The following is a 113,376-nucleotide window of genomic DNA, read 5'->3' as shown; positions in this document are numbered from 1 at the left end:
ACAAGTCCGGCCGACCGTTTTCGGACCCCAAGATCAGTTTGTTGGACGTGCGCTGCCACTCGACGAACACCCGGGTGGCGTCCTTTCCCGGGGTTTCCATGAACGTGACGCCGGGGTCGTCCAACAGGAACCCGGTCCACCCCGCCGAAGTCCGGACGGCCAGATACGGCGTCGAGAAATACGGGGGGTCGGCGGCGTGTTCGCTCCATTGTCCCCAGTGGAAGTCGCTCCAAACGTCCGTGTTCCAGAACTTCGTCCGGACTCCAGAGAGCTCGAGCCTGCCGAACCACTTTTCACCCATTCCGAAGTAGAGGCTGTCGGGCGGCACTTCGAACTGGAACAGCGAGGCCTGCCCGCTGACGCCGAACCCCTGCCCTGGCACGGTCGCGACGACGGGTCGGCCATCGTCGTCGAGCAAGGTCAGGTCGAACGGCTTACCGATTTCGACGCGGCCGGCGGCGGCCGGCGACGGCGCTTCGAGTCCGGACAGGGTCAATCCGGTACGCCAGACGTGCGGATCGTCGGCAAACATCCGAAAGTGGCCGTTCTCATAGCTCCGGACTCTGAGTTCGAATTCTCGACTTCCGGCAAGAGCCCGCCCCGAGGCTTCGTCGTAGTCCCTCACGAACGAGAAGTTGGCCGGATGCGGGTACTTCGTGAAGAACATTCAGGTTCCATTCTGGCCCATGAAGCCGATTCTGGCCAGGAACGGTCGACCGCTGGCAATTCTGCCGGATTTTGCCGAAACGGGCTGGTTTTGGGGTTTGAAGAATACGTATCCCTAACGTAATCGTCCCTCGCATCTAATAGAATGGAGCCGTTAGTGACGGAGTGGAAATGATGATCCGGACCGCTTTCTTTGCAGTCACCGCCCTGGTGTCGACGGCCTCGATGGCCCAATACGTCGTCCGCGGCGAGTTCAACGACTGGGGCAACCTTGGCGACCTGACGATGAGCGAGACGTTCGCGGGCAGCGGAGTCTACACGGCGACCGCGACGGGACTGACCGCCGGTCAAGGCTACGAGTTCAAATGCACGACACCGGACTGGTCGTTCAACGGGCCGCCCTCCAATGCCCGGACGGTCGCCAATGCGAACGGCGAGATCACGTTCTTCTTCAATCCGTCGACGTCGTACGCCGACGGTTGGATGCCGAACGGCGACAAGCGGGTCGGTTGGTCCGATTCGGGTCTGTTCGGTTGGGAGATGATGGGCTCGGTGAACGGCTGGACCGACCCCTTCGCGTCCCTTACCGACATGGGTAACGGCCTTCACCGGTACACGGGCGTCTTCGCGGCCGGAGCGTACGAATTCAAGTTCCGGAGGCAAGGCGACTGGGGTTACTCGATCGGTACCGACTTCGGCAACGCGGCGGGCAACGCGACGTTCGCGTCGGACGGAGTGACCGCTCTCGAGTTTTCGTTGGACCTCCCGAACGGCCGGTGGCGCGTCAATCCGGTTCCGGAACCGACCACTCTCATCGGCATGGCGGTCGGAGCCCTTGTCCTCGCACGGCGAAGGAAACGCTAAGTCCGAGTCTGGACGTGACGCGAACGCGGCGGCCCTGATCGTGACGAGGGCCGCCGCTCGGCGTCATCCCCAACAAGCGGCCGTCGCTTGGGCCGCGGCCTCGAGTTCGTCGGTCGTCGTCAAGAAGTCGGGTCCGAACCGTACGAACCCGCCGCGGGCATCGACCGTGACCGCTCTCTCCTTGAGTCGGGCGGCAAGACCCGACGCGTCCGGGTGAGGGACGAGGGTAAAGGCGCCATATGCCTCGGGGTCCGGGGGCTGGAAGCAGTCGACGCCATGTGACCTGAATCGGTCTCTGAGCGCGTCCTGTTGGTCCAAGTTGTACGCCCGGGCCCGTCCGACACCGACGGACAGGGTCGTGCGGATCCCGGGATTGGCTTGAAAGGCGGTCAGGACCGGCGGCGTGCTTTCCATCCACGCGTCCCCTCCAGTGGCGTACTCGGGCGGGTCCGGCCTGCGGTATGCGAACACGTCCTTTTTGGCGAACCATCCTGTATCGAGCGTCTGCAGGCGATCGTCGTCCAGCACCTGGGGCGCGATGGCAAGATAACACGCCCCCGGGCCGCCCCGGAGATATTTGTAACTCCCGCCGATGACGAAATCGACCTCGGGTTCCGTCATGTCGAACGGAACGACTCCTACCGCATGATAGGCGTCGACGAGGACGCGCGCGCCGTGCCGCTTGGCGCAAGCCACGATGTCCTCCACCCCTTGTAGGATCTGGCCCGTCCCAAAGAAGACGCTCGAGACGATGACGAGGTCGGTGTCCGGCGTCACCGCGGCACAGACGTCGGCGGGCCCGAAGACGGGTACGCCGCCTTGACGTCCGCCCGGAGGCACCCACTTGACAACTGCTCTTCCACGTTGTGTATAAGTTTTTAAAATAAAATCTATACTGTCGAATTCGCCCGTAGTAGCGACGACCCGCAAAGGACGGTCGAGCGGAAAGGCGTTGAGGACAGCTCGCAGGCCTTGTCCGGCCGACGTTTTCGGGACGACGCAGTCCGGAACGTCCAGGCCAAGAAGGAGGGCGATCTGGGATCGGAACGTTTGGACTTCAGACATCCAGCGGTCGTCTTCCCAACACTCGTCGAGCCTCCCGTACCACAGTCGCATCGCACGAACGACGTTGTCCAGCGTCGCGTCGGGGGGTCGGCCCAGTGAATGGTTCGCAAGATAAGCACCGCTGAAGCCGTCCCCGTTTGCGACCGAAGGGTCAGGGTCGTCACAGACCGACATCCCCTGCACCGTGTACGAGAACAGGGGTGCAAGACACTCTCGGACCACTCCCTCGGTCAGGGCGCCCGTCGCCGGCAAATTCATGCACCGATCTCCGTCCGCACGTCCCAGAGTTCCGGGAATAGGCGGATATGGATAGCTTTACGTAAGAAACTTACACCAGTACTTCCGCCAGTCCCCATTTTGTGCCCGATGATCCGCTCGACGGTCAACATGTGCCGGACGCGCCAAAGGGTGAACTGTTCCTCGACGTCCACGAGCTTCTCGCACATCTCATAGGCGTCCCAGTTCGCCGACGGATCGTCATAAATGGCCTTGATCGACCGGACGATCCCTGGCTTGGCCGCATAGGGCATGGACCAGTCCCGCTCGACGTCCTCCCTCTTTGCGAGCCCATGGCGGACCAGGTAGAGGAGGAACTCGTCGTAAATGCTCGGTGCGTGGAGCGCTTGGTTCAAAGAGGCTTCGACCGTCGGACGGTGCCGGAAGACACGGACGGAGTCGGCGTCCTTGTTGCCCAGAAGGAACTCGATCGTCCGGAACTGATGCGACTGGAACCCGCTCGAATTCCCAAGCACGCCTCGGAACTGTGCGTACTCGGTCGGAGTCAAGGTTTCGAGGACGGCCCACTGTTCGAAGAGGATCCGCTGGACGTGCTTGACCCTGGCAAGGATCTTGAAGCTGGGTTCGAGTTGGTCGGCCCGGATGAAGGCCATCGCCGCTTTGAGTTCGTGGATGACGAGCTTCATCCAGAGCTCGGAGGTCTGGTGCTGGATGATGAAGAGCGTCTCGTCGTGGTGGACAGGGTCGCTCAACGGGCTTTGCGCGGCCAAGATCTCCTCGAGCTTCAGGTACCCGGCATAGTCGAGCCGCGACGCGAAGTCGGTATGGATGGTCTCTTCGAACGGGCGTGGCTGCATGGTGCGAGGATACACGTCCCAGACGCGGTTCGGACCTCGCTTCCCGAACCGACGCGGCGGGGTACCATCGCTCCCTGTTGGCGGATCGTCTAATGGTAGGACAGCGGTTTTTGGTGCCGTCAGTCTAGGTTCGAATCCTAGTCCGCCAGCCAGCTTCTCTCCGTTCGACGGCGCCGTAGCTCACGGGCTCACAGGTAGATTGGGGAATGGACCTCGACGCTGCGACATGGCCCCCGCGCCGGCTCTTCGCCGACGGGCTCACGGTCCGAGCCTATCGCCCCGGAGACGGGGTGCACCTTGCCGAAGCCGTCCGATCGTCTTACGAGCACCTGCGTCCTTGGATGCCGTGGGCCAGACCGGACTCCACGGCGCAAGACTATGAAAAGACCGTCGAGCAACTTGTGCGCAAGTTCGACGACCGTGAAGACTTCACGTTGGCCGTTCTAGAGGGCGAGTCGTTCGTCGGCAGTACCGGGTACCACATCCGGGTCGGGAGCCTGGAATCGCGGAACGCCGAGATCGGGATGTGGATCCGTGCGGACAGGTCCGGCCAAGGGACGGGGACGCGGCTCTTGAAGGCGCTGATCCAGTGGGGTTTCGACGAGTGGGGGTTCGAGCGTCTCGTCTGGCGGTGCGACCCGGAGAACCGCGCCAGTGCCCGCGTCGCCGAGAAGTGCGGGATGGTGTACGAAGGCACCCTCCGGTCGGACGTCCGACTACCGGACGGCGAGCGGAAGGACAGTCTGGTCTACGCCCTCTTGTCGAGCGAGCGGCCCAATTCCGGGTCGGTCGCACCGGGGGCCTCGGGGCTCAAAGTCCGCGCGGCCCTGCCGTCCGATGCGGAAGCCATGGCGGCCGCCTACAACGAGGGCATCGAAGACCGGGTGGCGACCTTCGAAACAAGGTCGCGGACCGCCGAAGACATCCGGGACTGGTTCGATTGCGACCTGCCGAAAGTGGTGGTGGAGCTCAACGGGACCGTGGTTGCGTTCGCCGCTGCCTTCCCTTACTCGGACCGGTGCTGTTACGGCGGTATCGCAGAGTTTTCCGTCTATGTCCGGAGGCACCTGAGGGGGCGGGGGCTCGGAACGGTCGCGATGGAGGGACTCGTCGAAGCGGCCGTAGCCCATGGACTTCACAAGTTGATGTCGCGCGTCTTTCCTGAAAACCGGGCAAGCCTGGCGGTCCTGCGGCGCCTGGGTTTCCGGACGGTCGGGACGCACCGCTCGCACGGACGCCTGGACGGTGCGTGGAAGGACTGCGTGTGCGTCGAGCGGGTCCTTCATACGTCCTTGTCCGGGGACCGGGCCCCGGGATAGGCCAAAAACAGGTGAAGGAACGGTCCCCGCCTACAATGGGACAGTGAACCCCGCGGGGCCGTGTTCGTCTGTACCGTCAGATGAGCGGACTCGCAGGAGCCGGCCGATTGAGTTCAAGACGTCAGATCGACACCGCGACCGAACAGGCCCTGGTGGCGAAGTGCCTCCGGAACGACTACGAAGCGTTCGGGAGGATCGTCGACGCCTACCAGACCCGAGTGCTCGGCTTCGTGCGCCGCATGCTTCGGAGCGAGGAGGAGGCGTTGGACGTCACCCAAGAGGTCTTCATCAAGGCGTTCCAAGGGATGTCCCGGTTCGACGGAAGGGCGTCATTGAGGACTTGGCTCTTCCGGATCGCCTATAACCTGTGCGTCGACCGGTCGCGCAAAGGCGACCGTACCCCGGTCCATACGAGCCTTGAACCTTCGGTTTCGGACGACGAGCCGATCGAGTTCGCCGACAACCGGTGGAGCCCGGAGGAGCTCGTCATGAACGAAGAACTTGCCGAAGTCCTGGAACGGGCGCTTGAAGGCATGTCCGAAAAGCTCCGGACGGTCCTCTTGCTTCACGACAAGGAAGACATGGCTTACGAAGAGATCGCGATGACCGTCGACGTGCCCGTCGGGACGGTCAAGAGCCGACTGTTCCTCGCAAGGGCGCACCTGCAGAAAGTGATCGGCCAGTACTTGGCCACGGGAACGGGAGTTTGATATGATGAACAACGGACACATGAGGAAGCTGTCGGAGGAACAGCCGATGACGCCGGACGTCGTCTTGGCGTTGGACGAAGCCTTGGAGGCTTCGGCGGGCCTCGGAAAGATCGTCCACGACCTTCCCGATCCCGAGCCGAGCCTTGCTTGGCGCAGCAAGCTCAACGGGCGTTTGCTCGCGGTCTCCCCGAAGAAGAGGCGCACGGCCGTCTGGACGTGGCTGTCCGGTGGAGTCGCCGCGACGGCGCTGGCCGCGTTCGCGTTCGTCAGCCTGTCGGCCAAGCCGCCGGCCCCGGAAAGGCCCGACGCCCCGAACGGTCCCGTCGCCCAGGCGTCGGCCGGACTGGAAGAAAGCCTTTTGACGGCCCATAACGACGCCAACCTCGAGAGCGGTCTCGGCGTGGCCTGGACCCAAGAGGCGCCGAAGCCCAGATCCTGATGATCCGCGCCGCCCTCTTCGTCTGGATCGCCCTCTCGGCGGTCGCCGTCTCCGCTCAAGGGAAGCCCCGCGGACGGCACGAGGGCCCGCCGCCGACCGTCCATCCGTTGTTCCGAAAGGTCATGGACGCCGCCTCACGGGTCCGGCTGTCCGGCGTCCGCGTCGTGCAAGTCCCCGATCAGGGCGACCGCCGGCTCGTCACCGAAAAGGTCTATCGGGACGGCTTCCGGATGAGGACCGAAGTGACGTCCACAGGCCCGAACAAGGGCGAGATCGCGGTCGAAGACGGACGCAAGCGACTGGTCTACTTCCCGTCGCGCAACGTCATCCGGGAGTTTCCGGCCCGAGAGCGGGAATCGTCGATGAGGCTCGGCCGCTTGGCCGGTATGTTCCCAGGGACGAAAGTGTCCGAGTCCGACGGTGGCAAGGTCGCCGGCGTCGCGACGAAGCTCCTCGAAGTCACCGGCCCGTCCGGCCGCGTGAACGCCCGGGCCTGGGTCGACACCGTCCACTGGGTCGTCCTCCGGCTGCAGACCTTCAACAGTAAAGGCGACCAAGCGGGCTCGGTCGAGTACACGTCCGTCGACTTCAGCCCCTCTTTCCCTCAGAGGGCATTCGAACTCATCGTCGCCGGGGCGAAGCGGGTCACGCCCGAAGACGAACTGGCCGAGTACGGCCGCGACCTCGGGTTCAGGCCCTACCGCCTGAAAGCCCCCTGGAAGCTGAGCTCCGTCCGTAAGATGACCCCACGGGGGACCAAAGTTTTGATGTCCGTGTACGACAGCAAAGACGGCCACCTCTCGTTGTTCCAGATCCAGGGCCAGCTCGACGGACAGAGATTGAAGCGCCTGGAAGGCCCGAACACGCACAGCCACGTGTGGGAGACGGGCGGCTACAAGTTCGCGCTGATCGGAAGCCAGACCGAAGAGGTCCTACGTCGCTTGGCGTCGACGGTCTCAGGTTAGCAACGACCCGGCTATCTGCCACGTCATAATCGCTAGACACTTGGCTAGGACTTCGGCGATCCCACGGGCGCCTTCGGTCGGAAAGAGGCCGAAATTCTGGCGTCGGCTCAAGATCGGGTGTAGCACCCTCTTCGTACTGACCTTCCTTGTCGGTCTGACCGGCGCGTTGTACGCCAAGCGTCAGCTCGACGATGCGGCGGCGATGATCCCGGACCTCCCCGAGCGCATGAAGCTCGTGGCGAAAGACCGGTCCTTGATCCTTTCGAAGGACGGCAAGGTCATGGAGTCGATGGCGACGGAGTTCCGTAAGCCGATCCGCATCCAAGACGTCCCCAAGCGGGTCATCGACGCGACCCTGGCAGCCGAAGACAAGCGGTATTACGACCACCAGGGCGTCGACTTCTGGGGCATGGGCCGCGCCGTCTTCTCGACGGTGAGCGGCAAGCGCGTCGAGGGCGGCAGCACCATCACGATGCAGCTCGTCAAGCGCACGTACACGAACTCCCGCAAGACCGTCGACCGAAAAGTCCAGGACATGGCGCTGGCGACCATGATCGAGCGTCAGCTCACCAAGTCGCAGATCCTGGAGCTCTACCTGAACCAGGTGTTCTACGGGGCCGGCGCGTATGGGATCGCCGCGGCGGCCGAGGTCTATTTTGGAAAGACGGCCGATAAGCTCACTTTGAGCGAGGCCGCGCTCCTGGCCCGGTGCGTCCGACGTCCGAGCGACGAAAACCCGTACGTCGACATGAAGACGGCCCTGCACAACCGCGACGTCGTGCTCGGCATCATGCACGACGAGGGCTGGATCACCGAAACGGAGTACGGCCGCGCCTTAAAGGAGAAGATCGTCCTGAAGAAGCGGGTGACCGGGAGCCAAGACCGGATCGCCCCTTACTTCTGCGACTACGTGAAGTCCGTCGTCCGCAAGGAGTTGCCGGACATCGACCTGACGTCCGGCGGCTACAGGATCGAAACGACGATCGACCTCAGACTGCAGGCGTACGCCGAAAAAGAGGTCAAGCGCATGGTCTCCCGGAACCGTGGTCTGCGCATCACCACGTCGGCGTTCCTCCTCATGGACGCGAGCGGCGGCGTCCTCGCGATGGTCGGCGGGCCCGACTATAAGAAGAACCAGTTCAACGTCATTACGCAAGGCCGTAGACAGCCGGGTTCGGCGTTCAAACCCCTCGTCTATGCGACCGCGTTCGAATACGGCGCTCTGGATCCCGACGGGTCCGTGAGCAACGAGAAGTACTACATCGAAGACCGAGGCCGTAAGCGGCCCATCCGCGGCGGAGGCCAGGGCGGCGACGTTTCGGTCCGGCGGGCCTTGGCCCAGTCCATCAACAATCCGGCGATGTGGGCCATGGACAAAGTGGGCCTCGACAACGTCATCGCCATGTCCCATAGCGCCTTTGGGATCGAAAGCGATCTCCCGCGGGTGGAGACGATCGCGCTCGGAGCCGACGAAGTCACGCCGATGGAACTGGCCACCGCCTACAGCGTGTTCCAGAGCGGCGGCGACCGGTTCACCCCGTTCGGCATCGTCCGCATCATCGGCCCGGACGGGTTGCCCGTCAAAGTGTTCGGCCCCAACTTCAAGCGACGGCAGCTCAGCCCCGAAGCGGCGCTCGGCATGGACTCCTGCCTCCGTGGCGTGGTCGCGGGCGGCACGGGATCCCGGGCGGGCGACGTCACGAACGCACGGGGCAAGACGGGCACGACCAGCGAGAACAAGGACGCCTGGTTCTGTGGCTACACCGACAAGTTCATCGGGGTCGGATGGGTCGCGAACGAGACGAAAGACGCGAAGGGCCGGGTGCGTTACCGCCCCATGGACGATTACGTCATGGGCGGTCACATGGTCGCTCCACTATGGGCCGACATCTTGAATTACGCACAAGAGGTCTACGGCGAGCAGCCGCGCAGCATGAGAGGCGGTTCGAGCCGCCGTACGGCCGACGAGCCTGTCGTTGACGATCCGCGCGAAGAGAACGGCGGGGCGGCCGAACCGACGACGGAACCCGAACCTGAAGTCCAGGAACCCGACACGGGCATGCCCGGGGACGAAGCTTCGGGGGCCGACGGTACGGAAGGAACGCCCGAAGGGGCCGAACCCGCTCAGGCAGGGCCTTCTGGAACCAAGCGTGACAAGCCTGCCGAAAAACACGGCGACACGAATCCCACGCCTGAAGGCAGGGGCGACGGAAGGCTGCCGGTGAACGACAACGTCGTCCTCGTTGAAGTCTGCGTCGACTCCGGCTTGAGGGCTTCCCGCTATTGCCCGGAACGGATCCGAAAGGCGTACCGACCCGGCAGCGCTCCCAAGGCTCGCTGCCGGACGCATAAGGGGCCCGACGGCTAAAATGTCGGTGATCCACGCCCCGACGGACAGGGCGATCGACGCGCGCCTCTTGGCCCTACCGTTCGCCGTGACCGCCGTCATCGCCGGCTACATGGTCCGCATGTGGTTCCTGCAGATCGTCCAGGCCTCCGAGCTCCAAGAGCGGGCCGAGGTCTCGAGCATCGCCGTCGTCAAAAAACTCGCGCCCCGGGGCCGGATCGTCGACCGGGCCGGACGGTTGCTCGCTGGAGTCGAACCTCGCATCACGGTTCTCGCGCGTCCGCGGACGGCCATGGCGAATCCGGCCGTCGTCGACCGTGTGGCGGCCATCCTTCAGATCGAGCCTCAAGCGCTGAAAAAAGCCATCCGTCTCGTCCCGCAAGCCGGCGACCTCGCCGTCCCGGTGTACATCGGAGCCGACGTCGCGATGGCCTCGAAGATCGCCGAACTCTCGGACGAACTGCCGGGGTTCTCGGTCGAGACACAGGGCATGCGGTCGTACTCGGCCGGGCCGGAACTGGGCCACATCATGGGCTACGTCCGACCGCCGAGGGACGACGACAACAAACGGCTGAAGGCTCAAGGGATCGATCCGGCGCAATACGTCGGCCTTCAGGGGATCGAGCGACAGTACGAGCGCGACCTCATGGGTCGACCGGGAACGGAGAAAGTGGCCGTCGACGCCCGACGGAAAGCCATTCGCTCGCTGGGTTCCGACGAGGCGGTGGCAGGATCCACGCTCGTCCTCTCCCTTGATCTCAGACTTCAGCGGACCGCTCTCGGGCTCCTTCAGGGCCACAAGGGGTCCGTGGTCATGATCGACCCGAACGACGGCGGCGTCCTCTGTCTCGCCAGTAACCCGACGTTCGACTCCTCGGTCTTTCTCAAAGGGATCAGTAAGGACGAGTACGCCGCCCTCGCCGAAGACGAAAGCCGCCCCCTGTTCTTCCGGGCGGTCAGTGGGGCCTACGCACCTGGTTCGACCTTCAAGCTCGTCATCACGCTCGCCGCCATGTCGAGCGGCGTGTTCGATCCGAACGAATCGGTCTACTGCCCCGGCTATGTCCTTGTGGGACGGAAGAAAGTCGCTTGCAAGAACCATCCGAACGAGACCGTGGCCTTCGACCGGGCGTTCACAAAGAGCTGTAACGCCTACTTCGGCCAATTGGCGAGAAAGATCGGACGGGAGAACATCCTAAAGACCTGCGACGCGCTCGGAATCGGAAGGCCGAGCGAGATCGATCTTCCTTCCCAGTCCCGTGGCGTCCTTCCGACTGTCGACTGGTGGGCGAAACACCGGGACCGACGATGGTCGTTGGGCGACACCGTCAATCTCGGGATCGGTCAAGGAGAGTTGACGACGACCCCGCTTCAAATGGCCGAAGTCGGAGCGCTCATCGCCAACCGTGGCGTCTGCTATCGGCCGCATATCGTCCGCGCCGTCAAAGACCCGGAAGGGTCGGGCGGTAACCGTCTCGTTCCGGCCGAAGTCCTCTCAAGGCTCGATCTCCCGGCACATCAGTGGGACACGCTAACGTCGGCGATGGTCCACGTGATCGAAGTCGGGACGGCGCGCACCGCCCAGATCGGCGGGCTCCTATGGGGAGGCAAGACGGGCAGCGCGGAAAACCTGAAGGACCACAACACGCACAGTTGGTTCGTCGGTGTGGCACCGATCGAATCGCCTAAGGTCGTTATCTGCGTCATGCTCGAGAACGCCGGCCATGGCGGTGACGTCGCCGCCCCGATCGCGGCGAAAATGGTGCGGGAGTATCTGAACGGGAAGGCCGCACCAAGGGTGGAAGTTCAGTCGAGCCGGATGCGGGACAGCGCGGCGTCGACCTTGGACGCCGAACCGGAATCGCCCGACCGCGAGTAAAGCTCCTTCGCCTCGGCCGCCGCTTTCCGTGCCCGTTGGGCTACGCCTTCGGCCTCGGCCAAGTCGTGCCCTAGGAACGTGACGTCCGAGCGCTTCGCCTGTAAGGCGAGTCCTTTGACGAACGCGACCGTCCGGTCGAAATACGTGGCGTAGCCCTCCACGGCTTCCGACAAAAGCTCGGCCTTGATCTGCGGGTCCGACTCGGCTTTGGCCAAAAAGACCCGGGCGTCGTACGTTTCCAAAGGCACGAGTTGGGGGATGGCACGGACTTGGAAGTACACCGTCTTCTCGACGTCGACAAGGCGCCTGGCAGTCTGGAGGGCCAGCGCTCGGTCTCCAAGATCGTCCAGATGCTTGGTCAGGGCCTCTAAGGTCGCCAAGTTGTTCGGGTCACGCTCGAGGGCCTTTCGAAGCGCTCCCGTCGCGTAGGCCGGCTCTCCAGTGGCTTGCGCGGCCTTGGCTGCGGCCCGCAAGTACTTCGTCGAAGGCTGCAGCGCCGCGGCCGACCGTAGATCGGAAAACCGCTCGGCGGCCGATCCGGCGACGAAGGACGACACATAGTACGCCTCACCGTCGTTCGGCGCAAGAGACCGCGCCAGCGTCGCGGCCGAACGGGCGTCTTCGAGGCGGCCTTCTTTCATCGCCGACAACGCCTGGACCTTGAGAGACTCGACCAACGCGGCGTGGACCAAGAGTAGGGCGACGACGGCGCAGCCGGCGACCATGACGCTCCAACGGAGTTTTTTCGGCGTCGATTCCGGTGCGCTCCCGTCGTTCGAGACCTGAAGTCCCGCTCCGAGGACAAGGAAGAGGGTCACCCCTGTGCCGACATAGATCAGATTGCTCTCGACAAGTCCGTCCGTCAGCCCGGCCACTACTGAACCCGCGACGCCCGCCCGGAGCCAACTGTGCGGTGAAGGCCAAGTCTTCGACCGGGAAAAGAACGTCCGGATCCACAACGCGAACAGAGCGACGAGGACGATCACTCCGGGCACGCCGGTCTCCATAGCGGTTTGCAGGTACGTCTGGTGGGAGTGGAACGTCTGCTCCGTCAGTCCCGGCCGGGCCGATTCGAACCGGTAGGTGCCGATTCCAAACCCGATGGGCCGCTCGCGGACGAGGTCGGCCGTGCCCTTCCACAGCAATTGTCGGAACCCGACCGACTGCTCTTGCGTCGCTGAAGCGTCGGTAAGCCGTGACAGCCCCGATCCTCCGTCTCCCCCGATCGGCCGTGTCGCCGCGAACGCGAGCAAGGCGGCGAGGACGAGCGGGACGACCGACCTGAGCGCCGGCTTCGCCCCCTTCCAGACCAAGGTCAGGACGAGAGCGGTCAAGAGGCCCGTCCCGGCAGCCAAAATGCCCCCTTTGGACTGGGTCAAGACAAGCGCGAACAGCATCAAGGTTCCGCACGCTCCGGCCGCCAAAGCCTCGGCGCGTTCGGCGGTCAAAAGCAAGCCGAGAGACAAAGGCAGGGCCAGAGCCAAGATTCCCGCCAACGCGTTCGGGTTGTTCCAGTCGGAGAAGATGCGGTGTCCCGGTTCCGTCGCCCGAAAGGCCCCGAACTCCGCGACGCCTTTCGCCGCCGACAGCGTCGTTCCGGCCACGACCGCCCAGAGGAGCCCGCGTACTCCCGCCCTGCGGCCGACGATGGCGACGCCCGCGAACAAGCAGGTGCCGTAGAGCACCCAGGTTTCCCAACCGACCGTCGAAACGTAGGGAAAGGCGGACAGAAGGACGGAGAAGCCGGTCACGGCGACGACGACGAGGGTCACGCCCGCGATATCCAGTCGTGGGATCTGGACGACGCGGTTCCGGATCAGGGTGACGGCGAATGCGGCGACGACGAGCAGGCCGATCAGGGCCCTCGCACCGAGCGGGAGTTCACCTCCGCCCAAAACCGCCTGGGCCGGGCTGCCGTCGAGAGGCGAGGCTTCGAGACTGACTTGTCCACCGATCAGCGGCGCCAGAAACGCGGCCGCGTAGAGCGCCCAGGCTTCCGGGCGCACGTGCCTCACTTCGCGAACCTCCGCTTCAGGGCGTCCATGGCGTTCCCGGCCAAGAATAGCCCGGCCCGGGTCGAGAGTGCGAGAGCGGCCAATAGGAGACAACCCGGTCGTAGCGGCACCCAGACGCGGGGGATCAAATGTTTCCGATAGAACCGGAACATCGACTTGTGGAACCGGACGATCATTTTGTTCGCGACGCGGTCGGTGCTCCGGCCGATCGCATGGGTGACGACGGCCGTCGGCAGATAGACGACTTTGTAGCCCGCTTCCCACGTCCTTTTGCAGAAATCGGTGTCTTCGCAGTACATGAAGTAGCGGTCGTCGAGCCCGCCGATCGCGTCGACCAGGTCGTCTCGGATGAACATCGCGGCCCCGCTGACCCAGTCGACCTCCCGGGTCTGGTCGTGGGCGACGTCCTTCATGAGATAGTCCCGGACGTATCTGTTGTCCGGGAACCACCGTCCGAGGAAGGTGTTCCGGAACGCCGCCGCGAGCGGGTCGGGGAACTTGCGGCAACTGTATTGAAGGCTTCCGTCCGGGTTCAGGAGCTTCGGGCCGACGACGCCGGCGTCAGGACGCCCTTCCATGAATTCCAAGACCGTCCGGACCGCGCCGGGGTGGACGACCGTGTCCGAGTTCAAGAGTGCGACGTGACGACCGGCCCGTTCCGCGATCGCCAGGTTGTGCCCTCCCGTGAACCCGAGGTTGACGGTCTGGCGAAGGAGCCGGAACTCCGGAAACTCGGACTCGACCATGTCCGGCGACCCGTCTTCGGACGCGTTGTCGACGACGATGACTTCGAACCCCGGCACCTGGGCCGCTTCCGCCTTCAGGCTCTGGAGGCACGCGCGCAGGTCCTCGACGGTGTTCCAGCTACAGATCGTGATGCTGAGTTCGAAATCCGGCATGGTGGCCTTTCGCCCTGAGAAAAGCCCCTGTCCAAGCCGCGGCGGCGATCACGGGCAGGAGGGCCCGGGCGGGCCACTTCAGGTGTTTCCCGAAATAACGCACCAGGCTGTCGTGGGACTCCCAGATCATACTTTTGCGCACCTGCTTCGTGCTCGCCCCGTGATGGTGCAGGACATGGGCCTTGGCCGTATAGAAGCACGGGCAGCCCGACCGTAGGAGCCGATAGAGCAGGTCGACCTCGTTGAAAAAGATCGGGAACGCCTCGTCGAACGGCTTTCGGGGGTCGCCGACCGTCTCTAACGATGTACGGCGAAAGAGCAGGAACGTCCCCATCGGCTGAGGCGCCGGCCCGTCTTGGGCATAGTCGAAGGCCGGCAGGGAATACGACCCGAAGGGCCCATAAGGCCAAAGGGCGTCGAGTTTCGTCCACGCGCCCAAGATTCCAAGGATCGTGGGAAAGCCTCTCACGGACTTTTGGACTAATTTGTCAAGTCCGATAAGCTTGATCCCTAAGACACCGTACTCAGGGTATGATTTAAGGACGCCTAAAGCCGTTGTCAATGATCCGTCTTCGAATTCTGTATCGGGATTAAGCGTTAAGAGAAAGTCACCTTTTGCCTTCGAAAACGCTAAGTTGTTGCCGGCGGCGTAGCCTAGATTCGAACCTGCACGGACGAGGATGACCCCTGGAAACTCGGATTCCACCATATCGGCGCTACCGTCATGGGAGCCGTTGTCCACGACGATCGTCTCGTACTCGCCCGCGGGGGGATGTTCAAGGACGGACGCGAGGCATCGGCGCAACATGTCCTTCGTGTTCCAGTTCACGATGAGCACGCTGAGCATAGTCGGTTGAAAAAACTGTACCTGAGCGGGAACCCGGGGCGGCCGATAATGTGTATGTCCGTGCGTCCGGGGTCCCGGATCGTTCGGTTGAGGGTTGACATCCTCCTCGGTGTAGCGGTAGGATGTCGGCGCGGTGAGCCTGTTGGCGCAGGACCGCCGCCGCCGGAGGAGGAAGAAGAAGTTTGATCATTTCCGGAACGCTCTGGGCGACCGCCTTATTGGCGGGCACCGCCTACACACCGCCCAACTTGCACCGCGTCGGCGCGAACGAAACGTTCGCCAGCATTTCCAAGAGGTACAGCACGGGCTACGAGCGTCTCATGCTGGCCAACCCTGACGTGAAGCCCGAACGGCTCCGCGCAGGAATGGTCGTCGTCATCCCTGGACGGATCAAGTCCAAGCCCGCGGCCGTCGAGGCCGGGCCGGGCGCCTACATCGTGAAGAACGGGGACACCGATTGGTCGGTGGCCCGGCGCTATGGCATCAAGCCGAGCGAACTGCGGACGATGAACCCTGGAGTGAAGTGGACGGCGTTGAGGCCGGGCTTCTCGATCAAGGTCCCCGACCGTCAGAAACCCACTTTGGTCGCCGAAGTCGTCAAGCCGACGACCATGACCCTTGCGAGCACGAAGCCGACGGGAACGTCCAAGCACAAGGTCACCTCGGACGACAACGATTGGATCATCGCCAGGGGCTATGGCATCACGCCCAAGCAGCTTCGCGCGATGAACCCGGGCGTCGACTGGAACAGGCTCCGACCAGGTTCCACCGTCACCGTGCCCGGTAAGAGCGGTTCGAAGATCGCCCGCATCACGACCAAGAGGGCGCGGGTGATCCGTGACAACGTGGTCGTCCGGAGCGGCGCCCGGCCCGACGCGGGCAAAGTCGTCCTGGTCGAATACGGCCGGTTCGCGACCGTCGCCGACCGGATCGGCAATTACTACAAAGTCAAATTCAGCGGCGGCACCGTCGGCTGGATCCGCGGAGACATGCTCGCGCCGGTGACCGCCGAAATGGTGGCCAGGGCCGAGGAAGAATCGGGAGTCCGCGCCGTCCGTCGGCGTTCGGGCGAACCGGTGATCGCCCGTACCGCGCCGAAGTCTTCCGCCAAGTCCTATGTGGCCCGGAACAGCGAGTCCAGGCGGAGCACTCCGAGGTTCGACCGCAAGCCTCGTCGCACGGTCTCCAGCCCGGACTATAACGACGTCGTGGCTTCGAACAGCGTCGACAAGGACGGACTCATCGGGACGGCCATGAAGAACATGGGCGTCCACTACCGATGGGGCGGGACGTCGACGAACGGGTTCGACTGCAGCGGCTTCACGAGCTACGTGTACTCCCGCCACGGCACGCGCTTGCCGCGTACCGCCAACGAGCAGTCGCACAAGGGACAAAAGGTCGCCAAGGACGAACTCAAGAAGGGAGACTTGGTCTTCTTTAAGACGACGCGCAGCGACCGCGTGAGCCACGTCGGCATCTACGTCGGCAACGGCAAGTTCATCCACGCCAGCAGCGGCGGCGGAAAGGTCCGGATCAACGACCTCTCCGACGGTTACTACAACAAGCGGTTCGCCGGAGCCCGGCGCGTCGCGAACGGTGCGTCGTCTTCGAACGACGAAAAGCCGTCCACGAGATCGACGTCGTCGAAAAAGAAGACGACCGAAAAGAGCGAGGACGCCGTCGCAACGAAGCCGGAAGCGGCTCCCAAGAAGGACGAGGGCGCTCCGACCGAACCCAAGGTCACAAAGGGCACCGACGCCGTCGGACGCTGAAAGGCCCAAATCACAGGACACCGCACAGGCCCATGGCCTGTGCGGTCTTGTTTTGCGCCACGGCTTTCGGACACACTGGACAGCCCTAAGTGGCCCGGTGGTCTAGTGGTTAGGACGCCTCCCTTTCAAGGAGGAAATCGCGGGTTCGAGCCCCGTCCGGGCTACCACACTTCGTTTCAATGCGCGAGCGGCCGTCCGTCGACGCCCGGTTCCGGGACGTAGACTTTCGCCCGGACCCCCAGTTTTGCCTCCAGCGCGACTGCCAGCGCTTCGACCCCGGGTTGTTCGGTCGCATAATGCCCCGCTTGGACCAAGCGGACGACCTCCGAAGCTTCGACCGTATTGTGGTGCCTCACTTCACCCGTGACGAACACGTCGGCTCCAGCTTTCGCCGCCGCCGCCCAATCGTCGTCGCCCGCGCCTCCGCAGACCGCGACGTGGGTCACGTCGCCCTCCTGGCCCCAACGGACCGACCGTGTCGACAAAGCTCCGTCGACCAGACCCGCGAAGGCGGCATAGGACATCGGAGCGGTCAGCCGACCGATCCTGCCGACAGGCCGCCCGGAGGCGTCACGGAGCCGGACAAAGTCGTAAGCGGGCGTCTCATAAGGATGGGCCGCGACAAGCGCGGTTTCGACCGCCCATACAGCCCCGTCCGGGACGATGCACTCGATTCTGGATTCACGCACGGTTTCGATGCGGCCAGGCCGTCCGATGACCGGATTCGAGTCTGGCCCTCCTAAGAACGTTCCCGTGCCCTCGTGGACGAAAGCGCATCGCGCGTACTCCCCGATTCGGCCCGCTCCCGCCAAAGAGACGGCGTCGATGACGGCTTCGGCCGATTCCACGGGCACGAAGGCCACGAGCTTCCAAGCTGGGCCGACCGCAGAACTTCCGAACGGTCTCACGTCGGACAATTCGAGCCGGGCGGCGAGGGCGTCGCTGACGCCCCCCTTGGCACAGTCCCAGTTCGTGTGGGCCGCGATCAAGGACACCCCCCGCTCGGTCAAAAGCCGGAGGACGCGCCCTTTGCGCGTGTCCCATCGGAGGGCGGTCAGGGGTTCCCAGACGAGAGGGTGGTGGGAGACGACCAGGTCGGCACCTTGGTCCACGGCCCAAGCGACGGCACTCTCCGTCGCGTCGAGCGTCGTGGCGAGAGACCGTAAGGGTCGCATAGGGTCGCCCACCTGGAGGCCGACCTTGTCGAACGAGAACGCATCGCGAGACGGGGCCAGTTCTTCTAGGGCGGCAAGGGCGTCACCAACGGTCGGCACCCGTCCACTTTACCGAGACTCCGGCCCGCTCAGGGTTTGCCGAAGAAGAACCACACGGTCCAGACCGTCAGATAGACGATCGAACCGGTCAACGCCGCTCGTCGGACGAAGTCCAGGTTGACCCGCGAGTAGGCGACCATGGCGAACCAAGCGGCGGCCAGGGTCGAACCCTTCACAAGGACGAACAACCACTCGCTCCTTTCGATGAACACCTTCATGACGGGGTTCAACTCTACGATCAGGCCGAACGCGTGCAACACCGCCGTCATGACGAGATCGAGGAATCCGATGGCCATCAGGAGCGCGATGGCGCGGGTCGGGAAGAACCGCTTCAAGGGTTCGGACAAGGCGAGGTTGGTTCGCATCAAGGTCAGCCTTTTTCCAACGTGCGCACGAACCGGTCTTGAACGGCCCGCACGTCGTTGGCGGAGGCGAGGTTTCCGTTGACGAGAAAACTGAAGGTCAGGAGCGACCCGTCGGCTTTCGTCACGTACCCGCTAAGGCACACGACTGCATCCATCGTGCCGGTCTTCCCCAGAAAACTGCTGCCTTTGAGCCGCGACGTCATCGTCCCCTCGCCTGGCGAGTCCAGGCAGTGCTTCCATGTCTCCCAGTAGGGCCGCTGCGACGCGTAGAGGAGGGCCTTGCAGACCGTGTTCGGCGTCACCGAGTTGTGCCGGCTCAAGCCGCTACCGTCGACGGGGCGAAACGTCTCCGGATCGATCGCGGCGACCTTGCAGAGGTAGTCGCGCATCCGGTCCGGGGCGACGTCGTACAGCCGGCCCAAGATCGGGCCCTCTTTGAGCGCTCCCACCGCCAACAAGTGCTCGGCTTGCGTGTTGACGCTCAGTTCCAAGCAGGTCTTCGCGAGGGCGCTGAGCGGCTTGCTGTCGATGACGAGGTCGGCGGGAGTCTCGGGGAGCGGCCCGTCGCTGTACGTCCCCTTGCCGCCCAGCGCCAAAGACGCCGAGGCGAACGGGTTCGCCTGAGCGCACTTCTCCAAACGGACCGTCGACTTGGGCAACGGCGACTTCACGGTCAACACGGCCGTCGAAGGATCGTAATGGACCGTGCGGGAAGCCCGCGACGAGCGCACGACGCGGACGTTCAGTTCCGGTGCCAAAGTGCGGAGCTTGCCTTTGTCCGACCAGACCTCGAACATCGCGTCGTCGAACGCGAACGGCGACGTCCGGGCCGCGTAGGCCCACGGCAGGTCGTCCCATTCCCAACCTGGGCCGAGCTGCTGCTGGAACGGGGCGTGGACTTCGACGGGAGTCTTGGGAGCGATCTGAAGCGCTTTGCGGGCCTTGCGGAGCTGCTCGAGGGTCAATGTCGCGTCGCCCGGCACCGAGACGACGATCCGGTCCTTGAACTTCCACACTTTGGTCTGGAAGACGGCGTCCGGTCCGCACACGTCCATCGCATAGAGGGCCGAGAAGATCTTTTCGTTGCTCGCAGGGACGAACCGCGAGTCGGACGACCGGCCGTAGAGGACGTTCCCGGTCGCGTCGGTGACGCAGACCCCGATCTGGGCGCCCCGAAGGCGCTTGTCGGCGAGGACGTCGTCCAAGGACGCGGTGAGCAGGTCGAGCATCACGGCCAAGAATATCCCGATCAGAGCTCTTCGGGAAACGCCGGTTCGGTCATATGGTCGAACGCGCCCGACCGGACGTCGCGCGCCATGGACGCGGCGAACTCGCGGAGCCGGTCCTCGGGATCGCTTCTCGCGGCTTCCTCGAGCGCCGAGACCGTCCGGTCACGGTACTCCGGCATCCACTCGGCCAGGTGGAAGACCGCGTGGACCGCGCTGCGCCGTCCGAACTTGCTCGGGGCTCCGACACAGGCCAGGAGCGCCTCGGCGGCCCGGTCCGTGCAGATGTGCCCGCCGAGCACGACGCCCGCCTTATAGACCGTCCGCGCGTAGTCGTCGCCGGCGCTCCAGATCAAGGACTTGACCGCGTCGATCGCGCGGGCCTGCGTCTCCGGGTCCGGGCAGAAGCTCGGAAGGTCCTCGAACATGTCGAGGACGCACCACTGGGCGATCCGACGGTGAGGATGACGGTCGTCTTCCAACACATGGATCAAAGCGTCGGAATAAACCCCCGACGACGCGTTCGTCTCGATGGCGAGCTGGGCCTCTTGGGCGATGTCACGGTCGGGGCAATAGAGCAACCGGACCAGTTCGACGGGCGTCAGATCCCGGACAAGGCCCTCGAAGCGGCCCTGCCGGCCCAAGCACCGGGAGAGGGCGGCTTGCCGGGCGAAGTAAGGCTCCGCACCCTCCCGGAGCGCGACGAGCACGTCCTCTACCGTCTGGCTGCGGGCCTCGTTCCAGACCCGCTCGATCCGGCCGAACACGCCTTGCGCCGTCCGTGCGATCTGGACTTCGAACTCCTCGCCCGCGACCGTCAACGTGGCGCGGCCCGTCCAATCGCTCGGTAGGACGTGGAAGTCCTTGCTCACCGGGTGCGGCGGCCAATGGAACGGGACGCGGTGCCCGGGCCGGATCGGCGCGGTGTCGCCACCGTTGGCTTCGACGGCGCGGTCGATGGACGCCTTCAGTTCGCGTTCCAAAGCCTGGGAGGCCGTTTCCACCGTTTCGCTCATGTCCCGTGCGCCGTCCTTACGATACTAGATTCCCGCGGACGGGTTGCACCCCGCCTAAGCGGTCGTCGGCGTCTTGTACCGCTCCATGTACTTGAGGCAGCACGCCCGGGCCCGCGCCCGGATCCGGTTGATGTAGGCTGCGCGCTCGGTCACCGAGACCGCCCCGCGCGCGTCGAGCAGGTTGAAGACGTGCGAGCACTTCAGCGCGAGGTCGAACGCCGGATAGACGAGGGCCTGAGCCCCTGCTCCACCCCCGACCCCCTCCTCGTCTTCGGGGCACGGACCATCCCCTGCAGACGAGGAGGGGGCAGACGGAACCCCGGCCGTCAAGATCCCGCGCCCCGCGTCCCAACTCACCGGGGTCTCGAGCACCCGCTTGCTCTCCGCCTCGTACATGTCGAAGAGCTGGAACAAGAAGTCGGTCGAAGCGACCTCGAAGTTGAACACGTTGTTCTGCATCTCCTGGTCGAATTCGATGTCCCGGTACGACAGCTTGTCGTTCCACATCAGGTCCTCCCAGATCGACGTCTGTCGGTTCAGCATCAGCACGAGCCGCTCGGGGCCGTAGGTGATCTCGGCGCAGACGGGCCGGCACTCGATCCCGCCCATCTGTTGGAAGAACGTGAACTGGCTGATCTCGGTCCCGTCCAGCCAGACCTCCCAACCGACCCCCGCCGCACCGAGCGAGGGGTTCTCCCAGTCGTCCTCCACCAGCCGCACGTCGTTCTTCTTCGTGTCGAAGCCGATCGCGTTCAGGCTCTCCATGTAGAGGTCGACCACGTTCTCCGGGCTCGGCTTGAGGATCACCTGGAACTGGTAGTAGCGCTGGTTGCGCATCGGGTTCTGGGTGTAGCGCCCGTCCGCCGGCCGCCGGCTCGGCTGGATGTAGCACGCGTTCCACGGCTCCGGCCCGAGGCAGCGCAACGCCGTCGCCGGGTGGCTCGTCCCCGCCCCGACTTCGGTGTCGTAGGGCTGCAAGACCGCGCACCCCTGCGCCGCCCAGTAGTCCTGCAGCAGTCGGAAGAGGTGCTGGAGGTTGACCATTTGGCAGTGATTATGGCCGCTGGCCCCGCTCTACCGGCTTTTCGTCCGTGGTGCCCCGAGGGCGGCCGGACTGTCGTAGACTAGGGGGCATGAAGCGGACGGCCCTGCTCTCCCTCCTCCTTCTGGGCCCCGTCGCCCACGCCGTCCGGTACCGTTGCATCGACCTCGGCGGCCCGGGCGGGCCGTCTAGCTTCGCGTTCGGATTGAACGATGCACAGACGGTCGTGGGTGCGACCCACGTCGCCACGCGGCTCTTTGTCTGGACAGCCGAGACCGGGATGCGCAAACCCGGCCCGATGCCGTTCGCCTGGGGGCCGGGCATATGTATGGACGTCAACGCGACAGGGACGGTCGTCGGGTACACCGACCTCCTCAAGGCGGGCAAGCGCGTCAGCGATGTGCCGTTCGTGTGGAAAGCGGGTCAAGGGTTCCGAATGTTGGACCTCCTCGGGCGGGTCGGTGGCGAGGCGTTCGCGCTTAACAACTCGGGCCAGGCCTGCGGTTATGTCCTGGAACCTCCGCCGGACGCCTGCGTCTGGGACGCCTCGGGGAAGGCTACGTTGCTGGGCCGGCTCCATCCAGATTGGGGAGCTATCGCATGGGACATCAACGACGCCGGAGTCGTGTGCGGCAACGCGGCTCTCGGAACCGGGGCGAACAGGGCGTTCCGCTGGAAGGCGGGAGAGGGGATGACCGACCTCGGGGTGCTCTTCGGTGACACAGAAAGCCGTGCCCAGGGCGTCAACAACCTCGGCTACATCGTCGGCTACTCCAGCAACGTCAGCACCGGCTCGCAGGGCTTCATCGTCCCGCCGGGAGGAGCGATGCAGCCCTATGGCGTCTTCCATACCGAACTACAGGACCTGAACGACTCGCTGCAAGCCGTCGGGTCGTGGTTCAACAGTGGGGAAAGGGCCTGTCTCGTCGAGCCCGGCGTCGGCACGATCGACCTGAACACCGTCACCGAAGACATCCCCGATGGCTGGAGGCTCGAAAGGGCCTACGCGATCAACAGCCGTGGGGACATTGCTGGCTTTGCTAGCTTTGGCAGCGACACTCGTGCGTTTCTCTTGATAAGGTTGGACTAAGGCACAACCGCACCCGCTCCGGGAGCTTCGGCCCTCTTCTCGCTTCCTCTTGCCAGAATCACAAAGTCCACTAGGAGCGGTCCAGTAGGAGCTCATGGCGGTGCACGGGTCACTCGGGCCGTTCCAGTAAGCGCTGGGAGTGCTCCAGAGAGTGCTTGGCGTGCTCCATCCGCGAAGATGGACCACGACAAGGACCGGAAAACACGCGACAAGGACCGGAAAGCACACCGCCGGTTCCGGTTAAAACACGACAAGGATTGAATTGCTCACCTCCCCCTCGCCCCTCCGGGGGAGAGGGGGCTGGGGGGTGAGGGGCGATGCTCCTGGCCCGGTCCGGAACCCTCATCCCCTACTCCTTCTCCCTCCCGTCACGGACCATCCGCAGGGCGAGGAATGTCCGGCTCCCCCTCGCCCCTCCGGGGGAGAGGGGGTCGGGGGGTGAGGGGCGGTAACCTCGGCAGACCGATGCCGAGGAACCGGGGCGAGGCGGCCAAGAACCGGGCCAGAAAGGCGAGGAAGGGACCCTCGGTCGTCGAGCGGCAGGTCTGGGAGAGCCTGCGCGACGGCCGGCTGGGCTTCAAATTCCGCCGTGAGCACCCCGTCGGCCCCTACCGCCTCGACTTCTTCTGCCGCGAGGCGATGCTCTGCGTCGAGCTCGATGGTGAGCAGCACGAGCCCTCGCGCGACGCGGCGCGGGATCGGGCCTTGCAAGACCTCGGGATCGCGACCTATCGGATCCCGAACCGCCGCTACCTCATGATGTTCGGGGAAGTCTTCGCGAACGACCTCCTCCAGGTGCAGCGGCAGTGTGAGGAGCGGACCGGCCGCAAGGCGTTCCCCGACCCCTGACCCCCCGACCCTCTCCTCATCTTCGGGGCACGGCCATCCCCTGCAGACGGGTAGGGGGCTTTCCGGACCCCTCACCCCCCGCCCCCTCTCCCCCGGAGGGGCGAGGGGGAGTCCTGAGCCTGTCTCTTCCGGGGCAAGGAGAAGGGACTCAGACCGCTCCACCCCCGACCCATGACCCCTCACCCCCCGCCCCCTCTCCCCCGGAGGGGCGAGGGGGAGACCGGAGCCCGTCTTTTCCGGGGCGAGAGTGAGGGCTCAGACCGCTCCACCCCCGACCCATGACCCCTCACCCCCCGCCCCCTCTCCCCCGGAGGGGCGAGGGGGAGACCGGAGCCCGTCTTTTCCGGGGCAAGGAGAAGGGACTCAGACCGCTCCACCCCCGACCCCCTCCTCATCTTCGGGGCACGGCCTCACCTGCAGACGGGTAGGGGGCTTTCCGGACCCCTCACCCCCCGCCCCCTCTCCCCCGGAGGGGCGAGGGGGAGCCCGGAGCCCGTCTGTTCCGGGGTGAGAGTGGGGGCTCCGGATCAGATTTTCGTGAAGGCCTGCTCGAGGTCGGCGGTGAGGTCGTCGGGGTGCTCGAGGCCGCAGTAGAGCCGCACGAGCCACTTCTTCTCGGGCCAGTCCATCGCCTGGAACTCGAGCGGGACGACGAGCGACTCGTGGCCGCCCCAGCTCACGCCGAGGCGGAAGAGGCGGAGGGCTTCGGTCATCGCCCGGACGGACTCGCGGCGCTGGTCGCGGGGCATGAAGGTGAGCAGCCCGGTCCAGCCCGACATCTGCCTGTCGCGGAGCTCGCGCTGGGGGTGGTCGTCGTCGCCGACGTGGAACACCTTCTCGACGCCCGGGTGCGACTTGAGGAACGCGGCGACCCGATCCGCCGCCTCCCGGACGGCGCGGATCTTGAGGTGCATCGTGCGCAGCGAGCGCGTGACGAGCCAGGCCTGGAAGGGGGGAAGGGAGTTGCCGAAGATGGGCAGCTCGTTCTTCATCAGGCCCGACAGCCGCTCTTCGCTGCAGCACAAGGCGCCCGCGATGAGGTCGCTGTGGCCCCCGAGGTACTTCGAGCCCGTGTGGAGCACGAAGTCGATCCCGAACTGGGCCGGGTTCTGATAGAGCGGTGACGAGTAGGTGTTGTCGATCGCGGTGGTGATACCGCGTCCGCGGGCGAAGGCGCCGATGGCGGCGAGGTCTTGCAGGCGGAAGACGATGCTCGTCGGCGATTCGAGATAGATCAGCTTGGTCTCGGGTCGGCAGGCGTCGAAGACCTCCTGGGGGTCCTCGCCGACGACGAAGGTGCTCGAGACGCCGAACTTCGGCAGGTAGTCGGCGACGAGCTGGCGCGTCGGGCCGTAGCACGAGTCCACGCAGACGACATGGTCGCCGGCCTTCACGCTCGAGAGGATGGCGGTGGAGATCGCGGCCATCCCGCTGACGAAGAGTTTGCAGCGCTCGGTGCCTTCGAGCGCGGCGATCTTGACCTCGGCGACCTCGCAGGTCGGGTTGGTCATCCGGCTGTAGTGGTAGGGCGGCCCGAAGGTCTTCTGCGACGCGTTCACGAAGTCGTCCCAGTTCTCGAAGACGAACGTGGAGTTCTGGAAGATGGGCGGGACGACCGCCCCGAGGACGTACTCTTCTTCACCGAGGTGCTGGGCGATGGTCTCTGCGCGCCAGCCGTTGCCGCTGCTCACCCCGGGATTATGTTTCGTCGTCCGCCCGTCTTGCGCGACCGGTGAAGGTACGGGGCGTTACTCGTCCTGCTTGCGACGCCCGAACCAGAACTCGCCGGAGAACTCCATCCCGCCCGTGCTGCCCGGCGTTTCCGTCCACGTGACGTAGACGTACTTGTCGTCGGCGGCGCAACAGATGAAGTCGAGGGGCGGGCGTTTGCAGGTGAACGCCTTGGACACCGCTTCGGACCCTCCGAACGGCCCGCCCGGTTTGCCCGCGACGGCGTGTCGGACGCGCCACTTGCCGAACGCGCTTTCGCCGATCTTCTCCTGTCCTTCACGGTTGTCCGCCCAGACCATGTGGAGCCGTCCCTTGGCGTCGAACGCGCCCCATGAAAGGCACTGCATGTACTGGCCGAAGTTCTCGTTGGAGATGCGGTTGGTCACGAACGCGCCCGCCGATTTCTTGAGTTCGCCTTCCGAAACCGCGAGCACAGGCTCGCCCCACGTCTTGCCGCCGTCATGGCTGGCCTTGGTGTGCACGAGGAGGCACGGCATCTGATTGCCGAAGACGGTGACGGACCGGTAGTTCATGTAGAACGCGACGACCTCTTTCTCGCCTGTCGCCGCGAGGCCGCCCAGCATCCATCGCTCTTGAACGTCGGCGCCCTCGATCTTGTCCACGGCCGCGACCGTGGCGAAGTTCTCCCACGTCTTGCCGCCGTCACCGGACGACGCGAACTTGTAGGCGTCGATCGTGTTGTAGTCTTTGCTCGTCGTCCACAGGGCGTAGAGCTTGCCGCCTGAAGACACGAGGTGCGGGTCGACCGGGTAGTCGCCCTCCGCCTCTTTGTCGATGCGGCCCGTCTCTTTCCAGGTCAGTCCTTCGTCCGTGGACTTTGCGAGGAAGACGCCCTTCGACTTCGGGCCGCCGATGTACCCGTCCGAATAGATCATGAAGACGTCGCCCGTCTTCTCGTCGGTGGCGGGCCATTCCCGATCGAGCGGCCGGCCAGGGATCCCTTTGCCCTGTTCCCACGTCTTGCCGTAGTCGCTGACCTTCCATGTCGACATGCCTGCGACATTAAAGTTGTACATATACGTCACGACGGCTTTGCCGTTGGGACGCGCGTAGACGACCATGTCGCCGAGCGCGTCGCCGAAGACTTTCGGCTTCTCGAAGGTGGCTCCGAAGTCGCGGCTGACGAGAGCCTGTGTCGGTAGGTGCGAAGACACCCAGACCGTCCCTTTGCCGTCGGTGGACACGTAGGTCTCTCCCCCGTTTCCCAATCGCTTCACGTCGTCCCATTGGGCCTGTGCGGCTAAGGACACGGAGAAAACGGCGAGGACAAGGATGCCGCGGGTGGACATGTGAGGCCTGTATACCTGGACGGAAACAGGAGAATCCCGTTACATTCCGACGCCGGAATAGCGGCGCGATCCATAGCCGTAGAGGACTTTGAACATCAGGTAGGCGAACACGATCCAGAGCGCCTGGACGCCCAAGACCCGGAAGACGGCGTCGCCCGTGACGCGGCCCGTCAGGATCTCGGTCGGGGCTCCGGTCGTGTAGTAGAACGGGAACACGACGGCCAGGTTCTTGACCCAAGGGGGGAAGAGCGCGAGAGGGAACAACTGTCCGCTCAGGAACAGCATCGGGAAGTAGTAGATCTCGAAGATCGACTGGGCTTCCTCGACGAAGAGAGCGACCATCGCCAAACCCGTGACGAACACGACGCTGAGCGAGTGTCCGAAGGCCAAGGACAACCAGAACTCCCAACCCAGATGGAGACGCACGGTCCCGATCGACGACGAATAGCCCCAGAGGATCAGCAAGAAGAAGGGCAAGAAGATCGAGGTCCGGACGCAGCGCCACGCGAAGTTGCGCACGAAAATGAACCTGAGATAAGGGACGGGCCGGATGATGTGGGCGGAGAACGTGCCTTCTTTGATCTCCCAACTGATGTCCCACATGTAGTGACAGACCACGAAGCAGCCGATCAACAGCATGCACAGGTAATAGACCACCAGGTCGCTTCCGGAGAAGCCCGCGATCGTGCCCGTCTTCGATGCGGCCAGCCAGACCAGCGGCATCGTCACCGCGGTCGTCACGTCGGTCAAGATCCAGATGAAGCCGGCCGCCTTGTACGCGAGGCCGTCTTGAATGTAGATCCTGTACAGGCCCGACATCTGTCGGAGCACGGGGGCGACGCTGGCCACAGACCCCGAGTCTTACCCTAGGCGGTGCCGGGGAGGGTCAGAACTTCGTCCAAGGCCAACCTTCGTCTGAAAGGCTGTCCTCTCCGCATCCCGGGACGCTGTCCAAGTTGATCGCGATTTCGATCAGCTTGCCGTTCTTGAAGACGTAGGTGTTGCGCAGCACGTCGCCCGTCTCCTTGTCCTCCATGACGACCTTCTTAAAGAGGCAGCACCAATACTGGCCCTTTTCGCCACGAGAAGCGGTCTTGAACGGGCGGCCCAACTTGGCCAGGACCGTCGACTTCGACATTCCGATCCGGATTCCGTGCTTGGTGACGGCGTCGAACGCATGGTCCTGGACGGCCGCACCTTCGCCGTCCCCTTTGGCTTTACGACCGAAACGGGCCATGTCATAGCCCATGTCCTCCAGGATGCGCCGGTCCTTCGTCAAGGTCACCATCCGGTGGGCGCCGTCGCACTCCATGACCTTCACCGCGAAGTATCCCGACTTCCGGTCCCACCATGACGCGTTGGTCACCACGCGTTGGCTGACCGACAGGCCGGCCACGCTGTCGGTCATGTTCTTCGGCCAAACGGTCACGGTGTACAGCACGAGTGCGGTCGTGAGCATGACCGGAAGTATACGTCCGGTCGGGCCAGGTACCTTCGGGGCATGAACGGTTTCGACGAGACGTGGGAGCTGGTACGGAAGCGGTTCGACGACGCGGTCGCGGGTTTGGACCAAGAACAGCTCAACTTTCGCATGCACGATGGGGCGTTGACGATCGGTGAAATGGCCGTCCACGTGGCCGGAGTCGAGGTGTCGTTCGTGTCCCAATTGCTCGGCGAGGCGACCGAAGGAGTGCGCGGTCGGGTCAAGGCCGCCGCGACCGACGGCGTCGTCAACGAACGGCCCTTTCCGTTCACGTCCGAAGAGCTCACTCCAGCGTTCGTCTCCGAAGTCCTCGACGACGCTCGGGCGTACGCCGGTCCCGTCATCACACAGCCGAGCGACGACCTCTTGCGGCGCGAGATCGTGAGCGCGCTCGGCCCGGTCATCGACGGACGGGGAGCCCTCGCCCGCTTGGCCTACCACCCCGGTTACCACCAAGGACAAGTGCACCTCGTCAAGACCGCGCCCGGATTTCCGAAGTGACGCCACAGGGCCTTGAGGACGCTCGTGTGAGCACAGATCTCGAAACGCTCGTGACTTCGGTCCTGGCGGACGGATACGGCCTCGCCGTTTCGGACGTCCGACCGGGGCCGGCCGGGCTGGACACGACCGCCGTCAACCTCGAGGTGCAGACCTTCGATGGGGGCCGCTGTTTCCTGAAACAGTCGCCGTCGGTCGCGGCGGGTGCTGCGTTGACGTTCGAACTGGCGAGACAAGGCGTGCCGGGCGTCGTGGCGCCGCTGGCGACCCGTGCGGGTGGGCCGCTCTACCGACGAGGTGGTTCCACGTTCCTTCTCTTTCCATTCCTGAACGGCAAGAACGGCTTTGAAAAGCCGCTCGCGACGGGGCATTGGAAGACCTTGGGCACGCTCTTCCGCTGCGTCCATTCTTGCCAGGTGCCGCCCGACGTCGCTGCTTCGCTCCCGACGGAGACCTGGCGCGTCCCAGGCGTCGACCGCTTTTGGGACGCGTTCGAGAACGGCCGGTCCGGGCCCGCCCAAACCGTGCTCGATGCCCACCGCGCCGACGTCGTCCGGCTCATCGAGCGGACAGAAGCGGTCGGTCGGATGTGCCGACAGCGCGGCTGGGAGCTTGTCCCTTGTCACGGCGACGCCCATGTCGGCAACGTCCTCGTGGACGACAGCGGATCGGTCTGGACCGTCGATTGGGACGGGGCTAGGCTCGCCCCGCGAGAGTGCGACCTCGTGTTCTTCCTCGATGGCGGCATCATGGGGCACGACCCGGAGTGTGGGGCCGCGTTTCTCGAAGGCTACGGGGAAGTCGTCCCGGACGTGCAGGCGTTGACGTATTTCCGTTATTGCCGCGCCCTCGAAGACGTCGTCTCGTTTACGGAAGACGCCTGCCGGTCCCGGTCCGGAAGCCCGGAACAGGAGTCCGCGATCGGGTTCCTCCAGGGGCAGTTCCGGCCCGGTTCGGTCTATGACCTGGCTGTCCGCGACGACCGTTGGTGACGCGCTCGCTCGCAGGGATCCCGCTTATGGCCTGCTTCCGGTCCTGATCCGGACTTCGGTCGGCCCGATCCCGATAGCGTCCCGTAGGAACCCGTAGAAGCCTTGCGAGTTCGGGATCCCGACCCTGGCACCGACCTGTTTCACCGGCAGGCGCGTCTGCGTCAACAGCCGGACGGCCTCCCGGACCCGACGGTCGCGGACGAACTGCGCGACGCTGGACTGGTGCTCGGACCGGAACAGCCGCTGCAAGGTCCGCTCGGAAACGCCGACGGCTTCGGCCAAGTCCTTCACCTGGAAAGGATCAGAAAGGTGTGCCGCGATCCATTCTTCTGCCTCGTAAAGTTCCGTCCGGCTCCGGTAAGCGGCCTCCGGTAGGCTGATGTGCCAAAGCAGGTACCAGACGAACGCCTGCGGATGACGGTCCACGTTGGACAAGGAGCCGTAGGCTCTGGCGAGGCCGTCCGTCAACACGCCGTCGAGCCTACTGCGGAGAGGAACGGCCCGCCGCTCGCCCCCACCTTTGAGGCCGAACTGGATTCTGTAATGCGGGTGGTCTTCACCGATGACGGAATGCCCGGCGCGACACTGCGGCGGGAACACCAGGCAGTCTCCGCTCTCGTAGGCGAACGGGTGGACGTCGATGTGGGCGACTCCGCTGTGCATGTACACGATCATCGTCCAGAAGTCGGGCGGTTGGATCCACTCCTCTTGCTCAGGGGCGAGGAACGTGTCCCAATGGAGGAACAATGGGCTCGGAGGGCTGTACAGGTCGGCAAGTCGTGTCCGTTGCATCGGAGTTCTCTGTCCGGAATCCTTGACTCTTGGCCGGAATCCTTTAATTATGAACGGGTTTGTCTCGTTAGAATGTCGCTCATGAGACGGCAAAGGACTTCGCTCGTCGCCGGACTGTCCGCGTTAGGTTTGCTCGCAGCCATGACCGTCCTCGTATCGCGCCCGGTTTCAGGGCAGGTCCAAGGAAGCCTTCCTGCCTTTGTCCGGATCCAGACGGAGTCGCCGGGAACGGCTCAGACAGGGCACTCCAGCATCTCCGGAACGGGGATCTTTGGAACGTCGGTCGGCATCGGGACGCAGTCGGTCACGGACCCCCTTACAGTGGAAGCCGCAGGCTATGGCATCGTCCACAGAAGCGGCGGGACGGAACTCGGCACCTATGCCGACGGGACGGGAGGCTGGCTCGGGACGCGGAGCCCCCACCCCTTCTTTTTCTTTGCAGCAAACGGTCCGGCCCGGCTGACCGTCGACACGAGCGGATACATCGGGATCGGGACGACGGCTCCGACGTCGACCCTGGACGTCAACGGGACGGCCACGTTGGGCGGCCTCCTCGTGCCGGCAGGAGCTGGCTCTGGCAAGGTCTTGACGTCTGACGATTTCGGCAACGCGACCTGGCAAAACCCCGGCGGGTTCGCCTTGCCTTATGCCGGATCTTCGGCCGTCCCAGGTGCCGGGGTGTTCGAAGTGACCAACGGTGCCGACGGTCCAGGCTGGGCGTTACGCGGGCATTCGTCGTCGACGACGGGCGGACAAGGAATCGGGGTCTACGGTTCGGCCGTTTCCGGCTATGGCCTGTGGGGCGAGACCACGGACCCCGTTGCGGCCTACTCGTCCGGCGTCTGGGGTCAGAGTGCAAGCACCGTAAACGGAAGGGGCGTGACGGGCTATGCCAGTGCGACGAGCGGGACCGCATACGGCGTGCTCGGTCAAAGCGACAGCACGCACGGTGCGGGCATCTTCGGATATGCACCGTTCAGTGCGACGACGGGGACGACCAGCGCGGGCGTGCTCGGTCGGTCGGACGCGCAGTATGGGACCGGGGTCTTAGGCGAGGGGACGAGCTATGGGGTCATGGGCCGTGGCATCGGAAAGTCCACAGGGGTTTACGGATACATCGACGAAGGCGAAACCTGGTTTCCCGGCGCGATCATGGGCCAATTCTCGACGGACGGCAGCGGAAACGCTTTTATGGGGATCGGCCGCGTGGTGGCGACCGGGACGAAGAGCTTTCTGATCGACCATCCTCTCGATCCGGCCAACGCTGTCCTGCTCCACTATTGCACGGAAAGTCCAGAACCGCTGAACTCGTACCGAGGGACCGTCCGCACGGACGCGAGGGGTTTCGCGACGGTCGACCTTCCGAAGTACTTCGACGCGATCAATGCCGATCCGACCGTGCAGTTGACCGTTGTCGACGGTGGCGAGGAATTCGTGCTCGTCAAGCTCGTGCGTAGGCCGCAGAACGGGACGTTCACGATCCGGTCGAGCCGGCCGGCGGTCGAAGTCGACTGGCGTGTGGAAGCGCGACGGAACGACGCGTACGTCCGGAAATTCGGGGCACCGGTGGAAGTCGAAAAGACAGGCTTGGACCGGGGCAGATATCTGATGCCCGGCCTTTATGGGCAGCCACTCGAGAAGTCCTTGGCGCCGGTTCCGGCACCGATCGCGACGAGGCAAAGCGTCCGTCAGGGGCCCTAGGAGAGGACGGCCCCGCCGAGCGATGGGACGCCGTCATGGCGTCCCTCGTGTCTTCGGACACGGTCGTGCGTTCACGAGGTGCCAAGTCTAGGATTCCCTGATATCATGATCGGGGACGTGGAGCAAGGGGTGGTGATCAAGATCCTCGGCCCGGCGGTCGTGGAGGGTCCGGGCGGCCAGGTCGTCCGTGTGACCGGGAAGAAGCTTCCCGCCCTCTTGACGTGCTTGACCGTGGCACCCGGGCATCGGCGTCGCCGTTCCGACTTGTCCTTGGAACTTTGGCCCGAGTGCTCGCTACAGGAATCCCGAAGGAACATGGCATCTGCGGTCGGGCGATCGACATCCCGGGAACGAGCGATCTGCTCTTCTGGGACAACGTCCACGTCAACAACACGTTCACTGCCGGCGCCAAGAACTTTAAGATCGACAATCCGCTCGATCCCTACAACTCCTTCCTCTCCCACTCGTGCGTCGAGAGCGACGAGATGAAGAACATGTACGACGGGACGGTCCGCACAGACGCCAAGGGGGTCGCGACCGTCACCCTACCGGACTGGTTCATGGCGTTGAACGAGAATTTCCGATACCAGCTCACGGTGGTGGACGAAGAAGGGGAGGGATTCGTGATGGCTAAGGTCTCCCGCAAGATCCAGAACGGGCGCTTCCAGATCCGGACGAGCGCCCCAGGTATGGAAGTCTGCTGGATGGTCACAGGCGTCCGGAAAGACGCCTACGCCAAAGCGAACCCGCTTCAAGTCGTATCGGAGAAACCGGCCACTCTTCGCGGCAAACTGATCCACCCGGAACCGGTGGGATCGAAGTCGAGGCCCTGACGGACATAGGGGGCAGGGATCTTGATCGGCCCTGCCCCCGTTTTTTCAATAGCGGTAGTGCTCGGACTTGTACGGCCCCTCGACGGAGACGCCGATGTAGTCGGCTTGTTGCGGCGTAAGGGTCGTGAGCTGTGCGTCCAGCTTAGCGAGCTGTAACCTCGCGACCTTTTCGTCAAGGTGCTTCGGCAGGACGTAGACGCCCGGGGCGTACTCGCCCTTCTTCGTCCAAAGTTCGATCTGAGCCATGACCTGGTTGGCGAAGCTGCTCGACATGACGTACGAGGGATGGCCCGTACCGCAGCCCAGGTTCACGAGACGGCCCTTCGCGAGCAGGATGATCCGCTTGCCGTCCGGGAAGACCACGTGGTCGACCTGAGGCTTGATCTCTTCCCATCCATAGTCGCTGAGCGAAGCGACGTCGATCTCGTTGTCGAAGTGGCCGATGTTGCACAGGATCGCGTTGTTCTTCATCGCTTTCATGTGAGCGTGGGTCACGACGTGGTAGTTGCCCGTGGCGGTGACGAAGATGTCGCCTTTGTCCGCCGCATCGTCCATCGTGACGACCTTATAGCCCTCCATCGCGGCCTGGAGCGCGCAGATCGGATCGACCTCGGTCACCCAGACCTGGGCGCTTAAGGCGCGGAGGGCCTGAGCCGAGCCCTTGCCGACGTCGCCGTATCCGCACACCACGGCGATCTTTCCGGCGACCATCACGTCGGTAGCGCGCTTGATGCCGTCGACCAAGCTCTCGCGGCAGCCGTAAAGGTTGTCGAACTTGGACTTGGTGACGCTGTCGTTGACGTTGAAACAGGCGAAGGGAAGCTCGCCCTTCTTCTGCAGTTCGTAGAGCCGGTGTACGCCCGTGGTGGTCTCCTCGCTGACGCCCTTGACGTTGGCCTTGATCCGGCTGTAAAAACCGGGGTCGGCCGCGAGCTTCCGCTGGATCGAAGCGAACAGCGCCGTCTCCTCTTCGCTCGCCGGGCTGGCGATCACCGACGGGTCAGCCTCGGCTTTCGAGCCGAGCAAGACGAGGAGCGTCGCGTCGCCTCCGTCGTCAAGGATCATGTTCGGCGTCCCTCCGTCGGACCATTCCATGATCCTGTGGGTGTAGTCCCAATATTCGTCCAACGTCTCGCCCTTAACGGCGAAGACGGGCGTCCCGTTGGCGGCGATCGCGGCCGCAGCGTGGTCCTGCGTGCTGAAGATGTTGCACGAGGCCCAACGGACGTCTGCTCCGAGCGTTTTGAGCGTTTCGATCAGCACCGCGGTCTGGATCGTCATATGGAGCGACCCGGCGATCCTGGCTCCTTTGAGGGGCTGGCTTGCGGCGAACTCGTCGCGGATCGCCATGAGGCCGGGCATCTCCGTCTCGGCGATGCGCATTTCCTTGCAGCCCCAATCGGCCAAGCCGAGGTCGGCGACGATGAAGTCCTGGATTTTTGTTTCGGTTGCGGACATGGTCGTTTCAAGTTCCGGTCGTCGGGCGCGGTTCACCAAAAAGACAAGAGCGCTCGCCCCGAAGGATCGGGACGAGCGCCGTTGAACTTTCAGACTGAGCCTGGTCCCGTTTCCGGGATTGCAACGCTCCTCAGTCTTAACTTAGATTCTGGCACAAGGCCGACCGACTCTTAGGGCGCCGCCGGTCAAAGATACGGCACTCCGAGATACTCGTCCCAGACCTTCTTGACCCATTTCGCCTCGGTGCTGCCTCGACCGTAAAGGTCGATCGCGGCTTGAGTCGTCTCTCGTCGCATGTCCGGAAAGCGACCGCTCAAGGTCAGGCCATATCGGACGGCCCGGAACCAAATGAGCTCGGCTTTGCGGGTACCGATCCCTCCCGTGACCGTTTGACCCGGCTCGTTAGGGACCGCGCCGCCGTGGGCGACCATGGCGAAGGCTTTGTTGCCGATGCCGGCTCCGTCGTGCGGCTCGGTCGAAAGCGTCCACTCGCTGTAATGGTCGATGCCGCCGAGCGACTCGGGATCGTCAAAGCTCCGCAGGGCGCCACCGAGGTAGTAAGGTGTGACGACCTTCTCCCCGACGAGCCAGACGGCCGGACTGTCACCGAAGACGGACAACTCCGTCATCGCTCCGAAGACGTCCGCGATCGACTCCTCCAGGGCTTGTGTCTGGTCGAGCGACCCCAAGTTCGATGTGGCGTGGATGACTCCGTGGGTCAATTCATGCGCGACGACATCGAGGCAGGTGAACGGTCCGTACGTCGGCATGTCGCCGTCGCCGAAAGTCGCCAGGTTCAGCTGTGGATCCCAAAAGGCGTTGACGGCCACGACGTCGTGTGCCCTCAACGTGTTGACCTTCGTGCCATTGATGGCGAAGTAGGCGCCCGGGCCCCCGCTCCCGTCCACGATGAAGTAACCATGGGCGCTGAGGAAGTAGAGGACGGTGCGGAAAGCATTGAGATAGAGGTCGACGCCGGACCGCTGGTTCTGGGTCGTGAACGACCCTGTCGGCGAGAAGAAGCGCGCCCCGCCGAACTCCTGGTAAAGGCCGTCGAAGACGCCGAACTTGTAGACGGTGTTCTCAAGGTAGGTGGTGCCGTTGTAGACCAGAGCTTGAGGAAGGGTGACCGTCCCTTCGTAGAACGAGGCTCCGGAAGCGTGCTTGATGGCGTCACCATGGGCGAAGACCCTCCCGGTCTCGGCGTCCACGAAGACGACCGGCGCCGTCCGCGTCCCATTGGCGACGACACCCTTGAACTCGACGACCTGGGCGACGCGATCGTGGCCCAGGTGCCGCACGATCATGCGCCGACTAGAGAAAACGTCTACGGGCACGAATCCGGACTCGAGCACGACGTCGGCCCTTGCGAGGGCTTCGAGCCGGAAGGTCGACATCTGGGGCCGCTTGAGGGCGAGTTTCGGCCGGATCGAACCATCGGTGACATAGTGCAGGCTGCCGTCCGACTTCAAGTGCACGATCGCCTCACCGCCGTAGACGGGTAGTCCGCGATAGGACTGCTCGGCTCGGACGTGCGTGTATCCGAGGTCGTCCCGATCGATCCTCGTGACGTTATAAGAGCCTGGGCCGAAGACCTTGTCCAAGTGGACTTGGCCAGGGACTTTGTCGGCGTAAGCGGTTCCGGCTGCAAGGAGGCTCATGGCTGCGAGCGCAGCCGGTCTCGTGTGGTCCATCGATGGCCATGGTCTCATGCGGGAGGGAGTCGTCCACACTGACTTTGGACAGGGACGCCGAAGGTACGACGCTGCCCGAACACGCGACCGTTGAGGTCGGACACAAGAGCTCGCCGCCGTCGGGAACAGCGGCGAGCGGCGCTTGGGCCGATCCGACTACCGGGCCGGCAGGGTCGGGCTTTCCGTCGTGGAATCGGCCGTTTCGAAGAACGGGACGTTCAGAGGAGTGAACAAGGCGATGACGCTAAAGGTTTTGACCGGTTCGATGTCGACCGGAATGACGCGGGAGTGTCCTCCGACCGGGTCGGTCCAGACCTGGAGATCGATCTTGATCCGGTCCGGAAGACGTCCGGAGACCTTGCGCACGTGGGCCACGGTCGGCTTCCCGAACGCCATCGTAGGCGAGTTCCACGTCCCACCGGAAGACGCCCTGTTCCAAGGAATGTTCGGCTCCGAAGGAAGGACCGGCTTGCCTGCGTCGCCGCACGTCATGACGAGCAAGTAGCCGTCCCGGTCCGACCACGCTCCGACGACCTTGACTTCACCTGGACGGAGCTCCGTCGACTTCATTTTCGCGGAGAAGTCTTCGCGTTGAGCGGTCAGGTCGTAGCACGGTCGGTCGCTCGGCACGGTCGCGTCCAGCATCTCGGCCGGGACCTTGTCGTAGATCCATTCGGAATGGAACCCGACCGAATTCCCGGAGAGTCCGACCATTCGGACGGGCCGTTTCGTGCCGGGCTCGGTGAAGATCGCGATCGTGCCGTGCCGGCCTCCCGTCGCGACCTGGTCCCAAGTCATCGTGTACTTGTCCAATCTTGCTCCTCGGTCGATGACCGAACGTTCGACTCGGACGTCCTTGACCAGACCCGCCGTGAGCATGTCTTCGACGATTTGCTCCGGCGCGGCCTCCATGCTCGGGCCCTTTTTGTCGATCAAGGTGCAGTCGTCGAACACGTTGAACCGTCGGTTTCCGACGGTGAAGAACGCCGTCTCAGAGCGGGCGTCCATGCCGGGTGCGCTCCGGTTCAGGACTTTCTTGTGCACACGGCCGTCCGAGGCGATCCGTTGACTCACGACCTCCCGGCCCGAAGGGTCGAGCACGTAGACCGTCGCCATCCAGACTTTGGCCTGTCTGAGCGCTTGAAGGACGCTCTTCAGTTCGTTCGCGGCCGAGGTCCTGGGAACGGCCAGGAACAGGGCGCCCGCCGCGACGACCGCGATCGGTACGCCGACCACCGTCCAGTTCCTACGGGGTGCCGGGCTCCTCAGCTTCTTGAGCGCTTTCAGGGCCGATTCCGGTTCCGGTCGTTCGTCCCGAAGGGCGGCGAACCCTCTGTCGATATCGTGTTCATGGTTCATAGCAGTACGATTCCTGAATGTCCTTTTCGGCCGACTGCAGACGCTTGCGGGCGTGGTGCAGGCGGGATTTGACGGTTCCGACCGGGGCGCCGGTCACGAGTGCGATCTCTTCCACCGAGAGTCCTTGGACGTGAAAGAGAAGGAGGGCTTCGCGGAGCGGGGTGGGCAGACCGTGGAGCAGGGCGAGCAACGACTCCGCCTCGTCGACCTGGCCATAGGCCGGTTCAGGTACGCCCTTCAAGGCGTCGAGGGGGAGCCATAGCCGCCGCTTCCGGCGCCAGCCGGTGAACTCGCGCAAGGCGATGCGGTGGAGCCACGACTTGAGAGACGACTCGCCGCGGAACGAGCCGATGTTGCGGACGGCCTTCAGGAGCGCTTGTTGCGTCAGGTCTTCCGCCGTTTCCCGGTGACGGGAGAGGTGGCGCAAGAACCTGTAAAGGGCGTCATAGTGCCCTTCGACAAGGGCTTCGAAGGCATGGGGTTCCCCTCTTTGGAGGGATCGGGCCAGTTCGCGGTCGTCCATGTCGTGCCGTCAAAGGAGTTAGAGGCGGGAGACCAGGTCCAGGTTGACCGATTGTACAAAAAGTGTCGCGGCAGGGTCGGAACTGGGCCCGCTGGTATCCTCGGACCCTGTGACGGAAGGATCCTCGGCGCCGAAAGAAGTCGTCATGTACACCGACGGCGCCTGCAAAGGGAACCCCGGGCCTGGCGGCTACTGTTGCGTCCTCGTCTACGGGGACAAGCGCAAGGAGGTCGTCGGCGGGTTTCGTCGGACGACGAACAACCGCATGGAGATGATGGCCGCGATCTCCGGACTTGAAGCCTTACGGTATCCCTGTAAGGTCACGCTCTGGACCGACTCGAAGTACCTGGCGGACAGCGTCTCCCTAGGCTGGGCCAAGCGCTGGCGGTCGAAAGGGTGGCGCACCAAGACCGGCGAACGGGCCGCCAACGTCGATCTCTGGATCCGACTTCTGGCCTTGTGCGAAACCCACGACGTCGCGTTCCGCTGGCTCAAGGGGCATGCGGGCCACGAAGAGAACGAGTTGTGCGACGAGCGCTCTGTCGAACAGTCCCAGCGGACAGACCTGCCTGAAGACGAAGGCTATCTCGCCGTGAACGGCTGACCTGGAACCTTCGCACCGCGACGCCGTACAATCGGGCGATGTCGCTACAACAGATCGGTGAAGACATCGCGTCCCTGTGCCGCGAGCAACGGTTCACGGTCGCGATCGACCGGCACTATGCCGCTGACGTCGTGAGCACGGAGGCGCAAGGCGACCCGAGAGGGGTCAAGGGGTTGGACGCCGTCAAGGCCAAGGGCGATTGGTTCGACGAGACGTTCGAGACCTTGTCCGTCGCGGTGGAAGGCCCCTGGGTGAACGAACCGTTCTTCATCCTGAAGTTCACGGTCCAGGTCCGCGAACGGAAGACCGGCGCGGAACAGACGATGGACGAACTCGCGCTCTATGAAGTCCGAGACGGCAAAGTCGTCAGTGACCGGTTCTTTTGATCGTCAAGGGCACGATCTCGACGGTACGGCCCTTCGGCAGCCCGAAGGAGGTCAGGACGGCAGAAAGCGTGACCGGTGACGATTCACCGGACAGTCCTTGGACTTTGACCGGGCCTGGGGTCCGCAAGAGGACAGGGCCGTCTCCCGTCACACGTTTCAACGTCGCCCGGACGAGACGTCCCGAAGCCCATTCGATCCCGACCTCGACCCCGCCCCGGGCCCGCAGCCCACGGACTTGACCGTCCGGCCACGACGTCGGCAGGGCCGGCAGGAGGCTGACCACGTAGGGGCCGTCGGCGGTCTCCCGGTGACTTTGAAGGAGCATCTCGGCGATACCGGCCGTCCCGCCGAAGTTGCCGTCGATCTGGAACGGCGGGTGGGCGCAGAAGAGGTTGGGATATGTTCCGCCGCCGTGCGCATAGTCAAAGCCCTTGTCCGATACCGGCCGCCAAAGGCTCCTCAAGAGCTTGACGCACCGGTCTCCGTCGCCGAGCCTTGCCCAAAAGTTGACCTTCCACGCCATGCTCCAACCCGTGGACTCGTCCCCGCGCCGTTCCAACGTTTTCCTGGCCGCTTCGGCCAGTTCCGGTGTCCCGAACCGGGTCACGTCGGCGGCTGGATGCAGCCCGTAAAGGTGCGACGTATGGCGATGGGTCGGTTCCGGCTCGTCATAGGGTTCGAGCCACTCCTGTAGGCGACCGTCCGGCCCGATCGTGTTCGGGGCAAGACCGGCCAGCGTTCTGTCCCAGCCGACCGGATCCTCGTCGTCCACGTCCAAGAGGCGACCGGCGTTCCGGGTGTTCGTCAGGAGTTCGCGAACGATCTGGCTGTCGATCGTCGGGCCGAGGCAGGTGTGGGCCGTCCTTCCGTCGGGCAACCGGAACGCGTTCTCCGGCGAGTTCGAAGGGCCTGTCACGAGGTGTCCGGATTTCGGATCGCGGAGCAGGGTCGCAGCGAAGAACTCGGCCGAACTTTTGAGGGTCGGATAGATTCGCTTGAGATAGCCCTTGTCCTGTTGGAACGCGTAGTGGTCCCACAGGTGGGCGCAAAGCCAGCCTGCGCCCGAATAGGTGCTCCCCCAACTGGCGTGCTCGCCTGGCGACGTGTAGCCCCACGGATTGGTGATCACGTGCGCCACCCATCCGGGGGCCCCGTAGTAGGCTTTGGCCGTTCTTCGTCCCGGCTCGACGAGCGACTCGATCAGGTTCGTCAGCGGTTCTTGGCACTCGCCCAAGTTCGTGACATCGACGGGCCAATAGTTCATCTGCACGTTGATGTCGATGTGATAGTCCCCGTTCCAGGGCGTCTGCAGTTCCTCCGCCCAGAGGCCTTGGAGGTTCGCGGGCAGTCCGCCTTTTCGGCTCGAACTGATCAAAAGGTAGCGGCCGAACTGAAAGTAAAGAGCCGCGAAAGCAGGATCGTTCCCGCCGAGAGCGATCGCCCGCATCCGTGCTTCGGTCGTCAAGTCTGGAGCCGCGCCGAGGTCGAGCGACACGCGCTCGAAGAGCCTACGGTAGTCCTTGACGTGCTCGGCAAGCAGCGCGGACCACGGTTTTTGCGCCGCCTCCGACAGCTGACGCGCGGTCGTCTCGCGGAAGCGGCTTCCCATGTGCCGTCCTTTGACGGGCCCGCTGTAGTCCGTTCCGGCGGTGACGATGATCAACGCCTCGGTGCCCCCCTTGAGGGTCACGCGGTTGTACGCCGTCGAAACCTGTCCCCTTCCGATCGGGACGACCTTCATCCGGGCGATATAGCGCATTCCAGGCCGGTCGGCGTCCCGGAGCCGGCCTTCTAAGACCGTCCCGTCGTCACCTTCCCGCCTCGTCGACGAGTTCTCAGGTCGGGTGAGGGAAGCCTCGAACGAAAGGGCGCCCTCCCGGTCTGCCGACACATGGTACAGGAGCGCTTGTGACGGTGCGCTCGCGATCAGTTCGCGACGGTAGCGCACGCCGCCGCATTCGAACTCTGTTTTGGCCGTGGCCCGTTCCAAGTCCAGGACGCGACGGTAGCCGGTCGCTTCTTTGAGCCCAGGGAACGTGACCCGGAGGTCCCCCAGCGTCTGGTAGCAACCATACGGCCCGTCCTTTCCTGCGCCTTGGCTGCTCCCAGGTCCGTCACACGTGAAATACTTGTTCACCAAAGCTTCGGCCTCGGCGTTCTTTCCTTCCTTCAGCAATCCCAGGATCTCGTCCCGATGTTCGTGTGCGTCCTTCCGGTCCTGATCATGGACCCCGCCGGACCACAACGTGTTCTCGTTCAGGACGATCCTGTCGATCTCAGGGCCTCCGAACATCATCCCGCCGAGCCGCCCGTTCCCGACCGGGCACGATTCGGTGAAGTGGGAGGCGGCCCGGTCGAAAACGAGCTCGAGCGGGGCGGGTGGGAAGACGGCGGCGGCCAAGAACAAGGAGGCGAACATCGGTCCGTTTCCATGATGGCACCCTGGACGAAAGGCCGGAAAACGTGCAGAATCGGAGCTGGAACCGCCCCATGCCCCTCTACGTCCCGCCCCACTTCCGAAGTGCCGACCCTGCGCTCGCCGAGCGACTGATGCGAGAGTACGAGTTCGCGACCCTCGTGTGTGGAGACGGTCCGTGGATCACGCACCTGCCGCTCGTCCTCGATGCCGACGGCCGTCGCCTGCGCGGCCACGTCGCCAAGGCGAACGGGCAGGCCTCTTTTTTGGACGGCGGCCGGGCGACGGCGGTCTTCAACGGACCCCATGCGTACGTGTCCCCGACGTGGTACGAAGAGAGTCCGGCCGTCCCGACATGGAACTACGCCGTCGTCCATGCCACGGGGCCGACCCGGCTGTTGGACACCGATGAATCGTTCGCGCACCTTGACGAGGTCTTGCGACGGTATGAGGGCGTCGGGGCCGAAACGTATCCCGACGGCTGGTTGAGGGATAAACTCGGCGGAATCTTCGCCTTCGAACTGGAGATCGAAGAGTGTGCGGCCAAGTTCAAGATGAGCCAGAACAAGTCGACGACCGACCATCAGAGAGTCGTCCGGATGCTGAAGGAGCGGTCGACGACCGACGATCTCGCCGTCGCCGCTTGGATGGAGGAACGAGGGAAGGAGGACGGAACATGGCGAACGTGAAGAAGGCCGGAGACGGCTGCGGCCCGGAGGCCGTGATGGCGGCGACGGGACGGTCGATCGATCACTGGCGCTCCGTGTTGGCCACGTTCGACGTCGCCAAAAACGGCCACAAGGCGGCCGCATCGCACTTGGAAACCGAGCACGGAGTCGACCCTTGGTGGTCGCAGCAACTCACCGTTCAATACGAACAGGAGACCGGGCTCCGGCTGCCCGGACAACGCAGCGACGGGTCGTTCGCGGTGAACGTCAGCCGGACCATGGCCGTCGGCCCCGAGGCCGCTTTCGAAGCGTGGACGTCGTCCGACGCTTGGAACGCGTGGTTCACGACCGAGGCCCAGATCGACTTCAGGGAAGGCGGGTCGTATGCGAACGCCGATAAGGACCGAGGCGTCTATCGTCGGATCCGGCCCGTCGGACCGCCGAACGGACAAGGCGAGGTCGCCCGGATCGATTTCACGTGGGAAAACCCGGAGCACTGTCCGGGCTCGAGCGTCAGTGTCCAGTTCCTCGTCAAGGGAGAAGGGAAGACCCAAGTGGCCGTCACTCACCACAAGCTTCCGGACTCGCGGGGATGCGAGGACATGAAGGAAGGTTGGACGTGGGCCCTGACGTCCCTCAAGTCGTGGCTCGAGTCCGGGAAACCCGTCCGGTTCGAGGACTGGAAGGCCGAAACGTCCGAAGGCGTCTAAACTGGAGCCGTGAAAGTCGTCATCGAGTTCTGCGTCCCTTGAAACTACACGTCGAGGGCCGTCGGTCTGGCGGCTGAGCTGATCGAAGCGTTCAAAGTCCCGGTCGGGGCGCAGTCGGTTTTGGAGTCTGTGACCGTCGTGCCGTCGAAAGGCGGCGTGTTCGAAGTGACCGTGGACGACCGGATCGTCTTCTCTAAGAAGGAGACCGGGCGGCACGCGGAGCCTGGCGAAGTGGTCCGAGCGGTCCGTTCCGCGTGACGGCCCGACGATAAGGCCGTCCGTGGTCAATAATGCACTCCATGTCGGGCTTTACGAGCCATACGGGCCGGATCGCGGTCTACGACGCCGACAACGTCGACACGGACCGCATCATCCCTGCGCGGTTTCTGAGCATGGTCACGAAGAGCGGCTATGGCGAACTCTTGTTCAAGGACGTTCGCGGGCCGGAATTCCCGTTGGACCGTCCGGAAGCCGAAGGAGCATCGATCCTTGTCGTCGGCACGAACTTCGGCTGCGGCTCGAGCCGTGAACACGCGGTCTGGGCGATCCAGCAAGGCGGGTTCAAAGCCGTAGTCGCCAAGAAGACCGCGACGAGCCCGGGCTATAGCGACATCTTCCGAAGCAACGCCGCCAACTGCGGCCTCTGTCTCGTCGAACTTGAGGAGGCCGATCAAGCCCGGTTAGCGGAGCAGGGAAGCGGTGCCGAGGCGACCGTCGACCTCGAAGGGATGACGGTCCGGTGCGGAGCGGGTTCGTTCGGGTTCACCATGAACGAAACGACCCGGCGCCAACTGCTCGCCGGGCTCGATCTGATCGGCACGACGCTCGTCCACGAGGGCCGGTTAAGAGATTTCGAATCACATTGGGACAGTTTCGCCCCGGACAAGGGTTCCGTCGGGGCGTGCTGACCGTCTAAAAAGAGAATTCTGACCGAGGACACCGATGACCAGCCTGATCCTAGCCAGCGCCCTGATGACGAGCGGCCCCGCCCTCTCGACCCTCGACCTTGCCGCCATGCGTCAGGACGAGCAGTCGAAAGTGGGGCAACAAGAGCAGCCTAAGCCCAAGCACCGGTTCGTCGACGAGCGGATCTTCCAGCTCGACAAGCTCGAAGTCACCAAGGTGACCGTCGACAAGCACAAGTTCAATCTTTGGGTCATGGACACGGACGCCAAGAGGTCCGAAGGCATGATGTTCCTGAAGAACACGGACTTCAAAGACGACGAGGGCATGATCTTCGTCTTCCTCGGCGAAGAGACCCGGAGGTTCTGGATGCACAACACGCACGTCGACCTCGACATTTGCTACTGCGACCAGGACGGGAAGATCCTGAACACGTACACGATGAAAGCGTTCGACGAGACGACCGACTACTCGAGCCGGGGCGGATCGAAGTACGTGATCGAACTGCGGGCCGGCATCCTTAGGAAACTTGGTATCAAGTCCGGTATGAAATTCGTCATCGACGAGTCGGTCGTGAGCAAGGACGACGGAGTCCGTTGACCATGAAAGTCATCGGTGTCGCCGCTCTTGTGCTCGGTTCCTGTGCGGTCGGTTGCTGGCCCGAATCCGGTCTGAAAGAGCGTCCGATCGCTCAGGACGGCGGCACCGGAGGCAAGTCCGAGGGTACGACCGGTTCGGCTCAGGCCGGTGATACGGGCGGCCGTCCGGGTTCCGGGGGTTCCGGTCAGTCCGGGAAACCCGAACCGGTCAGCAGCAAGTCAGGCGAGCACCGTGTGCTCTCCTCAAGGATCTTTCAACTCGACAATCTTGAGCAGGCCGAGGTTTCGGTCGATGGCCACAAGTTCCGCCTTTGGGTCATGGACACGGACGCAAAGCGTTCCGAGGGCATGATGTTCTTAGAGAACAAGGACTTTAAGGACGACGAAGGCATGGTCTTCGCCTTCGGCCAAGAGGCACAGCGCCGGTTTTGGATGAGGAACACGCTTGTCGACCTCGACGTCTGCTATTGCGACAAATCGGGCAAGGTCTTGAACACTTATACGATGAAAGCGCACGACGAGACCACGGATTATTCCAGTGCGGGGCCTTCGCAATTCGTGATCGAGCTCAGGGCAGGGACGGTCAAGAAACGAGGGATCAAGGACGGTTCAGGGTTCCAGATCCCAAAGTCCGTCGTCAGCAAAGACGGTGGTTAGGACTGGATAGAACCCAGGCGGACTGAAGTCCGGGGCCGGCCCCAGTGGCCTCGTATTTTTACTTGATGTGCTTGGGGGGGGGGTGATTTTGCGATACAGTAGTCTTGGTGGTCACCGATTAGCTGTGAAACGACGATTCCAAGTCTCGTTCCTCGAAGCATCGGCGCTCTTCATGCTTGGAGCCTTGTCCTTGACTGTTTCGATGAGGGGCCAGGGCTGGCTCAGTCGGCCCTCCAGCAAGTCCCTCGAGTTCCTGACGGAGAACGACCCGCAACTGGGGGACGTAGTCTTCCGGAACTCTGTCGACTTGAACGGAAAGCCTATCCCGCAAGATAGAGATCTTCTCCTCATCCTTCTTGGGGAATGCAACAGCTGCTCATTGAGGGCATTCGATCTTCACCGCCTCCAAACGACCAGCTATGCGGTGGTACTCGTTGGCCAGGCTCCTCCCGCGGAGCTAAAGAAGAGCTTTGGCTCTGAACCGAGTATATGGTGCGTGTCTGACCCCGAAGGCCGACTTGCTACACAGTTGAACATGTGCTTTCGACCAAGGTCATACGTCGTGAGAGCCGGAAGGCTAATTTGGGCTGCATCCGATCCTGATGAGTATCCTCCAGGTGTAAGCTATGAATAAAACCACTTCAGTCCTGAAAATTTGCAGAGACAGTGGTGTCACGGTCGTCGAAGTGCTTGTCGTCGTCTCGATACTGATGATTTTAGTGGCTCTGACGTATCCGGCCCTTGTAACGATTCGCGATCGGGGGCAACAAGCTCGCTGCGTGTCAAATTTCCGACAAATTTACACAGCGCTCACTTTGTACCGGCAAGAATGGAACGGTAGTGACGCACCCGCACCGAGTTCAGAGATGGGGTTTCCTGGACTTGCCTATACTGCGATCCTTGGGAAGCAAGCGGAGAGAAACGGCATCGTTGACTGGTGGAATTGTCATGGGAAGGGCCCTTGGAGTTCTATGCACGCAACGTATTGGCAGATGTGGGCACCGATCCACAACGAGAGAGGCGCTGGCACAGAATACGATGCATTCTGGATTGCTCATGTTCAAAAGATGGGAGACGCGTCAATAGTCTTCCTCGACCCTAACCATCAGCTCAGTTATCCGGCAAACGGTTTCAGCATGCAACGAGCCATTGGGATGCACCTGGGAGGATCAATCGCTTTCCGAGTCAAACGAGGAATGTTCTATCAGTATAAGTTTTGGGAGGATTGAGTAGTAATAGTGTGGAGCGACGTAAAAGGACAAATGTCATGTGTAAATGTAGAACCATTCTTAGCGTTGCATTAATTGTAGGCGGGGCTTACATTGGGTACGCTGGCTGTAATTGGAGCGCCTTTGGCGATAATTGCAACAATCTTCAGTGCTCGGGAAGCTGCTCTAGGACGAGCACCGTCGGCACGACGTCGTCGTGCCAGAAGCAAGGTGATTTCTGCTGTCAATGCACGGAGGTCTTGTACCACTGCACAAGTGCCCAAGCACCCTGTAACCCGTACACGAGCTATGATGCTACAAGGTCAGAAAGCGCTGGTGACTGCACGGGGTCTCCTCCACAGGTCCAGTGTAGTGTTTAAAGGAGTGCGTTGGCTTCGACGGCACAGGCCGGTCATCGTGACGACCATAACGTTGGCTCTCGTCGCGGTAGGGGTCTTCTTAAGTCTCTGGAGTCCGGTCGATGCGGAAGCCAGGGCTTCTATGTGGGCGCTCGTCCACAACGACCCGGAGACGCTATACGATAGTGCGACACCTGAGGAAATAGTTACGAGCGAATTGTCGCGAGAAAGGTTCTGCGAGATTTATAAGGCCGTCGTATGGCCAAGAATGCGATTGGCCATACCCGAGGGCCCGATCGTCGTGTCGCGTTCTGGGCCCGACATGACGAAGGCTATCCCACTTCAAGCAATGAGGACGTCCAATGGACGGACGGTACAGATCATGCTTGACAATTGGCACACGTCGGATGGAGGTAAGTACGCAGTACTGCTCAATGTGCTAAGAGCGGCATGGCTTTTGGACCGGTCGGCAGCTATGCCTCCAGAAGTGTATGTGCAGGGTACTTGGAAGACAATGGCGTATGGCTTAGTTCGAGATAGAAAGAAATTGGAGGAGTTAGGTCTGAAAGGGTTGTATTATGGTCCGGAGGACGGATTCTTGACGTTTGATCAGATGGAGGATCGGTACAAGCAGAGGCTGGGGTCGTCCTACGGCAGCGGACTTTAAGGGGCTGGAACCGTATCCGTAATACAGGGTCGAGTTGAGAAAGTGGATAGCCCTGGCCTTTGCGGCGCAGGTTCGTTTCGGCTTAGACTTCGGTGAACTGCGGTTAACTCACTTCTCCACTGTGTGAATCTCTTAGCTGTGACGGAACGGTCAGTGTTCCGGCTTCATCATCGGGAACAGCAGGATTTCCCGCAAGTGCTCGGCCCCGGTCAACAGCATCGCGAGCCGGTCGATTCCGATCCCGCAGCCGCCTGTCGGAGGCATCCCGCCCTCAAGGGCGTAAAGATAGTCCTCGTCCATCGGGTGCGCTTCGGCGTCGCCTTTAGCGCGCTCCGCGATCTGGTGCTCGAACCGCTCGCGCTGGTCGAGAGGGTCATTGATCTCGCTGAACGCGTTGCAGATCTCACGTCCGAGCACGTAGCCTTCGAACCTTCGTGTAAAGCCGGGCCGGTTCGGGTCCTTCTTGGCCAGCGGCGACGTTTCGATCGGATAACCGACGACGAAGGTCGGTTCCTGGAGCGTCGGCTCGACGAAGACTTCCAAGAGTTTCTCGATCAAGCCGCCCAAGTGAGCTTCCTCGGTCGCGTGGATGCGCTTACCCGTCGAAGGGTTGACGACTTCACGGTCTCCGAGCGCCTTCTTGGCCTTGTCGAGCGAAGACAGGTCTTCGGCGGTCAAGCCCGTGTGCTTTTCGATCTCGGTCAGAAGGTCGATACGGTGCCAGGGCTTGGAGAAGTCGGCGGCAGGCGTCGGTGTGTCGGGCCTTGACGCCAAGTCGGCTACGACGTATCGGAACAGCTCCTCGACCGTGGTCATGACGTCCTCCAAGTTCGCGAACGCCTCGTACCATTCCAGTAGCGTGAACTCGGGGTTGTGGCGGTTGGACACGCCCTCGTTCCGGAAAACGCGTCCGATCTCGTACACCTTGGGCACGTCGCCGCAGATGATCCGCTTCAGATAAAGTTCGAGCGAGATCCGAAGCTTGACGTCCATGTCGTAAGCGTTGTAGAACGTGTTGAACGTCCGGGCGGCCGCGCCGCCCGCCTCGATCTGGAGCATCGGTGTCTCGATTTCTAGGAAGCCCTTCGAGTCGAAATAGCGCCGCACGGCCGCGACGATCCGCGACCGCGCCAAGAGCGACCGTCGGGCGTCCGGGTTGCAGACGAGGTCGAGATGGCGGTGACGGTAGCGCAGGTCGACGTCCTCGAGCCCGTACCACGTCTCTTCGCCGACTTTGTTCCCACCTTCGTCCGTGATCTCCCGCACCTTGCCGAGCGGCAGGGTCTGAAGCGACTTGGAGAGCGGTGTCAAACGCTCGACATGGATCGATTTCTCACCCGTCCTGGTCGTAAAGAGGAACCCTTCGACGCCGACATGGTCGCCGATGTCGAGGAGGTTGAACACCTCCCAGCCGTCCTCTCCGAGATCGTCCTTCTTGAAGTAGCCCTGGATGCGGTCCTCGCCGTCGCTGACGTGGGCGAACGCCGCCTTGCCCATCAAGCGCAGGGACACGAGTCGTCCCGCGAACCGGACCTTCTCGTCCTCGACGAAACCGTCCAACAGCTGTTTCGCCCCTTTCTCGAACGGGAAGCGTTCGACGGCATAAGGGTCGGCGCCCAGCTCGCGGAGCCGGGCCAGCTTCTGAAGGCGGATGTCGCGCAACGAGAGTTCTTCGGACATATCGGAGGCTGGATTATGGCGCGACCCCCGAAAGTCCGATCTGCCTGAACCTACATCCTTGTCGGTCGGACTCTCAAGAACACGCCGAACGAAACGGGGGACCTGCCGTAAGCCGGTTCGAGGGTCGAAGGGAACGAGTAGAAGCCGGCATAGGCGCCGACCCCCCACTCGAATCCGTCACGGACCGCCACGTTCTTCGTCGCACCGAATACGAACTTGTTGATCCGGTACGTCCCCGCAGGAACCCCGGTCAGTTCGTCCTTCTCCACGTTTTCCCAACGGCCGAACACGCTCCATTGCGGATTGGCATAGGTCGCTTCCAGGTTCCAGGCGTCCGTGTCTTCACCCTCCTTGCTGTTCCGTCCGAACATGAGGCCCGCCGAAAGGTCTCCGCCTGGCATGGGTCGGTTGTAGGTGACCGACGCCGTGGTGCGATGGACGTCAACGCCCGGTTCCAGTTCTTCGGGCGAATCAAGGAAGCCGTAGCTCGCCGACAGCGACCAGTCCGGCGTGGGGTTGTACGTGAGCCGGGTCGACGCGGAATTGAGCGCGATCGGATCGATGCCGAAGCGGTCTTCGTCCGGCTCGTGCCCGTTGAAGGCGCTCGCTTCGATCTTCCACTTGTCTTTCATGGTCGCGCCCAACGTCACGACGCCGAAGCTGATGTGGGACGAATCGAACCAGTGGTGCGAGATCGGGGCTTCGGGGTTCTCAAAACCGCTCGGACGGTGCATGAACATCGGGCCACCGAGGGCGGGTTCGCCGATCGGGCCGGCGTAGACGAAACCGCGGACGTCGGGCGACAGCTTCTTGGACCAGATTCCGGCTAGTTCGGCCACGAAGTCGTGAGGGTGCTGTCGGTCGGTCAGCGGCTGCCCGCCTTCCGTCTCGCCCGTTTGAAAGAGGTTCGGGACGCCTCTTCGACCGTTGGTCCATGCGTCCAAAGACAGCATCGCGCGCAGGCTTAAGGTGCCGACCGGCCGTTCCCATTTGCCGCTCCACATCGCCATGCTCGAAGCCGCCCACTGGCTTTCGCCACGCGTCCCTCCCGCATCGGTGAACCCGCCGAACGCGACCCCCATCAAGTGCTGGGCGCCGCCGTCCCGGGTCGGCAGCATTTTGGCGTAGTGGGGCGAGGACGACGGGAGCCACGACGTCCCGCTCCCTTCCTGGGACATCGGCGCGTCCGTGAACGCCCCTTCATGGGCGCCGCGCATGTCGTGCCCTGTGTGCTGACCGTGTTGGCCGTGCTGCATCTGGGCAAGGGCGGCCGAAAAGGCGATCGGGATAAAGACGGCGGACATGGGGGATTATGGTCATCGACGTCCAGATTCAAACTGCGGGAAGGACGCAGAGGGACGCTGCTAGGTCCCGGCCCTTGACGCTGAGACACTGGGCGGTGCATAATTCCATTTCCGGACGGCGCGAGCCTGTCCGGACTCAGCGAGGTGCAGCTTCGGCAGCGCGGACGTCACGACGAAAAAAACGAGACACCGTACCGACCGAGGCCCCTGCGCGAAAAGCCAGGGGTTTTTCGTTTCAGACGGAAGACCTGTGAGGAAAGGACCAGATTTGAGGAACGCATGCCGACGGTGAACCAGCTCGTCCGGAAAGGACGAAGCCCCATTCGAGTCAAGTCGAAGTCGCCCGCGCTGAAGAACAACCCGTTCAAGCGCGGCGTCTGTACGGTCGTCAGGACCGTCACCCCGAAGAAGCCGAACTCGGCGCTTCGCAAGGTGGCCCGCGTCCGCTTGACCAACGGGATCGAGGTCACCGCCTACATTCCGGGCGTCGGCCACAACCTCCAAGAGCACTCGGTCGTGCTCGTGAGGGGCGGACGCGTCAAAGACCTCCCTGGCGTGCGCTACCACATCGTCCGCGGCACCCAGCAGACGGCAGGCGTCAACAACCGCCAGCAGAGCCGCAGTAAGTACGGCGCGAAGAGGCCGAAAAAGGCGAGCTAACCTATGCCACGAAAAGGAGCAGTCCCACCCCGCGTCATCCTTCCGGACCCTGTCTACGGTTCGGAACTCTTGCAGAGGTTCATCAACCGCCTCATGCTGGACGGCAAGAAATCGAAATCCGAGCGCATCGTCTACGGAGCGCTGAAGATCGCGTCCGAAAAATGTGAGGCAGAGCCTCTCGACGTTTTCGATAAGGCGATCGCTAACGTCATGCCGACGATGGAAGTCCGGCCGCGACGCGTCGGTGGCCAGAACTACCAGGTCCCGATGGAAGTCCGCCCGGTCCGTCGGCGCACCCTGGCCCTGCGCTGGATGGTCGGTAACTCTCGGAAGCGAAGCGGCAAGAGCATGACCGACAAACTCGCCGGCGAGTTCATCGACGCTTTCAACAACACCGGTCCCTCCGTCAAGAAGAAAGAAGACACGCACCGCATGGCCGACGCCAACAAGGCGTTCGCGCACTACCGGTTCTAGACCGACGCACGGCACGGATCCTCGAAGGGCCGTCCCGCCAGAACCGGCGGGGCGGCCTCTTTCGTCCGTCACGAACCTGGTGACGATACTGTGACGCTCCGGTCGCTAAAGTCCACACGGCCGAGACGCTCTGCGCCCGGTCGAAGTAGGACAACAATGAACTGGAAACTCTTTCGTAGCGGCGCTCTCGTCGCCGCCGTGGCGGCCCTCGCGCTCGGCCTGACCGCACCCGTCCAGGCCCAGGGGGGCGGCGCGGACTTCACGCGCGTGGTGGGGTCCCAAGTCGTCAACGGCCACTGGCTCGTCAAGCTCGATGACGGCAAGCGCACGTTCATCGGGGACTTCACGGACACCGTGGTCAAGCGGTTCGAACACGGCGCATGGGTGGTATTGACCCGACAGCAGGCCCGTGACGCGATCGTGCCGGGAGCCAAGATCGCGGTGAAGCTCGGACAACCCGAAGGCAACGGGATCATCGCCATCCTGATCGGCCTCCTCGTCGGAAAATAGCCCGCTGCCCGGGCGCCTTACGGACGGGGCGGCTCGGAAGCATGGTGCTCCAGCCTGGCCAAGACCAATTTGGCCAGGCCCGCCAACCCCTTCGCCCCGGCCCATTCCGGATCGGGGTCCGTGTCCGGACACGCCGACAGGACACGGTCGACGAACGCTTGTTCGATCGGTGAGCGAAAGTGACCCGACTCGCCACGGAGTCGTTCCGACCACTGCGACAACGCCACCGCGCGGGCCCTGTCGCCCCAGACCGACAGTGACGCGGCCGTGTACTCGAATCCGATCTCCAATTGTCGGCGGCTCTTCCGCCTGAGACAAAGGACGATGGCGTTCTGAAGTTCCGATGCAGCTTCGGCTTTGCGACCGAGATTCGCCTGGACGTAGCCCGACAGAGGGTCGAGAAACGTCGCGAGTTCGTCCGACTCTGGCCCGCTAAGGCTGCGTGCGCGAAGGATCCATGCTTCGGCTTCGCTCGGCAGGCCGTCGTGCGCCAAGACCGAAGCGACGTTGACGGCGATGGTGGCCATCGGTTGCCTGACCGAATCCGATCCTTCCGCTTTCAATCCCTCGAACGCTTCGCGGTAGGCCTCGAGCGCCTCTTTCGTCAGGCCTTTGTGCCAATGGACCGAAGCTCGTTGGGCCAAGGCCCGCCAGACACGTACGGGGTCTCCGAGCCGCCGTGCCGAGTCGAGGGCGCTCTCCGCATGGGTCAAGGCCCTGTCCCAATCCCCGGCCAAGATCCTATCGAAGGCGAGGACGGCGTGCGTCCCAAGGAGCCGGGACACGTCGTTGTCGTTCTCCAGGATCCAAGCGCCGTGCTCTTGGACGGCCCTGCTGTCGAACAAGAGGCCGTGGGCACGGAGGGCGGCGATCCGGACGCCCACGTGCTCCGGAAGGCCTCTCGTCGACGAGATCAGACGCTCGATCAGGTCCACGGCCCTGGACGGCTCCCGTTCTATTTCAGTGCCGCACGAACGGTGGGCGAGGAACCGAGCGGCGGCCGCGGGATCTTCGTCCAGCATGCGCGCGAACGTCCTCTGGACGAAGTCCGCTTCGACCAGGCTCAGGATCCGACCCGATTCCGGCTGGATCCGGGACAACCTCGCTTCCTTTGCGGCAGCGTCGATGTCGGCCCAATGCGGACCCTTCAGGTTCGATTTCTCGCGTTCCTGGAAAAACCTGCGCGCCGCTTCTGGCCCGCGACCGAGGGCGGCGAGCGCTTGGAACCAGAGCCGCCATGCTTCTGAGGAGTACGGATCGGCGTCCAGCGCTTTCCCCGCCCATGTCGCCGCGGCTTCCAGGTCGTTCGTCCGCACCGCGATGCCGCACCGTTGCAGGCAAGCCTCGACATGGATTTGGCCCCACCTGGTCCTCGCCGCGACCACCCACTCGTCGTCCCATTCGGGCAACAGACAGGACGAAGTCGTTTCTGCGAGGACCGTCGACCAAAGCACTCGCTCTTCGTCCGAGAACGCCCGTTTGGCCGCCTTTTCGGCCTCTAAGGCCTTGGCGACGTCCGACGAAAGCGTGCTCGGGTCGACGGCGAACGAGCGGTGGTCGGCCACGATCCCCGAAACGGGACCTAACGCCTTGCGGAGCCCGACGAGGCCGGTGCGTAGGCGGTTGCCCGAGACGTCGAAGTCGCAGTCCGGCCAGAGGTCGGCCGCGACGGTCCGCCGGGAAACCGGGCTTCCTCCAGCCAGACAGACGCGGGCCAAGATGCGGCTCTCCGTCCGGCCCTTGAGTTCGACGGGACGACCGCCGACGGTCACACGGAACCCTCCGAAGAGCTGGACGTGCACGGTCATCGGCCGCCAGATCATACATCCCCCCTAACGGAAGCAGGGCCCCGGTCTTTCCGGAGCCACTGGCTTCCTCTCCTCTCCGGGCGCAAACCTAGGTAGCGCGTGCCCGCCGCCTACGGGCCATGACCCCGCCTCCGACAAGCACGGCCAGAGCCGACGGTTCTGGAACGGTCTGTACGGACCAACTCAGGGCATCGTTCGCGTCGTAGCCGAGCCCCGTACCGGCCCCGAGCCCGACGTAAGCGTCGACCGAGCCTACGGCGCTCACAAGGTCGAAGTTCGACCCGATGACGGGTGTCCCGTCGAGGGAGACCCTCCAATCGTGGCTCGCTGCGTCATAGGAGACCACCGCCGTCCACGGATCGGTGCGGTGGAGGCCGCTAAAGGCGACCTGGTCGAAGGACACCAGGTTTCCGGACGGATCCACGGCGATGATCTGGACGGAGTTCCAGAACGACTGGAAGTTGACCACGACGGACCCCCAAAGACCGCCCATCGCGTTGTCGCCGCCGCCGTTGCCCATTTCGGTCGTCCCGACCGCCTGGATGCCGAACGCCATGCCGTCGGCCGGAGCCTCGCCCGTGCCGTCGCAACGGAACTGGAACGTGGTCGAAAACCCGTTGCCGACCCCTTGGAGGTCGGTCTGCCACATGTTTCCGGCCTGGTCGCCGATCCCGTCGTCGGTCATCCGGACCACGTTGCCGAACTGGTGGGCCGTACCGTTCAGTTGCAACCCCGAAGTGTCTGAAAAGTCGGAGTAGCCGAAATCGGCCGACGCCGTGAGGGCCGTACCGGCCGTAAGCAGAAGTGTCGTCAACGCCCGCATCGATGTACCATGCGACGGAACCCGCTAGTAGAACGCTAGCCGTGGACGCTCGTGGCCCGGAACCGGCATGTTTCCGGGGCCGACGGTCCCTTCAGTCGCGCCGGGTTCGCGCTTAGGTGGGCCGGAGCCGGCCTAATAGGTCTCGGGCCTGCCGGATATAATCTAGGGTGTCGCGGGTGGTCTTCACCACTCGCGTCGTCTTGTCGGACCCCTTCCAACCCTCAAACCTGGACCTGCAATGCCTCGAAGCCATCCCATCGAACTCATCCGTAACATCGGCATCGCCGCGCACATCGACGCGGGTAAGACGACGACGACGGAGCGCATCCTCTATTACACGGGCAAGACCCATAAGTTGGGCGAGGTCCACGAAGGTGCGGCGACCATGGACTGGATGGAGCAGGAGCAGGAGCGCGGCATCACGATCACGTCCGCCGCGACGAGCTGTTTCTGGCGGGGAAGCGCCCAGGACAAGCCCGAACATAAGATCAACATCATCGACACGCCCGGCCACGTCGACTTTACGGTCGAGGTCGAGCGTTCGCTCCGCGTCCTGGACGGCCTCGTCGCGGTCTACTGCGCGGTCGGCGGCGTCCAGCCCCAGTCGGAGACCGTGTGGCGCCAGGCGAACAAGTACGGCGTCCCGCGCATCGCGTACATCAACAAGATGGACCGCCTTGGTGCGGACTTTTTCCAAGTCGTCGGGCGTATGAGGGAGCGCCTGGGCGCCAATGCCGCTCCGATCATGATCCCGATCGGGGCCGAAAGCGAATTCAAGGGCTACATCGACGTCCTGACGATGAAGGCTACGGTCTATACGTCGGACGACGGCAAACAGTTCGAAGTCCGCGACATCCCCACCGACCTCGTGAACGTCGCTGCGGAGTACCGCGAGAAGTTGATCGAGTCGATCTCCGACTTCGACGACAGCATCATGGAGCGCTTCCTCGAGGGCGAAGAGATCCCTCTCCAGGACCTCAAGAAGGCCTTGCGCGCCGGCACGATCGCCGGAAGCGTCGTCCCCGTCCTGTGCGGTTCGAGCTTTAAGAACAAAGGCGTGCAAGCGCTGTGCGACGCGGTCATCGACTATCTGCCGTCCCCGATCGATATCGGTGCGGTGAAAGGTCTCGACCCGAACAGCGAGACGGACGTCGAACGCAGCCCAAGCGACTCCGACCCGTTCAGCGCTCTCGCGTTCAAGATCCAGAGCGACAAGTTCGTCGGCCGACTGACGTACGTCCGGGTCTACAGCGGCATTCTGAAGAAGGGAAGCCAGGTCACGGTCTGTTACCGTGACCCGCAGACGAACGACCTCCGGACCCGGAACGAGCGCGTCGGCCGCATCCTAGAGATGCACGCCAATAAGCGCGAGGACACGGACGAGGTGTACGCGGGCGAGATCGTCGGCGTCATCGGCCTGAACGACGTCAAAACCGGCCAGACGGTCTGCGACACCTCGAAACCGCTGACCCTGGAAAGCATCAAATTCCCCGAGCCCGTCATCCAGATCGCGATCGAACCTAAGAGCCGCGCCGACCAGGAAAAACTGGGCAGCAGCCTGATGCGTCTTGCCGAAGAAGACCCGACGTTCCGCGTCCAGACCGACGCTGAAAGCGGCCAGACGATCATCAGCGGCATGGGCGAACTGCACCTCGAGATCATCGTCGACCGCCTCAACCGGGAGTTCGGTGTCCAGGCCAACCAGGGCAAACCCCAGGTCGCTTATCGCGAGACCGTCCGCAGCAAGTCGAAGGCCGAGGGCCGCTTCGTCAGGCAGACGGGCGGTTCGGGCCAATACGGCGTCTGTATCCTCGAGATCGAGCCGCTCGAAGTCGGCAAGGGTTTCGTCTTCGAGAACAAGCTGGTCGGCGGATCGATCCCTAAGGAGTACGTTCCGGCCATCGAAAAGGGCGTCCGTGAGGCGATGCTGAGCGGCGTCATCGCAGGCTATCCGGTCGTCGACGTGAAGATCAGCGTCGTGGACGGCAGCTACCACGAAGTCGACTCGAACGAAAACGCGTTCAAGCAGGCCGGCATCTTGGGCTTCAGGGAGTGCATGAAGAAGGCGACCCCGGTGCTGAAGGAGCCGATCATGCACGTCGAGGTCACGACTCCCGAACAGAACACGGGCGACGTCATCGGTGACCTCAACGGTCGGCGCGGACGGATCGAAAAGATGGACGCCGCCCCCGGTGGCGTGACCATCATTTCGGCCCATGTCCCGCTCAGCGAGATGTTCGGTTATGTCACGACCCTCCGGTCGTTGACTCAAGGCCGTGCGACCCCGAACGTGACGCCGTCGCACTACGAAGAAGTGCCGACGAACATCGCGAACGAGATCATCGCCAAGTCCCAGGGCAGCTGACGCGGACACGATCGACCCCCTCCCCCGCCAAGGCCGGAACAGGCCCAAAGCGGACTGGAAGGGGGTCGCTTCGTCCGGCGCGGGCGCCGGGTCGCCTAAAGGACTTCGGTCAACGGCACGCCGAGTCGCGACGAGACGACTTCGGCGAAGAGCCGGCTCATCTGTTCTTGCTCACCGATGGTCAGGGCCGCTTCGGCCTGGTCGAACGGGTACATCCAGTCGGGAAGCGGCCCCGAATTGTCCCACGCCCCTTCGCCCCGGAACTGGAACAGAAGGAGGGACTCTCCTGAGACCAACCTCAGCCCGACTTCGTAGACGTCACTTTCCTGGCGACTGTTGAACGGTACGAAGTCCCCGGCCCGATTGAGATCGACGTACCCGTACTCGACCGCCGCGATCTGCGGGAATGTGAGGACGCGGCCGTAACGGATCAACCAGAGCCTTCTGTCCCTGATGCGGACGCAGTGCGCCTTGAGGTCGATCATGACGGTCCTGGCGCTTCCTCCCAGCGTCAGGGCACCGAGGATGACGGGCGAGCGCGCGACGATCACATCGCCGACCTTCCTGACCCGTGGCAGTGTCCAACCCGTCCGGACGAACGCCCAGTCTACGACTGCGGACACGGCCCGGATCAGAATGTCGCCCACGTTCCAGAGATTACGCCCTGGCAGGGAAACGACGTTGCGTCGAACCGGGTCAAGCGTTCCCCATGAGCGGAAGGCCATTTTCGCGACCGGTCCGAGCGGGAAGGTCCGTCGCCCGTGCAAGATAGACGGGATGGGACTGAACGAAAAGAGGAAGATCAAAGAGCTACAGGAGGAGGTCCTTCCCGGCCGGGTCAAGGAGATCGAGGAGATCTGTGGCGCCGCTGTTCCTTATGAAGTCGACTGGTCGACGTTGGAAGACGATCTGGAGGGCCTCAATTTTCTCGACAACCTGTCCTGTCACCGGCTCAACATGGCTTTGCGCACGATCTGCACCGACGATATGGGCAAGGAAGCGGTTCGGGACAGCTTGAAGGTCGTCCGACTCTCCAACGTCAAGGACCGGTCGGACATGGCTATGACCTTTGAAGGCGGAGTCTTGGACATGCGGTGCGCCTATGCGCTTAGGACGGAAGGCATGTTCAGCGACGGCCAGATCCGTGAATGCCTGATGGCCAAGCTCTAGACCCGGCTCACCAAGTGTTGTAAGCCGTGCCGTCGAGCCCGTTTCCAGCAGCGGACGACGTGACCTTGCCCACATTGGGCAGCGTGGCTCCGTAGGTGAACGACGCCCCTGAGACGGGATCCGAGGGGACCTCGTACAAATAAGGGCCGCGATAGTTGGCACTGGTGATGGCCCGGAACGCCCCCGTCCGGTCTTTCCCGTTGGCCGGGGCGCCCGCGCCCGTCAGGTCCGCCAAGGTGGACGGATAGTAGCCCGTATCGGAATAGAAGCTCAGGACGGCGTTTCGGACGAGCTTCAGGTTGGCCCGAAGGCTCGCCTCCTTGGCACGCTCGCCAGAGTCCATGAACCGCGGGACCGCGATCGCGGCCAAGACGGCCAGGACGATGATCACGATCAAGAGTTCGACCAGGGTGAACCCGCGATCCCCCCTGTCCAGTGATCGGAGCGTCCGACCCACGGTAAGTATCATTGGCCGTTCATTCGAATTCTATTGAGCGATTCTTGATAATTCCTTCGAATGTGACCAGAAACTCCACAGTGACGGCCTTGTGACGGTCTCGTGACGGTGGGCCCGCTACAGTGCTCCCGTCGGGCCAGGAGCTAGGCCCGCGTAGAGGGACCATGACGACACGAACTTTGATCCTTACCGCGCTTTGCGCATCCGCCATGACCGCGTCCGCCCAGGTCAAGATGGTCGGACGGTTGTCCGTGCACGATTACTCTTACGTGTACGGCGGCGGCCCGTTCGTCTGGCAAGGCCACCCGATCGAGCAGCGGGAGGACCTGAACACGGACGACAGCATGCTCGCACACTACGCGGACGCTCAGTCCGGTAGTTGGGCCGGCCTTTCCTTCAGCGCCAGCGTCAGCATCGACATGCTTCAGACCTATGTCATCGGAGGGGACCTCGACGACGCCCGCCGGATCCTCTGGACCGGGTTGGTCGATTCTTCGAGCAGCGCCGGCGGCGACATCGGCTCGGCCCAGATCCAGGGCTACAACAACCTGACGTTGGACTTCGATCTGGTGAACCCGGTCCACTACCGCCTCAGCGGCAAGGTCCTCGACACGAACGGCCAAGCCCTGAACAACCTGGTCTCGATCCAGACTTTTGACGGGATCGTCTGGCAGAACACGTTCCTGACGTGGTTCGTCGGCAACGGCTTCGGTCCGTTCGAAGCCTCAGGCGCCCTGATGCCGGGGTCGCACCGCGTCAACGGGTTCCTCGGCAACCGCTCGTTCGCGACGGCAACGGCCAACTCCAACGGTGATTTCGACCTTCAGTTTTCTCAGACCGTGACGCCCGAGACCGTGACCGTGAAGCGCGGCAAGGCGTCGGGAGGCGGCCTCCAGGAACTTCGCGGCGAAGACGACGCCGCGTTCCGGGTCTGCAAGTTCCTTGTCCCGAACTCGCAGGTCGCCCCGGTCGAGGTCGAACTCGTCGGTCTGAAAGGCGGGGTCGAAGCGACGGAGGTCACGTTCTACCTTCGGTCCAAGATGGCCGCGGGCGGGCAGTTCCAGCAGAAGATCGAGATGTTCGATTACAGCCTCGGCGCCTACAGCACCACGGCGACGCGCACGGACGTCATCTCGACCACCTATGCGCGGAGATCGGTCACGGTCGCCCAGGACGCGGCTCACTTCCTCAGCCCGGCGGGCGAGCTCAAGGCCCGTTACTCGGTCAAGCAGACCGGTCCGAGCGCCGTCACCCTCTGGTGCGTCGACGCCGACGCGGCGTCCTGGTCGGTCTGGGACTGACCGTCGTAACGTCGCTGCGGCTTGGGGCCGAAGGGGCGCGGGAGGGCCGAAAGGCTCGTTCCGCGCCCCCTTTTCGTCCCTGCGCCACAGGCCGGGGCGGGAACGCCCTTCGTTGGCCCTAGACGTCCTTGACGTTGAAGCCGAAATCTGCCAATATTCCGACCTACGCGCGGCGTTCGACCGGTGTCGGCGCCGTCGTGCACTTCGAATCCGGCCTTGGCTCAATGTGACCTTGGTGGCTCTGCCTCGCGCGGAAAAAACCGGAAGAGAGAGAAACAGGACTAGATCAAATGGCACGAGCTAAATTCGAAAGGACGAAGCCGCACGTCAACATTGGCACCATCGGCCACGTTGACCATGGCAAGACGACCCTCACCGCCGCCATCACGGGCGTGCTGGAGAAGAAGGGCCTGGCCCAGGCACGGAAGTACGACGAGATCGACTCCGCTCCGGAAGAGAAGGCCCGCGGTATCACGATCAACATTTCGCACCAGGAGTACGAGACGGAGAAGCGGCACTACGCTCACGTCGACTGTCCTGGCCACGCCGACTTCATCAAGAACATGATCACGGGCGCCGCCCAGATGGACGGCGCGATCCTGGTCGTGGCCGGCACGGACGGCCCGATGCAGCAGACCCGCGAGCACATCCTCCTCGCCCGTCAGGTCGGTGTCCCTTACATCGTCGTCTACATCAACAAGACCGACCAGGTCGACGACGCCGAGCTCATCGAGCTCGTCGAGATGGAAGTCCGCGAGCTGTTGAGCGCCTATGGTTTCGACGGTGACAAGACCCCGATCATCAAGGGCTCGGCCCGCAAGGCTCTGGACCAGGTCGAATCCGGCACGGTCGACTTCGGCGACCAGCACGTCTCGTCGATCATGAACCTCATGGCCGCCGTCGACGACTACATCCCGACGCCTGAGCGCGAGACCGACAAGCCGTTCTTGATGGCCGTCGAAGACGTCTTCACGATCACGGGCCGCGGTACGGTCGCCACGGGCCGCGTCGAGCGCGGCACGTTGAACGTCAACACCGAAGTCGAGATCGTGGGTATCCACGACACCCGTAAGACGGTCTGCACCGGGATCGAAATGTTCCGCAAGCTGCTCGACTCGGCCACGGCCGGCGACAACTGCGGCCTGCTCCTTCGCGGTATCGACCGCAAGGACATCGAGCGGGGCATGGTCATCTGCAAGCCGGGTTCGATCAAGCCGCACACGAAGTTCGACTCCGAGGTCTACGTCCTTTCGAAGGAAGAAGGCGGACGCCACACCCCGTTCACCACGGGTTACCGGCCTCAGTTCTACTTCCGCACGACGGACGTCACGGGAACCCTCCACCTCCCGGACGGCGTGGCCATGGTCATGCCGGGCGAGAACATCAAGATGACGGTCGAGCTCATCGCTCCGATCGCCATGGAGCAGGGCTCTAAGTTCGCGATCCGCGAAGGCGGCCGAACGGTCGGCGCCGGAACGATCACGAAGGTCTACGAGTAAGCCGAGACCTTAGGGTCGAGACAAGACGTCCAGGCCATCGGCCTGGACGTTCTCTTTTTTGTTCAGAGAGATCAAGGAGTCCGGGACGTGTCGATCGAAGGGTAGACGTGTCATCCTGGCTATGGCGTGTCGAGAAGAGCATGGGTCTGCGACAGGTGCGGCGAGACGGTCCGGTCTGACCGCTGTCCTTACTGTGCGAACACAAGGGTCTCCTCGTACGACGATTCGGGTCTGAACGACCTGACATTGATCGACGTTCCACGTTCGTGGTTCCGGCCCCTTTCGGTCATGTGGCGCTTGGCATCGGTCCCTGTTTCGAGCGTCGCGAAAGTCGTCGCGACGGTCTTCGTGAAGGCCGCTTCAAAGAGATCGTGCGGTCGACAACGATTCAGGGATCGAGGCGGGTAGGGCGCGCCAGGCTAAGTCGAGCACACGCCGATATACGCCTGATCCGATGAACAGGCCAGCGGAAAATGGAGCGCGGACGTTTGTCCGCTGGACCCCGGGCTTCAGCCCGGGAACTCGCGAACCGGATCTCCACCCCCAACCCCCTCCTCATGTTCGCGCACGAACCATCGCTGCACACGAGGAGGGGGCTCCGGATCCAGAGCCGTCTTCATGGCTCCTATTTGGACCTTTCTCCCGTCCTACGCGACGTTGAAGACTCCTGCCTCGACTTTTGGCCGTTCCCTCTGGAAGCCGCGCTATGCCTTCAGGGGCCCACCTTCCGGGCCGTTCGCGACGGCTTATGGAACAGCGCCTTCTCCCGTGGCTGGCCGTAGAGTTCCGGATTCAAGTACGTCCCGGCTTCGAGCGCGGGCTTTTCGGTCTCGACCTTAGCCCCGTACTTCTGCATCCATCGGTCGTTCCGCACAGCCTTCACTTCCCAGCTCACTTCGATGTTCGGCGCGCTCGTCATGACCAAGAAGCGGTTGCCCTTGACCCTCCTCGCGACCTTCACCTGGACGAAGCCTGGCCCCTCGGAATCGTCGACGACGGTCAACTGGTACCGGGGGTTCTTGTTGATCTGTTCGAAGTAGTCCGGCAACTGCACCCACGCTTTGCCTTGGGTGTCCGTGCGGACGGTGCCGTTGTAGACGTTCTGCGGTTCGGGCCCTTCTGCGCAGTAGTGCATCAGATACTTGTGGGCGGGATCCGACGGGTGGTCGATCCGGAACGACTTCGTCCCGCTGCAACCCAGGTTCCCGATGCCCCATACGCCATATCCTTGCCCGGTATAGACCTCGCCAACGACGCCGTAGCTGCTCCAACCGTCGACTTCGGCGACGCCGTGTACGCCCAACCCGTACGGGGCGGCGGCGGTGAAGTATCCCCCTTCCGTCGGGCCGCTGCCACCATTGTTGTCGGCTAGCGCCATGCCCTCGACCGCTGTGCCCTGGTCGGCGCTCGTCGCAAAGACGGCGCCTGAGGCCTGCCCGGTCGTGTTTTTCGCCCAGGCCGAGATCGCGCCGCCGTCGATCCCGCTGCTTTCGACGGAGAACGCGGGCTTTGTGCCGTTGACCGCGCTGTTGGACACTTTCAGTGCGATGCCGTTGACGCTGGTCGCTTCGAACAGGCCACCGATCGGCGAACCCGTTCCGGCAGCAGCGAGCCCGTAGACCGCCACGCCCGTCGGGCTCATCGTCTTGCCATAGACGCCGTAGGTCGTGCCGGACGTCGCCGTCGCCTGTCCGTAGACCCCGATCCCGGAGGAACTGGAACTGGAGCCGAAGACACCGTAAGTCGCGCCTGTCGCCGAGCTTGCGAGTCCATAGACGCCCTTGCCTCCGGAGCTCGCGTTGAGGCCGTGGACGCCGTTGGACGCTCCCGATGTCGCCGTCGCGAGTCCGTAGACCCCTGTGCCCGATGCGCTCGCGCTCTGACCTTGCACGCCGAACGTCGCTCCGGTGGTCGCCGAAGCCAGGCCAAGAACGCCTTTCCCAGACGTGCTCGCCGATTTCCCGTATAGGCCGAAACTGGCTCCCGTCGTCGCCGTCGCCTCGCCCAGGACGCCAATGCCGGTCGGGCTGACCACGGTGCCGTAAACGCCCAAGGTGGAGCCGCTCGTCGCCGTCGCGGCACCATAGACGCCGCGCCCGGACGTGCTCGCGTTCTTGCCGGACAAACCGAACGTGACCCCGGTCGTTGCGACGGCTTCTCCGTGGACTCCGGTCCCCGACGTGCTCGCCGTCGCCCCGAAGACTCCGTACGTCGTACCGGAGGTCGCCAAGGCGTTGCCATAGACGCCCCGGCCCGAGGTGCTCTTCGCTTGACCGGCCACGCCGTAGGCGTTCCCGGTCGTCGCGTCCGCGTTGCCGAAGACGGCCCAACCCCCCGTGCTGACCGTTTGCCCTCGCACACCGAACGTCTGGCCGGTCGTAGCCAGGGAGTTCCCGAAGACGGCGATACCGGCCGGGCTCGCCGATTGGCCGTGGACCCCATAGTTCGCACCGCTTGTGGCGAGGGAAAGGCCGAGGATCCCGATGCCTGTCGTACTGGCCGTTTGCCCGACCGTGCCGTAGGCTTGGCCCGTCGTGGCCGTGGACTTACCGATGACCGCCACGCCCGTGGTGCTCGCGTTCTGACCATAGACACCGAACGACTGCCCGCTGGTCGCCAAAGCCTCCGAGAACACTCCCCGGCCCGTCGGGCTCTTCGTGCTGAAGTGACCGCCGTAGACGACGCCACTGGCGGCAGGGTTGAGGGCCTCGACTTCGCCAGACTTGGCCTTGCCGCTGATGTTGGTGTGTCCCGTTTGTTGGGTCCCAGGAGTCGTCGGTTGAAGGTCGACGCTGCCCGCAAGAGGAAGGGCGACGGCACCTGTCGCGCCCAAGGTCAGGAGAAGGGGGTGGATTTTCATACGGCACCGTGACCGACGTGGCACCATTGTAGTGCCTGAAACGTCGTGTCGCCGTCGGTCTGGTGCATAGACGGCCGACGGCCTTCACGAACTCTCTCCTCACTTACCGACCCAGCCGCCTGTGTCCGTTCTGCCATAATGGTCGGGCCGCGAGGTTGGGAAGTTGCCGGATGGCCGCTTCTGGAATTCGCGGAGGAACACCACTTATGGCAGCAGCCCCCACCATCCGCATCCGCATCCGCGCCTACGACCACAGGATCCTCGACCAAAGCGCCGAGAAGATCACCGATTCGGCCAAGCGCACAGGCGCCCGCATCAGCGGCCCGATCCCCCTTCCCACCCGCATCCGCAAGTTCTGCGTCATCCGCGCCGCCCACATCGACAAGGAGTCGATGGAGCACTTCGAACTGCGGACGCACAACCGGCTCATCGATATCAAAGAGCCGACGAACAAGACCATTGACGCCCTGATGAGGCTCGACTTGCCGAGCGGCGTCGACATCGAGATCAAGACCGTCTGAGGCGGATCCGCTTCGCCGTGCGGCCCGGGCCAGTGCTCGGGCCGTCGTGCTTTTCGGGCCGTTTCTTGACACTCTCACCGGTTTGGTGTATGATGTTGGTTGAACGATCAACTCACACATGGTCGGTGGGATAGGACGATGCTGAACCTCCTCGCGCTCGCAACCCTCTTGGAAGCCAAGACGGAACTGGCCATCAAGGGCCTGGACCCGATCGAACTACAACAAGGACGCGAGGTCCAAGGGGACCCGCGGTTCTCGGTGAAGTACCTGAGGCACGAATACCGCTTTGCTTCGTCAGCCCGTTTGAAGCAGTTCCAGAAGGATCCCGTGGCTTACGCGGCCCAGAACGGAGGGGCGTGCGGGAAGATGGGAGCCTTGACCGGGAAGGGAAGTCCAGACAGGTTCGCGGTCGTCAACGGCAAACTGTTCTTTTTCGCGTCTGACGGCTGTCGGACGACCTTCATGGCCTCGAAGGACAAGTATTTCGCCTCCGTGGGACGTCGTCCGGCCGTCCGAGCGGTAGACAAAGAAGCGGCTTCGTCGGTCTTTTCTAAAGCCCTCAAGGCCCACGGCGGCCGTTCGTTACGGGCCCTAAAAGGCCTTTTCTGGACGTTGGAGACGCCCTATAAGGAGGACGGTCTAGACAAGGTTTGGAAGACCAACTGGTCGTTCCTGGCGAAAGACAGGTACGCCCACTGGGAGGAATGGGACAAAGGGCGTCTGTTCTTCGTGGTCAACGGAAAGAAGGCTGCCGAGGGCAAGCCAGGGGAGGTCTACGGAGTCCATCCGGGCGAGCTCAGGGCTTTGGACGCGATGTTCACGAGGCACCCCGTCGGAATCTTGTTGGGGAACGGCGCAGGGGTGTTGACACCCTTGAAAGCCGGTAAAGGCTGGACGATGGCCAAAGGAGACATCGTTTTCGACGTGACGCTCGATGACGAAACGTCTAGGATCCGGTCCATCTCCTACCATGACAGGGCGGCCGGGCCCGTCGCGGACGTCGTCGTCGAGTACTCGGACTATGTCCAGGTCGAAGGGGCCTGGTTGCCGACGGTCAGCCGTTCGAAGGTGGACGACGGCGAGTGGTCGGCGCCACGGCGCATCACGTACAGGGCCAATGCAGGTGTCCCGCAGGTCTTTCACGACGCGGGCGCCGGCTTCTAAGAGAACTCTGATACGAACAGGCTCCCGGTGCAGCCGGGAGCCTGCCGTCGTCTCTCAGGTTAAGATGGCGCTCTGGCTCGGTCTTTGGCTCGCCCAAGAACCATGGACGCCCAAGACGACGTTCATCGACCCCGCCCGTTTACCGAAGCCGTACGTTTCCCGGTCGGTCGATCAGCCGCCGCTCGTCACGTGGCCGCGGGACGCGTCCCATTTGCACGGTCCGCCCGGGTTCCAGGTCACCTCTTTCGCGAACGGTCTGAAGAGTCCGAGGTGGCTGTTGGCCCTTCCGAACGGGGACGTGCTCGTGACCGAATGCTATCAGGGCCGGATCGTCCTGATGCGCGATACGGACCATGGCGGGAAGGCGGACGTGAAACTCCCGTTCCTCGAGGGCCTGGACCTTCCGTTCGGAATGGCGCTGCAAGGGGAATGGCTTTACGTGGCCGAGACCGACAAGGTCGTCCGGTACCCGTTCCGGGCAGGCGACGACCGACCGACGGGCCCAGGCGAGACCGTCGTCTCGGGACTTCCGGCCAGGGGTTACAAGCAACATTGGACCCGCAACATCCTTTTCGAGCCGGACGGCGAGCACTTCCTCCTGACCGTCGGCTCGGAGACGGACAAGTCCCCGGAGAAGCCGCCACGGGGCACGGTCATGCGGTTTTCGGCTGACGGCCGGAACCGGGAGGTATGGGCAGACGGGCTCCGCAATCCGGTCGGTCTCGCCTACCGGCCCGGCACCGACGAGGTCTGGCTGAGCGCGGTCGAACGGGACTTCATGGGGGACGACCTCGTGCCGGAGTTCGTCACACGGGTCCGAAAGGGCGACTTCTACGGGTGGCCCTGGTACTTCACGGGCCGACACCGTGACCCGCGCGTGCCGCTGCCTCGGACCAAACTTCCGGAACCGAAGGTGCCGGAAGTCCTCCTGACGGCGCACTCCGTGCCGCTCGGGATCGCGTTCTACGACGGTCCGATGTTCCCCGAACCGTACAGGGGCGACCTGTTCGTAGCGACCCGTGGCTCAAGGAACCGTCGCATCATGAGCGGCTACGAGATCGTCCGGATCAAGTTCCACGACGGCATTGCGGACCGGCGGGTCGAGACGTTTCTCGAGGGATGGTGCCCGGACCGGACGAAACAACGGGTGTACGGTCGCCCGGTCGGTCTTGCGGTCTGGACGGACGGGTCCCTCTTGATCGCGGACGAGGGAGCGGGGCGGGTCTGGCGCGTGAGCTACTCGGAACCTTAAGGCCCTAACCTCTCGCAAGCTCCTCGTGGTATAGTCTCGTCCGCTCGGAAAGCGAGCCTGAAGTCACGGCTTCGAGGCCCTTTGCGCGGCGACCCTGGGTTCAGGGCGACGCCGTTTGCGCAAGGAAGCCGCGGGAAGCTGAAACGAAGGACCAGTCTGAGAACGGTGCCCACAGGGGACCGTCGCGATCTGCCGCGCTTGCGGCGGGTGCGCGCCGGCCGTCAGGGTGCCCAACGGAGGAAAGTTTGCTACCAGGGATCCTAGGTACGAAAGTCGGGATGACCCACGTCTTCGATGACGAGGGACGGTTTATCCCGGTCACGGTCATCGAGGCCGGGCCGGTCTACGTCACTCAGGTCCGGACGCCTGACAAGGACGGTTACAGTGCCGTCCAGGTCGGCTACGGCGACCAGAGCGAGAAGCAGATGAACTGGCCGAAGTACGGCCACCTGAAGAAAGCAGGCCTGAACAAGAACCTGCGCTTCATTCGCGAGTTCCGCGTCGACAAGGTCGACGGCTTCGAAGCCGGACAAGAGATCACCGCCGACATTTTCAGCGCCGGCGAAAAGATCACGGTCACGGGGACGAGCAAGGGCCGAGGTTTCGCAGGCGGCGTCAAACGGCACCACTTCAAGGGCCAGCACATGACCCACGGCTACATGACCCACAGGCGTCCGCTCTCGAGCGGTGCGACGGGCCCGCAGCGGGTCTTCAAGGGTACGAAGAAGCCGGGCCACATGGGCGACGAACGCGTGACGCAGAAGGGCCTGAAGGTGGTGAGCGTCGACAACGAGCGCAACCTGATCCTGGTGAGCGGAAGCGTCCCCGGTGCGAACGGCACCCTGGTCACGATCAACAAGGAGGCGAAGTAAGCCATGGCCGACTTTCTCGACACTTTGAAAGGGCTGAACGTCAGCCCCAACCTGCTCCACCGCGTCGTGGTGGCGGAAGAGGCCAACGCCCGGCAAGGCACGCAAAGCGCGAAGACGCGCAGCGAGGTCCGTGGCGGCGGCAAAAAGCCGTACAAGCAGAAAAAGACGGGCAACGCCCGGCAAGGCACGATCCGCGCGCCGCACTATGCGCACGGCGGTATGGCCCTCGCGGTCAAGCCGCGCGACTACACGAAGAAGGTGAACCGCAAAGAGAGGCGGTTGGCCCTTCTCGGCGCCCTCGCTGACAAGGCCTCGTCAGGCGACCTGGTCGTGGTCGACAAGATCGCGTTCGCGTCGCCGAAGACCAAGGACGCGGCGGCTTTGATCGCCAAGAGCGGCTTGGCCGGTGCCAAGCGGATCCTTGTCGTCCTCGCCGACCACGACGAAGCCACCATCAAGAGCTTCCAGAACATCGAAGGCGTCGAAGTCCGGACGGCCCCCCGCAAAGACGGCCGTGGAGCGGCGTTCAGCACCCGCGACCTGCTGGTCGCGCACAAGGTGTTGATGGCGAAGGACGCTCTCGCGACGGTGGAAGCGACGTACTCGGCTTCCGAGTCTGAGGCTCCGGCGCCGAAGAAGGCCGCGCCGAAGACCGCCAAAAAGACGGCTAAGGAGGACAAAGCGTGAAAGACCCCCACAGCATCGTGATCCGTCCGCACGTCACCGAAAAGACCGTGGCCCTGAGCTACGGCGACCCGAGGATCAAGGACGACCAGAAGCTTCAGCGCAAGTACACGTTCATCGTGGCGCCGGACAGCAACAAGATCGAGATCAAGAAAGCGGTCGAAGACATGTACAACGCGGGCAAACGCGACAAGGACGAAAAGATCGTCGTCGAAAGCGTCCGCACGATCAAGGTCCACGGCAAGTCGCGCCGGGTCGGCCAAAGGAGCAAGGGCAAGCGTCCTGACTTCAAGAAGGCGATTGTGACGCTGGCCAGAGGACAGATGCTCGAGGACTACGGGATTTAAGCCATGCCAGTCAAAAAAGCCAAGCCGACTTCTCCAGGGCGACGCCACCTCATCGCGTCGACCTATTCCGAAGTCACGAAGAAGAAGCCCGAGAAGTCGCTGACGACCTCGTTGAACAAGTCCGGTGGCCGGAACCATACGGGCCGGATCACGTCGTTCAACAGGGGCGGCGGCAACAAGCGGCGGTACCGCATCATCGACTTTAGGCGCGACAAGGACGGCATGGACGCGACCGTGACCGCGATCGAATACGATCCGAACCGCACGTGCCGCATCGCCCTCGTCGAATACGCCGACGGAGAGAAGCGCTACATCCTCGCCCCGAAGAACCTGCCCGTCGGCAACACGGTCCGGAGCGGCGAAGGCGCAGACATCCTGCCTGGCAACTGCCTCGCGCTGAAGAACATTCCGCTCGGTACGTTGGTCCACAACATCGAGCTCCAACCGGGACGCGGCGGCCAGATGGTCCGCAGCGCCGGCGGCGCGGCACAGGTGATGGCCAAGGAAGGGAACTACGTGACTTTACGGCTTCCGAGCGGCGAGATGCGCATGGTCCATGCGGAGTGCCGCGCGACCGTGGGCGAAGTCGGGAACGCCGAGCACGAGAACGAACAGCTCGGTAAGGCCGGCAAGAACCGGGGCCTCGGCCGCAAGCCGCACGTCCGCGGCGTCGTCAAGAGTCCGCGCGACCACCCTCACGGCGGCGGTGAAGCGAAGTCGCCCGTCGGCCGTAAGAAGGGCCCCGTCGACCGCTGGGGCAACAAGGCCCTCGGTCGTAGGACGCGCAAGAACAAGCGCACGGACAAGTTCATCGTCCGCCGGCGCCAAGACGTGAAGAAGTGATCTGAGGAACTATGGCGAGAAGTCTCAAGAAAGGCTATTTCATCGACGACCACCTCTACAAGAAGGTGATGGCGATGAACGAGGCCGGAGAAAAGAAACTGATCAAGACGTGGTCGCGCCGATCGACCGTGATCCCCGAGATGATCGGGCACACGATCGCCGTCCACAACGGCAACAAGCACCTTCCCGTGTTCGTGACCGAGAACATGATCGGCCACAAGCTCGGAGAGTTCGCTCCTACGCGGACCTACCGGGGCCACGACGGGTCGATCCCGGAGCGGGGTGTGCGAGTCAAGTGAGTCCCTGGGGGCCGGGCCGGGAGAAGGTACAATCCGCCTCCTTGCGCAGCCCCGACCAGGCGCTTCCGGACACGTCCGGTACGCCGTCCTGACAGGGTTTTGGATCCTGAGAACTGAGACGAAATGGAAGTACGAGCAGTCGCAAAATACTTGAGGGTGCAGCCCCGTAAGGTGCGGATCGTCGCGGACGAGGTCCGTGGCAGTTCGGCCGTACGGACGGCCGAGGTGTTGCGCTTCCACCCGAGCAAAGGCGCCTTCTATCTGCGCAAGGTGTTGATCAGCGCGATGGCGAACGCGCAGGAGAACCTCAACATCTCCCCCGAGAACCTCAGGATCGCCACCGTGATGGTGGACGAGGGGCCGAAGATGAAGCGCATCACCGCCCGCTCGATGGGCCGGGCGAACCGCATTTTGAAGAAGACCAGCCACATCACCGTCGTCGTCGAGGAGTACGAACCGGCGGGCAAGGTCAAGCCGCACGGCACGAAATCGAAGGCGCGTCCGAAGTTCGAGGCCCCGAAGAAGGCCAAGGGCGCCAAGAAGGAAGCCGTGGCCGAAGAGACGGTGGCCGAACCCGTGACCGAAGAGACGGTGGAGACCGGAGCGGTCGAGCCGGAAGCGGTCGCCGAAGCCCCCGTGGCCGAGGAAACGGCGGCGGAAACGCCTGGGGCCGAGGCCCCCGTGGCGAAAGAGGAGGAGCAGGCGTAATGGGACAGAAGATCCATCCGGTCGGTTTCCGGCTCGGCGTCATCCGTGGCCACGACAGCCACTGGTTCGTCCACAAGAAGGAATACCGGCACACCCTGGCGAGCGATCAGAAGATCCGTGCCTACCTCCGCGAAAAGCTGGGTAAGGGCATCGTCAGCCGAGTCGAGATCGAACGGGCCGCGACCCGTGTCAAGGTCACGGTCTTCACGAGCCGGCCCGGAGCCGTCATCGGCCGAGGCGGCAAGGGCATCGACGAGATCAGCAACGAGCTGAACCGCAGGCTGCGACGGGAGGACCCGACGAGCCAGGTCCAGGTGAACGTCGCCGAGGTCCGCCAGCCGGAACTTGACGCGCAACTCGTCGCCGAGAACATCGCGATCCAGCTTGAAAAGCGTATCAGCCACCGGCGCGCCATGCGCCAGTCGATGACGCGGGCCCAGCGCATGAACGCGCGAGGCATGAAGGTCATCGTCAGCGGCCGTCTGAACGGCGCCGAAATCGCCCGCGTCGAACAGGACAAGTTCGGAAAAGTGCCCCTGCACACGCTCCGGGCCGACATCGACTACGGTTACGCGATCGCCTACACGATCTATGGCACCGTCGGTGTGCGGGTCTGGATCTACAAGGGCGAAGTCCTCCCCGAGCGGCAGCTTATGGCCGCGATCGCGGCCGAAGCCGCGAGCGAGATGCGACGGCCGCGCCGTGGCGGCCGTGACGGACGAGAGGGTGGCGGGGACTTCCAGCCGCGCTCCGACGAGACCACGGGTCCGGAGGTGAAAGCCGATGTTAATGCCTAAGCGGACGAAGTACCGCAAGCAGTTCCGAGGCCGTATGTGCGGCCGTGCCAAAGGCGGCGCCGAGCTGAGTTTCGGCGAGTACGCGATCGTCGCGGACGACTGCGGGTGGATCACCGCCCGGCAGATCGAAGCCGCCCGTATCGCGATGACCCGCCACATCAAGCGCGGCGGCCAGGTCTGGATCCGGATCTTCCCGGACAAGCCTTACACCAAGAAGCCGCTCGAACAGCGCATGGGCAAAGGTAAGGCGGGCGTCGAAGGTTGGGTGGCCGTCGTAAAACCGGGTCGCGTGATGTTCGAAATGACGGGCCCCGCGCCCGAAGTCGCCAAGGAAGCCATGAGGCTCGCCCAGCACAAACTGCCGATCCGCACGAAGTTCGTCGTGAAGGAAGGCTTCGTATGGGTGCCGCCCGCCAAGGGCACGAAGGGCGACCACGGTGCCGCTGCGGGCGAGGACGCCCCCGAGTCGACGGAAACGGCCGCCGTGGCCGAGGTCCAGGAGTAACGATCCCGAAATGAAAGCGTTGAAAGCCGCCGATCTGAGAGACAAGAGCGTCCCTGAACTGGAAGAGCTGGTCCGCCAAGAGCGCGCCGCCCTTTATAAAGCGCGACGCGACCTCGTCTTCCGCCAGTTGACGGACGTGGCCAGCCTGAAGGTCCGGCGCCATAACATCGCCCGTCTCCTGACGCTGATCGAAGAGAAGAAGCGAGGACAGAAGTGAGCGAGGCCCGGCACACCCGAAAATCGCGGCGCGGCGTCGTCGCCTCGAACAAGATGGACAAGACGGTCGTCGTCCGGCTCGAAAGGGCGGGTCAACACCCGATCTATGGCAAGACGGTCCGGAACACCAACCGTGTGAAGGCCCACGACGAGATCGGTTGCGACGTCGGCGACACGGTCGAGATCATGGAGACTCGGCCCCTGAGCAAAGAGAAACGATGGAGGGTCGTCCGTATCGTCGAAAAGGTGAAGTGACGCGCCCCGCGCCTCAGCCCTTGCGAGGGCCGATGGCGCGCGCGGGCTCGGCACGGACGACGGGCACGACAAGGAACAAGAGATGATCCAACAGTTCACAAGGCTGAAGGTGGCGGACAACAGTGGCGCGCGTGAGGTGATGTGCATCCGCGTACTGAAGGGTTCGCAACCGAAATACGGAGGCGTCGGGGACGTCATCGTGGCGAGCGTCAAGAGCGCGACCCCGAACATGCCCGTCAAGAAGGGCGACGTCATCAGAGCGGTGATCGTCCGCACGAAGCGGCACGTCCGCCGTGCCGACGGAAGCACCCTGCGCTTCGACGACAATGCCTGCGTGGTCATCAACCCGCAGAACCTCGAACCGAGGGGTACCCGAATCTTCGGACCCGTCGCCCGCGAGCTCCGGGACGCCAACTTCATGAAGATCGTCTCGCTCGCACCGGAGGTCATCTGATATGCCGACCAAAGCCGATATCAAAGCCAAGAAGCAGCACGTCAAGCTGAAGGTCCGGACCGGAGACAAGGTCCTGATCATCGCGGGCAAGGACAAGGGCCAGACCGGCTTCGTCGCTGCCGTCAGCCAAGAGAAGATGAAGGCGATCGTCCTCCAGGACAACGAGGAGAACCCGGAACAGCCTTTACCGTTGAACGCCGCGATCAAGCACTTCAAAGCGAAGTACCAAGGCCAGCGGTCGGCGCGCGTGCGCATCCCGGTCCCCGTCCATATCAGCAACTTGATGGTCATCGATCCCGAAAGCGGCCAACCGAGCCGCATCGGCCGCCGCAAAGAGGACGGCAAGATCGTCCGCTACGCCAAGAAGAGCGGGAAGACCATCCTCGACGAGCCCAACATGCAGAAGGAGGGCTGATCTAGGTCATGGCACGCAAAGAGAAAGAAGCCGGTACGCAGGGCAAGTTGCCGTCGGCACGGCTCAAGAAGGTCTACAAGGACAAGGTCGTCCCGGCCCTGATGGAGCAGTTCAAGTACAGCTCCGTCATGCAGGTTCCGCGCCTCGTGAAGGTCGTGGTGAACATGGGGACGGGCAGCGAGGAGAAGGAGCTCGACAAGGCGATGTCGGACATGCAGGTCATCACGGGCCAAAAGCCGGTCTCGACCGCCGCCCGCAAGTCGATCTCGAACTTCAAAGTCCGGGAAGGCATGAAAGTCGGGTGCCGTGTCACGCTCCGTGGCGACCGCGCCTACCACTTCCTTGACAAACTCGCCACAGTGGCCCTGCCCCGTATCCGTGACTTCCAGGGCCTCTCGCCGAAGTCGTTCGACGGTCGTGGCAACTTCTCGATGGGCTTGAAAGAGCAGCTCGTCTTCCCGGAGATCGATTACGATTCGTTCGACAAGATCCGCGGTATGGACATCACGGTCTGCACGACGGCGAAGAACGACGAAGAAGGCAAAGCGTTCCTCAAGTTGATGGGAATGCCTCTCCGCGACAAGTAACGTCAGTCGGACAAGGCCGCGACGAGATCGTCGTGTCCGAGATAGAAATGCTGGGTGAACCGCCCGGGCTTGAACCACACGAGCCCGGGCGGAACCGTTTCCAAGACCCATGCCGCGACGGTACGCCCTTCCTCAGGCGTGAGTTCGTCACCGTCCGATCTCGCCACGAAGAGGTGCAACAAGTCGTCTTCGCCCTCGAACTGGTAGCGGTACGGTCCGTACATGCCCCCGTAAGGGTTCGGTTCGGACCCGACGAGATGAAGCGCTGTCGCAGACGCGGTACCGTCGATCACCGGATCCGGCAACCGGATGACGCGTCCGTTCCGGACGTCCTGTAAGACCGCCTCCAAGACGGAAGACCGCATCTCGACCTCTTCGAGCCCGGGTGCCATAAGTGCCCTGATTGTGCAGGGACCGCGCTCCGGCGTGCCGTAAAGGGGCGCCGTCCGGTGAGGAGAGGTAGAGTCGATCGGTGGCAGACGGCTTCTTGGAGCCGAAGACGGCGAGGTCTTTCTGGACCGTTGCGACCGGCGTCTTGGTCTTGACGGGTGCTCTTGGGTGCCTTCCCGAGCCGGAGCCCGTGGTCAAAGTCCCGCGACTCGACAACGACTACCGCGCCGAGGAGGCGCGCCTGAAGCTGGAAGCGATCGGGCGCGCCCTAAAGGTCTACCGCGTCGATCACGGCGTCAAACCCGTAGGAAAGTGGAAGACACTGGCCGACGCCGGCCTACCATCGAATCTGGACCAGTTGGTGCGGATGACCGAGCCGGGGCACAAATGGTCGATCAAGCCCGTCTTGCTCCGTCTGAGCGCCTCCCGGAAGTTCGACGCGCAGAACAACATCGCATGGAGCCACTTCACGTTCCCGCTCTATGGTCCGGGCTCAGCGGCCCCGCGGAATGGCGAAAGGACCGTCTTCTGCATCGACGAAAACGGCTACTCCCTGGCGGCCGCGACAAGGGCTCTGAAGAGGGAACTTCTGGTCTTAAGGATCGATGGCACGGTCGAGACGGTGACGACGCGCTTGCCGGGGATCCAGGGGATCGAATAGGAGGGGAAATCTGGCGGAGCGGGTGGGATTCGAACCCACGATAGAGTTTGTGCCCTATACGCGATTTCCAGTCGCGCTCCTTCGACCACTCGGACACCGCTCCGCGACTGGAGAGATTATGGCCGATCCCGACCGACCCGATAGGTTCGTCGCCGCGAGCTCGCGGGTACATTCCGGTCCATGAGGCGCACGATCCTCCCACTCCTGGCCGGAGCCTTGCTGACGCTCGCGGGTTGCGGCGCGGGAACCGACGGTTCACAGGGCTCAGGTTCCGCCGACAAGGGCGGCAACGCCGGCAAGCCGGCCACGTCTCTGAAGATCGCCATGATCGCCAAGAGTTCCACTAACCCGGTCTTCCTGGCCGCGAAAACAGGCGCCGAAGCGGCAGCCAAGGAGATCAAGGAAAGGGACGGCGTCGACGTCCAAGTCGTCTGGCTGACCCCGGAGACCGAAGACGGCCAGGTCCAAGCCCAGCGCATCGCCCAAGCCGTCAACGACGGGGCCGACGCGGTCCTGATCTCTTGTTCGGACGCGACCAAAGTCACAGGCGCCATCAACGATGCGGTGGACAAGAACGTCGCGGTCATGACGTTCGACAGTGACGCGCCCGACTCTAAGCGGTTCGCCTTTTACGGCGCCGACGACGCGGAAGCGGGCACGCTCGTCATGGACGAACTCGCCCATCAAATCGGAGAAGAAGGAAAGGTCGCCGTCTTGGCCGGAAACCAGAACGCCCCGAACTTGCAGAAGCGGGCTAAGGGCGTCGAAGATGCCGCAAAGAAGTTCCCCAGAATCCAGATCGTCGGCACGTTCTATCACGCCGAAACGCCGCAGGACGCGAGCGCGAAGGTGCTCCAGGTCATGCAGGCGAACCCCGAGATCAAGGGCTGGGCGATGATCGGTGGGTGGCCCCTCTTCGCACGGTCGCTCCTCGATCTCGATCCGGCAAAGGTCAAAATCGTCGCGGTCGACTGCCTTCCCGCGCAACTTGACTACATCGACAAGGGCGTCGCCCCGGTGTTGTTCGCACAGCCGACCTACGAGTGGGGCCACACGAGCGTCGATATCGTCTACCGCAAGGTGATCAAGGGCGAAGCCGTGGAAGCCGTGAACAAAATGAGTCTGGTCAAGGTCGATAAAGCAGGCCTGAGCGATTGGGCCAAGAAACTGCAGGATTGGGGTTTTTCCGACATCGACCAGAAGTATCTTAAGTAGTCCGCCGGACAGGACGGACGATTGCGGGCCGGAGGGCACAACGGACAGGATTTGGACGATCAGGTTGACGGGGACCGTCGGTGTGGAGAGCCCGTCCGGCTCCAGGATCGACCGCTTTCGGTCGAAGAGCGCGGCCGCGGTCCTGGCCTATATCGCCGTCCACGACTCCCGCCCTGTCACCCGTGACGAACTCGCCGACGCGGTGTGGCCGGAAAGCGGCCAAGAAGAATCCCGGCAGAACCTGCGGACGGCGCTCTCGTCCCTTCGACGGCAACTTGATCCTCCGGGCCGCGAGGGCGCGGTGGTCGGGTCGGACCGCCTTCACGTCTGGCTGTGCAAAGACACGGTCACGTCCGATCTGGCCGAGTTCCAGCGATTGACGGGCCTGGCCGACCGCTGCCGTTCGAACCTGGAGAAGATCCCGCTGTTGACGGAAGCCCTTCATTGGATCCGTGGAGACGCCCTCGCCCAGGTCACGTTCGAATGGGCGCTTCCACACCAATTGGCTCTGGAAGAGGCCTACGCAGCGGCCCTCTGCGACGCCGTCGACGCGATGGTGGCGGAAGACCACGCCCGGGACGCCGTCGCCCTCTGCAAAAAGGGGCTGACGCTCTTTCCGCTTCGAGAAGACATCCATGTCGCCGCGATCCGGGCCTATGGCGCCTCCGGCCTTTCGTCGGAAGCCATCAAGCAGTTCGAAACCCTAGAGCGGGTCTTGGACGACGCTTGGGGCGAAAAACCGGGGCAGGCCGCGGTCTCCGCGCTCCAGGCTGTTCCCGAAGCGCCAGATTCACGGGAACTGGCCGCGGCGCTTTCAAGAAGGTCCGGGCCGGCCGCAGGACTCAAGGGAGATACGGCACGACCCTTCGGTCAGGTGGAACCGTCCCGATCGCCGGCTTTACCACCGCTGCTCAAGAGGTTCTTCGGCCGAAAGGACGAGACCGGCCGCCTCAAAGACGCCCTCGACCCCACGGACGACGAATCGCCCCGTCTCTGGACCGTGACGGGCGTGGGCGGGACAGGGAAGAGCGCTCTGGCCCTGAGGGTCGGGCACGCCTTAGCCGCCGCATACGAAGGGCGGACGCACTTCGTGTCCCTGACCGAAGTCCGTGGAGCCGAGTGGTTCCTGTCGTCGGTCTGCGAGGCCCTCGACTTGCCTCGGACCACGCGGGAAGAGGACCGTAGCGCGCTCGTCGGCTTTCTTTCCGGGCCACCCTCCCTTCTGATCCTCGACGGGTTTGAACGGCTGGTCGACGGCGCCTCCGAAGCGGTCCGAGACCTCCTCGTCGCGTGCCCGAACCTACGGATCTTGGTGACGTCCCGTCGGACGTCCTTCCTCGAAGTCGAGCGTGTCCTCTCGCTCCAACCTCTCCCCGTGCCGGAACCGGGGGCACGGCCCGCCGAGACGGCGGAATCTCCGAGCGTCAAGCTGTTCGTCGACCGTACCCAAGCCCAAAGACCGGACTTCGAGCTGTCGTCGTCCAACTCGGAGGCTGTCGTCCAGATCTGCCGCAGGCTCGACGGGCTACCGCTGGCGCTGGAACTCGCTGCGGCCCACATGACGATGTCGTCTCCGGCGCAACTGCTTGTCCGACTGGAGGACATGCGTTTCTTGACGAGCAACCGCAAGGACGTCCCTGACCGGCACCGCTCCCTCGCTGCGGTCATGGAGTCCAGTTACGAACTGCTCGACCCGCAAGAGCAAGCCCTGCTCCGTTCGATGGGTTGCTTCCGCGGAGGGGCGGGCCTGGACGGCATCGAAGCCGTCTTCGGCGAGGGCAACACGTTCCAGACGGTCGAGGCGCTGTGCGGCAGTTCGCTTCTCTTGACCGAGGACACGCCGGTCGGCATCCGGTTCCGCATGCTAGAACCCGTCCGCGAGTTCGCTTGGCAACGCTGCAAAGCGGAGGGCGAAGACGAAGCGGTCTTGGCCCGTCACCGCGAATGGTGCTGCGAAGTCGCCAAGCGGATCCGGACGATGTTCGAAGGACGGCATGCCAAAGAAGCCTTGGCCTTGGGTGACGCCGAACACGACAACTTCCGGCTCGCGGCCGACACCGCCCTGCTCTTGGACGAGTGTCCGGGCCCGACCCTGACCATGGTCGGCAAGCTGCTGCCGTTCACGATCGCAAGGGGCCACACGGTCGAATGGAGGGTCCGGGGCCGGAAGCTGCTGGCGATGCCTTCGCCCCAAGGTTGGGCCCGGGAGACGGCGATCGCATACAACTCGATCGGGCACCTATCGGCTGTGACGGGCCATGTCGACGACGCGATCCGTCTTCTGGAGGAGTCCAAGGCCCTCTTGGAAACGGCCGACGAGCCGTTGAGCCTCGCCTCCTGTCTGAACAACCTCGGCAACGCCCGTCTGCTGACACACGACGTTGCGGGCGCGCGGTCGTGCTGGGAAGCCGTCCTCGAGAGCACGGACGAACCGGCCAGTGACGATCCAGGCCGTCAGACGGCGATCCGAATGGCCGCCCTTGGAAACCTCGCCGGATTGTGGCGCTATCTGGGCGAGCCCGCCAAGAGCCAAGCCCTGTTCGAAGAAGCCTTGGCTTCGAGCCGCGAACGTGGTCAGAACGCCCTCTCGTGCGAGCTCCTCGCCGACTTGTCCCAGACGTTCCTCGACCTGGACCGGCCGGACAAAGCGGTCGAAGTCCTCGACGAGGCAGAAAGCGAGTTCAAGCGCGTCGGAGCGGCGTCGCTCGAAGGCGTCGTCAGCATTTGTCACGCTTGGTGCTCGGTCAAGGCCGGCGACGTAGGTAGCGCCGTCGCCGACGCGTGGCGCGGGTTCCGGATCGGACGCGAACTGGAGTCACCGACCTTGACCGCGAACGGACTGGCCGTCTTCTGCGCCGCCGCGGTGCAGACCGGCGCGTCCGAACTGGCCGGGCGGCTCCGCGAAGCGGCGACGATCATCGAACCCGGGTTCGAGACGTCGCTGGCCCCTTGGCAACGGTCGGCGACCGGAATGGGAGAGCGGCCCGCGACGCCCGGCACGAGGTGGAGCGACGACGCCTTGGACCAGCTCTTGCTCCAAGTGTCCGACCAGCTCGCACCTGCGCCGGCCTAGCGGTTCTTCTGCACGAAGTAGACGATCGTTCCGATCACGATCAGACCGAGGATCACCGCGATCAGCACCTTCCAGAAGCTCACGGGAGCCTCGCCCCGAACCTCGCCCGTCTGACCGTTCACAAGGAACCGCCACGAACGGCCTCGGTAACGGTACGCACCCGACCAGATCGGAAGGAGCAGGTGTTTGAACGTCACGTTCGAGTATTCGGTGTCCTTCGAGTGGATCTGTTGCTCGTCGCCGCCGATGTCCGACCGGATCGCGCCGTCGATCACGGGCGCCATCATCGACATCGCCGTGTCCCAACACGTCGCCAGATCGAGGTCGTAGCGCATCGCCTGGAAACCGGAGAGGAAGGCAGGTTGGTAAGGCTGGATGTCCAGGAGCTTCCACGTCGTCATCGCCTGCGCGTACATCTGCGGCAGGTGCGTGCTGCCCAGCACGAGGACGTCGTCGAACGGCACGTCCACCGCGCCCGCCGCTGGATACCACGCCGTGCGCATGACCTGCCGCGTCTGCGTGTTGCCGTCGGAGTCGGTGTACGTCTCCGTCTCCCAATAGTGTTCGCCGCGCATGCCCGTGTAGCGCGTGAACGTCTCGGCGTCGTACGTCCAGTAGGGGATGTAGACGCCTTGGAGCCCGTGATGCGCGAGGGCCAGCTTCTTGAGGTCGTTCGGAGCCCAGAACCGGCTGCCCACCCAGTCTTGATACTTCTTCCGCGCCGTCTTCGGGTCGATCTGGAACGGCATGACCGCGTTCGGCGGAATGCGCTTCTCGGGCGTCCCTGGCACGACCACGTTCGACCCGCAGAACGGGCATCGCGCCGCTTCTTGGGTGGAGGGCAAAGTGAACTCGGCCGCGCATTGGTTACAGTGCAGGACTTGGTCCGTCTCAAGCGTGGCGTCGAGGTGGGCACGGTCGAGGAACGCCTGGATGTCCAGCTCGCGTACGGGCTCGGCACCCTCGGTCGAGATCTGTTCGAGGTGTCCGCAATAGGGGCACTTCAGCGACGTCGTCCCCGGTGCGAACTCCAGCTTCGCGCCGCACTCGGAGCACGGGTAGCGCAGGACTTGGCTCACCGAGCCCCCTCCTCGTTTGCAGGGGAGGGTCCGTGCCCCGAATAGGAGGAGGGGGTTGGGGGTGGAGCGATCGACGCTTCGGTCGACATCGTCTTCTGTCCGAAGAGTCCGAAGGTCATTCCGACGCGCATTGTATCCCTGTGAGTGACGCCGTCATCGGCAAGCCCCCTCCTCGTGTGCAGGGGATGGTTCGTGCCCCGAACATGAGGAGGGGGTTGGGGGTGGAGCGTTCCGGCCGTCCTCACTGCGAAGGCATCGGAGGCGGGACGCTGCCGAAGACGTCGCTCAGGTCGGCGACGTCGCCCGCTTTCGTCCATTCGGCCATGCCGCCCGTCCAGACCAGCGTGTCGCGCGTCAACTGACCGCTCGCGGCCATGGACTGCAGCGCGGCCCGGTCGAACGGGCCTTGCTGTTGACCGTTCACGGCGACGTGGTACGGCTTGGCTTGAGGCATCGGAGGCGGCGTGCCCCCGGCCGGAGCCTGCTGCTGCTGTTGCTGGCCCATGTTCTGCACCATCTGCCCCATGATCTGGCCCGCCGCGATCTGCGCGCCGATCCCGCCCATGCCGCCCGGGTTCTCGGCGCCCTTGACCATCGCCTCGCCCGCCTGCATCTGCATGTATTCGTTCATCACGCCGCCCATCGCGCCGATCTTGCTGCGCGTGTCGATCGCCTGCTCGACCTCCGGCGGGACCGAGACGTTCTCGATCATCAGGTTCAGCAGCTCCAGGCCGTGTTCCTCGAACTTCGGCTGGATGCGCCCCGTCAGGAAGCCGCCCATGTCGTCGTACTTGCTGTAAAGGTCGAGGACGGGGATCTTCGTCTCGGCGAGCGCTTCGGCGAAGTCGCTCACGATGAAGTTGCGGAGCTGGGTGTTGATGTCGTCGACCGTGAACTCCCAGTTCGTGCCGACGACCTCTTTCAGGAACGTGGCCGCGTCTTTGACGCGCAGGGAATAGGTGCCGAACGCCCGGACTCGCACCATGCCGAAGTCGGCGTCGCGCATCATGATCGGGTTCATCGTGCCCCACTTCTGGTCGGTGAACCGCTTCGTGTTCACGAAGTAGACCTCCGCCTTGAACGGGCTGTTGAAGCCGTACTTCCAGCCCTTGAGGGTCGAGAGGATCGGGAGGTTCTCGGTCTCGAGCGTGTACATGCCCGGCTGGAACACGTCCGCGATGCGGCCCTCGTCGACGAAGACCGCGACCTGCGACTCGCGCACGGTCAGCTTCGCGCCGTTCTTGATCTCGTTGCCTTGCCGCTCGAAGCGGTAGACCATCGTGTCCGTGGAGTCGTCGGTCCACTCGATGATGTCGATGAACTCGCCGCGGATCTTGTCGAAGATTCCCATCTTGCCGTTGAGTATACGCCGGGTTCAAAGACAGGTTGCGCGGGTAGGGCGGGGGACGGGGTCCATGGAGCGCGGACCTCGGTCCGCATCCGGTGCTCGGAGCGCGACTTCAGAGCAAAGCGTGCCTTGCGGACTTGAGTCCGCACCTTTCGGGGACTGAAGTCCCCGGACCCCATGCGGGCTGAAGCCCGCGCTCCGATGTGGGACCCTGGGGACGCGTCGTTCGAAACGGAGGGCCCCCTTTTCAGCGGACCGTCCGCCGATGTCAGCGAATGGTCCGCCGATGTCGGGGAACGGTCCGCCGATGTCAGGGAACGGTCCGCCGATGTCGGGGAACGGTCCGCCGATGACAGGAAACTTTCCGGAAAGACCCCTCAAAACGCGTTTTGAACCTGAAAAGGGCCGGAGCGGGCCGGAAACGGCTTCTGCCCGGGGCAAGGAAGCAGTTTGGACGGGTGACCCTGTCTGGTCGTCGACCCGGTCTGCAACGGGACAGGCATGGGCGGGCAGCTTGTCATGGCGCGTTGCCAGACCGGGCCACCCAGCCAGCCTCCATATTCGGCGGAGTAGTTCCACGTGAGTTGACCCGGTGCCGACAGTTTCTGCTCCCCATTTCCAACCGTGAGCGTCAGAGGAAGGTCGTCCTCGTTGCCGTTCACCTGGAACCACGTACGTCTTTGCCCGAAGAGGCAGTGCCGCTTGTCAAGGCCAAATATCGGGTGATAGTCCGAGCCCATCGTCAATGCCTTCTGGTACGGGCCAACCTGGTAGTCGTCCAAGGTTACGTACTTCGGCTGCTGTCCTAGCACGAGGGCGGCGGTGAGGACGGCGGTCATGACCTCAATCTACGATAGGTTTCATTCCGGGGTGCCGAAATCGGTGCCCCTCGTCAGTACCGACGCTGTAGCGAGTGTCGACGGGTGGCAAGGACAAAGCGCTCCTTTCTGCCCTCGGCGTGGCCCGTGGGCCGAGCAAGCGTTTCTGCCCATTTCCGCAGGACCTCGCCATAAGTCGTTCCTTCGGAACCGGGGTGCAACGGGCACGGAGATCCCGTTCACCCCGGCCACCCGGCGACTGAAGATCGCGCAGTGAGCCTGTCGTCGCCCTTGCTTCGCGGTCGAGACATTTGAGCCGTTTCCGCCGGGAAATGTTCGCTTTGCCTTAGTCCCAAATCCACCCCTTCTCCGTCGTTCTCCTTGATGGATTACAAAACGGTCTTGGTGTCGGTCGCTGCATCGGTCGCGACGGTCGCCGTTACCCTGCCGATGGCGGTGAACTTCGTCACGCTGCAAGCTTCCAGCCCGGGCTCGCCGGACACCGGCCACATCAACGTCTCCGGAAACGTCGTCGCGGGGCGGGTCGGCGTGAACGACACTCCCGGACTCGCGCGGGTGCAGATCAAGGAGACGGGCGGCCTTCAAGCTTTGCGGTCGATCTCCGGGACAGGCGTCGCGGTCTATGGGCAGAGCAACGCGACGACGGGCCTCGGTGCCGGCGGCTACTTCACGAGCGCCAGTGCGGGCGGGCGGGCCGTCGTCGGTGAACAGATGAGCGCGTCGGGCAACACGGTCGGGGGACTGTTCTTTACGCACAGTGCGAACGGGGTCGGCGTATGGGGGCGGCACAACCAGGGGACGGGGACGAGCGCGGGAGTCTTCGGCGAGACCTTGTCGGCCAGCGCGGGAGCCCTCGGCGTGCTCGGCCAAGTGACGAGCACCTCCCCGGGCAGTTTTTCCGTCGGAGTCCGTGGCGTCAACAAGGGGACCGCCGGGAACGGCATCGGCGTCTACGGGAGCCAAGACGGAGGCGGGTACGGAGTCTACGGAAAGACGTCGCAGGGTATCGGTGTCTACGGGGACTCGGACACGGGATTCGGAGTCCTCGGGGCCGTCGGTTCGGGTCGGGCGGCCCTGTTCATGAACGACACAGGCCCACAAGTGAGCCTCGGACTCGACGGGACGACCGCCGTCCAAGCCAAAGGCGACATCCAGCGCGATTACGGAAGCTCGAACTACAACTGCGTGCCCGCCGTGTACGGATGGGTAGCGTTCGACGGAGAGATCAAGAACGGGACAGGCAACTTCACGGTCAACAAGATCGGCACAGGTGTCTATGACATCACGATCGGATCCTCTTCGTATTCGGTGCTCAACGGCGACGTCGCCACCGCGAACACCCTCAGCTTCGAAGGTGACGTCATCCGGACCACCTCCAATTCGGGCAACCTGAGGTTCTATACGCTTACAGGCGGCAATGCTGCGGACAGTGGCTTCCTTTTTGTCGCCTACCTGCGGTCGACCGGAACCCTCGGGCCGAATCTTCCCGATACAGGTGGCTTAGATGACACGGCCTGGGCGCGCCGGAACCCCAAAGCAGCGGCCAAGTACATGGCTGCGAGAAACGAGGCCATCGCCGCACAGGACGCCGCAAGGCGCGCCCTTGAACTGAACCGACCGTCGGGCTCGACCCGCCCCTGACGGAGGAGACACTTCGCGAACGACTGTTGCGGAGCCAGGACAAGCGTGGACGACGGTGCCCGCTTGTCCCGGACCGCGTTCGCCGGCAGAAACCGGAGCCGTCACCACTTGTAGGGATCGTCGCCGCGCGCCCAGAGATACGACACCAACTGCCCGGTGTGATACCACTCGTGTAAGGCGATGCTACGGAACACCTCCGCGCGTGGCACCTCGTGGAGCCCGAGCGACTCGAACCAACCGTGGGGGACGGCGATCTCCTCGGCGAGGTCGTCCTCGGTCCAAGCTTCGATCATGACCACGGTGTCGTGACGCACCTTTTTGAGGCCTTGGCGGAGGGCTTCGACGGTCGAGGAATCGCCGAGTTGAGCCTCGGCTTCCGGGTATTCGACATGGGTGTGGCCGCGCAAGAGGTGCTGGTCTTGGATCTCGGTCGCGCCGATCTCCACCAGTTGGCCCCTGACCGTGCGCATGCCCTCGCGCGGCGCCCAGTCGAGCAAGCCGTCGTCGAGGCGCGAGATGATGGCGTCGAGGTCCTTGCGGACGGTGGCCAAACGGCCGAGGACGAGTTCGTGAAGGGAATGCATCGTGTCTCTCCCGGGCGGATGGTTCCACTGCCGCCCTGGCCAACGATACTCGTTGTCAGCATTTTCCGGGAGCACGGCCCGTAAGTGTCAGCGTTAGCGTAACATGACTCGGTGCGCAAGCGTAAACGGGCTTCGAGTTCAAGACTGACCCGGGAGCAGTGGATCGAGCTCTACGGGCTGTGCTACGGCGCGAAGCAGGACTCGTCCCTCACGGTGAAGGAGCATTGCGCCAAGTACGGCGTCACCGACGCGCGGCTCCGACAGGTCCGAAGCGAGATCGAGTCCTGGATCGAAGGGGAAGAGGGCCCGAGTCCGTTCCTGCTCGACAACCCCGATCTGACCATCAAGCTCCTCGAAGACGCGGAGCAGCTTGGCATCAAATTGGAGATCGTGGGTGACACACCGACGTGGGAGGCGTTCCCGATGCTGCGCCACCAAGGGCTGATCTACAAGATCGAATCGAGCATCCGGACTTCAGGCGGGCACGACCGCGGTTGCGGATGCTTTCATTACTCGGACGTCTTCGTCCAATTCGCCGACGGGTCGGTCAAGCGGCCGGACATCTCCGTCTTCTGCCAAGAACCGCTGGAAAAGGACAGCCCGGTCACGATGATGCCCGACGCAGTGGTCGAAGTCCTCAGTCGCGGATACAAAGGGAAAGACCTCAAGGTCGGTGTACCCTTCTACCTGCGTCAAGGGGTCAAGGACGTGGTGGTCGTCGATCCGAGGTCGGGACGAGTCCTTCATTTTGCGGGCGACGAGAGGCGCGAGCTCCAGGCGCCTGTGACGCTGGAGCTCGCTTGCGGCTGCCGTTTCGACGTGCCCGCGCCTACTCCTTGAGCGCGCCCGGAAGGACCGTGCCCATACAGCCGGTCGGATATTCCACGCCGAGCAGATGGGACAACGTCGGGGCGATCGCGTTCGTGAAGACGCGCTCCGAGTGCTTGCCCTTCTCGATCCCCTTGCCGCGCATGAGGATCGGCACGTGTGTGTCGTAGTTCCACGGCGAGCCGTGGCCCGTGCCCGTCCCGCCGCCGAAGTAGGCGCCGGGTGACTCGAACACGAGGACGTCGCCGCTCAGACGCGGGTTGTAAGAGTTCGAGACGAGCTGGCCCCAAGGGACCTGAGGCACGCGGCCCGTCCACACGTCGCCCGCCGCGACCGCTCCGTAGACTCCGGGAACGGTCATCGCGGCTTCGGCGGCCGCCCTTTGGACCGTGGTCGGGTCGAGGTTTTTCGAAGCGATAAGGGGGCGGTTGAGATACATGTGCGGCATCGATGCGACGCACCAGTCCCCCGCTCCGAATCTCGCGGCGAGCGCGGCTTCGACCGCTTTTTCGACGGCAGATTCGCTGTGGCGCGCGGCTTCCGTGTGCGCTTCCTTGGCCGACTCTTCGGGGATGGGCACGACCCCGTGGTCCGCCGTGATCACGATCACCGTCTCGCGCAGCCCGCCCTTGACCTTGGCGTTGATCGCGTTGAACAGTTTGCTCAGCATGCGGTCCGTCCGCACGGTCGTGTCCATGACTTCCGGGCTGTTCGGCCCGAACCGGTGGCCGACGTAGTCGTTCGACGACAGGTTGATCACGAGGAGGTCGGGCACGTCGTCCTGTCCGAGCGATTCGGCGTCGAGCGCGCGTTCGACCGTGGCTCCGACGATGTCGTTGCCGAAGCCGCTGGTCGCGACGGCTCCGTAATACGCCTTGTTCGCTTCCTTTCCGAGCCCATGGGAGAACACCTTTCCCACGGGCGGGTCTTTCTCGGCGGGGGCCTTGCGGGTGGTCCCGTACGCGTCCGCCGCGAGCAACGGCTCCCAGTCTTTGCCGACGAACGCGTCGAACGGCTTGTCCGCGTTCAGCTTCTCCACCCAACCCGGGAGCTTGCCGTTCGGGCAGTAGTGGGTGGAACTCGCCCATCCGCCGTTACCGTTCGTCCAGATGACGGTGTCGGCGGCGTGGCCCGCCATGAAGATCGAGGCGCGGTCCTTGAAGGCGATGCCGACGACCTTCGCCTTGCCTGCGGTCGCAAGCTTGAGTTCGTCGCCGACCGTCGTGACCTTGAGGTTCCGTGGGCTCATCTTTCCGCCGCCGTTGACCTCGCCCGTATCAGGGTCGGAGGCGCAATAGACGCTCGACGGCCGCTTGCCCGAGGCCCAATCGATGGCGAGGGGGTCGATCCACGCATTGGCGACGATGCCGTTGAGGCTCGGTTCACTACCGGTCAAAAGCGTCGCGTGGCCCGGCCCGGTTTCGGTGGGAACGTGACCGTGGTGGGCGTCCCGATAGACCGCACCGCCTTGCAGCAGGTAGTTGAACCCGCCGACCGTCGAGCCGCTCGTCGCGGGAAGGAAGTAGGGTGCGAACCGCTCGGTGTAATCGTTCCGGAACTGGTCGATGCTGATGACGACGGTCAACCGGGGCGGGTTCGGGCCGAACGCTGTCTGGGAATGCGAGACGACGGACGTCGCGGCCAAGAGGGCGAGCAAGGCGAGGCGCATGGAGTTTCCAGTTTAGGCGGTCCGACCGGCAGGGTTGCCGGCTCAAGGCGGTCGAGAGGCCGGTGCCTTAACGATGTCTTGAACAAGGGCTCACTGTCGGGAGACGGATGATGGGCCGACTCTGGAGGTACCTTCATCCGACTGTGGAACCCGTCGACGAGCAAAAGAAGCACGCGATCCAGGACGCGTTGCACCAGGTCTCGCAGGAGCACGGCGTCCGGATCCTCTATGCGTGCGAGTCCGGGAGCCGGGCTTGGGGGTTCGCCTCGCCGGACAGCGATTACGACGTCCGGTTCGTTTACGTGCATCCCATCGATTGGTACCTCTCGGTGGAGCAGGGACGGGACGTGATCGAGAGGATGCTTCCCGGAGACATCGATCTGGCGGGATGGGAGTTGCGGAAGACCCTGGGCCTCTTGAGAAAGTCCAACCCGCCCTTGTTCGAGTGGACGCGCTGTCCCCTCGTCTATCACCGGGACGACGACCTTTGGCCGGGTTTCCTAGCGGTGGCCGAAGCCTATTATTCCCCCGATCGGTGCTTCTTTCACTACCTCAGCATGGCCCAAGGGAACCTGAAAGACTATCTGCTCGGTCCGGACGTGCAGCTCAAGAAGTACTTGTACGTCCTTCGACCCTTGTTCGCTTGCCTCTGGCTCGAGCGACAGCTCTCGGGAGAGACACGACCATGCCCTGTTCCGATGGAGTTCGACGCGCTCCGCCATGGCCTGACGTTGAGCGACGGCCTGCAGTCGGCGGTCGACGACCTCCTTCTGCGCAAAGTCGCAGGCCTGGAAAAGGAAACGTCGCCAAGGATCGAACCGATCAGCGCGTTCATCGAGACCGAACTTCCGCGTCTGGCCGGTGTCGCCGTGCGTCCCGGGCCGCTTCCGGACACAAGTCCATTGGACGGCTTTCTCCGGTCCGCGATCATGTCGGCGTCACAGGTCACAACGGTTTCTTGAAGGGGTCCGACCCCCGCATGACCCCCACATGACCCCCGCATCACCCCCGCAAACACGCTTTGCGGGGGTGATGCGAGGGTGGTCTAGGGTCGTTGTGGCGTTCGATCGCCTTGTGAACCGAGGGCTCGCCGCCCGCTCGGAGCAGAAAGGATCGGCGAGGACGACTCCAGTGAACGTAGCGGTCTCTTACTTCTTTCGCTTGTGGGTGAGCGTGACCTGCTTCGTCTCCTCGGCATCGCCCACCTTCATCCACCACTCGATGACGTAGGTGTCGTCGTCCACGAACTTCGTCACGGTCTTGAGCTTGGCGGGCTTCATCGTCATCGGATCCAGGGCGTCGCCCGTGCACGTGACCGTCTTCTTGTCGTCGCTGACTTTGCCCTTGGTCTCGAGCCGGCCCGTGTTGTTGCTCTCGATCTGCCACTCGAACACCTCTTTGCGCAAGGTGTCGTAGCCGACCGTTTGGAGCACGGTGAAGGGTTGTCCCATCATTTCGCTGGAGTACTTCTTCGAAAGGAACCGGCCGTCGAGGATCCACTCCGCATGGCATTCGGCCGTGCTCTTGCCCTCCATTTCGCCCATCTTGTACTGGACCTCGACCGTCCAGTCGCCCGCCATCTTTCCGATCAATTGATGGAACTCGCCCGGCTTGGCCGCCGCTTCCATCATCTTCATCATGTCGTCTTGGGCGCGGGCCGAAACCGCGACGGCGGCAGCCGTGAGGAGCAGGAACCTTCGCATGGCCTGCAGTATGACTTCAGATCCCAGTAACGGGGACGAGCGACAGCCTACGGCGTCGCCGCGACAGTGTCAAGAGGACAAGACCTCCGCCGAAAAAACCGCCGACGGTCAGGACGCCCGCCATCGTTCGGCCGGCTTCGGAAGCCCGGTCATGCCGGAACGTGAGGTCGGAGGTCCGCTTGGATGCGGGCACGCTGTCGTCGAAAACGGTCAGGGTCGTCAGGCCCGCGAGCGACCCCGCAGGCAAAGAAGAGAGTCTCTCGATCTCGGCCCGGTCCTTCTCCGAGAGTCGTTCCGGGATCGCGTCCCGGTGCCGGGGCGACCAATCGCCGGCCCCGAAAACGCCTTCCATCGCGACACGGGACAGGACGTAGAGCTTGAGGCGCCGCTCCGGGGCCTTGTCCGTCGAGGAATCCACCTGATATCCACGATAGGGATAGAAAGGCTGCTCGGCCTTAAAGCTCATCCGAAGCGCGCGCGTCGGCGAGTCCTTCGATCCGGCATCAGGGTCGACCTTGAACGTGGTCATCGGCCACTTTTTGTCCAGGTACGGCTTCGCCCATGCCTTCACGTCACCAGTGACGGGATAGCCGTTCGACTTCATCCAGTCTTCGAGGGCCCTTCCCGAGTCCGCCCGCAACGTCGTCGCAATGAGGCCGGCCGCCTTTTGTACGGCCAACACTTCTGCCCCTGCCGCCTCTTTCGAGTCCAAGTTTCGTGACGCGTAGCTTTCGTGTTCGATCCGTCCCAGCGTGTCGAAGACCGCGGCGTCGGCGTCTTTGATCTCCGGCACGGTCGGGGTCGGGATGAGGAACCCGAAGTCCTTGGCTTTGGACTGGAAGCTCACGGCCCGGACGAGGTGTTCCGTCTTGTTCTTCTCGTCCCAGACGAGAAGCGACGTCTCGTCCGAGACGGCCGCCCACGAACCCGCCTCGTACACACAGATGCAAGGTCGGGCGAGGACGCCGGACGTCGCAGCGGCGAAGGTCAATGCTGTGCGGAGGGTGACGTTTCGCATGTCGGTTCAGACGAGTCAACCCGAAACGGGCGTTTCTGGTGCCCCTCAAGGCGCTCGGCTCGCCGGCTTCATTCAGGCTCGGCGGTACCGAGCGCGATTTTGGCAGCCGATAGGGGGAAAGTCTTCGCTAACTCGGCGACGGCGTCGGACAAGTGCTTCGCATAACGGTAGTGCGCCCCGGTCCCGGTCCTTAGCTCCGCTTCGTAGGCGAACTTGTCGAGTGTGGTCGAATGCTCGAAGGGGAACTGCGTGCCGAGGAGCGACCAGGCCGCCGACCCGGCATCGCCGTCGCACAAGGCGTCGAGCGTCGCAGCCGTCGCGTCGTCTCCGACCCAGACCGGGATTTCGGGGTCGAGCGACGGATCGGGCACTTGGTCGAGCGCGGCGTAGAAGCCTTGAGGGACGAGCGGACAGTGTTTCGTGCCTGTCCGGTGACGGTTCAGGTCTCGGATCTCGCCCATCGCGACGGCGTCCCAACCGAACCGGACCATCGTCCTCGCCGCCGCCTCGCCCATGAATCCATACCTATTGTCGTGGAAGGACAGGGACGCGGCGATGTCGGCGTCCGTGACCCCGTTCGGCGCCATGACGGTGACCGAAGCCCTCGGGCACGCCTCGCCCGTCGGCCGGGAGCCGGACAGGGCCGACGCCGTCTCTCGCCACGCGCTCCGTTCGGCGGCTTGCCCCGCATCGAACGAGGGCTTGGCCTCGGCGTGCTTCATGAGTCGCGGCGCGGAATAGAGCAGTTCGCCCTGGAGGCTCTGGGCCAACCGCGTCGCCTCCGGCGTGCCCTCAGCGTGAAGCCGCTGGCACAGCTGGACCCACGCGCGGGCCGACATGACGAGCATGACGTTCGTCCGCGCGGCCAAAGGCAAGAAACAGCGGGCCCGGTCGAACGCGTAGTTCCGCCGCATCCGTGCGACCTGTCTGACCGCCTTCTCCGACGTGTCCTCGATCAGCGCCGACGGCAACCGCATCAGGGCCGGGTCGCGTTCTCCCAGTCGCGTCCAGAACGTGACGGACTTCTCGTAGGCTTCGAACGCGGCGGCCATCGACCGCCTCCATGTGTCGTGCTTCGAAGGGGGCACGCCGAGTTCGTGCGGCTCCATCAACCCTTCAGGACCGATCCGGATGTAGCGCGTGGAGCTCTCTTGGCCGCCGGCTGTCGGACACCAACTCCAGATGCGATAGGCGAGGAGCATGGAGACGCCGTCCACGAACACGGCGACGGGCACCATGTCGGCGATGGACTGGTGTCCGTAGTCGATCATCCGGAAGATGGAATCGACCGATTTGTCCAGGTTGGTAGGATCTATCTTGGAAAGGATCGCCTCTAGCCCTTCGTTGTTCCGCGAATAGCGCGCTCCGGACGCGGCCAAGAGTTCGGGCGTCAACGACGGGCGTCCCGCAGCTTCGGCGGCCGGTGTCGGTCGGAGGGAGACGCTCGTGACGTTCATGTCTTCAAAGGCCAGACGGGGTTCCATCTTACTCTTGCCAAAGGCGGTAAGTTGACGGGAATGCGACTCTCGCGAGCGGCCTGGGCGGCCACGGCCCTGTTCGTCCTCGTGTGCGCCCTTGCGGGTTACATGGTCGTCGCAAAGATCTCTCAACGGGTCGAGGCGGTCGCCTTCGTCACGGGCGCCTTGTGCGTCTGGCTCGTGGTCAAAGACCACATTTGGAACTGGCCGATCGGGCTCGTGAACTCGGCGGCGAGCGTGGTCGTGTTCTGGCAGGCGAAGCTTTATGGCGACGGCGTCTTGAACGTGATCTACTTCGTGCTCGGGGTCTACGGTTGGTACTGGTGGCTCTACGGCGGCGAGGACAAGTCCAAGTTGACCATCCTGAAGTCCCCCCGGGGCGAAACGATGGCCGTCATCGCGGTCTCGGTGGTCGCGACGGGCGGCCTGACGGCCTGGCTGGCGCACGTCCATGACGCGGCTCCGTTCATCGACGCCGCCACCACGGTCTTTAGCCTCGCCGCGCAGTATCTGTTGACCCGGAAGTACGTCGAGAACTGGCTGTTCTGGATCGCGGTCGACATCGTCTACGTGCCCTTGTACTGGTGGCGGGGCCTCTACCTGATGGCGGTCCTTTATGCCGTGTTCCTCGGGATGGCCGTCACGGGGTACATTGAGTGGCGGCGCAAGTTCGAAGCGCGAGGGACCGACGACGTTCCGCCGGCCGATGGGCCACTCTCCTGAGCCCATGACGTCCGGGCTCGTCATCGGCAAGTTCTATCCGCTGCACCGCGGGCACAAGTTCCTGATCGAGACGGCCCGACGGCAGGTCGACAGGTTGACCGTCATGCTCTGCGTCCATGAATCGCAGACGATCCCTGGTCACCTTCGAAAAGCTTGGCTTGAAGAGTCCCACCCCGATTGCGAGGTCGTCGCCGTTCCGGACACGTTGCCGGAAGAGCCTGTGGCCTGGGCCAGGTTCGTCGTGGAGACGTTCGGCCGGGCTCCCGACGTCGTGTTCTCCTCCGAAGACTATGGAGCCCCGTTCGCGGCTGCGATGGGATCGCGGCACGTCATGGTCGATCGAGGTCGTCGCACCGTCCCCGTGTCCGGAACGGCCGTCCGCGACGATCCCCTCGGTCATTGGGAGTTCCTCGAACCTTGTGTCCGGGCGTACTTCGTCAAACGGGTCGTCGTGACAGGTGCCGAGTCGACGGGCAAGACGACGCTGGCCCGTCGGCTTGCAGAACGGTTCGGGACGGAGTGGGTGCCGGAGTACGGCCGAGAGTACTGGGAAACCGTCAAACTCGGCGGTTCCGCCATAACGGACATCGCGACGTTCCGGGTTCCTGAATGGCAGAGCGAGGAGTTCGTCTTGATCGCCGAAACCCAGCAGTCCCGCGAGGACGCCGCCGCCCGTCGAGCCGAAAAGGTCTTGTTCTGCGACACTGACGCGTTCGCAACCGGCCTCTGGCACGAGCGCTACATGGGGTCGAGAAGTCCCGAAGTGGAGGCTGTGGGCCGGCGTCGAAGGCCCGACCTCGTCCTGCTTTGCGCGCCGGACGTTCCGTTCGTCCAGGACGGTTTCCGCGACGGCGAGAGCGTCCGGACGACGATGCACGGCACCTTTCTGATCCGGCTTGCGGAAGGCGCGATCGTGCCTCGTGTCTTGACGGGGGACTGGAAGGCTCGCGAGGTCCGTGCGGTCCGCGCCGTCCAAAGCCTGATGAAATAAGTGGACCGTACACCGGTGGAGAGTGGTCCGGTGCACGGGCGCTGGAGGAGTGGGACGAGCCGGTTCTTCTTGACCGCTCTGATCCGGTCAGAAGTCCGTGCTGTCTCTAGCTTTGACACTGTGGCCCCGCCGATCGTTCCCGTCCGGATCTGGGCCGGGACCGATGGCCCTGTCGCAGGATTCGAACCTGGATGTCACATTCCCTTAACAGATGTCCAATGAGTGGTTCGCCGATCGCCGCAAGTGGCGGCAAAGGAGCAACCATGAACCCGAAACACATTCCGTCGCGGTCCGCCTTGGTCCTCGGTCTGACCCTCGTCTCGCTCTCGGCCTGGGCCGACGACCTGAACCCTCCGACCTGGAGGCTGGGTAATCCGAACGCGACGGTCCAAGAATGGGACTTCCGCACGCCGAACGTGCCGCTCGCTCCGGACGGCAACGTGTGGGGCAGCAACGGCGGTGGCTTTGTCAACCCGTTCGGGACGCCGCAAATGTCGTCGGTCAACAATGCGGGCTGGTTCGCGACCTTGGGCGGCCGGGGCGGCGTCTATGACATCACCAACGGCAGCATCACGTTCGACATCCCCAACGACGGCCCCGACCCGAACGTGAAGGAAGTGTGGATCCAGATCACGTCCTTCCACGCCGGAGCCCTGTTCCTTCCGGACGTCACCGTCAACTCCACGGTCTTCAACGGCCCCGCGACCCTGGTCACCTCGCAGTACCTCACGGACGGTTGGACGCACTCGACGTGGTCGGTGACGATGGCGAGTTGCCCGCCCATGGAGCACATCACCATCGCAAACCTCTCGCCGACGATTTGCGGCGTCGACCAGGTCGTGGTCGACACGATCTGTGGGCCCGTCCCGGAGCCGGCGTCCCTCTCGGTGCTGGGACTAGGCTTGGTGGCCCTTCTGAAGAAGCGCCGCACCGGTCGATAATCCGTACGTGACGGTCGACGAAGCGGTCGAGGTGTTCGTCAGGGCGTTCTGCCATTTGAAGAGCAGGACAAGCCCTTACCTCCTCGACCGCTTTGACGGCCTTTGGATCCTGCACGATCCGCCCGGTCGCCGGAACCCGAGGAAGACCGAAGTCGTCACCACGGTCACTGAACCGGAAGACACGGTCTCTCGCATCGCCGCGTCTGGAACGGGCTGGCACTTCCTGTGCGACGTCCAAGGCCTCGAAGACGGTTACGGCGCCAGGCGGGCGAAGTACAAGGACTTGGGGTACCGGGCCGTCTCCACCGAGCGGCTTTTCGTCCACGGTCTTTCGGACGTCCCGGAATTTACGTCCGATCCGCCTCCCAGGGTCGTCACCGACGAACCGGTCCTTGCGTCGATCCCTCAGTCGGCTCCCCAGAAACGAAAACTTCAAGAAGGGACGCGCATCACGTGCGTCTGGGACGATATCAGCGACATCGGTTGGGCGTCGAGCGTCCGTGTCGGAGAGAACGCTTGGGCCGCCGACCTCTATGTCCACCGGCCCTATCGGGGTCAGGGTTTCGGACGGGCGCTGATGAGCCGCTTGCTTCAGGACGACCGCGAGTCCGGCGTCCGGACCAGCGTCTTGCTGGCGACGTCAGACGGCGCGCGCCTTTACCCACACCTCGGCTACCGAGAGATCGGCGTCTTGCAGATGTTCTGTCCGGTCCGACGGCCGTAACAGGACGCCGCGGACTACGACGTGGCCGGGTGGGCTCCCCTCTGGCGGCCCTCGCGTTTCGCCTGGCCGATCATGACGTACTCGCCGACGTTATGGAGCGTCAGGACGCCCACTGCCCGTCCTTCGTCGACGACAGGCACGGTCTCACAGCACCCGTCGGTGAACTTCGCGAACACGGTGTCGACCGGGTCGTCCGGGCCTGCGACCTGGAACTGCCTGTCCATCGCTTGGGCGACGACCTGCCCCGGGGCTCCTCGCGCCAGGGCCTCGAGCAACTTTCGGCGCGTCAAGACGCCGACGACACGGGACTCGGCCGCTACAGGGAAGTCCTCTTGAAACCCTGCCAAAACGTGACCTGCGGCGACCTCTAGCGGGTCGTCAGGACGAAGCGACTCGAACCGGGTGATCATGACGTCCCGCACGCGCACCCCGCTCAAGAGGCCCTTCATCTCGACGCTCTGTGCCTCCTGGGCGGCACCGAACCAGACGAACAACGCAATGAAGGCGAGCAAGGGGTTGAAGAAGAGGCCGACGAACCCCATAAGCAACGCGAGTCCCTGACCGATCGCGGCCGCGAGCTTGGTCGCTTGGACGTAGTCGAGTCTCATCGCCAGAAGGGCGCGGAGCACGCGACCGCCGTCCATCGGGAACGCCGGGATCAGGTTGAAGACGACGAGCGCTACATTGACATAAAAGAGCCGTTCGATCCAGTGTCCGGACGTCACGGCAAGGCCGCCAACATCCGACCACCCGTGCGACAAGGTCAGGCCGAGACCGAGCGCCCCCGCCAAGACCACGTTGACCGCCGGGCCGGCGAACGCCACGACCAGTTCCTCGGACGGCTTCTCCGGCATCCGGTCCAGTCGTGCGACGCCTCCGATCGGGAGAAGCGTGATGTCCTTCGTCCCGATCCCGTACTTCTTGGCGGCCAAGGCGTGGCCCAGTTCGTGGAGGACGACGATGAAGAAGAGCACGAGGACGAAGCCGATCCCGCTCAGCGCGTCGCCCCAGTCTTGGCGGGCCGAAAAGTGCGAGACCCCGATCCACAACAGGAGGAACAGGAACGTAAAGTGGACGAACACGTCGATCCCCGCCAACCGCCCGACCCGCCACGCCCACCTCATGTCCATCTAGACGACTCAGGCGGGCCGCGCTGCTCCAGGACCCGCATAATGGGGCCCACCCATGGCGGATTACGACGTGAAACCACTTGAGGGGTTCCATCCGGAAACGGGGCTGTTGCTCGCTGCTTTGGTCGACAGCACCCGCGAGTGGCGCGAGAACCTCGAATCGCCTCCGGTCGAGGCGCTGGCGTGGCAACCTTCTCCCGGTTCGCACTCGATCGGTGCCCTGATCCTTCACATCGTCGACGTCGAATCGTATTGGTTCGAAAACTTCGCGGGCGGCCGAGAGCGGGATCCCGAAGAGACCAAGCTGTTCCTCAGCGAAGAGACGCAGCAATACGGAGCGAGCTGGCCCCTGCCTCCTGCTCAGCCCGTCGAGTGGTACTTCGACCTTCACGACCGCATCCGGGAGAGGTCGTTCGAGGCGTTACGTGGGATCGAGCCGGACAAGGAGTTCGCGCGAAGGGACTTCACCTGCACGCTCCGATGGGTCGTCGCGCACGTCGTGCAGCACGATTCCTATCACGGTGGTCAAGCCGTATTGCTCCACGAACTGTGGAAGAAAAAATCGGGCGTCCAGACGACTTGACGGTCAGCCGTGAAACCGGACGGTCACCACGCGGTCGACCGGCACCCTCCTCACGGTCTGCCTGCGTCCCCCTGGCCACGACACGTCGACGTCGACGGCAGTATGCCGGTCACCTAAACCGAAGTGCAGCGTGAGGTCGTTCTGGTCGCCTTCCCCCGTCCCGGCCTCGACCTGCCGCGTCAGAACCTTGTCGCCCAGCCGGATCCGGACTTGTGCGCCGACCGCGCTCCGGTCGACTTTGCGACCGTCGCCCTGGAGCCGCACTTCGAGCCAGTGCCGCTTGGCGGACCGGTTAGCGAACAATCGGCCCGCCGAGACGAGGTCGATGCGGCCGTCCCGGTCGAAGTCTGCCCAAGCCGATTGGTAGGTCGGAGGCAGTTTCTCCAGCCCTGATCCGGCCGTCGCGTCAGCGAACACGAACCCGCCGTCGTTGCGGAACAGCACCGGGTAGTTCGGGCGGTCGAAGGAAGCGGGGAAGTAGACCGTCGTGAAGAACAGGTCGAGGTCGCCGTCGTTGTCAAAGTCGGCCGCAGAAGGACTGGCGTACGACTCCTGATAGAAGACTCCGCACGTTCCTTTGTCCTCGAACGCAAAGCCCTTGGCCTTGCCTTGGTTGCGGAGAAAGCGCGACTTGGGCTGGTCGCCGCGGTCGTCGACGTGGGCAAAGTTCCCCGCAAAGAGGTCGATCAGGCCGTCGTTATCGAAGTCGCCCCAGGCCGCACCGATGGAGTGGCCGCCTTCGAAACCGGGCGATGTGGCGACGGCGTTCCGCTCGGCCGCGTTGTCCACGAACCGCCCCGATCCGTCGTTGACCCAAAGGCGGTTCGGCTGGAGCCGGTAGTTCGAGGCATAGACGTCGAGGTCGCCGTCCTGATCGAAGTCACAGGCGGTCACACCGCGGGTGCGATACGTCGCGTCCTGCCATGTCAGCTCAAACCCCTTCTCGCGCCGGTTCATCAGGACGAAGCTCGGATAGGTGACCTGCCTGTCCCAGTCTTCGAACCCGCCGACGTAGAGGTCGACGAATCCGTCGCGGTCGAAGTCGCCCCAGCACGCGCCACGGCTCGAAGTCGGCGGCAAGGCGGGAAGGCCCGCCTCCTTGAAGCCGTTGCCGCGCTCGTTGTGCCAGAGCTTCATCTGGGAGAACGAGAAGAGGTCCGGAAAGCCGTCGTTGTCGTAATCGGCGGCGACGGAAGATCCGACATCCGCGAGCTTGGTGAAACGCTTGCCTTTTTCGTTGTGCCAGGCGGTGCCGGCCGTCACCAGGTCGGGCCAACCGTCTTGATCGAGATCGATCCAGCACGCCGCGTCGTTACCCAGGCTCAGCCCGACGGCGGCCGTGACGTCGACGAAGGCGGGCTCGGCCGTCAGCGACGCTCCGGCGAGACTCCCCAGCAGCGCGCCCCACATGTCCGCCTCAGTCCACGTCGTGGATGCTGAACCGTTCGCACAGGGCCACGACCGACGCCTTCACTTGGGCGGCGACCGCATCGTCGTCGCGGCCCTTCAGAGCCTGCACGATCCACTCCGCGATCTGGACCATCTCCGGCTCCTTCATGCCGCGAGTGGTGACGGCGGGGGTGCCGAGACGGACGCCGGACGTGACGAACGGCTTCTCCGGATCGTTGGGGATCGAGTTGCGGTTGGTCGTGATGTGGACGCGCTCGAGCACCTCTTGGGCGACCTTGCCCGTCACGCCGAACGGCCGGAGGTCGACGAGCATCAGGTGCGAGTCCGTACCGCCGCTCACGATCCGGAGGCCGCCTTCGGTCAAAGCTTTGGCCAGCGCCGCCGCGTTCTTCTTCACCTGCGCCGCATAGTCCTTGAAGGACGGTCTTAGCGCTTCGCCGAACGCGACCGCCTTCGCTGCGATGACGTGCATGAGCGGGCCGCCCTGGATGCCCGGGAACACCGACATCCGGATCGGCTTATCGAACTGCTCGTCGTTGTAGAGGATGATGCCGCCTCGCGGGCCGCGCAGCGACTTGTGCGTGGTCGAAGTGACGATGTGCGCGTGCGGCACCGGGCTCGGATAGACGCCGCCCGCGACCAGCCCGGCGTAATGGGCCATGTCGCACATGTGGAGCGCGCCGACTTCTTCCGCCACCTTCATGATGAAGGGAAAATCGATCTCGCGCGAATAGGCGCTCGCCCCGCTGACGATGATCTTCGGCTTGCGTTCTAGGGCCAGCTTCCGCAAGGCATCGTAGTCGATGCGCTCGTCCGGGCCGACGCCATAGGCGGCGATGTCGTACATCTGGCCGCTGAAGGCGACGGGCGAGCCGTGCGTCAGGTGGCCGCCTTCGGCGAGGCTCAATCCCATCAGCGTGTCGCCGGGCTTAAGAAAGGCGTTGTAGACGGACATGTTCGCCTGGGCGCCGCTGTGGGGCTGGACGTTGGCGAACCTGCTGCCGAAGATTTCGCAGACCCGGTCGATCGCGAGCTGCTCGACTTCGTCGACGACCTCGCAGCCGCCGTAATAGCGCTTGCCCGGATAGCCCTCGGCGTACTTGTCGGTCATCACGCACGACATCGCCTCGCGCACGGCGCGGCTCGCGATGTTCTCGCTCGCGATGAGCTCGAGGTTGTGTTCCTGCCGGACCTCCTCCCTGCGGATGATGTCGGCGACCGTGGGGTCGGACTCTTTCAGAGGGATGCGGTGCGGATGGACCGTCGCGGCGGACATGGGTCGAGTGTATCCGGGAACGGGGACGGGGAGGGGGAGCGTTCGGGTGGCAGGGCATGGAGCGCGGACTTCAGTCCGCAGGAGCCCTGGCTTCAGCCAGGCAAGACCCCGCCGATAGGGACTTTTAGCTGTGTCGTAGTGGAATCGTGATGCATCGGTGACACATCGGCCTCGCAGCACCGTAGGTTCAAACCGCCGCTCGTGGTCGAAAGCCTAAAGAGATCGGCAAAGACGACCGATGGCTCGCACCACGCTCTGACGCCGCGCGCAGGCTCGTAGGCGGCCAATGTCCCGGGGCTGGAGCGCGACGTTATTCGCGAGCACGAACTTGCCTCTCATCGGAAGATTCACGGTAGGGTCGGGCCGTACGCAGGTCCTGGCGTGGGACCCGTTCTGCTTGCTCCGTCGATCCGTAGTCGGACTGTGGCGACGGCGCGGCGACGGCACGAGGGCGCTTCTAAGGACGTGGGACGATGAGTGTGAAAGCCCCCCACACATTGGAAGCCCGACCAACAGTCGGGCCGTTGGCAGGATCGAACGTGTCCCTATGGGACCGGGGTGCAAGAGACGTCACCCCGGCCACGCCGGCTACCAAGCCGCTTCAGGTGGTGCGCTGCAATTTGACCAAAGACACCCAGGACCGTGTCACGGTCGACCGTGGTTTTCCCATAACCATGTCGTTTCGTTCCAGTTCCATCCCCCACGGAAGTAGGTGCCCCGCTGATCGACCACGACGATCTTCTTGCCGGTCTCGTCCAACGTGGGGCTGCCGATGACGTAGGGTTTGACCAGCGAATTGCTGGCCTTGTCGAGGTAAACGGGAAGCGGCGCCAACGCCTTCCAAGACAGCCAGGTGTTGAGTCCCCAATCATAAGCCTTCGTGTACAACTGCTCCTTTCCGTTCCCCAGGCCCACCCCAGTGTCGCAAGCCGCTATGACGTAGTGCTTTCCTCCGTCAAATACCGTGACGCTCGACCAAATATGCTTCCCGGCCGGCCTACCGAGGTTTGTCAGACCCCACGTCTTGGAGACGGCGTAAAGTTCGCCGTTCCAGTCGGTTGCGTAACAGTCCCTATCGCCGGGCTGGTCGGACACGGATGCGAACCCCTGACCAAGAAGAGAATAGCTATTGTTGTTGAGGTTCCACAATCCGGACGGGTTTTCGATCCTCCACAGTTGGTAGTACTGGTCGACAGCGTATGCTGTATATTTGTCAGCGGCGCACATGTCATAAATGTCAACGCCGATGGGTGTGTTCTGAAATTCGACCGCAGGCAAGAAGAGATTGCTGTAATCTTTGACCGCATAGTCGATGGTATAACTCCAGCCACTATAGTTGATGACAGGAGCGATCGTCTTGGTCGTTCCAGGGATTCGACTCGAGGGGCCTTGAAAGCCGACTTCGCTAAAGCAAGTGAACATGCCCGGAGCGTTGGTCATCGTGTCGTACCACCAGTTCTTCGGAAGGTTGGTCTTCGCGCGGACGTTGACGCCTGCGTAGGTCGCAAGGGGCACTCGTAACGAAAAGGTCTCCGGACTCGGATATCGATCGCCCCAGTCCTTCCAAGACCCTCCGGAGCCAGGGCCACCGGTCCTTTGCCACAGGTGCGAGCTACGTGGGTCGTTTCCGTTGGTCTTGGGGGCGCCCTTGATGGCGAAGAAGCTGTTGCCGTTCGTCGCTGCACCAGGCATCGAGTAGTCGGCCAACGGCATGTTGCTGCTGTTGACGGACGTGCCAAATGGAGCGCGATACCAATACTGCTCTATCTGAGCACTCGCGCTTGATGCCATGACTCCTGCAATCGTAAGCGTAGCGGCTCGACATGCTTTCGATATCGAAGGTACGACGATGTTTGTTGTTAGAATGCGCCGATCGAGGGCGGAGGCGTAGCTTTGCTTAATGTTCTTCCTGTTTGTAGACATGCTGTGTGGGAGACCTTGATTCTGGACGTAAGAGGACTTCAGGATCTGTTCGGCTAGGGAACCGTAACGGTGTCCGCGACGAGTCCGTGATTCTGCGTTTCGCATTGTTCATTAGCCCTCCCGGGCTGACTCATCTTGCGTCGCGTCCGATCAGAAAACTGTGACCCGCGTCACAACCGCATGCTTTCCTCGCCGATCTAGTCCCTAATGGTGTCGAAAAGGGAATGTATGCGCGATATGACAGTTAGAAACGAACGAAGGCCGCGGTGCGTGAAGAGTTGCTCCGCGGCCCATATCGTATGGAGAGGTGAGGACTGCGGCTTGGTCGTCAGCGAGCGCGCCTTCTTCTGACAAGGGTCACCAGTGCGCCGAAACCCAAGACCGCCATCGAACAGGGTTCCGGAACGGTCGCGATGCGGATTCCCGCACCTCCGATGCGTTCGAAGTCCTGATTGATGTGTTTCGAGACGACGAACTCGATGCTACCGTTGCTGCCCAGACTCCAAAGTCTTCGCCCTGACGACGAGGAGCCGTCCTAGTCTGGAGGCTTGTCGGACGGCTCCCAGGGGTCTCCCTCTCCCCGCCTGGCCAGAAACCGGCACGACCAGAGCCACGGTGGCCCAGAAGCCGACGTTTTCGTCGACGACGGGGCTGGACTTCGAGCCGGTGCGGACGAAGCCTCCAGACTCGGTTCGGCGGCGCGCGGTGTGAGGTGGTGTCCGGAGTCTGGAGGCAGCAAACGGCACGTCAAGGAACAGCTAGTGCCAATTCTTGTTCTCGGGGGAAGAATAAGGGGCGCACCACCAGAGAGTTCCGTCGTAGAACACGATCGTGGCCTTCGAGCGCAAACGCCAGAGAATCAAACCGCTTTCTTCTTCGTCGCCGGCAAGGACTCGGTCTGGCTTGCCCAGCTTGGAACGGAGATAGGCGACTACCTTCTTTTCGGACTGGTCGAACTTAGCTCTGCCGACCCGATCTATTGTTGCCCCATTCTTTAGGATCGGGATATTGATAAGGTCGATGACGTCGTCTTTCGACGGACGAAACCTCTTCGCAAGGGTCTCTTTGGGAAGGTCATAGAACGACCCCCCTTTCTTAATGTAGGCTCTTAGGTCAGGGGTCGTAAAAACCAACAGCCCCTCTAAGCCGCCTCGGAACCACCAGTAATAGCCGACAGCATCGCCTTCGACAAATTGACGAGTGCCCTCGAGCAGCCCAAGCGTGGCGTACTTCCTCGACGCTGTTGCCACATCACCAGGTTTTGCAAACGGGCGCACAGATCGCAGGAAGGTCAAAGCGTCCAATATGATGCCTTGCGGCACAAAGGGCTCGCTTGTCCACTTCTTGGAGTGCGTCGTTGCCGTGGCCGGTGGCAAGAAGCTCCCATTTTCCAGCGAAACGAAGTCGCGGCTAAGCACACCACGGATTGTTAGGGCGGGAATGGCCAGATTAACTTCGTCAGCACCTCGAACCCTTGATATAACAAGACCAAGTACGCTCCCCTTCTTACTAAGTAGGGGACTACCGGAGCTGCCGGGGCTAACCGGAGCGGTGAATTGGATCGACAGCCCATCGAGGTCGGCCCGGATGGATCCCACGATGCCATCCGAGATGGACTGATCAAGCAATCCAAGTGGACTGCCTATGACGGCCACAGCTTCACCTGGAGAGGGCAAGGCATCCTGCAATCGAATCGCCGGATAGGAGAGATCATCAGAAAACCGAAGAATCGCAACATCGCGTCGTGAGTCAACCGCAACGGCGGTGGCGGCTACCTCTCTCTGATTGGCGAGGCGTACGGAGACCCGCGCGTTGGAGTCTTTCACTAGCTCTTTTTCGATCACATGCAAAGCGGTCGCCACATGGCGCCGGTCGAAGACAACAAAGCCAGTTCCGACCGAGTCCCCGGCAGTAACCGAGACCGTTGAACGGTGGACTGCCTCATACACGTCTTTCCAATCGGACTGGGCCAAGGCAGACGGATGGATGAGGAAGGCAAAGGCAACCAGGCCAAGGCCACGCCGCCAATCAAAACCAAGACGAACCAGGTTCATTCCAGACTCATGTTACTTCGCCGACAAGACGGCTCCACCGGCGCTGGAAGCCTTCTCAGCATCAACCAGCGGCTTCATGACGGTCTCCAACTCATCCCAACTCATCCCTGGCCATCCGGGCTGCTCTCTCGGAATCTTCAGTTCCATCGACATCGACCAAAAAGCTTCGCAGACGCGTCGCGAATGGTTGCTGCCTCCAGACTCCAAAGTCCTCTCGCTGGCGACAAGGAGCCGTCCTAGTCTGGAGGCTTGTCGGACGGCTCCCAGAGGTCTTCCTCTCCCGCTGGGCCAGGAATCGGCACGACCAGGGGGTGGCCCAAAAGCCGACGTTTTCGTCAACGACGGGGCTGGACTTCGAGCCGGTGCGGACGAAGCCTCCAGACTAGATTCGGCGGCGCGCGGTGTGAGGTGGTGTCCGGAGTCTGGAGGCAGCAAAACATCACGAGCGGGGATGATTGGATTGGTGGAATGGAGAAGAACATCGTCTACTCCGGTACGAACGCCAACTACACTCTGAATTTGGACACGGACGTCGAGAAAGTTCCGCAGGGAACCGTAGTCCGGGTCTTCAACTTCATCGACCCTGGAGTGAACCTGGCGGCTGTCAACGTCGTCGTCAGAACATCGCTTGCGACAGTAAGCCGTCTGCACATGGGAGAGTTCCTCTTCTGGAACGACGGAGGAACCGGCAGATGGTTAGTGGTCGTTTCGAACGGCTCAACCAATGTATTACCGACCCTGTAGGTCCTCAGCTCAAGGCGGTGCCAACGGCACCGCCTTGAGCAAGGCATAGATCCGAGCGATGTTGAAGGACAGGGGGTTCGGTACGGCATTGAAGTCCAGACGGAATTGCACGTGTCGCACCTTCTTCCAGTCTACGGATCCGCCGCCGCAGGGAAAATAGATACCAGTCGGATGCAGGGACCAACTTACGGTGCGCCCTCTGCCTGCTGAATCATAAACGGACATTTCCGCGATGTCGGGGAACTGGTCGCAGTCGAGGTAGATCCGTCTAAAACTGCTGAGGTCCGTCGTCGTTCCTGTCTCTGGGAAGTAGTCTAGGTCTTGGTGCCAGTAGACCTTTTTAGGGCTAATGAAACTGATTGCCGCACTGCCAATCGTGACCGTGAGTGCGGTTTGATTTGGATTCGAATTGATCTGAACGTAATTGGCCCTTCGGTAGAAGAAGCACTGTTGCCGGGTCAGGCCGCTCCATTCGTGCAAGTCCCACTTTTCGCCTGTCAGGACGACCGTGTAAGGAGGCGTGTTGAAATAGTCGAGAGTCAGGTACTTGACGCCCGGTAGGTTCTGCGGCGCCAGGACGAGCGCGGCGGCGAGGACGGCGGACATCGTGCCTTCATTCTATCGCAGCTTTTCCAGAATCGCGGACGCTTGCGTCCGTCGGCCGGCGGGCGGCCCGGTCTGGCAACGGTGTCCACGATGCATCCGGCTGAACCGGAGACCGTTGCAGACCGGGGCAAGGGCGTTGCGTCAGACCGGCCCTTGAAACTGCGCGGTGTGAGGTGGTGCGGACGAAGCCTCCAGACTAGGTTCGGCGGCGTGTGGAATGAGACGGTGTCAGGAGTCTGGAGGCAGCAACGCCTGTGGGCGGGCGAGGGCGTAGCGCATGCGTGACGTCAGTCGCGCCCACAAGCGTGCCACCCATACCGAGGTTCACGCTAAGGTCGTGCCACCCGCCGTCCGCGAACTTACGCCCGCTCGAACGCCCAGCGCACTTCGTCCACTTCGCCGAGCCACGTGAAAGGCGCGCCGCCGTACACCGAGTACCGGCAAAGGACGCGCTTGTCGCCCGGGTTCACGAAGCGCCCAGGCGTGCTCGGCGAGACCTTGACGGTCTCGAACGACGTGACGGAATTCGTCTGACCGAGTCCATCGTCCGTCCACTTGTTCTGAACCCAGTCGAAGAGCTCGATTTTGACCTTCAGCCCCGTCTTGCTCTCGCGGTGCCGGACCTGGAGGGTCAGGGCGGACACGTCGGGACTGAGGGCCGTCCCCTCGAACTCATAGACGAGCCGCGGCCCTTGCGCCTTCATGACGGGACCGTCGGTCGGGAAGGACGAGACGGTCTGCCCGTCCCTCAGACGGGCCCTTTCGACCTGGGTGCCGCCGCCTCCGCTCACGGGGAGGCGGACATCGTCTGGAGAAACGTGGAACCCGTCGCGGAACGGGTTGTACACGACCTGGAGTCCTGAGTCCGTCTGGAGGCCGAAGAACGGTGTCGCTCCGAGTCCACCGGCGCCCAAGCTGTAGACCTCATAGGGCGGAGCAAGATCGCCGAGACGGTGGTCCAAGGCATAGTCGTAGGCGCTGAGCTGGGTGCTGAAGGGAAGGTCCCCCAGCGTGTTGGTCACCAAGGCGGCGAACGTGCGCGCCGCGGGGTCGGCGGCGAACGTCACTCTCGTGTCCCGAAGGAACTCGGCCTGGCTGAAGTAGCCGAACGCCGGAGGGGTCGGCGATCCGTCCCAAGCCTTTGCGACGACGCGGGCCCGGACACCATAGTCCGCCCTGCCCGGTTCCTTCCGGACATAGCGCCTTCCGCCTGGAAGCCGAGACACGGAGAGGGACGACTTGACCGGGCCGTATTCTTCGACCAGGGCGCCCGTCGAGACGTTGTAGACCCGCTGGACCCACTCTCCTCCGTTGTTCGTGCCCGTTTGATAGACGCACGCGAGATGTCCGGAATCCGAAGAGAGGTCGGCGCCGATTCCGATGTTGCCGAAGTCGCGGACGAGCTGCAGGCCGGGGAACGTGTAGACCCGCGTGTCCGTGCCTTGGAGCAGGACGATCCTGTCGCCGTTCTCCGAAACTTCGCCGCTCGCGACCGCCGAACTGAAGACGAGCTGTCCGTCCGAGAACCTCCAGACCGCACATTTCAACCCACCCGTGCCGGGAAGGTTGACGTAGTCGCCAGAGAACGTGCAAAAGCGTTCGCTCCCACCGACCGCGTTCGGGTCGACGGCCGCGAAATCGCGCAGATAGGTGCCGTCGGACGCGCGCAAGACTTGGAGCCGGTCCGCCCCCTTGCGGTGGACAAGGATCAGGTCTTGCCCCGGCACGAACTTGTGGTAGTCGACGTCAGCCGCGCTCCAAACTACGACGGGCGTCCAGTCGACCTGTGCGCGACCCGCGACGGTCAAGGCCAAGGCAGCGGCGGTCAGAGCGGTTTTCATGGAGCCTCGCACGAACACTGTATCACGCGTTCCCGTCGCTTTGGCACGGGTTCGCGGCACTCGCTGTACAATGAGCGCGATGCTCACCACGCTCTTGGCCCTGACCGCGGTCGCCGCACCGCAAGATTTCAAGCTCGAACCGATGGGCGCCGTGACCGCCAAACTCGGTTACTACCCGATCCAGATCAAGCTCTCGGACAAGAAGCCCTCCAACATCACGAAAGAGCCGACCTATCGCACGGCCCCGAAGTACGGTGTCGTCAGGCTCGGGAACGGGCCGAAGGGCAGCGCCGTCATCGCACTCGACGAGCCGAAGGACGCGGACTGGAAGATCTATGTCGACAAGAACGGTAACGGCGACCTGACCGACGACGGGGACGGGGCCTGGAACAAGAAGAGCGACACGAACGGCCGCAAGATGTACGGCGTGATGGACGTGGTCCTGCGGGCCTCTTATGGTTCGGAGACCAAAGAAACGTCCTCGGCGGACTACTCGTTGGGCTTCTACCGGTTCGACCGGGCCGAGCCGAACCCGCTGCTGATGTACCGGCAGTCGGCGCGCGTCGGGACGGTGACGGTCGACGGAAAGGCGCACAGGGCCCTGCTCGTCGAGAACGACGCGGACGGGATCTTCAACAAAACGGTGGCCTCGGCGGACGAGGCGTCGAAGTCGCGCCCGGTGTGGCTGCGGATCGATTGGAACGACGACGACAAGCCGGAGACGCTCGACGTCCGCGCCCCGTTCAAGCACGGTGACGCGACCTACGAGGTCAAGATGTCGGCCGACGGGTCGAAGGTGACGCTAGAACGGACGACCAAAGAGGCGCTCGACCTGACGCCGAAGCGGCCGGAGACCAAGCCGTTGCTGAAAGCGGGCTCGCCGGCACCGGACTTCACCGCGCAGAAGTGGGAGGGCGGGAACCTGAAGCTTTCCGACTACAAGGGCAAGATCGTCGTGCTCGATTTCTGGGCGACGTGGTGCGGGCCGTGCATGCAGTCCATGCCGCACGTCGAGAAGGTCTATCAGGCCGTCAAGGATCAGGGCGTCGTCGTGCTCGGCGTCTGCGTGTGGGACGAGAAGGGCGCCTATGAGGAATGGGTGCCGAAGAACAAGGCGAAGTACTCGTTCCAGTTCGCGTTCGACCCGGCGGGCCGCGGCGCGGACGGGATCGCAGGTTCGAAGTTCAACGTGAGCGGCATCCCGACGACGTACATCATCGATAAGGACGGCAACGTCGCCGATTCGATCGTGGGCTACGAAGAGGGCGACAAGCGGGTCGAGAAGGCGCTCGAGAAACTGGGCGTGAAGGTCGACTGACGGCTCAGGGTTTTTCCTGACTTGTCGTCGGCCGGCGGGCGTCGGTACGGTCTTCCTTCGTGCAGAGGGAGAACGCCGTCGCCCGTCACGTCGTCGAGACCGCCTTCCGGATCCATTCCCGGTTGGGGCCGGGGCTGTTCGAAAGCGTCTACGAGTCGGTCATGGAGCATGAACTGGCCCGCCTTGGCCTTGCCGTCAGGCGTCAAAAGCCCGTTCCGGTGGTTTGGGACGGAGTCAAGCTGGAGGACGGATTCCGGGTGGACCTCCTCGTGGACGAGCGCGTCATCGTTGAGATCAAGTCGGTCGAGCACTTGGCCGACGTGCACTTCAAACAAGTGCTGACGTATTTGCGACTGTCCGGGAAACGGCTCGGGCTCCTGATCAACTTTAACGTGCCTTTGATCCGGGACGGGATCCGGAGAGTGGTCAACGGGCTGCCTGACGAGTAGACGAAGCGGCCATTTCTCGCAAAGGCGCAAAGGTGCGCGACGGTTTGTCGCCGGGTCGGGTTCTCGCGAAGGCGCAGAGGTGCAAAGGTGCGTAACGGCTTGTTGCCGGGTCGAGAGTCCAGGGCCGGCATCATCAGTTCAGACATCGACCTTGCGCCTCTTGGCTGTCATCGCGGCTTTGCGAGAAACGAATTCGTAGCCGTTCGCCACCCCGATCCGCCACATGCCCGACGGCTCCGGAAGAGCCAGGTAGCCTGACCCCATGAAACTTTGCCGCTTCGAACTGCGCGAAGACCCCGGTGTCGTGCGGTCCGGCGTCTTCCACGACGGACGCTTCTACGAGACCGACGGCGAGCAAGCGATCGGCATCCACGACCCAGGTGCGCTCAGGCTGCTGGCTCCGATCGGGCAACCTGTCGCGATCCGTGTGTTCCATTCGTTCCGGGCGATGGACGGCAGCCCGTCGTTGACGTACGCGTACATCAACCCGGCCCGGCTCCAAGGGCCGAACACCGAGATCGACGCGACCGGCATCGAAGGCCCGCTGGACTTCGACGTCCACGCCGTCGGCCTCGTGGAAGGGGCGACGCGCGAAGACGACCCGGTCGAAGTGGTCCGGTCCGTCCTGGGGTACGCCGTGCTTCTCCGGTTCTTCGACGTTCAGGAACGCGAGGCCCTGCTGTCGGCTGGAGTCGACCCGTCACCCGCCTACGAGACGTCCGTGCTGTTCGGCCCGCTCCTCGTGACTCCCGACGAGTTGAACGAGGCCCGCGCGAGCGACGAACCGACCCACTTCCGTTGGGGGGTGAAGGTCAAAGTCAACGACGAGACGGTCTACGCGGCCGACTACGCTCCGGAGTGGCCGTTCGGAACATTGGTGACGTTCGCCGCTGCAAAATCGCCCGTCGCGGCGGGAGAAGTGTTGGCGTGGCCTGCCATGGACAAGCCGCCGCTCGAACTGACCGACCTCGGACGGGGCTTGCTGCCCGCGGACAAGCTTTCGGTCAGTCTTGAGCCCCTCGGCACGTTGGTCGGCCGCATCATCTAGAATCCGGACACATGGGTATCACGAAGAAGGTCACAGGGAGCGGCGTACGGGTCCTCGCCGAACCGGTCGGACACGTCGGTTCGGTCAGCATCGGACTGTGGTGCCGGACCGGAAGCGTCAACGAACAGGATGCCGAAGCCGGGATCACCCACCTCATCGAGCACATGCTCTTCAAGGGCACGCCCAACCGTGGGGCGAAGAAGATCGCCGAGGAGATCGAGGGGCGCGGCGGCATGCTGAACGCCTTTACCGATAAAGAGCAGACCTGCTACTACTGCCGCGTCCTGGCCCGTGACGCCGAAGTCGCCATCGACGTGTTGTGCGACATGGTGCTGAACTCGTCGATCGAGCCCGTCGAACTGAAGCGTGAGCAAGGAGTCGTGCTCGAAGAGATCAAGCGGGGCGAGGACGAGCCGGGCGACCACGTCCACGACCTCCATATCGAAGGGCTGTGGGACGGACACAGGCTCGGGAAACCGGTGATCGGGACGCGCGAGTCGGTGAGTTCTTTCCAGCGGGACCATCTCGTCGGCTACATGGGGCGGCGCTACCGCTCGGGCCAATTGCTGTTGGCGGCCGCCGGGAACATCGATCCGGACGAGGTCTACCGCGCTGTCGAGCAGCGTTTAGGGGGCGTTCCGTCCGGTACCGATCCGGAACCGATGGAACGCCCGGGCCCGAAGCCGGGGACGAACCTTGTCTCGAAGGACGTCGAACAGGTGCATTTCTGCATCGGTACAGAAGGAACCTCGGTCTATGACGAGGACCTCTATCCGATGGCCGTCCTCGACGGGATTCTCGGTGGCGGCATGAGCAGCAGACTGTTCCAAGAGGTGCGGGAGCGCCGAGGCTTGGCGTATGCCGTCGGTAGCTACCACCTGTCGTACACCGCCGGCGGTGCGTTCACGGTCTATGGCGGCACGGGACAGCAGACTTGGAACGAGGTCCAAGAGGTCGTTCGGGCCGAGTTCGACAAGGTCATGGACGGTCAGGTCACCGAAGAGGAGCTGGCCCGGGTCAAGCGCAACATCAGCGGCACGATGGTCCTCGCACTCGAGGGAATGAGCGCCCGCATGATGCGCATGGCCAAGAACGAGCTGAACCACGGACGAGAGATCCCGGTCGAGGAGACCTTGGCCAAGATCGATGCCGTCACGCTGGCCGACGTCACGGAACTGGCCCGACGGGTCTTGCCGGTCGAGAAGGTCCGGACGACCGCGATCGGCGCGTTCTGAAGCCGCGATGGCCGTCATCGACGCGTTCCTCGAAGCTCCCGAGGAGGCGAGCGCGCTCATGGCCGCGGCCGAGACGGTCCGGCTTGCGACAGGCGCGGACGGTGTCGACGTCCTCTTCACCGTCGACGGCGGCGCCCTCGTACTCAGAGCGAGCACGTCTCAGCCGGAGCTGGTCGACCGCATGCGGATCGGAAGGGGCGTCGGTCTGGGCGGACACGTGGTCGAAACGGGCGAATCGGTCGTCGTCGAATCCGGTCTGCCTGGACACCCCCTCTTCGCACGGTGGCCCGACGTCGATGCACCGGACGCCGCCGCCGCCTTGGCCGTGCCCGTCGTCTGTGGCGAAGAGCGGATCGGCGCCCTCGTGTGCGAGTGGTTCCAAGAGCAAGACGGTCTCGAAGACCGGCGTGCCAAGACGGAGCAGGCCGGCCGGGACATCGGTTTTGCGGTCCGGGTGTTCCGCAGTGCCTTCGAAGCCGGATCGCACTTGAACCGACTTGGCCTTCTGGCCGAAGTGACGGACACCCTGAGCGGCACGCCGTATCTCGAAGAGATCCTCCAGCACTTGGTCAACATCACGGCACGCCGGTTCCATTACCGGGTCGTAAGCCTTCGGCTGTTGGACGACAAGGGCGAGACGCTGGTGCTGCGAGCGGCCTATTCCACGACGCGCGCCTATCAGCGCCGGCCCGTGATCAAACTGGGCGAATCGATCGCCGGTAAGGTCATCCAGCGCCAACGCCCGATCATCGTCGAGGACGTGCTCAGCGAGGAGGACTTCATCGGTCACGACTCCGCCGTCGAGCAGGGACTGCGCAGCATGGTCTGCGTCCCGTTGAAGCTCTATAACCGTGCCGTCGGAGTGATGAGCTGCTACACGGGCGAAGTGCGTCAGTTCCGGCCCGACGAGGTCGAGACCCTTGAGACCCTCGCGAAGCAAGCGGCCGTCGCGATCGAACACGCAAAGTCTCAAGTGCGCGAAACCTTGCTCCAAGAGATGCACCACAGGGTCAAGAACAACCTGCAGCAGGTGGCCTCGCTCCTCCGCCTCCAGACCCGGCAAAGCCACTACAAGTCGATGGAGGAGGCGATGAACGAAACCTTGGGCCGGATCGAAGCCATCGCGGCCGTCCACGACCTCCTCAGCAGGGAAGACCTCGACCACGTCGACTTACGGACGTTGGCCGAAACGCTCGTCCAACACCAACAGCAATCGTTCATCCTGCCGGGAAAATCGGTCGCGTTCTCGGTCCGCGGACACGACGTCTGGCTGAACACGAACCAGGCGACCCAAGTGGCGTTGATCCTCAACGAGCTCATCCAGAACGCCGTCACCCACGGGTTCGACCAGACGGACGTCGGTGAAATCCACGTGACGATCGAATCGACCGAGCGCCGCGTCGAAATCTGGGTCAGCAACGACGGAGACCCGTTGCCCGAGGGCTTTCAAAGCCACGGGCGACTCGGATTGCAGATCATCTCCGGCCTGGCGCGTTCCCTGGGCGGTACGTTCGACTTAAAAACGCGGCTCGGATGGACAGTGGCCCACATCTCGTTCGTGCGCGGGCAGAACGAATAGGCCGCGGACCGACCCCACAGTAAACTGGCCGGGTGAAGGGTTTTCAGGTCGGCGACGTTCCGTTCGGCAGCGGCCGCCTCTCCGTGATCGCCGGTCCCTGCTTGGCCGAGTCGCTCGACCTCTGCCTCGTCGTCGCGGAACGGATGCAAGAAGCCTGCGCGGCCTACGGGTTCGGATACGTGTTCAAGGCTTCCTACGACAAGGCCAACCGGACTTCGGCGGGATCGTCGCGGGGCGAGGGGATGGAAGCGGGCTTGAAGACGCTCCGTGCCGTGAAGGAACGGACCGGTCTGCCCGTGACGAGCGACGTGCACCTGCCACAAGAGGCAGCCGTCGCAGCCGAAGTGATCGATCTGGTCCAGATCCCAGCGTTCTTGTGCCGGCAGTCCGACCTCTTGCAGGCGGCTGCCGAGACCGGAAAGCCGGTGAACGTGAAGAAAGGGCAGTTCTTGGCGCCTTGGGACACGAAGAACATCGTTGAAAAGCTGGACGGGTTCGGCGCTCGGGGCACGATGCTGACCGAACGGGGCACGACGTTCGGTTACAACAACCTGATCGTCGACATGCCGGGGCTCGAGACGATGAGGTCGTTCGGCCGGCCCGTCTGTTTCGACGCGACCCACTCGGCGCAACGTCCAGGGGCGGCGGGAACGTCGACGGGCGGTGCACGCGAGTCGATCCCGGCGATGACAAGGGCGGCGGTGGCGGTCGGAGTGGACGCCTTGTTCTTGGAAGTCCACCCCGATCCGGCACGCGCACTGTCCGACGCCGCGACCCAGTGGCCCCTGGACCGGATCGACGAGATCCTGGCCCAGGTCGCCGCGGTCCGTTCGGCCGTCGTCGGTCTTGGGGTCTAGGGTTCGGCGGCCCTTACGGGACGATCGCCAAGATCATCACCGAGCAAAGCAGGGCCGCTGCGACCGAGTCGAACTTGAGCGTCCCGGCCCCGAAGCTCGTCGGCCATCCCAATTCGGGTCCGGCGACCGACCAAGACTTGATGCCGAGCTGAGCTTCGTTCTCCAGGTCGTTCCGGGTCGACGGATTGTCGACGACGACGTGGGCGTTCATGAACGACTCGATCGCGGCCCATTGGAGGGAGAAGGACTGCGATGCGGCCTGCGGAGCTTCTGAGCCGTCTTGGAAGGTCGGGG

110 protein-coding genes, 3 tRNA genes and 1 riboswitch (2 of these 114 running past the window's edge) are annotated in these 113,376 nt (G+C 63.6%); of the genes, 66 read left to right on the top strand and 47 right to left on the bottom strand.

Going from position 1 to position 113,376, the window contains the following annotated elements:
- Window positions 1–667, bottom strand: the beginning of a protein-coding gene (locus JST30_13395; protein ID MBS1715321.1) for a hypothetical protein. Its footprint begins 1,664 nt before the window's first position; only the first 667 of its 2,331 coding nucleotides appear in the window; the start codon lies at window positions 665–667; the stop codon falls past the left edge of the window.
- Window positions 668–837: 170 nt separating this feature from the next.
- Between JST30_13395 and JST30_13390 the strand changes: the two genes are divergently transcribed.
- On the top strand, window positions 838–1,530 hold the full coding sequence (locus tag JST30_13390; GenBank protein MBS1715320.1) for a PEP-CTERM sorting domain-containing protein: 693 nt from the start codon (window positions 838–840) through the stop codon (window positions 1,528–1,530).
- A gap of 63 nt (window positions 1,531–1,593) precedes the next feature.
- Here JST30_13390 and JST30_13385 read toward each other — a convergent pair whose 3' ends face one another.
- Complete coding sequence (locus JST30_13385; GenBank protein ID MBS1715319.1) at window positions 1,594–2,853, bottom strand: aminotransferase class V-fold PLP-dependent enzyme; 1,260 nt, start codon at window positions 2,851–2,853, stop codon at window positions 1,594–1,596.
- A complete protein-coding gene (locus JST30_13380; protein MBS1715318.1) occupies window positions 2,850–3,689 on the bottom strand; it encodes a tryptophan 2,3-dioxygenase in 840 nt (279 codons plus the stop codon). The genes JST30_13385 and JST30_13380 overlap by 4 nt, the downstream gene beginning before the upstream one ends.
- Before the next feature lie 78 nt (window positions 3,690–3,767).
- Between JST30_13380 and JST30_13375 the strand changes: the two genes are divergently transcribed.
- From JST30_13375 to mrdA, 7 genes are all read left to right on the top strand, one after another.
- Window positions 3,768–3,841: transfer RNA gene (locus tag JST30_13375), tRNA-Gln, on the top strand.
- Between the two features lie 54 nt (window positions 3,842–3,895).
- On the top strand, window positions 3,896–5,008 hold the full coding sequence (locus JST30_13370) for a GNAT family N-acetyltransferase (protein MBS1715317.1): 1,113 nt from the start codon (window positions 3,896–3,898) through the stop codon (window positions 5,006–5,008).
- A gap of 80 nt (window positions 5,009–5,088) precedes the next feature.
- Window positions 5,089–5,718 (top strand): sigma-70 family RNA polymerase sigma factor, encoded by a 630-nt coding sequence (locus JST30_13365; protein MBS1715316.1) that lies wholly within the window; start codon window positions 5,089–5,091, stop codon window positions 5,716–5,718.
- 19 nt (window positions 5,719–5,737) lie between these two features.
- The gene (locus JST30_13360) at window positions 5,738–6,157 is read left to right on the top strand and encodes a hypothetical protein (protein MBS1715315.1); all 420 of its coding nucleotides are present in this window, start codon (window positions 5,738–5,740) and stop codon (window positions 6,155–6,157) included.
- The gene (locus tag JST30_13355; GenBank protein ID MBS1715314.1) at window positions 6,157–7,122 is read left to right on the top strand and encodes a hypothetical protein; all 966 of its coding nucleotides are present in this window, start codon (window positions 6,157–6,159) and stop codon (window positions 7,120–7,122) included. The genes JST30_13360 and JST30_13355 overlap by 1 nt, the downstream gene beginning before the upstream one ends.
- A 40-nt stretch (window positions 7,123–7,162) precedes the next feature.
- On the top strand, window positions 7,163–9,490 hold the full coding sequence (locus JST30_13350; GenBank protein ID MBS1715313.1) for a transglycosylase domain-containing protein: 2,328 nt from the start codon (window positions 7,163–7,165) through the stop codon (window positions 9,488–9,490).
- Window positions 9,491–9,497: 7 nt separating this feature from the next.
- Window positions 9,498–11,348 (top strand): penicillin-binding protein 2, encoded by a 1,851-nt coding sequence (gene mrdA / locus JST30_13345; GenBank protein MBS1715312.1) that lies wholly within the window; start codon window positions 9,498–9,500, stop codon window positions 11,346–11,348.
- Here the strand turns inward: mrdA and JST30_13340 are convergent.
- From JST30_13340 to JST30_13330, 3 genes are read right to left on the bottom strand one after another with little or no spacing between them, the layout of a single operon-like run.
- Complete coding sequence (locus JST30_13340; GenBank protein MBS1715311.1) at window positions 11,276–13,363, bottom strand: O-antigen ligase family protein; 2,088 nt, start codon at window positions 13,361–13,363, stop codon at window positions 11,276–11,278. The two genes, mrdA and JST30_13340, sit on opposite strands and share 73 nt — an antisense overlap.
- Entirely contained in the window at window positions 13,360–14,262 is a 903-nt protein-coding gene (locus JST30_13335) for a glycosyltransferase family 2 protein (protein ID MBS1715310.1), read from the bottom strand. Before JST30_13335 ends, JST30_13340 begins: the two co-directional genes overlap by 4 nt.
- Window positions 14,228–15,109 carry a glycosyltransferase family 2 protein gene (locus JST30_13330; GenBank protein MBS1715309.1) on the bottom strand — a complete coding sequence of 294 codons (882 nt, stop codon included), beginning with the start codon at window positions 15,107–15,109 and terminating at the stop codon, window positions 14,228–14,230. The genes JST30_13335 and JST30_13330 overlap by 35 nt, the downstream gene beginning before the upstream one ends.
- Window positions 15,110–15,291: 182 nt before the next feature.
- Between JST30_13330 and JST30_13325 the strand changes: the two genes are divergently transcribed.
- Together JST30_13325 and JST30_13320 are read left to right on the top strand one after the other, a co-directional pair.
- The gene (locus JST30_13325) at window positions 15,292–16,881 is read left to right on the top strand and encodes a C40 family peptidase (protein ID MBS1715308.1); all 1,590 of its coding nucleotides are present in this window, start codon (window positions 15,292–15,294) and stop codon (window positions 16,879–16,881) included.
- Window positions 16,882–16,972: 91 nt separating this feature from the next.
- Window positions 16,973–17,048 (top strand) — tRNA-Glu (locus JST30_13320).
- A gap of 9 nt (window positions 17,049–17,057) precedes the next feature.
- Here JST30_13320 and JST30_13315 read toward each other — a convergent pair.
- From JST30_13315 to JST30_13295, 5 genes are read right to left on the bottom strand one after another with little or no spacing between them, the layout of a single operon-like run.
- Window positions 17,058–18,155, bottom strand: coding sequence for a Nif3-like dinuclear metal center hexameric protein (locus JST30_13315; GenBank protein MBS1715307.1), 1,098 nt, complete (start codon window positions 18,153–18,155; stop codon window positions 17,058–17,060).
- Window positions 18,156–18,184: 29 nt separating this feature from the next.
- Complete coding sequence (locus JST30_13310) at window positions 18,185–18,520, bottom strand: hypothetical protein (GenBank protein MBS1715306.1); 336 nt, start codon at window positions 18,518–18,520, stop codon at window positions 18,185–18,187.
- Between the two features lie 5 nt (window positions 18,521–18,525).
- Window positions 18,526–19,749 carry a D-alanyl-D-alanine carboxypeptidase gene (locus JST30_13305; protein MBS1715305.1) on the bottom strand — a complete coding sequence of 408 codons (1,224 nt, stop codon included), beginning with the start codon at window positions 19,747–19,749 and terminating at the stop codon, window positions 18,526–18,528.
- Window positions 19,750–19,769: 20 nt separating this feature from the next.
- The gene (locus JST30_13300; GenBank protein ID MBS1715304.1) at window positions 19,770–20,762 is read right to left on the bottom strand and encodes a hypothetical protein; all 993 of its coding nucleotides are present in this window, start codon (window positions 20,760–20,762) and stop codon (window positions 19,770–19,772) included.
- A 54-nt stretch (window positions 20,763–20,816) separates the two neighbouring features.
- Window positions 20,817–21,806, bottom strand: coding sequence for a glycine--tRNA ligase subunit alpha (locus JST30_13295; protein ID MBS1715303.1), 990 nt, complete (start codon window positions 21,804–21,806; stop codon window positions 20,817–20,819).
- A gap of 89 nt (window positions 21,807–21,895) precedes the next feature.
- Here JST30_13295 and JST30_13290 point away from each other — a divergent pair, with 89 nt between their 5' ends.
- Both JST30_13290 and JST30_13285 read left to right on the top strand, forming a co-directional pair.
- Window positions 21,896–22,894, top strand: coding sequence for a hypothetical protein (locus JST30_13290; protein ID MBS1715302.1), 999 nt, complete (start codon window positions 21,896–21,898; stop codon window positions 22,892–22,894).
- A 465-nt stretch (window positions 22,895–23,359) separates the two neighbouring features.
- Entirely contained in the window at window positions 23,360–23,743 is a 384-nt protein-coding gene (locus tag JST30_13285; protein ID MBS1715301.1) for a DUF559 domain-containing protein, read from the top strand.
- 527 nt (window positions 23,744–24,270) lie between these two features.
- Here JST30_13285 and JST30_13280 read toward each other — a convergent pair.
- From JST30_13280 to JST30_13265, 4 genes are read right to left on the bottom strand one after another with little or no spacing between them, the layout of a single operon-like run.
- On the bottom strand, window positions 24,271–25,434 hold the full coding sequence (locus JST30_13280) for an aminotransferase class I/II-fold pyridoxal phosphate-dependent enzyme (GenBank protein ID MBS1715300.1): 1,164 nt from the start codon (window positions 25,432–25,434) through the stop codon (window positions 24,271–24,273).
- 57 nt (window positions 25,435–25,491) lie between these two features.
- Window positions 25,492–26,784 carry an exo-alpha-sialidase gene (locus JST30_13275; GenBank protein MBS1715299.1) on the bottom strand — a complete coding sequence of 431 codons (1,293 nt, stop codon included), beginning with the start codon at window positions 26,782–26,784 and terminating at the stop codon, window positions 25,492–25,494.
- Window positions 26,785–26,823: 39 nt separating this feature from the next.
- The gene (locus JST30_13270; GenBank protein MBS1715298.1) at window positions 26,824–27,633 is read right to left on the bottom strand and encodes an ABC-2 family transporter protein; all 810 of its coding nucleotides are present in this window, start codon (window positions 27,631–27,633) and stop codon (window positions 26,824–26,826) included.
- 37 nt (window positions 27,634–27,670) lie between these two features.
- The gene (locus JST30_13265) at window positions 27,671–28,243 is read right to left on the bottom strand and encodes a hypothetical protein (GenBank protein ID MBS1715297.1); all 573 of its coding nucleotides are present in this window, start codon (window positions 28,241–28,243) and stop codon (window positions 27,671–27,673) included.
- A 42-nt stretch (window positions 28,244–28,285) separates the two neighbouring features.
- On the opposite strand from JST30_13265, the gene JST30_13260 reads away from it, so the two are divergent.
- Window positions 28,286–28,768, top strand: coding sequence for a DinB family protein (locus JST30_13260; protein MBS1715296.1), 483 nt, complete (start codon window positions 28,286–28,288; stop codon window positions 28,766–28,768).
- A 26-nt stretch (window positions 28,769–28,794) separates the two neighbouring features.
- Entirely contained in the window at window positions 28,795–29,757 is a 963-nt protein-coding gene (locus JST30_13255; protein ID MBS1715295.1) for an aminoglycoside phosphotransferase family protein, read from the top strand.
- Between the two features lie 24 nt (window positions 29,758–29,781).
- On the opposite strand, the gene JST30_13250 is transcribed toward JST30_13255, so the two are convergent.
- Window positions 29,782–30,549 (bottom strand): helix-turn-helix transcriptional regulator, encoded by a 768-nt coding sequence (locus JST30_13250; GenBank protein MBS1715294.1) that lies wholly within the window; start codon window positions 30,547–30,549, stop codon window positions 29,782–29,784.
- Between the two features lie 81 nt (window positions 30,550–30,630).
- On the opposite strand from JST30_13250, the gene JST30_13245 reads away from it, so the two are divergent.
- Together JST30_13245 and JST30_13240 are read left to right on the top strand one after the other, a co-directional pair.
- Entirely contained in the window at window positions 30,631–32,250 is a 1,620-nt protein-coding gene (locus JST30_13245) for a hypothetical protein (GenBank protein ID MBS1715293.1), read from the top strand.
- A gap of 278 nt (window positions 32,251–32,528) precedes the next feature.
- On the top strand, window positions 32,529–33,083 hold the full coding sequence (locus JST30_13240) for a hypothetical protein (GenBank protein ID MBS1715292.1): 555 nt from the start codon (window positions 32,529–32,531) through the stop codon (window positions 33,081–33,083).
- Window positions 33,084–33,128: 45 nt separating this feature from the next.
- On the opposite strand, the gene JST30_13235 is transcribed toward JST30_13240, so the two are convergent.
- The 4 genes from JST30_13235 to JST30_13220 all read right to left on the bottom strand — a co-directional run bounded on the left by JST30_13235 (window position 33,129) and on the right by JST30_13220 (window position 38,117).
- Window positions 33,129–34,541 carry an adenosylhomocysteinase gene (locus JST30_13235; GenBank protein MBS1715291.1) on the bottom strand — a complete coding sequence of 471 codons (1,413 nt, stop codon included), beginning with the start codon at window positions 34,539–34,541 and terminating at the stop codon, window positions 33,129–33,131.
- A 66-nt stretch (window positions 34,542–34,607) separates the two neighbouring features.
- Window positions 34,608–34,679: riboswitch (S-adenosyl-L-homocysteine riboswitch) on the bottom strand.
- A gap of 47 nt (window positions 34,680–34,726) precedes the next feature.
- Window positions 34,727–36,235, bottom strand: coding sequence for a M4 family metallopeptidase (locus tag JST30_13230; protein ID MBS1715290.1), 1,509 nt, complete (start codon window positions 36,233–36,235; stop codon window positions 34,727–34,729).
- A 156-nt stretch (window positions 36,236–36,391) separates the two neighbouring features.
- A complete protein-coding gene (locus JST30_13225) occupies window positions 36,392–37,594 on the bottom strand; it encodes a hypothetical protein (protein MBS1715289.1) in 1,203 nt (400 codons plus the stop codon).
- On the bottom strand, window positions 37,584–38,117 hold the full coding sequence (locus tag JST30_13220) for a sigma-70 family RNA polymerase sigma factor (GenBank protein MBS1715288.1): 534 nt from the start codon (window positions 38,115–38,117) through the stop codon (window positions 37,584–37,586). The genes JST30_13225 and JST30_13220 overlap by 11 nt, the downstream gene beginning before the upstream one ends.
- A gap of 145 nt (window positions 38,118–38,262) precedes the next feature.
- Here JST30_13220 and rnhA point away from each other — a divergent pair, with 145 nt between their 5' ends.
- Both rnhA and JST30_13210 read left to right on the top strand, forming a co-directional pair.
- The gene (gene rnhA, locus JST30_13215) at window positions 38,263–38,721 is read left to right on the top strand and encodes a ribonuclease HI (GenBank protein ID MBS1715287.1); all 459 of its coding nucleotides are present in this window, start codon (window positions 38,263–38,265) and stop codon (window positions 38,719–38,721) included.
- Between the two features lie 38 nt (window positions 38,722–38,759).
- Window positions 38,760–39,107, top strand: coding sequence for a nuclear transport factor 2 family protein (locus tag JST30_13210; protein MBS1715286.1), 348 nt, complete (start codon window positions 38,760–38,762; stop codon window positions 39,105–39,107).
- On the opposite strand, the gene JST30_13205 is transcribed toward JST30_13210, so the two are convergent.
- The gene (locus JST30_13205) at window positions 39,088–41,526 is read right to left on the bottom strand and encodes a glycoside hydrolase family 95 protein (protein ID MBS1715285.1); all 2,439 of its coding nucleotides are present in this window, start codon (window positions 41,524–41,526) and stop codon (window positions 39,088–39,090) included. The two genes, JST30_13210 and JST30_13205, sit on opposite strands and share 20 nt — an antisense overlap.
- Before the next feature lie 71 nt (window positions 41,527–41,597).
- On the opposite strand from JST30_13205, the gene JST30_13200 reads away from it, so the two are divergent.
- From JST30_13200 to JST30_13170, 7 genes are all read left to right on the top strand, one after another.
- Window positions 41,598–42,212: an FMN-binding negative transcriptional regulator gene (locus JST30_13200; protein MBS1715284.1), complete on the top strand. Its 615-nt coding sequence runs from the start codon at window positions 41,598–41,600 to the stop codon at window positions 42,210–42,212.
- Window positions 42,200–42,901, top strand: coding sequence for an SRPBCC domain-containing protein (locus JST30_13195; GenBank protein ID MBS1715283.1), 702 nt, complete (start codon window positions 42,200–42,202; stop codon window positions 42,899–42,901). The genes JST30_13200 and JST30_13195 overlap by 13 nt, the downstream gene beginning before the upstream one ends.
- Window positions 42,902–42,910: 9 nt before the next feature.
- Window positions 42,911–43,159 (top strand): Rdx family protein, encoded by a 249-nt coding sequence (locus JST30_13190; protein ID MBS1715282.1) that lies wholly within the window; start codon window positions 42,911–42,913, stop codon window positions 43,157–43,159.
- A gap of 41 nt (window positions 43,160–43,200) precedes the next feature.
- Window positions 43,201–43,809 carry a 3-isopropylmalate dehydratase small subunit gene (leuD, locus tag JST30_13185; GenBank protein ID MBS1715281.1) on the top strand — a complete coding sequence of 203 codons (609 nt, stop codon included), beginning with the start codon at window positions 43,201–43,203 and terminating at the stop codon, window positions 43,807–43,809.
- Between the two features lie 34 nt (window positions 43,810–43,843).
- On the top strand, window positions 43,844–44,404 hold the full coding sequence (locus JST30_13180) for a DUF192 domain-containing protein (GenBank protein MBS1715280.1): 561 nt from the start codon (window positions 43,844–43,846) through the stop codon (window positions 44,402–44,404).
- A 2-nt stretch (window positions 44,405–44,406) separates the two neighbouring features.
- Window positions 44,407–45,060, top strand: a complete 654-nt coding sequence (locus JST30_13175) for a DUF192 domain-containing protein (protein MBS1715279.1) — start codon at window positions 44,407–44,409, stop codon at window positions 45,058–45,060.
- A gap of 626 nt (window positions 45,061–45,686) precedes the next feature.
- Entirely contained in the window at window positions 45,687–46,289 is a 603-nt protein-coding gene (locus JST30_13170) for a prepilin-type N-terminal cleavage/methylation domain-containing protein (GenBank protein ID MBS1715278.1), read from the top strand.
- A 1,155-nt stretch (window positions 46,290–47,444) separates the two neighbouring features.
- Here JST30_13170 and lysS read toward each other — a convergent pair.
- Together lysS and JST30_13160 are read right to left on the bottom strand one after the other, a co-directional pair.
- The gene (gene lysS, locus JST30_13165) at window positions 47,445–48,974 is read right to left on the bottom strand and encodes a lysine--tRNA ligase (protein ID MBS1715277.1); all 1,530 of its coding nucleotides are present in this window, start codon (window positions 48,972–48,974) and stop codon (window positions 47,445–47,447) included.
- Window positions 48,975–49,024: 50 nt separating this feature from the next.
- Entirely contained in the window at window positions 49,025–50,278 is a 1,254-nt protein-coding gene (locus tag JST30_13160; protein ID MBS1715276.1) for a hypothetical protein, read from the bottom strand.
- 279 nt (window positions 50,279–50,557) lie between these two features.
- Here JST30_13160 and JST30_13155 point away from each other — a divergent pair, with 279 nt between their 5' ends.
- From JST30_13155 to JST30_13145, 3 genes are all read left to right on the top strand, one after another.
- Window positions 50,558–50,938 carry a 30S ribosomal protein S12 gene (locus tag JST30_13155; protein ID MBS1715275.1) on the top strand — a complete coding sequence of 127 codons (381 nt, stop codon included), beginning with the start codon at window positions 50,558–50,560 and terminating at the stop codon, window positions 50,936–50,938.
- 3 nt (window positions 50,939–50,941) lie between these two features.
- Entirely contained in the window at window positions 50,942–51,412 is a 471-nt protein-coding gene (rpsG, locus tag JST30_13150) for a 30S ribosomal protein S7 (protein MBS1715274.1), read from the top strand.
- A 156-nt stretch (window positions 51,413–51,568) separates the two neighbouring features.
- Window positions 51,569–51,922, top strand: coding sequence for a hypothetical protein (locus JST30_13145; GenBank protein ID MBS1715273.1), 354 nt, complete (start codon window positions 51,569–51,571; stop codon window positions 51,920–51,922).
- Between the two features lie 17 nt (window positions 51,923–51,939).
- Here JST30_13145 and JST30_13140 read toward each other — a convergent pair whose 3' ends face one another.
- Entirely contained in the window at window positions 51,940–53,730 is a 1,791-nt protein-coding gene (locus JST30_13140; protein ID MBS1715272.1) for a hypothetical protein, read from the bottom strand.
- A gap of 88 nt (window positions 53,731–53,818) precedes the next feature.
- Complete coding sequence (locus JST30_13135; protein MBS1715271.1) at window positions 53,819–54,553, bottom strand: PEP-CTERM sorting domain-containing protein; 735 nt, start codon at window positions 54,551–54,553, stop codon at window positions 53,819–53,821.
- A gap of 238 nt (window positions 54,554–54,791) precedes the next feature.
- Here JST30_13135 and fusA point away from each other — a divergent pair, with 238 nt between their 5' ends.
- Window positions 54,792–56,918, top strand: coding sequence for an elongation factor G (gene fusA, locus JST30_13130; protein MBS1715270.1), 2,127 nt, complete (start codon window positions 54,792–54,794; stop codon window positions 56,916–56,918).
- 95 nt (window positions 56,919–57,013) lie between these two features.
- Here the strand turns inward: fusA and JST30_13125 are convergent, their stop codons facing one another.
- Complete coding sequence (locus tag JST30_13125; GenBank protein ID MBS1715269.1) at window positions 57,014–57,541, bottom strand: hypothetical protein; 528 nt, start codon at window positions 57,539–57,541, stop codon at window positions 57,014–57,016.
- A gap of 154 nt (window positions 57,542–57,695) precedes the next feature.
- On the opposite strand from JST30_13125, the gene JST30_13120 reads away from it, so the two are divergent.
- Window positions 57,696–58,088 carry a hypothetical protein gene (locus JST30_13120; GenBank protein ID MBS1715268.1) on the top strand — a complete coding sequence of 131 codons (393 nt, stop codon included), beginning with the start codon at window positions 57,696–57,698 and terminating at the stop codon, window positions 58,086–58,088.
- A gap of 7 nt (window positions 58,089–58,095) precedes the next feature.
- Here JST30_13120 and JST30_13115 read toward each other — a convergent pair whose 3' ends face one another.
- Window positions 58,096–58,557, bottom strand: coding sequence for a prepilin-type N-terminal cleavage/methylation domain-containing protein (locus tag JST30_13115; protein MBS1715267.1), 462 nt, complete (start codon window positions 58,555–58,557; stop codon window positions 58,096–58,098).
- Between the two features lie 152 nt (window positions 58,558–58,709).
- Here JST30_13115 and JST30_13110 point away from each other — a divergent pair, with 152 nt between their 5' ends.
- Both JST30_13110 and tuf read left to right on the top strand, forming a co-directional pair.
- Window positions 58,710–59,846 (top strand): hypothetical protein, encoded by a 1,137-nt coding sequence (locus JST30_13110; protein MBS1715266.1) that lies wholly within the window; start codon window positions 58,710–58,712, stop codon window positions 59,844–59,846.
- A gap of 290 nt (window positions 59,847–60,136) precedes the next feature.
- Window positions 60,137–61,345 (top strand): elongation factor Tu, encoded by a 1,209-nt coding sequence (gene tuf, locus JST30_13105; GenBank protein ID MBS1715265.1) that lies wholly within the window; start codon window positions 60,137–60,139, stop codon window positions 61,343–61,345.
- 712 nt (window positions 61,346–62,057) lie between these two features.
- On the opposite strand, the gene JST30_13100 is transcribed toward tuf, so the two are convergent.
- Window positions 62,058–64,205 (bottom strand): hypothetical protein, encoded by a 2,148-nt coding sequence (locus tag JST30_13100; GenBank protein MBS1715264.1) that lies wholly within the window; start codon window positions 64,203–64,205, stop codon window positions 62,058–62,060.
- 206 nt (window positions 64,206–64,411) lie between these two features.
- On the opposite strand from JST30_13100, the gene rpsJ reads away from it, so the two are divergent.
- The 16 genes from rpsJ (at window position 64,412) to rplE (ending at window position 74,124) form a co-directional block, all read left to right on the top strand.
- Window positions 64,412–64,726, top strand: a complete 315-nt coding sequence (gene rpsJ, locus JST30_13095; GenBank protein MBS1715263.1) for a 30S ribosomal protein S10 — start codon at window positions 64,412–64,414, stop codon at window positions 64,724–64,726.
- 138 nt (window positions 64,727–64,864) lie between these two features.
- On the top strand, window positions 64,865–65,890 hold the full coding sequence (locus tag JST30_13090) for a hypothetical protein (GenBank protein ID MBS1715262.1): 1,026 nt from the start codon (window positions 64,865–64,867) through the stop codon (window positions 65,888–65,890).
- Window positions 65,891–65,954: 64 nt separating this feature from the next.
- Window positions 65,955–67,142 (top strand): sorbosone dehydrogenase family protein, encoded by a 1,188-nt coding sequence (locus JST30_13085; protein ID MBS1715261.1) that lies wholly within the window; start codon window positions 65,955–65,957, stop codon window positions 67,140–67,142.
- A gap of 245 nt (window positions 67,143–67,387) precedes the next feature.
- The gene (gene rplC / locus JST30_13080) at window positions 67,388–68,014 is read left to right on the top strand and encodes a 50S ribosomal protein L3 (GenBank protein ID MBS1715260.1); all 627 of its coding nucleotides are present in this window, start codon (window positions 67,388–67,390) and stop codon (window positions 68,012–68,014) included.
- A gap of 3 nt (window positions 68,015–68,017) precedes the next feature.
- Complete coding sequence (gene rplD, locus JST30_13075) at window positions 68,018–68,701, top strand: 50S ribosomal protein L4 (protein ID MBS1715259.1); 684 nt, start codon at window positions 68,018–68,020, stop codon at window positions 68,699–68,701.
- Window positions 68,698–69,045: a 50S ribosomal protein L23 gene (gene rplW, locus JST30_13070; GenBank protein ID MBS1715258.1), complete on the top strand. Its 348-nt coding sequence runs from the start codon at window positions 68,698–68,700 to the stop codon at window positions 69,043–69,045. Before rplD ends, rplW begins: the two co-directional genes overlap by 4 nt.
- A gap of 3 nt (window positions 69,046–69,048) precedes the next feature.
- A complete protein-coding gene (gene rplB, locus JST30_13065; GenBank protein ID MBS1715257.1) occupies window positions 69,049–69,888 on the top strand; it encodes a 50S ribosomal protein L2 in 840 nt (279 codons plus the stop codon).
- Window positions 69,889–69,899: 11 nt separating this feature from the next.
- Window positions 69,900–70,187: a 30S ribosomal protein S19 gene (gene rpsS, locus JST30_13060; GenBank protein ID MBS1715256.1), complete on the top strand. Its 288-nt coding sequence runs from the start codon at window positions 69,900–69,902 to the stop codon at window positions 70,185–70,187.
- Between the two features lie 123 nt (window positions 70,188–70,310).
- On the top strand, window positions 70,311–70,895 hold the full coding sequence (gene rplV, locus JST30_13055; protein MBS1715255.1) for a 50S ribosomal protein L22: 585 nt from the start codon (window positions 70,311–70,313) through the stop codon (window positions 70,893–70,895).
- A complete protein-coding gene (rpsC, locus tag JST30_13050; GenBank protein MBS1715254.1) occupies window positions 70,895–71,692 on the top strand; it encodes a 30S ribosomal protein S3 in 798 nt (265 codons plus the stop codon). The genes rplV and rpsC overlap by 1 nt, the downstream gene beginning before the upstream one ends.
- Entirely contained in the window at window positions 71,679–72,197 is a 519-nt protein-coding gene (gene rplP / locus JST30_13045) for a 50S ribosomal protein L16 (protein ID MBS1715253.1), read from the top strand. Before rpsC ends, rplP begins: the two co-directional genes overlap by 14 nt.
- A gap of 10 nt (window positions 72,198–72,207) precedes the next feature.
- Window positions 72,208–72,414, top strand: a complete 207-nt coding sequence (gene rpmC / locus JST30_13040) for a 50S ribosomal protein L29 (protein ID MBS1715252.1) — start codon at window positions 72,208–72,210, stop codon at window positions 72,412–72,414.
- Window positions 72,411–72,668, top strand: coding sequence for a 30S ribosomal protein S17 (gene rpsQ, locus JST30_13035; protein MBS1715251.1), 258 nt, complete (start codon window positions 72,411–72,413; stop codon window positions 72,666–72,668). Before rpmC ends, rpsQ begins: the two co-directional genes overlap by 4 nt.
- 82 nt (window positions 72,669–72,750) lie before the next feature.
- Entirely contained in the window at window positions 72,751–73,122 is a 372-nt protein-coding gene (gene rplN, locus JST30_13030; protein MBS1715250.1) for a 50S ribosomal protein L14, read from the top strand.
- Window position 73,123: 1 nt separating this feature from the next.
- Window positions 73,124–73,537, top strand: a complete 414-nt coding sequence (gene rplX, locus JST30_13025; protein ID MBS1715249.1) for a 50S ribosomal protein L24 — start codon at window positions 73,124–73,126, stop codon at window positions 73,535–73,537.
- An 8-nt stretch (window positions 73,538–73,545) separates the two neighbouring features.
- Window positions 73,546–74,124, top strand: coding sequence for a 50S ribosomal protein L5 (gene rplE, locus JST30_13020; GenBank protein ID MBS1715248.1), 579 nt, complete (start codon window positions 73,546–73,548; stop codon window positions 74,122–74,124).
- A 2-nt stretch (window positions 74,125–74,126) separates the two neighbouring features.
- Here rplE and JST30_13015 read toward each other — a convergent pair whose 3' ends face one another.
- Window positions 74,127–74,516, bottom strand: coding sequence for a hypothetical protein (locus JST30_13015; protein MBS1715247.1), 390 nt, complete (start codon window positions 74,514–74,516; stop codon window positions 74,127–74,129).
- Window positions 74,517–74,596: 80 nt separating this feature from the next.
- Here JST30_13015 and JST30_13010 point away from each other — a divergent pair, with 80 nt between their 5' ends.
- On the top strand, window positions 74,597–75,175 hold the full coding sequence (locus JST30_13010; GenBank protein ID MBS1715246.1) for a hypothetical protein: 579 nt from the start codon (window positions 74,597–74,599) through the stop codon (window positions 75,173–75,175).
- An 11-nt stretch (window positions 75,176–75,186) separates the two neighbouring features.
- Here the strand turns inward: JST30_13010 and JST30_13005 are convergent.
- Window positions 75,187–75,278 (bottom strand) — tRNA-Ser (locus JST30_13005).
- Between the two features lie 77 nt (window positions 75,279–75,355).
- Here JST30_13005 and JST30_13000 point away from each other — a divergent pair.
- Window positions 75,356–76,390 carry a substrate-binding domain-containing protein gene (locus JST30_13000; GenBank protein MBS1715245.1) on the top strand — a complete coding sequence of 345 codons (1,035 nt, stop codon included), beginning with the start codon at window positions 75,356–75,358 and terminating at the stop codon, window positions 76,388–76,390.
- A gap of 64 nt (window positions 76,391–76,454) precedes the next feature.
- Complete coding sequence (locus JST30_12995; GenBank protein ID MBS1715244.1) at window positions 76,455–79,463, top strand: AAA family ATPase; 3,009 nt, start codon at window positions 76,455–76,457, stop codon at window positions 79,461–79,463.
- Here JST30_12995 and JST30_12990 read toward each other — a convergent pair.
- The 3 genes from JST30_12990 to JST30_12980 all read right to left on the bottom strand — a co-directional run bounded on the left by JST30_12990 (window position 79,460) and on the right by JST30_12980 (window position 82,729).
- On the bottom strand, window positions 79,460–80,542 hold the full coding sequence (locus tag JST30_12990) for a hypothetical protein (GenBank protein MBS1715243.1): 1,083 nt from the start codon (window positions 80,540–80,542) through the stop codon (window positions 79,460–79,462). The genes JST30_12995 and JST30_12990 overlap by 4 nt on opposite strands.
- Before the next feature lie 241 nt (window positions 80,543–80,783).
- A complete protein-coding gene (locus JST30_12985) occupies window positions 80,784–81,893 on the bottom strand; it encodes an SPFH domain-containing protein (GenBank protein MBS1715242.1) in 1,110 nt (369 codons plus the stop codon).
- A 374-nt stretch (window positions 81,894–82,267) separates the two neighbouring features.
- Entirely contained in the window at window positions 82,268–82,729 is a 462-nt protein-coding gene (locus tag JST30_12980; GenBank protein MBS1715241.1) for a hypothetical protein, read from the bottom strand.
- Between the two features lie 363 nt (window positions 82,730–83,092).
- On the opposite strand from JST30_12980, the gene JST30_12975 reads away from it, so the two are divergent.
- The gene (locus tag JST30_12975; protein MBS1715240.1) at window positions 83,093–84,370 is read left to right on the top strand and encodes a hypothetical protein; all 1,278 of its coding nucleotides are present in this window, start codon (window positions 83,093–83,095) and stop codon (window positions 84,368–84,370) included.
- A gap of 101 nt (window positions 84,371–84,471) precedes the next feature.
- On the opposite strand, the gene JST30_12970 is transcribed toward JST30_12975, so the two are convergent.
- Window positions 84,472–84,954 (bottom strand): DinB family protein, encoded by a 483-nt coding sequence (locus tag JST30_12970; GenBank protein MBS1715239.1) that lies wholly within the window; start codon window positions 84,952–84,954, stop codon window positions 84,472–84,474.
- A gap of 336 nt (window positions 84,955–85,290) precedes the next feature.
- Between JST30_12970 and JST30_12965 the strand changes: the two genes are divergently transcribed.
- The gene (locus JST30_12965) at window positions 85,291–85,794 is read left to right on the top strand and encodes a Uma2 family endonuclease (GenBank protein MBS1715238.1); all 504 of its coding nucleotides are present in this window, start codon (window positions 85,291–85,293) and stop codon (window positions 85,792–85,794) included.
- Here JST30_12965 and JST30_12960 read toward each other — a convergent pair.
- A complete protein-coding gene (locus tag JST30_12960; GenBank protein ID MBS1715237.1) occupies window positions 85,784–87,451 on the bottom strand; it encodes an alkaline phosphatase family protein in 1,668 nt (555 codons plus the stop codon). The two genes, JST30_12965 and JST30_12960, sit on opposite strands and share 11 nt — an antisense overlap.
- A gap of 143 nt (window positions 87,452–87,594) precedes the next feature.
- Here JST30_12960 and JST30_12955 point away from each other — a divergent pair, with 143 nt between their 5' ends.
- Window positions 87,595–88,413: a nucleotidyltransferase domain-containing protein gene (locus tag JST30_12955; GenBank protein ID MBS1715236.1), complete on the top strand. Its 819-nt coding sequence runs from the start codon at window positions 87,595–87,597 to the stop codon at window positions 88,411–88,413.
- Window positions 88,414–88,599: 186 nt separating this feature from the next.
- Here the strand turns inward: JST30_12955 and JST30_12950 are convergent, their stop codons facing one another.
- The 3 genes from JST30_12950 to JST30_12940 all read right to left on the bottom strand — a co-directional run bounded on the left by JST30_12950 (window position 88,600) and on the right by JST30_12940 (window position 91,656).
- Entirely contained in the window at window positions 88,600–89,154 is a 555-nt protein-coding gene (locus tag JST30_12950) for a DUF1579 family protein (GenBank protein ID MBS1715235.1), read from the bottom strand.
- A 16-nt stretch (window positions 89,155–89,170) separates the two neighbouring features.
- Complete coding sequence (locus JST30_12945; GenBank protein ID MBS1715234.1) at window positions 89,171–90,172, bottom strand: DUF2330 domain-containing protein; 1,002 nt, start codon at window positions 90,170–90,172, stop codon at window positions 89,171–89,173.
- A gap of 68 nt (window positions 90,173–90,240) precedes the next feature.
- Window positions 90,241–91,656, bottom strand: a complete 1,416-nt coding sequence (locus tag JST30_12940; GenBank protein MBS1715233.1) for an FAD-dependent thymidylate synthase — start codon at window positions 91,654–91,656, stop codon at window positions 90,241–90,243.
- A 33-nt stretch (window positions 91,657–91,689) separates the two neighbouring features.
- Between JST30_12940 and JST30_12935 the strand changes: the two genes are divergently transcribed.
- The 4 genes from JST30_12935 to JST30_12920 all read left to right on the top strand — a co-directional run bounded on the left by JST30_12935 (window position 91,690) and on the right by JST30_12920 (window position 95,029).
- Window positions 91,690–92,373 (top strand): nicotinamide mononucleotide transporter, encoded by a 684-nt coding sequence (locus JST30_12935; protein ID MBS1715232.1) that lies wholly within the window; start codon window positions 91,690–91,692, stop codon window positions 92,371–92,373.
- A 4-nt stretch (window positions 92,374–92,377) separates the two neighbouring features.
- On the top strand, window positions 92,378–93,364 hold the full coding sequence (locus JST30_12930) for an AAA family ATPase (GenBank protein MBS1715231.1): 987 nt from the start codon (window positions 92,378–92,380) through the stop codon (window positions 93,362–93,364).
- A gap of 263 nt (window positions 93,365–93,627) precedes the next feature.
- Complete coding sequence (locus JST30_12925; protein ID MBS1715230.1) at window positions 93,628–94,305, top strand: PEP-CTERM sorting domain-containing protein; 678 nt, start codon at window positions 93,628–93,630, stop codon at window positions 94,303–94,305.
- 7 nt (window positions 94,306–94,312) lie between these two features.
- Window positions 94,313–95,029 (top strand): GNAT family N-acetyltransferase, encoded by a 717-nt coding sequence (locus JST30_12920; GenBank protein ID MBS1715229.1) that lies wholly within the window; start codon window positions 94,313–94,315, stop codon window positions 95,027–95,029.
- Between the two features lie 14 nt (window positions 95,030–95,043).
- Here the strand turns inward: JST30_12920 and JST30_12915 are convergent, their stop codons facing one another.
- Window positions 95,044–96,153, bottom strand: a complete 1,110-nt coding sequence (locus JST30_12915) for a site-2 protease family protein (GenBank protein ID MBS1715228.1) — start codon at window positions 96,151–96,153, stop codon at window positions 95,044–95,046.
- Window positions 96,154–96,214: 61 nt separating this feature from the next.
- Here JST30_12915 and JST30_12910 point away from each other — a divergent pair, with 61 nt between their 5' ends.
- Window positions 96,215–96,742, top strand: coding sequence for a DinB family protein (locus tag JST30_12910; GenBank protein ID MBS1715227.1), 528 nt, complete (start codon window positions 96,215–96,217; stop codon window positions 96,740–96,742).
- 3 nt (window positions 96,743–96,745) lie between these two features.
- Here JST30_12910 and JST30_12905 read toward each other — a convergent pair whose 3' ends face one another.
- The 5 genes from JST30_12905 to JST30_12885 form a co-directional block, all read right to left on the bottom strand.
- The gene (locus JST30_12905) at window positions 96,746–98,152 is read right to left on the bottom strand and encodes a CRTAC1 family protein (GenBank protein MBS1715226.1); all 1,407 of its coding nucleotides are present in this window, start codon (window positions 98,150–98,152) and stop codon (window positions 96,746–96,748) included.
- 7 nt (window positions 98,153–98,159) lie between these two features.
- Window positions 98,160–99,428 carry a serine hydroxymethyltransferase gene (locus JST30_12900; GenBank protein ID MBS1715225.1) on the bottom strand — a complete coding sequence of 423 codons (1,269 nt, stop codon included), beginning with the start codon at window positions 99,426–99,428 and terminating at the stop codon, window positions 98,160–98,162.
- Window positions 99,429–100,073: 645 nt separating this feature from the next.
- Window positions 100,074–101,219 (bottom strand): hypothetical protein, encoded by a 1,146-nt coding sequence (locus JST30_12895; GenBank protein MBS1715224.1) that lies wholly within the window; start codon window positions 101,217–101,219, stop codon window positions 100,074–100,076.
- A gap of 460 nt (window positions 101,220–101,679) precedes the next feature.
- Complete coding sequence (locus JST30_12890; protein ID MBS1715223.1) at window positions 101,680–101,739, bottom strand: hypothetical protein; 60 nt, start codon at window positions 101,737–101,739, stop codon at window positions 101,680–101,682.
- Window positions 101,740–102,109: 370 nt separating this feature from the next.
- Window positions 102,110–103,405 carry a trypsin-like peptidase domain-containing protein gene (locus JST30_12885; protein MBS1715222.1) on the bottom strand — a complete coding sequence of 432 codons (1,296 nt, stop codon included), beginning with the start codon at window positions 103,403–103,405 and terminating at the stop codon, window positions 102,110–102,112.
- Window positions 103,406–103,873: 468 nt separating this feature from the next.
- Between JST30_12885 and JST30_12880 the strand changes: the two genes are divergently transcribed.
- The gene (locus JST30_12880) at window positions 103,874–104,149 is read left to right on the top strand and encodes a hypothetical protein (protein MBS1715221.1); all 276 of its coding nucleotides are present in this window, start codon (window positions 103,874–103,876) and stop codon (window positions 104,147–104,149) included.
- Between the two features lie 9 nt (window positions 104,150–104,158).
- On the opposite strand, the gene JST30_12875 is transcribed toward JST30_12880, so the two are convergent.
- Together JST30_12875 and JST30_12870 are read right to left on the bottom strand one after the other, a co-directional pair.
- Window positions 104,159–104,755 carry a hypothetical protein gene (locus JST30_12875; GenBank protein MBS1715220.1) on the bottom strand — a complete coding sequence of 199 codons (597 nt, stop codon included), beginning with the start codon at window positions 104,753–104,755 and terminating at the stop codon, window positions 104,159–104,161.
- A 359-nt stretch (window positions 104,756–105,114) separates the two neighbouring features.
- Window positions 105,115–106,596 carry a hypothetical protein gene (locus tag JST30_12870; GenBank protein MBS1715219.1) on the bottom strand — a complete coding sequence of 494 codons (1,482 nt, stop codon included), beginning with the start codon at window positions 106,594–106,596 and terminating at the stop codon, window positions 105,115–105,117.
- Window positions 106,597–106,675: 79 nt separating this feature from the next.
- Between JST30_12870 and JST30_12865 the strand changes: the two genes are divergently transcribed.
- The 6 genes from JST30_12865 (at window position 106,676) to kdsA (ending at window position 113,082) form a co-directional block, all read left to right on the top strand.
- Window positions 106,676–107,914, top strand: a complete 1,239-nt coding sequence (locus JST30_12865; protein ID MBS1715218.1) for a TlpA family protein disulfide reductase — start codon at window positions 106,676–106,678, stop codon at window positions 107,912–107,914.
- A 59-nt stretch (window positions 107,915–107,973) separates the two neighbouring features.
- Entirely contained in the window at window positions 107,974–108,363 is a 390-nt protein-coding gene (locus tag JST30_12860) for a GxxExxY protein (protein ID MBS1715217.1), read from the top strand.
- 262 nt (window positions 108,364–108,625) lie between these two features.
- Entirely contained in the window at window positions 108,626–109,411 is a 786-nt protein-coding gene (locus tag JST30_12855) for a fumarylacetoacetate hydrolase family protein (protein ID MBS1715216.1), read from the top strand.
- Window positions 109,412–109,422: 11 nt separating this feature from the next.
- Window positions 109,423–110,646: an insulinase family protein gene (locus JST30_12850; GenBank protein ID MBS1715215.1), complete on the top strand. Its 1,224-nt coding sequence runs from the start codon at window positions 109,423–109,425 to the stop codon at window positions 110,644–110,646.
- Window positions 110,647–110,653: 7 nt separating this feature from the next.
- Complete coding sequence (locus tag JST30_12845; protein ID MBS1715214.1) at window positions 110,654–112,225, top strand: GAF domain-containing protein; 1,572 nt, start codon at window positions 110,654–110,656, stop codon at window positions 112,223–112,225.
- A gap of 32 nt (window positions 112,226–112,257) precedes the next feature.
- Window positions 112,258–113,082 (top strand): 3-deoxy-8-phosphooctulonate synthase, encoded by an 825-nt coding sequence (gene kdsA / locus JST30_12840; GenBank protein MBS1715213.1) that lies wholly within the window; start codon window positions 112,258–112,260, stop codon window positions 113,080–113,082.
- Window positions 113,083–113,095: 13 nt separating this feature from the next.
- Here the strand turns inward: kdsA and JST30_12835 are convergent, their stop codons facing one another.
- Window positions 113,096–113,376, bottom strand: partial view of a hypothetical protein gene (locus tag JST30_12835; protein ID MBS1715212.1) — the 3' portion only. It continues 82 nt past the right edge of the window; the window shows 281 of its 363 coding nt (coding positions 83–363); the start codon falls outside the window, past its right edge — the gene reads right to left on this strand; its stop codon occupies window positions 113,096–113,098.

It is taken from the genome of Armatimonadota bacterium, from assembly GCA_018268395.1.
In the GTDB taxonomy this organism is placed as follows: Bacteria; Armatimonadota; Fimbriimonadia; order Fimbriimonadales; family Fimbriimonadaceae; genus JAEURO01.
The sequence above is the reverse complement of the archived record's forward strand: the minus strand, read 5'-3'. Positions and strand labels throughout refer to the sequence as shown.

Excerpts from the sequence above, each read along its gene's own strand:
- JST30_12910 (MBS1715227.1), top strand. The coding sequence starts at position 96,215 with ATGGCGGATTACGACGTGAAACCACTTGAGGGGTTCCATCCGGAAACG.
- JST30_12950 (MBS1715235.1), bottom strand. The coding sequence starts at position 89,154 with ATGCGAAGGTTCCTGCTCCTCACGGCTGCCGCCGTCGCGGTTTCGGCC.
- JST30_13220 (MBS1715288.1), bottom strand. The coding sequence starts at position 38,117 with ATGGACGACCGCGAACTGGCCCGATCCCTCCAAAGAGGGGAACCCCAT.
- JST30_13230 (MBS1715290.1), bottom strand. The coding sequence starts at position 36,235 with ATGGACCACACGAGACCGGCTGCGCTCGCAGCCATGAGCCTCCTTGCA.
- JST30_13290 (MBS1715302.1), top strand. The coding sequence starts at position 21,896 with ATGAAGCGGACGGCCCTGCTCTCCCTCCTCCTTCTGGGCCCCGTCGCC.
- JST30_13295 (MBS1715303.1), bottom strand. The coding sequence starts at position 21,806 with ATGGTCAACCTCCAGCACCTCTTCCGACTGCTGCAGGACTACTGGGCG.
- JST30_12855 (MBS1715216.1), top strand. The coding sequence starts at position 108,626 with ATGAAACTTTGCCGCTTCGAACTGCGCGAAGACCCCGGTGTCGTGCGG.
- JST30_12850 (MBS1715215.1), top strand. The coding sequence starts at position 109,423 with ATGGGTATCACGAAGAAGGTCACAGGGAGCGGCGTACGGGTCCTCGCC.
- rplB (MBS1715257.1), top strand. The coding sequence starts at position 69,049 with ATGCCAGTCAAAAAAGCCAAGCCGACTTCTCCAGGGCGACGCCACCTC.
- JST30_12875 (MBS1715220.1), bottom strand. The coding sequence starts at position 104,755 with ATGTCCGCCGTCCTCGCCGCCGCGCTCGTCCTGGCGCCGCAGAACCTA.
- JST30_13000 (MBS1715245.1), top strand. The coding sequence starts at position 75,356 with ATGAGGCGCACGATCCTCCCACTCCTGGCCGGAGCCTTGCTGACGCTC.
- JST30_13285 (MBS1715301.1), top strand. The coding sequence starts at position 23,360 with ATGCCGAGGAACCGGGGCGAGGCGGCCAAGAACCGGGCCAGAAAGGCG.
- JST30_13300 (MBS1715304.1), bottom strand. The coding sequence starts at position 20,762 with ATGAGCGAAACGGTGGAAACGGCCTCCCAGGCTTTGGAACGCGAACTG.
- JST30_13085 (MBS1715261.1), top strand. The coding sequence starts at position 65,955 with ATGGCGCTCTGGCTCGGTCTTTGGCTCGCCCAAGAACCATGGACGCCC.
- JST30_13275 (MBS1715299.1), bottom strand. The coding sequence starts at position 26,784 with ATGTCCACCCGCGGCATCCTTGTCCTCGCCGTTTTCTCCGTGTCCTTA.
- JST30_13195 (MBS1715283.1), top strand. The coding sequence starts at position 42,200 with ATGGCGAACGTGAAGAAGGCCGGAGACGGCTGCGGCCCGGAGGCCGTG.
- tuf (MBS1715265.1), top strand. The coding sequence starts at position 60,137 with ATGGCACGAGCTAAATTCGAAAGGACGAAGCCGCACGTCAACATTGGC.
- JST30_12905 (MBS1715226.1), bottom strand. The coding sequence starts at position 98,152 with ATGTGGGGCGCGCTGCTGGGGAGTCTCGCCGGAGCGTCGCTGACGGCC.
- JST30_13015 (MBS1715247.1), bottom strand. The coding sequence starts at position 74,516 with ATGGCACCCGGGCTCGAAGAGGTCGAGATGCGGTCTTCCGTCTTGGAG.
- rnhA (MBS1715287.1), top strand. The coding sequence starts at position 38,263 with ATGTACACCGACGGCGCCTGCAAAGGGAACCCCGGGCCTGGCGGCTAC.
- JST30_12925 (MBS1715230.1), top strand. The coding sequence starts at position 93,628 with ATGAACCCGAAACACATTCCGTCGCGGTCCGCCTTGGTCCTCGGTCTG.
- JST30_12985 (MBS1715242.1), bottom strand. The coding sequence starts at position 81,893 with ATGGGAATCTTCGACAAGATCCGCGGCGAGTTCATCGACATCATCGAG.
- JST30_12940 (MBS1715233.1), bottom strand. The coding sequence starts at position 91,656 with ATGGAACCCCGTCTGGCCTTTGAAGACATGAACGTCACGAGCGTCTCC.
- JST30_13090 (MBS1715262.1), top strand. The coding sequence starts at position 64,865 with ATGCTGAACCTCCTCGCGCTCGCAACCCTCTTGGAAGCCAAGACGGAA.
- rplV (MBS1715255.1), top strand. The coding sequence starts at position 70,311 with ATGGAAGTACGAGCAGTCGCAAAATACTTGAGGGTGCAGCCCCGTAAG.
- JST30_13380 (MBS1715318.1), bottom strand. The coding sequence starts at position 3,689 with ATGCAGCCACGCCCGTTCGAAGAGACCATCCATACCGACTTCGCGTCG.
- JST30_12945 (MBS1715234.1), bottom strand. The coding sequence starts at position 90,172 with ATGCGAAACGTCACCCTCCGCACAGCATTGACCTTCGCCGCTGCGACG.
- JST30_13100 (MBS1715264.1), bottom strand. The coding sequence starts at position 64,205 with ATGAAAATCCACCCCCTTCTCCTGACCTTGGGCGCGACAGGTGCCGTC.
- JST30_12880 (MBS1715221.1), top strand. The coding sequence starts at position 103,874 with ATGGAGAAGAACATCGTCTACTCCGGTACGAACGCCAACTACACTCTG.
- rpsG (MBS1715274.1), top strand. The coding sequence starts at position 50,942 with ATGCCACGAAAAGGAGCAGTCCCACCCCGCGTCATCCTTCCGGACCCT.
- JST30_13335 (MBS1715310.1), bottom strand. The coding sequence starts at position 14,262 with ATGCCGGATTTCGAACTCAGCATCACGATCTGTAGCTGGAACACCGTC.
- leuD (MBS1715281.1), top strand. The coding sequence starts at position 43,201 with ATGTCGGGCTTTACGAGCCATACGGGCCGGATCGCGGTCTACGACGCC.
- JST30_12915 (MBS1715228.1), bottom strand. The coding sequence starts at position 96,153 with ATGAGGTGGGCGTGGCGGGTCGGGCGGTTGGCGGGGATCGACGTGTTC.
- JST30_13225 (MBS1715289.1), bottom strand. The coding sequence starts at position 37,594 with ATGAACCATGAACACGATATCGACAGAGGGTTCGCCGCCCTTCGGGAC.
- JST30_13140 (MBS1715272.1), bottom strand. The coding sequence starts at position 53,730 with ATGACCGTGCACGTCCAGCTCTTCGGAGGGTTCCGTGTGACCGTCGGC.
- JST30_13260 (MBS1715296.1), top strand. The coding sequence starts at position 28,286 with ATGAACGGTTTCGACGAGACGTGGGAGCTGGTACGGAAGCGGTTCGAC.
- JST30_13120 (MBS1715268.1), top strand. The coding sequence starts at position 57,696 with ATGGGACTGAACGAAAAGAGGAAGATCAAAGAGCTACAGGAGGAGGTC.
- rplN (MBS1715250.1), top strand. The coding sequence starts at position 72,751 with ATGATCCAACAGTTCACAAGGCTGAAGGTGGCGGACAACAGTGGCGCG.
- rplE (MBS1715248.1), top strand. The coding sequence starts at position 73,546 with ATGGCACGCAAAGAGAAAGAAGCCGGTACGCAGGGCAAGTTGCCGTCG.
- rpsC (MBS1715254.1), top strand. The coding sequence starts at position 70,895 with ATGGGACAGAAGATCCATCCGGTCGGTTTCCGGCTCGGCGTCATCCGT.
- rplD (MBS1715259.1), top strand. The coding sequence starts at position 68,018 with ATGGCCGACTTTCTCGACACTTTGAAAGGGCTGAACGTCAGCCCCAAC.
- JST30_13385 (MBS1715319.1), bottom strand. The coding sequence starts at position 2,853 with ATGAATTTGCCGGCGACGGGCGCCCTGACCGAGGGAGTGGTCCGAGAG.
- JST30_13370 (MBS1715317.1), top strand. The coding sequence starts at position 3,896 with ATGGACCTCGACGCTGCGACATGGCCCCCGCGCCGGCTCTTCGCCGAC.
- JST30_13160 (MBS1715276.1), bottom strand. The coding sequence starts at position 50,278 with ATGTCCGCCGTCTTTATCCCGATCGCCTTTTCGGCCGCCCTTGCCCAG.
- JST30_12870 (MBS1715219.1), bottom strand. The coding sequence starts at position 106,596 with ATGAAAACCGCTCTGACCGCCGCTGCCTTGGCCTTGACCGTCGCGGGT.
- rpmC (MBS1715252.1), top strand. The coding sequence starts at position 72,208 with ATGAAAGCGTTGAAAGCCGCCGATCTGAGAGACAAGAGCGTCCCTGAA.
- JST30_13170 (MBS1715278.1), top strand. The coding sequence starts at position 45,687 with ATGAATAAAACCACTTCAGTCCTGAAAATTTGCAGAGACAGTGGTGTC.
- JST30_13115 (MBS1715267.1), bottom strand. The coding sequence starts at position 58,557 with ATGATACTTACCGTGGGTCGGACGCTCCGATCACTGGACAGGGGGGAT.
- JST30_13390 (MBS1715320.1), top strand. The coding sequence starts at position 838 with ATGATGATCCGGACCGCTTTCTTTGCAGTCACCGCCCTGGTGTCGACG.
- JST30_13205 (MBS1715285.1), bottom strand. The coding sequence starts at position 41,526 with ATGTTCGCCTCCTTGTTCTTGGCCGCCGCCGTCTTCCCACCCGCCCCG.
- fusA (MBS1715270.1), top strand. The coding sequence starts at position 54,792 with ATGCCTCGAAGCCATCCCATCGAACTCATCCGTAACATCGGCATCGCC.
- JST30_12885 (MBS1715222.1), bottom strand. The coding sequence starts at position 103,405 with ATGAACCTGGTTCGTCTTGGTTTTGATTGGCGGCGTGGCCTTGGCCTG.
- JST30_13145 (MBS1715273.1), top strand. The coding sequence starts at position 51,569 with ATGAACTGGAAACTCTTTCGTAGCGGCGCTCTCGTCGCCGCCGTGGCG.
- rplX (MBS1715249.1), top strand. The coding sequence starts at position 73,124 with ATGCCGACCAAAGCCGATATCAAAGCCAAGAAGCAGCACGTCAAGCTG.
- JST30_12975 (MBS1715240.1), top strand. The coding sequence starts at position 83,093 with ATGGATTACAAAACGGTCTTGGTGTCGGTCGCTGCATCGGTCGCGACG.
- JST30_12930 (MBS1715231.1), top strand. The coding sequence starts at position 92,378 with ATGACGTCCGGGCTCGTCATCGGCAAGTTCTATCCGCTGCACCGCGGG.
- JST30_13265 (MBS1715297.1), bottom strand. The coding sequence starts at position 28,243 with ATGCTCACGACCGCACTCGTGCTGTACACCGTGACCGTTTGGCCGAAG.
- JST30_13180 (MBS1715280.1), top strand. The coding sequence starts at position 43,844 with ATGACCAGCCTGATCCTAGCCAGCGCCCTGATGACGAGCGGCCCCGCC.
- JST30_13210 (MBS1715286.1), top strand. The coding sequence starts at position 38,760 with ATGTCGCTACAACAGATCGGTGAAGACATCGCGTCCCTGTGCCGCGAG.
- JST30_13330 (MBS1715309.1), bottom strand. The coding sequence starts at position 15,109 with ATGCTCAGCGTGCTCATCGTGAACTGGAACACGAAGGACATGTTGCGC.
- JST30_13360 (MBS1715315.1), top strand. The coding sequence starts at position 5,738 with ATGAGGAAGCTGTCGGAGGAACAGCCGATGACGCCGGACGTCGTCTTG.
- lysS (MBS1715277.1), bottom strand. The coding sequence starts at position 48,974 with ATGTCCGAAGAACTCTCGTTGCGCGACATCCGCCTTCAGAAGCTGGCC.
- rplP (MBS1715253.1), top strand. The coding sequence starts at position 71,679 with ATGTTAATGCCTAAGCGGACGAAGTACCGCAAGCAGTTCCGAGGCCGT.
- JST30_12900 (MBS1715225.1), bottom strand. The coding sequence starts at position 99,428 with ATGTCCGCCGCGACGGTCCATCCGCACCGCATCCCTCTGAAAGAGTCC.
- JST30_13310 (MBS1715306.1), bottom strand. The coding sequence starts at position 18,520 with ATGCGAACCAACCTCGCCTTGTCCGAACCCTTGAAGCGGTTCTTCCCG.
- JST30_12980 (MBS1715241.1), bottom strand. The coding sequence starts at position 82,729 with ATGACCGCCGTCCTCACCGCCGCCCTCGTGCTAGGACAGCAGCCGAAG.
- rpsJ (MBS1715263.1), top strand. The coding sequence starts at position 64,412 with ATGGCAGCAGCCCCCACCATCCGCATCCGCATCCGCGCCTACGACCAC.
- JST30_12865 (MBS1715218.1), top strand. The coding sequence starts at position 106,676 with ATGCTCACCACGCTCTTGGCCCTGACCGCGGTCGCCGCACCGCAAGAT.
- JST30_13235 (MBS1715291.1), bottom strand. The coding sequence starts at position 34,541 with ATGTCCGCAACCGAAACAAAAATCCAGGACTTCATCGTCGCCGACCTC.
- JST30_13135 (MBS1715271.1), bottom strand. The coding sequence starts at position 54,553 with ATGCGGGCGTTGACGACACTTCTGCTTACGGCCGGTACGGCCCTCACG.
- JST30_13305 (MBS1715305.1), bottom strand. The coding sequence starts at position 19,749 with ATGCTCGACCTGCTCACCGCGTCCTTGGACGACGTCCTCGCCGACAAG.
- JST30_12960 (MBS1715237.1), bottom strand. The coding sequence starts at position 87,451 with ATGCGCCTCGCCTTGCTCGCCCTCTTGGCCGCGACGTCCGTCGTCTCG.
- JST30_13110 (MBS1715266.1), top strand. The coding sequence starts at position 58,710 with ATGACGACACGAACTTTGATCCTTACCGCGCTTTGCGCATCCGCCATG.
- JST30_13250 (MBS1715294.1), bottom strand. The coding sequence starts at position 30,549 with ATGCAACGGACACGACTTGCCGACCTGTACAGCCCTCCGAGCCCATTG.
- JST30_12895 (MBS1715224.1), bottom strand. The coding sequence starts at position 101,219 with ATGGCATCAAGCGCGAGTGCTCAGATAGAGCAGTATTGGTATCGCGCT.
- JST30_13200 (MBS1715284.1), top strand. The coding sequence starts at position 41,598 with ATGCCCCTCTACGTCCCGCCCCACTTCCGAAGTGCCGACCCTGCGCTC.
- JST30_13245 (MBS1715293.1), top strand. The coding sequence starts at position 30,631 with ATGAGACGGCAAAGGACTTCGCTCGTCGCCGGACTGTCCGCGTTAGGT.
- rpsS (MBS1715256.1), top strand. The coding sequence starts at position 69,900 with ATGGCGAGAAGTCTCAAGAAAGGCTATTTCATCGACGACCACCTCTAC.
- JST30_13175 (MBS1715279.1), top strand. The coding sequence starts at position 44,407 with ATGAAAGTCATCGGTGTCGCCGCTCTTGTGCTCGGTTCCTGTGCGGTC.
- JST30_13365 (MBS1715316.1), top strand. The coding sequence starts at position 5,089 with ATGAGCGGACTCGCAGGAGCCGGCCGATTGAGTTCAAGACGTCAGATC.
- JST30_12970 (MBS1715239.1), bottom strand. The coding sequence starts at position 84,954 with ATGCATTCCCTTCACGAACTCGTCCTCGGCCGTTTGGCCACCGTCCGC.
- JST30_12935 (MBS1715232.1), top strand. The coding sequence starts at position 91,690 with ATGCGACTCTCGCGAGCGGCCTGGGCGGCCACGGCCCTGTTCGTCCTC.
- JST30_13155 (MBS1715275.1), top strand. The coding sequence starts at position 50,558 with ATGCCGACGGTGAACCAGCTCGTCCGGAAAGGACGAAGCCCCATTCGA.
- JST30_12845 (MBS1715214.1), top strand. The coding sequence starts at position 110,654 with ATGGCCGTCATCGACGCGTTCCTCGAAGCTCCCGAGGAGGCGAGCGCG.
- JST30_13355 (MBS1715314.1), top strand. The coding sequence starts at position 6,157 with ATGATCCGCGCCGCCCTCTTCGTCTGGATCGCCCTCTCGGCGGTCGCC.